Annotated in this window: 105 protein-coding genes and 2 pseudogenes (2 of these 107 cut by a window edge); 52 read left to right on the top strand and 55 right to left on the bottom strand. The window is 67.8% G+C overall.

Annotated elements, in window-relative coordinates:
* Positions 1–228 carry the 3' portion of an acetate metabolism transcriptional regulator RamB gene (ramB, locus tag AC3B5T_RS10485; protein WP_055475737.1) on the top strand. 1,203 nt of this gene lie to the left of the window's left edge, so only the last 228 of its 1,431 coding nucleotides appear in the window; its start codon lies beyond the left edge, outside the window; the stop codon is at positions 226–228.
* 111 nt (positions 229–339) lie between these two features.
* On the opposite strand, the gene AC3B5T_RS10480 is transcribed toward ramB, so the two are convergent.
* On the bottom strand, positions 340–1,755 hold the full coding sequence (locus tag AC3B5T_RS10480) for a lipase family protein (protein WP_014925330.1): 1,416 nt from the start codon (positions 1,753–1,755) through the stop codon (positions 340–342).
* Positions 1,756–2,073: 318 nt separating this feature from the next.
* Here AC3B5T_RS10480 and AC3B5T_RS10475 point away from each other — a divergent pair, with 318 nt between their 5' ends.
* A complete protein-coding gene (locus AC3B5T_RS10475; RefSeq protein WP_055475736.1) occupies positions 2,074–3,495 on the top strand; it encodes a lipase family protein in 1,422 nt (473 codons plus the stop codon).
* 19 nt (positions 3,496–3,514) lie between these two features.
* On the opposite strand, the gene AC3B5T_RS10470 is transcribed toward AC3B5T_RS10475, so the two are convergent.
* Entirely contained in the window at positions 3,515–3,979 is a 465-nt protein-coding gene (locus tag AC3B5T_RS10470; RefSeq protein WP_488358613.1) for a MaoC family dehydratase, read from the bottom strand.
* Between the two features lie 25 nt (positions 3,980–4,004).
* On the opposite strand from AC3B5T_RS10470, the gene AC3B5T_RS10465 reads away from it, so the two are divergent.
* Together AC3B5T_RS10465 and AC3B5T_RS10460 are read left to right on the top strand one after the other, a co-directional pair.
* On the top strand, positions 4,005–4,541 hold the full coding sequence (locus tag AC3B5T_RS10465) for a carboxymuconolactone decarboxylase family protein (RefSeq protein WP_488358612.1): 537 nt from the start codon (positions 4,005–4,007) through the stop codon (positions 4,539–4,541).
* 1 nt (position 4,542) lies between these two features.
* Entirely contained in the window at positions 4,543–5,202 is a 660-nt protein-coding gene (locus AC3B5T_RS10460; RefSeq protein WP_055475734.1) for a class I SAM-dependent methyltransferase, read from the top strand.
* Positions 5,203–5,210: 8 nt separating this feature from the next.
* Here AC3B5T_RS10460 and AC3B5T_RS10455 read toward each other — a convergent pair whose 3' ends face one another.
* Positions 5,211–6,095, bottom strand: a complete 885-nt coding sequence (locus tag AC3B5T_RS10455) for a DNA-3-methyladenine glycosylase family protein (RefSeq protein WP_055475733.1) — start codon at positions 6,093–6,095, stop codon at positions 5,211–5,213.
* A gap of 193 nt (positions 6,096–6,288) precedes the next feature.
* Entirely contained in the window at positions 6,289–7,674 is a 1,386-nt protein-coding gene (gene lpdA, locus AC3B5T_RS10450) for a dihydrolipoyl dehydrogenase (RefSeq protein WP_488358611.1), read from the bottom strand.
* Between the two features lie 119 nt (positions 7,675–7,793).
* Here lpdA and AC3B5T_RS10445 point away from each other — a divergent pair, with 119 nt between their 5' ends.
* The gene (locus tag AC3B5T_RS10445; RefSeq protein ID WP_488358610.1) at positions 7,794–8,399 is read left to right on the top strand and encodes a TetR/AcrR family transcriptional regulator; all 606 of its coding nucleotides are present in this window, start codon (positions 7,794–7,796) and stop codon (positions 8,397–8,399) included.
* 22 nt (positions 8,400–8,421) lie between these two features.
* Positions 8,422–9,702: an oxidoreductase gene (locus AC3B5T_RS10440; RefSeq protein ID WP_488358609.1), complete on the top strand. Its 1,281-nt coding sequence runs from the start codon at positions 8,422–8,424 to the stop codon at positions 9,700–9,702.
* 3 nt (positions 9,703–9,705) lie between these two features.
* Here AC3B5T_RS10440 and AC3B5T_RS10435 read toward each other — a convergent pair whose 3' ends face one another.
* Positions 9,706–11,280, bottom strand: coding sequence for a serine hydrolase (locus AC3B5T_RS10435; RefSeq protein ID WP_488358608.1), 1,575 nt, complete (start codon positions 11,278–11,280; stop codon positions 9,706–9,708).
* A gap of 209 nt (positions 11,281–11,489) precedes the next feature.
* Between AC3B5T_RS10435 and AC3B5T_RS10430 the strand changes: the two genes are divergently transcribed.
* Positions 11,490–13,544: a prolyl oligopeptidase family serine peptidase gene (locus AC3B5T_RS10430; protein ID WP_488358607.1), complete on the top strand. Its 2,055-nt coding sequence runs from the start codon at positions 11,490–11,492 to the stop codon at positions 13,542–13,544.
* A 29-nt stretch (positions 13,545–13,573) separates the two neighbouring features.
* Here the strand turns inward: AC3B5T_RS10430 and grpE are convergent, their stop codons facing one another.
* Positions 13,574–14,047, bottom strand: a complete 474-nt coding sequence (gene grpE, locus AC3B5T_RS10425; RefSeq protein WP_488358606.1) for a nucleotide exchange factor GrpE — start codon at positions 14,045–14,047, stop codon at positions 13,574–13,576.
* A 77-nt stretch (positions 14,048–14,124) separates the two neighbouring features.
* On the opposite strand from grpE, the gene AC3B5T_RS10420 reads away from it, so the two are divergent.
* From AC3B5T_RS10420 to AC3B5T_RS10390, 7 genes and pseudogenes are all read left to right on the top strand, one after another.
* Positions 14,125–15,801: an Hsp70 family protein gene (locus AC3B5T_RS10420; protein ID WP_488358605.1), complete on the top strand. Its 1,677-nt coding sequence runs from the start codon at positions 14,125–14,127 to the stop codon at positions 15,799–15,801.
* Positions 15,802–15,828: 27 nt separating this feature from the next.
* Positions 15,829–17,154, top strand: a complete 1,326-nt coding sequence (locus AC3B5T_RS10415) for a hypothetical protein (protein WP_488358604.1) — start codon at positions 15,829–15,831, stop codon at positions 17,152–17,154.
* Positions 17,097–18,074: a hypothetical protein gene (locus tag AC3B5T_RS10410; protein WP_488358603.1), complete on the top strand. Its 978-nt coding sequence runs from the start codon at positions 17,097–17,099 to the stop codon at positions 18,072–18,074. The genes AC3B5T_RS10415 and AC3B5T_RS10410 overlap by 58 nt, the downstream gene beginning before the upstream one ends.
* A 111-nt stretch (positions 18,075–18,185) precedes the next feature.
* The gene (locus AC3B5T_RS10405) at positions 18,186–18,920 is read left to right on the top strand and encodes a TerD family protein (protein WP_010842833.1); all 735 of its coding nucleotides are present in this window, start codon (positions 18,186–18,188) and stop codon (positions 18,918–18,920) included.
* A 15-nt stretch (positions 18,921–18,935) separates the two neighbouring features.
* Entirely contained in the window at positions 18,936–19,715 is a 780-nt protein-coding gene (locus AC3B5T_RS10400; RefSeq protein ID WP_488358602.1) for a cyclase family protein, read from the top strand.
* Positions 19,715–21,402, top strand: a pseudogene (locus tag AC3B5T_RS10395) (thiamine pyrophosphate-binding protein). The gene AC3B5T_RS10400 and the pseudogene AC3B5T_RS10395 overlap by 1 nt, the downstream one beginning before the upstream one ends.
* Positions 21,403–21,832: 430 nt before the next feature.
* A complete protein-coding gene (locus AC3B5T_RS10390; protein WP_035717432.1) occupies positions 21,833–22,645 on the top strand; it encodes a hypothetical protein in 813 nt (270 codons plus the stop codon).
* A gap of 61 nt (positions 22,646–22,706) precedes the next feature.
* Here the strand turns inward: AC3B5T_RS10390 and ppk2 are convergent, their stop codons facing one another.
* The 5 genes from ppk2 to AC3B5T_RS10365 form a co-directional block, all read right to left on the bottom strand.
* The gene (gene ppk2 / locus AC3B5T_RS10385; protein ID WP_010842837.1) at positions 22,707–23,657 is read right to left on the bottom strand and encodes a polyphosphate kinase 2; all 951 of its coding nucleotides are present in this window, start codon (positions 23,655–23,657) and stop codon (positions 22,707–22,709) included.
* 104 nt (positions 23,658–23,761) lie between these two features.
* Entirely contained in the window at positions 23,762–24,283 is a 522-nt protein-coding gene (locus AC3B5T_RS10380) for a DUF6764 family protein (protein ID WP_010842838.1), read from the bottom strand.
* 110 nt (positions 24,284–24,393) lie between these two features.
* A complete protein-coding gene (locus AC3B5T_RS10375) occupies positions 24,394–24,834 on the bottom strand; it encodes an SRPBCC family protein (protein WP_010842839.1) in 441 nt (146 codons plus the stop codon).
* 91 nt (positions 24,835–24,925) lie between these two features.
* Entirely contained in the window at positions 24,926–25,603 is a 678-nt protein-coding gene (locus AC3B5T_RS10370) for a DUF4166 domain-containing protein (protein WP_014925316.1), read from the bottom strand.
* Positions 25,604–25,741: 138 nt separating this feature from the next.
* Complete coding sequence (locus AC3B5T_RS10365; RefSeq protein WP_010842841.1) at positions 25,742–26,350, bottom strand: TetR/AcrR family transcriptional regulator; 609 nt, start codon at positions 26,348–26,350, stop codon at positions 25,742–25,744.
* A gap of 126 nt (positions 26,351–26,476) precedes the next feature.
* On the opposite strand from AC3B5T_RS10365, the gene AC3B5T_RS10360 reads away from it, so the two are divergent.
* Entirely contained in the window at positions 26,477–26,956 is a 480-nt protein-coding gene (locus AC3B5T_RS10360; RefSeq protein WP_193748592.1) for a PaaI family thioesterase, read from the top strand.
* Positions 26,957–26,974: 18 nt separating this feature from the next.
* On the opposite strand, the gene AC3B5T_RS10355 is transcribed toward AC3B5T_RS10360, so the two are convergent.
* From AC3B5T_RS10355 to AC3B5T_RS10325, 7 genes are all read right to left on the bottom strand, one after another.
* Positions 26,975–29,173, bottom strand: a complete 2,199-nt coding sequence (locus tag AC3B5T_RS10355) for a glycoside hydrolase family 3 C-terminal domain-containing protein (RefSeq protein ID WP_488358601.1) — start codon at positions 29,171–29,173, stop codon at positions 26,975–26,977.
* 107 nt (positions 29,174–29,280) lie between these two features.
* Positions 29,281–30,090 (bottom strand): tyrosine-protein phosphatase, encoded by an 810-nt coding sequence (locus tag AC3B5T_RS10350; protein ID WP_055475770.1) that lies wholly within the window; start codon positions 30,088–30,090, stop codon positions 29,281–29,283.
* 27 nt (positions 30,091–30,117) lie between these two features.
* Positions 30,118–31,143 (bottom strand): alpha/beta hydrolase, encoded by a 1,026-nt coding sequence (locus AC3B5T_RS10345; protein ID WP_488358600.1) that lies wholly within the window; start codon positions 31,141–31,143, stop codon positions 30,118–30,120.
* 433 nt (positions 31,144–31,576) lie between these two features.
* On the bottom strand, positions 31,577–32,497 hold the full coding sequence (locus AC3B5T_RS10340; RefSeq protein ID WP_488358599.1) for an MSMEG_6728 family protein: 921 nt from the start codon (positions 32,495–32,497) through the stop codon (positions 31,577–31,579).
* 66 nt (positions 32,498–32,563) lie between these two features.
* On the bottom strand, positions 32,564–34,165 hold the full coding sequence (locus AC3B5T_RS10335) for an HNH endonuclease signature motif containing protein (protein ID WP_488358598.1): 1,602 nt from the start codon (positions 34,163–34,165) through the stop codon (positions 32,564–32,566).
* Between the two features lie 173 nt (positions 34,166–34,338).
* Positions 34,339–34,998 (bottom strand): DsbA family oxidoreductase, encoded by a 660-nt coding sequence (locus AC3B5T_RS10330; RefSeq protein ID WP_488358597.1) that lies wholly within the window; start codon positions 34,996–34,998, stop codon positions 34,339–34,341.
* Between the two features lie 46 nt (positions 34,999–35,044).
* Entirely contained in the window at positions 35,045–35,443 is a 399-nt protein-coding gene (locus tag AC3B5T_RS10325; RefSeq protein WP_488358596.1) for a winged helix-turn-helix transcriptional regulator, read from the bottom strand.
* A 26-nt stretch (positions 35,444–35,469) separates the two neighbouring features.
* Here AC3B5T_RS10325 and AC3B5T_RS10320 point away from each other — a divergent pair, with 26 nt between their 5' ends.
* The gene (locus tag AC3B5T_RS10320) at positions 35,470–35,871 is read left to right on the top strand and encodes a VOC family protein (protein WP_488358595.1); all 402 of its coding nucleotides are present in this window, start codon (positions 35,470–35,472) and stop codon (positions 35,869–35,871) included.
* 52 nt (positions 35,872–35,923) lie between these two features.
* On the opposite strand, the gene groL is transcribed toward AC3B5T_RS10320, so the two are convergent.
* Positions 35,924–37,549, bottom strand: coding sequence for a chaperonin GroEL (groL, locus tag AC3B5T_RS10315; RefSeq protein ID WP_010842848.1), 1,626 nt, complete (start codon positions 37,547–37,549; stop codon positions 35,924–35,926).
* Positions 37,550–37,785: 236 nt separating this feature from the next.
* Here groL and AC3B5T_RS10310 point away from each other — a divergent pair, with 236 nt between their 5' ends.
* The 6 genes from AC3B5T_RS10310 (at position 37,786) to AC3B5T_RS10285 (ending at position 42,628) form a co-directional block, all read left to right on the top strand.
* Positions 37,786–38,682, top strand: a complete 897-nt coding sequence (locus AC3B5T_RS10310; RefSeq protein WP_488358594.1) for a TIGR03621 family F420-dependent LLM class oxidoreductase — start codon at positions 37,786–37,788, stop codon at positions 38,680–38,682.
* A gap of 77 nt (positions 38,683–38,759) precedes the next feature.
* Entirely contained in the window at positions 38,760–39,395 is a 636-nt protein-coding gene (locus AC3B5T_RS10305) for a DUF4178 domain-containing protein (RefSeq protein ID WP_488358593.1), read from the top strand.
* A 56-nt stretch (positions 39,396–39,451) separates the two neighbouring features.
* On the top strand, positions 39,452–40,000 hold the full coding sequence (locus AC3B5T_RS10300) for a DUF2617 family protein (RefSeq protein WP_010842851.1): 549 nt from the start codon (positions 39,452–39,454) through the stop codon (positions 39,998–40,000).
* On the top strand, positions 39,997–40,530 hold the full coding sequence (locus tag AC3B5T_RS10295; RefSeq protein WP_488358592.1) for a DUF4247 domain-containing protein: 534 nt from the start codon (positions 39,997–39,999) through the stop codon (positions 40,528–40,530). The genes AC3B5T_RS10300 and AC3B5T_RS10295 overlap by 4 nt, the downstream gene beginning before the upstream one ends.
* 57 nt (positions 40,531–40,587) lie before the next feature.
* Positions 40,588–41,013 (top strand): DUF350 domain-containing protein, encoded by a 426-nt coding sequence (locus AC3B5T_RS10290; protein WP_010842853.1) that lies wholly within the window; start codon positions 40,588–40,590, stop codon positions 41,011–41,013.
* A 28-nt stretch (positions 41,014–41,041) separates the two neighbouring features.
* Positions 41,042–42,628 (top strand): polyamine aminopropyltransferase, encoded by a 1,587-nt coding sequence (locus AC3B5T_RS10285; protein ID WP_488358591.1) that lies wholly within the window; start codon positions 41,042–41,044, stop codon positions 42,626–42,628.
* Here the strand turns inward: AC3B5T_RS10285 and AC3B5T_RS10280 are convergent.
* Positions 42,622–43,572 carry an SDR family NAD(P)-dependent oxidoreductase gene (locus AC3B5T_RS10280; protein ID WP_488358590.1) on the bottom strand — a complete coding sequence of 317 codons (951 nt, stop codon included), beginning with the start codon at positions 43,570–43,572 and terminating at the stop codon, positions 42,622–42,624. The two genes, AC3B5T_RS10285 and AC3B5T_RS10280, sit on opposite strands and share 7 nt — an antisense overlap.
* A gap of 81 nt (positions 43,573–43,653) precedes the next feature.
* Between AC3B5T_RS10280 and AC3B5T_RS10275 the strand changes: the two genes are divergently transcribed.
* The 7 genes from AC3B5T_RS10275 to AC3B5T_RS10245 all read left to right on the top strand — a co-directional run bounded on the left by AC3B5T_RS10275 (position 43,654) and on the right by AC3B5T_RS10245 (position 50,694).
* Positions 43,654–44,265, top strand: a complete 612-nt coding sequence (locus AC3B5T_RS10275; protein WP_488358589.1) for a TetR/AcrR family transcriptional regulator — start codon at positions 43,654–43,656, stop codon at positions 44,263–44,265.
* Entirely contained in the window at positions 44,258–45,448 is a 1,191-nt protein-coding gene (locus AC3B5T_RS10270; protein WP_488358588.1) for a sensor histidine kinase, read from the top strand. Before AC3B5T_RS10275 ends, AC3B5T_RS10270 begins: the two co-directional genes overlap by 8 nt.
* Positions 45,449–45,521: 73 nt before the next feature.
* Positions 45,522–46,337, top strand: a complete 816-nt coding sequence (locus AC3B5T_RS10265; RefSeq protein WP_488358587.1) for a LytR/AlgR family response regulator transcription factor — start codon at positions 45,522–45,524, stop codon at positions 46,335–46,337.
* Positions 46,330–46,767 carry a hypothetical protein gene (locus AC3B5T_RS10260; protein WP_488358586.1) on the top strand — a complete coding sequence of 146 codons (438 nt, stop codon included), beginning with the start codon at positions 46,330–46,332 and terminating at the stop codon, positions 46,765–46,767. The genes AC3B5T_RS10265 and AC3B5T_RS10260 overlap by 8 nt, the downstream gene beginning before the upstream one ends.
* Complete coding sequence (locus tag AC3B5T_RS10255) at positions 46,764–48,515, top strand: sodium/solute symporter (protein WP_488358585.1); 1,752 nt, start codon at positions 46,764–46,766, stop codon at positions 48,513–48,515. The genes AC3B5T_RS10260 and AC3B5T_RS10255 overlap by 4 nt, the downstream gene beginning before the upstream one ends.
* Positions 48,516–48,688: 173 nt before the next feature.
* On the top strand, positions 48,689–49,045 hold the full coding sequence (locus tag AC3B5T_RS10250; protein WP_014925286.1) for a DUF485 domain-containing protein: 357 nt from the start codon (positions 48,689–48,691) through the stop codon (positions 49,043–49,045).
* Positions 49,042–50,694 carry a solute symporter family protein gene (locus AC3B5T_RS10245; protein WP_488358584.1) on the top strand — a complete coding sequence of 551 codons (1,653 nt, stop codon included), beginning with the start codon at positions 49,042–49,044 and terminating at the stop codon, positions 50,692–50,694. Before AC3B5T_RS10250 ends, AC3B5T_RS10245 begins: the two co-directional genes overlap by 4 nt.
* Positions 50,695–50,864: 170 nt before the next feature.
* On the opposite strand, the gene AC3B5T_RS10240 is transcribed toward AC3B5T_RS10245, so the two are convergent.
* Positions 50,865–52,277 carry an amidase gene (locus AC3B5T_RS10240; protein WP_010842863.1) on the bottom strand — a complete coding sequence of 471 codons (1,413 nt, stop codon included), beginning with the start codon at positions 52,275–52,277 and terminating at the stop codon, positions 50,865–50,867.
* A 9-nt stretch (positions 52,278–52,286) separates the two neighbouring features.
* Positions 52,287–52,901 carry a TetR/AcrR family transcriptional regulator gene (locus AC3B5T_RS10235; protein ID WP_055475711.1) on the bottom strand — a complete coding sequence of 205 codons (615 nt, stop codon included), beginning with the start codon at positions 52,899–52,901 and terminating at the stop codon, positions 52,287–52,289.
* Between the two features lie 87 nt (positions 52,902–52,988).
* Between AC3B5T_RS10235 and AC3B5T_RS10230 the strand changes: the two genes are divergently transcribed.
* The gene (locus tag AC3B5T_RS10230; RefSeq protein ID WP_055475710.1) at positions 52,989–54,242 is read left to right on the top strand and encodes an MFS transporter; all 1,254 of its coding nucleotides are present in this window, start codon (positions 52,989–52,991) and stop codon (positions 54,240–54,242) included.
* Position 54,243: 1 nt separating this feature from the next.
* On the opposite strand, the gene AC3B5T_RS10225 is transcribed toward AC3B5T_RS10230, so the two are convergent.
* On the bottom strand, positions 54,244–54,870 hold the full coding sequence (locus AC3B5T_RS10225) for a TetR/AcrR family transcriptional regulator (protein ID WP_055475709.1): 627 nt from the start codon (positions 54,868–54,870) through the stop codon (positions 54,244–54,246).
* Between the two features lie 220 nt (positions 54,871–55,090).
* Between AC3B5T_RS10225 and AC3B5T_RS10220 the strand changes: the two genes are divergently transcribed.
* The 4 genes from AC3B5T_RS10220 (at position 55,091) to AC3B5T_RS10205 (ending at position 58,620) form a co-directional block, all read left to right on the top strand.
* Complete coding sequence (locus AC3B5T_RS10220) at positions 55,091–56,284, top strand: acyl-CoA dehydrogenase family protein (protein WP_010842867.1); 1,194 nt, start codon at positions 55,091–55,093, stop codon at positions 56,282–56,284.
* Between the two features lie 43 nt (positions 56,285–56,327).
* On the top strand, positions 56,328–57,440 hold the full coding sequence (locus AC3B5T_RS10215; RefSeq protein ID WP_014925279.1) for an acyl-CoA dehydrogenase family protein: 1,113 nt from the start codon (positions 56,328–56,330) through the stop codon (positions 57,438–57,440).
* A 148-nt stretch (positions 57,441–57,588) separates the two neighbouring features.
* The gene (locus tag AC3B5T_RS10210) at positions 57,589–58,062 is read left to right on the top strand and encodes a DUF350 domain-containing protein (RefSeq protein WP_488358583.1); all 474 of its coding nucleotides are present in this window, start codon (positions 57,589–57,591) and stop codon (positions 58,060–58,062) included.
* 99 nt (positions 58,063–58,161) lie between these two features.
* On the top strand, positions 58,162–58,620 hold the full coding sequence (locus AC3B5T_RS10205) for an SRPBCC family protein (RefSeq protein ID WP_010842870.1): 459 nt from the start codon (positions 58,162–58,164) through the stop codon (positions 58,618–58,620).
* Positions 58,621–58,702: 82 nt separating this feature from the next.
* On the opposite strand, the gene AC3B5T_RS10200 is transcribed toward AC3B5T_RS10205, so the two are convergent.
* Positions 58,703–59,503, bottom strand: a complete 801-nt coding sequence (locus AC3B5T_RS10200; RefSeq protein WP_010842871.1) for an HAD-IIA family hydrolase — start codon at positions 59,501–59,503, stop codon at positions 58,703–58,705.
* Positions 59,504–59,602: 99 nt separating this feature from the next.
* On the opposite strand from AC3B5T_RS10200, the gene moeA reads away from it, so the two are divergent.
* The 7 genes from moeA (at position 59,603) to AC3B5T_RS10165 (ending at position 68,582) form a co-directional block, all read left to right on the top strand.
* Complete coding sequence (moeA, locus tag AC3B5T_RS10195; protein ID WP_488358582.1) at positions 59,603–60,844, top strand: molybdopterin molybdotransferase MoeA; 1,242 nt, start codon at positions 59,603–59,605, stop codon at positions 60,842–60,844.
* 103 nt (positions 60,845–60,947) lie between these two features.
* The gene (locus tag AC3B5T_RS10190; RefSeq protein WP_055475704.1) at positions 60,948–61,679 is read left to right on the top strand and encodes a phosphatidylserine decarboxylase; all 732 of its coding nucleotides are present in this window, start codon (positions 60,948–60,950) and stop codon (positions 61,677–61,679) included.
* 26 nt (positions 61,680–61,705) lie between these two features.
* On the top strand, positions 61,706–62,755 hold the full coding sequence (locus AC3B5T_RS10185) for a CDP-alcohol phosphatidyltransferase family protein (protein ID WP_231632690.1): 1,050 nt from the start codon (positions 61,706–61,708) through the stop codon (positions 62,753–62,755).
* A complete protein-coding gene (locus tag AC3B5T_RS10180) occupies positions 62,752–65,043 on the top strand; it encodes an AAA family ATPase (RefSeq protein WP_488358581.1) in 2,292 nt (763 codons plus the stop codon). The genes AC3B5T_RS10185 and AC3B5T_RS10180 overlap by 4 nt, the downstream gene beginning before the upstream one ends.
* A gap of 259 nt (positions 65,044–65,302) precedes the next feature.
* Entirely contained in the window at positions 65,303–66,982 is a 1,680-nt protein-coding gene (locus AC3B5T_RS10175; RefSeq protein WP_488358580.1) for an MFS transporter, read from the top strand.
* Positions 66,979–67,812: a universal stress protein gene (locus AC3B5T_RS10170; protein ID WP_488358579.1), complete on the top strand. Its 834-nt coding sequence runs from the start codon at positions 66,979–66,981 to the stop codon at positions 67,810–67,812. The genes AC3B5T_RS10175 and AC3B5T_RS10170 overlap by 4 nt, the downstream gene beginning before the upstream one ends.
* A gap of 110 nt (positions 67,813–67,922) precedes the next feature.
* Entirely contained in the window at positions 67,923–68,582 is a 660-nt protein-coding gene (locus AC3B5T_RS10165) for a TetR family transcriptional regulator (protein WP_055475700.1), read from the top strand.
* 81 nt (positions 68,583–68,663) lie between these two features.
* Here AC3B5T_RS10165 and AC3B5T_RS10160 read toward each other — a convergent pair whose 3' ends face one another.
* The 19 genes from AC3B5T_RS10160 to AC3B5T_RS10070 all read right to left on the bottom strand — a co-directional run bounded on the left by AC3B5T_RS10160 (position 68,664) and on the right by AC3B5T_RS10070 (position 89,889).
* Complete coding sequence (locus tag AC3B5T_RS10160; RefSeq protein ID WP_488358578.1) at positions 68,664–69,644, bottom strand: PDR/VanB family oxidoreductase; 981 nt, start codon at positions 69,642–69,644, stop codon at positions 68,664–68,666.
* Between the two features lie 47 nt (positions 69,645–69,691).
* The gene (locus tag AC3B5T_RS10155; RefSeq protein WP_488358577.1) at positions 69,692–70,678 is read right to left on the bottom strand and encodes a GNAT family N-acetyltransferase; all 987 of its coding nucleotides are present in this window, start codon (positions 70,676–70,678) and stop codon (positions 69,692–69,694) included.
* The gene (locus AC3B5T_RS10150) at positions 70,675–73,068 is read right to left on the bottom strand and encodes a CaiB/BaiF CoA transferase family protein (RefSeq protein WP_488358576.1); all 2,394 of its coding nucleotides are present in this window, start codon (positions 73,066–73,068) and stop codon (positions 70,675–70,677) included. Before AC3B5T_RS10150 ends, AC3B5T_RS10155 begins: the two co-directional genes overlap by 4 nt.
* A 59-nt stretch (positions 73,069–73,127) precedes the next feature.
* On the bottom strand, positions 73,128–74,567 hold the full coding sequence (locus tag AC3B5T_RS10145) for an aldehyde dehydrogenase (RefSeq protein WP_488358575.1): 1,440 nt from the start codon (positions 74,565–74,567) through the stop codon (positions 73,128–73,130).
* Positions 74,568–74,613: 46 nt separating this feature from the next.
* Entirely contained in the window at positions 74,614–75,798 is a 1,185-nt protein-coding gene (locus tag AC3B5T_RS10140) for a thiolase C-terminal domain-containing protein (RefSeq protein ID WP_010842883.1), read from the bottom strand.
* Positions 75,795–76,238, bottom strand: a complete 444-nt coding sequence (locus AC3B5T_RS10135) for a Zn-ribbon domain-containing OB-fold protein (protein WP_488358574.1) — start codon at positions 76,236–76,238, stop codon at positions 75,795–75,797. The genes AC3B5T_RS10140 and AC3B5T_RS10135 overlap by 4 nt, the downstream gene beginning before the upstream one ends.
* The gene (locus AC3B5T_RS10130; protein WP_010842885.1) at positions 76,235–76,549 is read right to left on the bottom strand and encodes a hypothetical protein; all 315 of its coding nucleotides are present in this window, start codon (positions 76,547–76,549) and stop codon (positions 76,235–76,237) included. The genes AC3B5T_RS10135 and AC3B5T_RS10130 overlap by 4 nt, the downstream gene beginning before the upstream one ends.
* A 72-nt stretch (positions 76,550–76,621) precedes the next feature.
* Positions 76,622–78,118 (bottom strand): acetyl-CoA acetyltransferase, encoded by a 1,497-nt coding sequence (locus tag AC3B5T_RS10125; protein ID WP_488358573.1) that lies wholly within the window; start codon positions 78,116–78,118, stop codon positions 76,622–76,624.
* Between the two features lie 109 nt (positions 78,119–78,227).
* Positions 78,228–79,316 (bottom strand): ABC transporter ATP-binding protein, encoded by a 1,089-nt coding sequence (locus AC3B5T_RS10120; protein ID WP_488358572.1) that lies wholly within the window; start codon positions 79,314–79,316, stop codon positions 78,228–78,230.
* A 22-nt stretch (positions 79,317–79,338) separates the two neighbouring features.
* Positions 79,339–80,124, bottom strand: a complete 786-nt coding sequence (locus tag AC3B5T_RS10115) for a hypothetical protein (protein ID WP_055476521.1) — start codon at positions 80,122–80,124, stop codon at positions 79,339–79,341.
* 97 nt (positions 80,125–80,221) lie between these two features.
* The gene (locus AC3B5T_RS10110) at positions 80,222–81,175 is read right to left on the bottom strand and encodes an MlaD family protein (protein WP_010844073.1); all 954 of its coding nucleotides are present in this window, start codon (positions 81,173–81,175) and stop codon (positions 80,222–80,224) included.
* Positions 81,172–82,185: an MlaD family protein gene (locus AC3B5T_RS10105; protein WP_488358571.1), complete on the bottom strand. Its 1,014-nt coding sequence runs from the start codon at positions 82,183–82,185 to the stop codon at positions 81,172–81,174. The genes AC3B5T_RS10110 and AC3B5T_RS10105 overlap by 4 nt, the downstream gene beginning before the upstream one ends.
* Complete coding sequence (locus tag AC3B5T_RS10100) at positions 82,182–83,273, bottom strand: MlaD family protein (RefSeq protein ID WP_488358570.1); 1,092 nt, start codon at positions 83,271–83,273, stop codon at positions 82,182–82,184. The genes AC3B5T_RS10105 and AC3B5T_RS10100 overlap by 4 nt, the downstream gene beginning before the upstream one ends.
* Positions 83,273–84,256 (bottom strand): MlaD family protein, encoded by a 984-nt coding sequence (locus AC3B5T_RS10095; protein WP_488358569.1) that lies wholly within the window; start codon positions 84,254–84,256, stop codon positions 83,273–83,275. The genes AC3B5T_RS10100 and AC3B5T_RS10095 overlap by 1 nt, the downstream gene beginning before the upstream one ends.
* Positions 84,253–85,260, bottom strand: coding sequence for an MlaD family protein (locus AC3B5T_RS10090; RefSeq protein ID WP_488358568.1), 1,008 nt, complete (start codon positions 85,258–85,260; stop codon positions 84,253–84,255). Before AC3B5T_RS10090 ends, AC3B5T_RS10095 begins: the two co-directional genes overlap by 4 nt.
* 1 nt (position 85,261) lies before the next feature.
* Positions 85,262–86,344, bottom strand: a complete 1,083-nt coding sequence (locus AC3B5T_RS10085; protein WP_488358567.1) for an MlaD family protein — start codon at positions 86,342–86,344, stop codon at positions 85,262–85,264.
* A 1-nt stretch (position 86,345) separates the two neighbouring features.
* On the bottom strand, positions 86,346–87,209 hold the full coding sequence (locus AC3B5T_RS10080) for an MlaE family ABC transporter permease (protein WP_035718004.1): 864 nt from the start codon (positions 87,207–87,209) through the stop codon (positions 86,346–86,348).
* Between the two features lie 4 nt (positions 87,210–87,213).
* Entirely contained in the window at positions 87,214–88,074 is an 861-nt protein-coding gene (locus AC3B5T_RS10075) for an ABC transporter permease (RefSeq protein WP_488358566.1), read from the bottom strand.
* Positions 88,075–88,497: 423 nt separating this feature from the next.
* Positions 88,498–89,889, bottom strand: a complete 1,392-nt coding sequence (locus AC3B5T_RS10070) for an aldehyde dehydrogenase family protein (protein ID WP_488358565.1) — start codon at positions 89,887–89,889, stop codon at positions 88,498–88,500.
* A 172-nt stretch (positions 89,890–90,061) separates the two neighbouring features.
* On the opposite strand from AC3B5T_RS10070, the gene AC3B5T_RS10065 reads away from it, so the two are divergent.
* Positions 90,062–90,862 carry an enoyl-CoA hydratase-related protein gene (locus AC3B5T_RS10065; RefSeq protein ID WP_044507574.1) on the top strand — a complete coding sequence of 267 codons (801 nt, stop codon included), beginning with the start codon at positions 90,062–90,064 and terminating at the stop codon, positions 90,860–90,862.
* Between the two features lie 69 nt (positions 90,863–90,931).
* Here AC3B5T_RS10065 and AC3B5T_RS10060 read toward each other — a convergent pair whose 3' ends face one another.
* From AC3B5T_RS10060 to AC3B5T_RS10050, 3 genes are all read right to left on the bottom strand, one after another.
* Positions 90,932–92,227, bottom strand: coding sequence for a TetR/AcrR family transcriptional regulator (locus tag AC3B5T_RS10060; RefSeq protein ID WP_488358564.1), 1,296 nt, complete (start codon positions 92,225–92,227; stop codon positions 90,932–90,934).
* Between the two features lie 49 nt (positions 92,228–92,276).
* Entirely contained in the window at positions 92,277–93,098 is an 822-nt protein-coding gene (locus AC3B5T_RS10055; RefSeq protein WP_488358563.1) for an alpha/beta fold hydrolase, read from the bottom strand.
* Positions 93,099–93,241: 143 nt separating this feature from the next.
* Positions 93,242–93,967: a nitroreductase gene (locus tag AC3B5T_RS10050; RefSeq protein ID WP_488358562.1), complete on the bottom strand. Its 726-nt coding sequence runs from the start codon at positions 93,965–93,967 to the stop codon at positions 93,242–93,244.
* Between the two features lie 158 nt (positions 93,968–94,125).
* Here AC3B5T_RS10050 and AC3B5T_RS10045 point away from each other — a divergent pair, with 158 nt between their 5' ends.
* Positions 94,126–95,448: an oxygenase MpaB family protein gene (locus tag AC3B5T_RS10045; RefSeq protein WP_014925252.1), complete on the top strand. Its 1,323-nt coding sequence runs from the start codon at positions 94,126–94,128 to the stop codon at positions 95,446–95,448.
* Positions 95,445–96,602: a CaiB/BaiF CoA transferase family protein gene (locus AC3B5T_RS10040; protein ID WP_010844059.1), complete on the top strand. Its 1,158-nt coding sequence runs from the start codon at positions 95,445–95,447 to the stop codon at positions 96,600–96,602. The genes AC3B5T_RS10045 and AC3B5T_RS10040 overlap by 4 nt, the downstream gene beginning before the upstream one ends.
* 55 nt (positions 96,603–96,657) lie before the next feature.
* On the opposite strand, the gene AC3B5T_RS10035 is transcribed toward AC3B5T_RS10040, so the two are convergent.
* Both AC3B5T_RS10035 and AC3B5T_RS10030 read right to left on the bottom strand, forming a co-directional pair.
* Positions 96,658–97,797 carry an acyl-CoA dehydrogenase family protein gene (locus AC3B5T_RS10035; protein WP_010844058.1) on the bottom strand — a complete coding sequence of 380 codons (1,140 nt, stop codon included), beginning with the start codon at positions 97,795–97,797 and terminating at the stop codon, positions 96,658–96,660.
* 22 nt (positions 97,798–97,819) lie between these two features.
* On the bottom strand, positions 97,820–98,989 hold the full coding sequence (locus AC3B5T_RS10030) for an acyl-CoA dehydrogenase family protein (RefSeq protein ID WP_035717998.1): 1,170 nt from the start codon (positions 98,987–98,989) through the stop codon (positions 97,820–97,822).
* Between the two features lie 185 nt (positions 98,990–99,174).
* Here AC3B5T_RS10030 and AC3B5T_RS10025 point away from each other — a divergent pair, with 185 nt between their 5' ends.
* Genes AC3B5T_RS10025 through AC3B5T_RS10015 form a run of 3 tightly spaced genes read left to right on the top strand, consistent with a single transcriptional unit; the run spans position 99,175 to position 103,467 of the window.
* Positions 99,175–101,196 carry a flavin-containing monooxygenase gene (locus tag AC3B5T_RS10025; protein WP_010844056.1) on the top strand — a complete coding sequence of 674 codons (2,022 nt, stop codon included), beginning with the start codon at positions 99,175–99,177 and terminating at the stop codon, positions 101,194–101,196.
* A gap of 46 nt (positions 101,197–101,242) precedes the next feature.
* On the top strand, positions 101,243–103,087 hold the full coding sequence (locus AC3B5T_RS10020; protein ID WP_010844055.1) for an AMP-dependent synthetase/ligase: 1,845 nt from the start codon (positions 101,243–101,245) through the stop codon (positions 103,085–103,087).
* A 32-nt stretch (positions 103,088–103,119) separates the two neighbouring features.
* Positions 103,120–103,467: a hypothetical protein gene (locus AC3B5T_RS10015; RefSeq protein WP_010844054.1), complete on the top strand. Its 348-nt coding sequence runs from the start codon at positions 103,120–103,122 to the stop codon at positions 103,465–103,467.
* Positions 103,468–103,511: 44 nt separating this feature from the next.
* Here the strand turns inward: AC3B5T_RS10015 and AC3B5T_RS10010 are convergent.
* From AC3B5T_RS10010 to AC3B5T_RS10000, 3 genes and pseudogenes are all read right to left on the bottom strand, one after another.
* Positions 103,512–103,847 (bottom strand): annotated as a pseudogene (locus tag AC3B5T_RS10010) (SDR family NAD(P)-dependent oxidoreductase).
* Between the two features lie 37 nt (positions 103,848–103,884).
* Positions 103,885–104,079: a ferredoxin gene (locus tag AC3B5T_RS10005; RefSeq protein WP_010844053.1), complete on the bottom strand. Its 195-nt coding sequence runs from the start codon at positions 104,077–104,079 to the stop codon at positions 103,885–103,887.
* Positions 104,080–104,172: 93 nt separating this feature from the next.
* Complete coding sequence (locus tag AC3B5T_RS10000) at positions 104,173–105,492, bottom strand: oxygenase MpaB family protein (protein ID WP_010844052.1); 1,320 nt, start codon at positions 105,490–105,492, stop codon at positions 104,173–104,175.
* Positions 105,493–105,662: 170 nt separating this feature from the next.
* On the opposite strand from AC3B5T_RS10000, the gene AC3B5T_RS09995 reads away from it, so the two are divergent.
* From AC3B5T_RS09995 to AC3B5T_RS09985, 3 genes are all read left to right on the top strand, one after another.
* Positions 105,663–106,472, top strand: a complete 810-nt coding sequence (locus AC3B5T_RS09995; protein ID WP_488358561.1) for an SDR family oxidoreductase — start codon at positions 105,663–105,665, stop codon at positions 106,470–106,472.
* Positions 106,473–106,535: 63 nt separating this feature from the next.
* Complete coding sequence (locus tag AC3B5T_RS09990) at positions 106,536–107,780, top strand: TetR/AcrR family transcriptional regulator (protein WP_055476518.1); 1,245 nt, start codon at positions 106,536–106,538, stop codon at positions 107,778–107,780.
* A 21-nt stretch (positions 107,781–107,801) separates the two neighbouring features.
* Positions 107,802–108,752, top strand: a complete 951-nt coding sequence (locus tag AC3B5T_RS09985) for an NADP-dependent oxidoreductase (protein WP_055476517.1) — start codon at positions 107,802–107,804, stop codon at positions 108,750–108,752.
* 30 nt (positions 108,753–108,782) lie between these two features.
* Here the strand turns inward: AC3B5T_RS09985 and AC3B5T_RS09980 are convergent, their stop codons facing one another.
* From AC3B5T_RS09980 to AC3B5T_RS09965, 4 genes are all read right to left on the bottom strand, one after another.
* Positions 108,783–109,547, bottom strand: coding sequence for an SDR family NAD(P)-dependent oxidoreductase (locus AC3B5T_RS09980; RefSeq protein WP_010844048.1), 765 nt, complete (start codon positions 109,545–109,547; stop codon positions 108,783–108,785).
* Positions 109,548–109,568: 21 nt separating this feature from the next.
* Positions 109,569–110,636 carry an ecdysteroid 22-kinase family protein gene (locus AC3B5T_RS09975; RefSeq protein ID WP_231632767.1) on the bottom strand — a complete coding sequence of 356 codons (1,068 nt, stop codon included), beginning with the start codon at positions 110,634–110,636 and terminating at the stop codon, positions 109,569–109,571.
* A gap of 130 nt (positions 110,637–110,766) precedes the next feature.
* Positions 110,767–111,612: an enoyl-CoA hydratase-related protein gene (locus AC3B5T_RS09970; RefSeq protein ID WP_055476522.1), complete on the bottom strand. Its 846-nt coding sequence runs from the start codon at positions 111,610–111,612 to the stop codon at positions 110,767–110,769.
* Positions 111,609–112,421 carry a crotonase/enoyl-CoA hydratase family protein gene (locus tag AC3B5T_RS09965; RefSeq protein ID WP_010844045.1) on the bottom strand — a complete coding sequence of 271 codons (813 nt, stop codon included), beginning with the start codon at positions 112,419–112,421 and terminating at the stop codon, positions 111,609–111,611. The genes AC3B5T_RS09970 and AC3B5T_RS09965 overlap by 4 nt, the downstream gene beginning before the upstream one ends.
* A 142-nt stretch (positions 112,422–112,563) precedes the next feature.
* Here AC3B5T_RS09965 and AC3B5T_RS09960 point away from each other — a divergent pair, with 142 nt between their 5' ends.
* Both AC3B5T_RS09960 and AC3B5T_RS09955 read left to right on the top strand, forming a co-directional pair.
* Entirely contained in the window at positions 112,564–113,352 is a 789-nt protein-coding gene (locus AC3B5T_RS09960; RefSeq protein WP_055476515.1) for an SDR family NAD(P)-dependent oxidoreductase, read from the top strand.
* An 83-nt stretch (positions 113,353–113,435) separates the two neighbouring features.
* Positions 113,436–114,194 carry the 5' portion of an acyl-CoA dehydrogenase family protein gene (locus AC3B5T_RS09955; RefSeq protein ID WP_055476514.1) on the top strand. It continues 393 nt past the right edge of the window, so the window shows 759 of its 1,152 coding nt (coding positions 1–759); its start codon is at positions 113,436–113,438; its stop codon lies off the right edge, out of view.

Raw genomic sequence — 114,194 nt, 5'->3', positions numbered from 1 at the left:
TTCGCGATCGGCATGGGATGCGAACTGCGCCATGCCGCGCGGGTCATCTACTCCGACGGTCTGGAGATCGGACCGCAGGCGCACGTCACGCCGATCGGTGCCGGGTGCCGGGTGTGCGAGCGGACCAACTGCGCGCAGCGCGCTTTCCCCGCTCTCGGCGCCTCACTGCGCATCGACGAACACACCAGCAGCGTCTCGCCGTACATGAGTCTCACCGAGACCCGGTGAGCGACGAGCCTCCCTTCCGCTCCCTGAGGTGCGAGGAGCGATAGCCGCCGGGCCGAGCAAGCGACGAAGGAGCGCGTCGAGGTCGACGAGCCTCGAAGGGCCGCAAGCGAATCAGCCGCGACACCCGTTCGGCGCGGGTAGGCCGCGTAGCCGGTCGTCGAGCCAGGTCGCGGTGTCCGGGAAGCCGAGAGCAGCCGCCGACACGTGCTCGGCACCGTACTCGCGGTAGACCGCGGTGGCACCGAGAGCGCACTGCTGGGCGAAGAGCGCGCGTGCCTGGCTGGCCGGAACCCACCACTCGTAGCGCCCGTGGTAGATCAGCAACGGCATCGACGCCTCGAGATCCGCCATGGACGTGACCTCGAAGAGCTTCTCGGCGACCGCGGAGTTGAAGGGGTCCGGGTCGGTCGACAGCAGCTGGGTCGGGAGGTGCGAGATCCCGAGGTTGCCCATGTCGTCGGTGCAGATGTTGCGGATCTCCGACGTCGCAAGCCATCTCGCCAGATGGTTCGACATCTGCAGGACCTCGGGCCGTTCCCGCGCGACACCGAGAATCGCCGAATGGAAGACACCCGAGGCCAGGTTCGCGTTCATGGCGCCGGCGAGTGACCGGTAGTCCGCGGGTACCCCGCCGATGGCCGCGCCCACGAATCGTCCGGCGATGTCGGGCGCATACCCGGCGGCGAGCTTGGCCGCCCCGTGGGTGGCGATCGCCCCACCGGAGTAGCCGACCATCGCGATGGGTCCGCGCCCGAAGTTCGCCGGGTCGACGCCGGCCGCCGCGCGCACCGAGTCGAGGATCACGTGTCCCGCGACAAACGGCTCGGCGTAGGCCATCCGGGGTCCCGTGTGGTCGGGCACGAGCACCGCGTAACCCCGGTCCAGTGCGAGTTGGGTGAACGGCGGGATCAGATCGGTCTCGTTCGTGTTGTTGGTGAATCCGTGTGCGTAGGTGAACCCCGTGGTGCATTTCGTGCCCAGCGCGACTATCGGCGAATTGTTGACCAGGACCGGCCGGGCTCCCCGTCCGGTCCACGCCTTGGCCGGCACCAGGAGGGTGGCCGTGCCGAACATCGGGGCGCCGTTCGCGTCGGTGGTCCGGAACTTGACCTGCCGCGCCGACCGCAGCGGGACGAAGACGAGCGACTGCGCCACGCGGGTCACCGACCGCGTCGTCAGGACCTCTCCGGGTGTCCGCGCGGCGAGTCCGGCCGGCCAGTCGTCGAAGAACCGGTCGCCGCTCGGCGACGGCATGATCGCCTCGCGCAGCTCTTGCAGCTCGTGGGAGGCGCCCGGAATGCGGGACCGTTCCGGAATGCGCGACAGTCTCTCGACCGGCGGCGCCGGGATCACGGCGTCGATGTCCGCCGGCAGCTGCGACGGGACCGAGGTGAGATTGGGCGGTTCGGCGTCGGCCGTACCGCTCATCCACGTCGGGCCCGCGACGAGTCCCAGTGCGGCCACCGCCACCGTGGTCGCGATCGCTGCCCGTCGAACCGATAGTCGAAGAACTCCCCTGGCCGGCATCGCCAACCTCCCGTCTCACCTCGGTGATCGTCGAATCACCTGCCCCCCCGGCAGCACATCTGACGACTCGAACCGCGATCACCTGCGGCCAATGCTAGACGGCGGGGATCAAGCGTGCCGTGCCGACGGCGAGGTGAGTCGCGGGTGTAGTCCGGTCGGGTGACGCGCGAATGTGCTTTCCCCACCGGGCATCACACATCACGGTTCCGTCTCGGTGCGGCGACCATCGATGCGCAACCGGCGCTCCGGTCCGGTCGATGGTCCTAGGGTCACGGGGAAGCGGGCGCATCGGGGCGTCCGTCACGCGAAGGCACCGTCATGACGAGAACCTCGCTCCGCCGCCGGACACCGCTCCGGTACCGGACTGCGCTGCGGCACCGGGCGACGTGGACGGTCGGCGTCCTGCTGATCGTCGTCGTCGGCCTACTGCCCGCCGGACGCGCGGCCGCGGATCCACCGAACATGATGCCGCTGCCGCCGCCTGTCGTCGACGCGATCGACGACGCGGTGCCGCCACCCCCGGTTGCCCCGCTGCGCACGATCCCACCGCGCGCACGAGCCGCCGGATTCGACCACCGCACACTCGAATTGCGCGAGTCGATCCTGCCCTCGCCCACCGGTGACCCGATGTTCGACCGCTGGCCGGCCGATCTGGCTTCCCGCGCGCCGGGCGAAGTGATCGCCACGCGCGACGTCATCGCGGCTGCCGGACCGGTTGTGACCGTGCCGCTTCGCTCGGCGACGCTGATCAAGTTCCGGAGCACCGACGCCGTCGGAGCGCCGATCTACGGCACCGCGACCCTGCTGATCCCGCGCCGCGCGGTCGGCGCGTCGACGCCGATGCTCGTGAACAATCTGCCGATCGACTCCCTCGGAGCCGCCTGCACACCCGGATACACACTCGCGCATGGACTCTCCATCGCAACCGGGATCACGGACCTGATCCCGCCGACGACCCAGCTCGCACTGAACGCGGGCCATGCGGCTCTGATACCCGACCACCAGGGACCCCGGATGGCCTACGCGGAACCGGTACTCGCCGGGCACGTGACGCTCGACGCCATTCGCGCGGCCCGGCGTCTGGACCCGATGATGTTGCGCGACAGCCGGGTGGCGATGACCGGGTATTCCGGGGGTGCCATCGCCACGCACGGGGCGTCGAAACTGCTGGGCGAGTACGCTCCCGAGCTCACCGATCGCGTCGTCGGCGCGGCACTCGGCGGCGTCCCGGCCGACTTCCGGATGCTCGTCGGGAGCATGAACGCGAACCTGGCGACCGGCCTGTTCCATGCTGCGACCTTCGGCATCGCGCGCGAGCGTCCGGAGATCCTGGCGCTGGCGAACCGGCCCGCTCGATGGCTGGCCTCGTCGCCGATGAAGAACGTGTGCGTGCTCCCCGAGGCCATCGCCGGCGGGACCTTCCTGCCGATGCAGGTGCTGTCGAACGACCCCGACCCGTTCCGGTCGCCGACCGCCGAGCGGATCTACCGCCTGACCGGAATGGCCGACCGCGCGTCCGCGACTCCCCTGCTGATCTATCACGGCACCCACGAATGGTGGATACCCGCGGCCGGCGCCCGCGCCCTCTATCGCGAACAGTGCGCTCTCGGCACCAACGCGGCCTACCGTGAAATCTTCGGCGAACACGTCACCGCAGCGCTGCTCGGCTTCCCGGTGGCCCTCGACTGGCTCGACCGCCGGCTACGCGGCGAACCGGCCGTCGACGAGTGTCGCCGCTGACCGGCGGGACGTCGCCCGGTCAGAAGACGAGAACGCGGAGATTCTCCGCGACGCATGCGGGCTTGGCCTCTCCCTCGATCTCGACGGTGTTGGTGACGACCACGTTCACGCCCTTCGGCGTCTCCTCGACCGAGGTGATCACCGCATTGGATCGAATCCGGGCGCCGACCTTCACCGGATTCGGGAAACGCAGTTTGTTCATCCCGTAGTTGAGGACCAGCTTGGGACCTTCGACGGTGAAGATCTTCCCGGCGATCATCGGCAGCAACGAGACCGTCAGGTATCCGTGCGCGATGGTCCAGCCGAACGGACCCGACTTCGCACGTTCGGGGTCGACGTGGATCCACTGGTGATCACCGGTCGCGTCGGCGAAGGCGTTGACCCGTTCCTGGGTGATCTCCAGCCATTCGCCCGACCCGAGATCCTCGCCGATCGCGGCCTTCAGTTCGTCGACACTGGTGAACGTCCGTGTGGTGTGCGTCATAGTCCGCGTAGTCTACCGTGGGCCCATGGGCACACCTCGCGTCGCTCCGGGCGGTCTCCGGGAGCTCGGGCCGATCAATTTCGTCTTCGCGCGGGGGGCCGCACGGGCCATCGGTGTCGACGACGCACACATCTTCTCCACTCTCGGACGCACGAAGGGGCTCTTCCGCGGCTGGCTCCACTTCAGCAGCCGGTTGATGCCGTTCGGTGCGTTGTCGCGCAAGGACTCCGAGATGGTCATCATCCGGGTGGCCCATCTCCGGGAGTGCGACTACGAACTCGATCATCACCGACGACTCGGCCGGCGGGCCGGGATCACCGCGGACGAGTTCGACCACATCCTGGAGGGACCCGACGCCGGATGGGGCGATCGCGAGCGCGCGATCCTGCGAGCCGTCGACGAGCTCGTCGAGAGCAAGGACGTCTCCGACATCGCCTGGCAGGCGTTGTCGCTGCACCTCGACGACCGGAAGCTCATCGCCTTCACCCTGCTCGTCGGGCAGTACGACAGTCTCGCGACCACCATCCACACACTGCGCATCGAGCGCGACACCCGCTCCTGACATGGAGTCGATCGCGCAGCGGCTGATGCGCAACCAGCACTTCGCCGAAATCTACGAGCACCGGTGGCGTCCGACCTTCACCCGGCTCTTCAGTCTCGGCGGCCGTTCCACCGCCGACTTCGACCGCGCGCTGCGCGCCTACCTCGCCCGCCCCGGCGATCGCCTCGTCCTCGATGTCGCCTGCGGTCCGGGCAATTACACGCGTGAGATCGCCGACGGCCTCACCGGCGACGGCCGGTGCATCGGCATCGACTTCTCCACACCCATGCTGGCGCGCGCGGCGCAGACCAACGCCGTCGGACGGGCCGCGTTCGTGCGCGGTGACGCCCACGCATTGCCGTTCGCCGACAACACCTTCGACGTCGTCACCTGCCTGGCGGCGCTCTATCTGATCCCCGATCCCCTCCCTGTGGTCGACGAGCTGGTTCGGGTGACCGCGCCCGGCGGCGAGATCGTGGTCTTCACCTCGGTGACGACACCTCTCACCTCGCTGCCGGGCGTCCGGCCGCTCGCCGGGGTGAGCGGATACCGCATCTTCGACGACCACGAGATCCTCGAGCGCCTCCGTCGTGCCGGCGTGGACGACGTCGAGCAGACGATCACCGGACAGGGACAGTTCGTGCTGGCGCGGAGACCCGGCCCGGAGGCGACGCAGGGCTGAGCGGTCGATCAGAAGGACCGGTAGTCGCGGATGGTCATCCGCGGTCCACGGCGCTCGGGACGGACGCCGCCCCGCGTGACCATCCGGATGATGCGCTGTCGTTGTCCCGCATAGGGTTCGAGCAACTCGAGCATCCCCGCATCGTCGACGGCCTCGCCGATCAGGGTGAGCCCCACCAGCTTCGGGATGTGATAGTCGCCGACGTTGACGACGTCGGGATCGCCGAGCGCACGCGACAGGGCCTCCGCCTCGGTCCACCGCCCGACGCCGCGTAACACGGTGAGCTTGGCCGCGTGACGTTCGACGTCGAGAGCGGTCGCCCCGCGAATCGTCCGCATCCGGACCGGTTCGATGCCGCTGCGGTGCCACTCCCAGCTCGGGATGCGGGCCCACTCCGCTCGGGGCGGTGGCACCCTCATCGTCTCCGGAACCGGACCGGGTGCGGGAGTACCGAAGCGGCGCAACAGATACCGCCACGCGCGGAACGCCTCGGCGCCCACGACCTTCTGTTCGAGGATCGCCGGCACCAGCGCTTCCCACACGCGATCGGTGCGACCGAGGCGCAGTCCCTCGGTACGGCGGACGAGTTCGTGTACCACCGGGTGACGTGGGACCAACGCATCCGGATCGTCACTCGCCCCGAGGAAGTCGGGCATCTGCTCCAGTAGCCAGTCCGCACCCGGCCCCCAGGCGCGTCCGGTGACGGTCGTGCCGTCGGAGCGAACGGTCAGCGTACCCGGCCCATCGGGCGTGTGGGCCGCCCGCCACACCGACCTGTCCTGTCCGTAGACGAACGCCGGGTCGCCCGCACCGCGCCGGTGCAGGCCGACCGTCGCCCCGATGTCGAGCGGCCACGGGGGTGTCCACTCGCGGACACGTTCGACGGCACTCACCGTTCCGAGGGTAGTGCGCAGACCCTTCGTGGCTCGTCGACCTCGACTCGCTTCGCTCGCTCGGCCCGGCGGCTATCGCTCCTCGCACCTCAGGGAGCAGAGATGAAACCCCGCTCCCCGAGGAGAGCAGACATCCCCGCTCCCTGAGGAGGGGCCGGAGCTTGCGGAGGCCCCGTCACGAAGGGTCTGGCGACTACAGGTTGATCATGTGTCCCAGCGCGCCGTGGAACGTCTCCTGCAGCGCCTCCGACAGGGTCGGGTGGGTGTGCACGTTGCGGGCGAGTTCCTTGGCGGTGAGGTCCCACTTGTGGGCCAGCGTCATCTCCGGCAGCATCTCGGAGACGTTGTCGCCCACGAGGTGTCCGCCGAGGAGTTCGTCGGTGTCGGCGTTCGTGATGAGCTTGGCGAAACCCGCGGTCTCGCCGAGTCCCTGCGCCTTGCCGTTGGCCGAGAACGGGAACGTTGTCGCCTTCACGTTGTAGCCCTCGTCCTTGGCCTGCGCCTCGGTGAGTCCGAAGGACGCCACCTGGGGCTGGCAGAACGTCGCGCGCGGCATGAAGCGGTAGTCGCCGAGGGTCATGGTCTCGACGCCGGCGATGGTCTCGGCGGCCACGACGCCCTGGGCCTCGGCCACATGCGCGAGTTGCAGCTTGGCGGTGACATCGCCGATGGCGTAGATGCCGTCGACGTTGGTGCGCATGTAATCGTCGATCGCGATGGCGCCGCGATCGGTGAGCTCGACCCCGGCCTTCTCCAGACCGAAGCCCTCGACGCGCGGGGCGAAGCCGACCGACATGAGGACCTTGTCGACGGTCAGCTCGCCCTCCTTGTCCTTGGCGTCGGTGTAGGTGACGGTGACGTCGTCGCCGTTGTCGGTGACCGACTGAACCCTGGTGGAGGTGAGCAGCTTGATGCCGAGTTTCTTGTATTCCTTGGCGAGAGCCTTGGACGAGTCGGCGTCCTCGTTGGGCAGCACGCGGTCGAGGAACTCGACGATGGTGACGTCGACGCCGTAGTTGGCGAGCACATAGCCGAACTCCATGCCGATGGCGCCGGCGCCGACGATGACGATCGAGCCCGGTAGCTCACGGGTGAGGATCTGGGTCTCGTAGGTGACCACGTTCTCCGACAGTTCGACGCCGGGGAGCAGCTTGACCGTCGACCCGGTGTCGATGATGACGTCGTCGAAGGTGATCTCCCGATCGCCGACCTTGATGGTCTTCGCGTCGGTGAACACCCCGTACCCGTCGATCTCGGTGATCTTGTTCTTCTTCATCAGGTAGTGGACGCCCTTGACGATGCCGTCGGACACCTTGCGGCTGCGGTCGAATGCCGCGCCGAAGTCGAAGGAGACATCGCCACTGATGCCGAACGTCTTGGCCTGGTGATTGAAGATGTGCGCGAGTTCGGCATTGCGCAGAAGTGCCTTCGACGGGATACATCCGACGTTCAGACACACACCGCCCCAGTACTTCTCCTCGATCACGGCGGTTTTCTTGCCCAGTTGAGCCGACCGGATCGCGGCTACGTACCCACCTGGACCTGCACCCAATACAACTGTTTGAAAGTGTTCAGCCACGACAGCCAGCCTACGTCGCGTCCGACCACCGCCGCAGAGTGTCCCACTACTCGCCGGTAGCACCACTTCGGTTTCAATCACTGATTGAAACGCCGACTGAACTGTGCTTTGCTGCTCGTGTGACCCAGACCACCCGCGAGGGACGCGGTGCCGGACGCCGCGGTTCGGCCTCGATACCGACTCGCGAGGCCCTGCTGACCGTCGCCGAACGGCTCTTCCTCGCCGACGGATACGACAAGGTGTCCGTCCGGGCGATCTGCGCGGCCGCCGAGGCCAACCCGGCCGCGGTGCACTACCACTTCGGCACCAAGGAAGACCTCACCATCGCACTGCTGCAGTCCCGGCTCGGCCCGCTGTGGGCCGACCCGCTCGCTTCGCTCGACCCGGCCGTCACATCGATCGCGCAGGTCGTCGACGTGGTCGTCGACCCATTCGTCGACCTACAGGCCGACCCGGCGGGACATCTCCACCTGCGGCTGCTCGCCCGGTTCGTGTTCGCCCACCCCACCGCCGGCTGGACGTCGCGCTGGTTCGATCTCGACCCGTTCGCCGACATGCTCGCCGACGCCGTCCCCGGCCTGACCGCGGGGCAGGCGCGCCGGCGCTGGGCCCTCGCCTTCCAGCTCATCCTCCTGAGGTTCGGGGGCACCGAGACGTTGAGCACGGCCGCGGTGACAGCCCTGACCGGCTTCGTCACCGCCGGACTGACCGCGCCCGCCCCGTGAGACACGAATGAGAGGACCCGTTGTGGACAGCCCCATCACCGGACCGTTCAGCCCCGCCCGGCTCGGGCCGCTGCACCTGCGCAACCGGCTGATCAAATGCGCGACCTTCGAGGGGATGACGCCCGACGCCCTGGTCACCGACGAGCTGATCGAGTTCCACCGCGAGGTCGCGGCCGGCGGCGTCGCCATGAGCACCGTCGCGTATTGCGCGGTCTCACCCGAGGGCCGCACCGACCGCCACCAGATCTGGATGCGGCCGGAGGCGGTTCCCGGATTGCGGCGGCTCACCGACGCCATCCACGCCGAGGGGGCTCTCGCCGCCGCACAACTGGGGCATGCAGGCGCGGTCGCGAACTCGGCGTCGAACCGGGCCCCAGCCCTCGGACCGTCACGGATACCCGCGCCGATGGGGATGTCGGTGACCCGCGCGGTCAGTGTCGACGACATCGCCGATCTGCGGGAGAAGTTCCGTCGCGCCGCGCGACTCGCGGTGGACTCCGGTTTTGACGGGCTCGAGATCCACTGCGGCCACAACTATCTCATCTCCAGCTTTCTGTCTCCGCTGCTGAACCGGCGTCGCGACTCCTACGGCGGGAGCCTCGTCAACCGTGCGCGTATCGCGCGCGAGGTGGTCGAGAGCGTGCGCGACGAGGTCGGGGACGAGGCCGCGATCTGGGTGAAACTGAACACCTTCGACGGCGTCGGCCGCGTCGACCTCGAACGCTCACCCGCGGCTCGGGCACGCAGCCGGGCCAAGCGCAGTGGCTTCAACGTCGACGAGGCGTGCCAGGTGGCGCAGCTGCTGGAGTCCGACGGTCACCTCGACGCCATCGAACCCACCGCGGGGAGTTCACTTCTCAACCCGATGTACCTGTTCCACGGCGAGGCTCCGCGCAAGGAGTTCGCCGATGCGTTCTCCGGTGCGATGAAGTACGGACTCAAGGTCTTCGCCCCGGTCTTCCTGAAGCACTACCGCTATCACGACGCCTATCTGCTGCCCCTGGCACGCGAACTCCGCAAGGCCGTCGACCTGCCGCTCATCCTCCTGGGCGGCGTCACCGACCGGGCCTCGATGGATCTCGCCCTCGCCGAGGGCTTCGACTTCATGGCCATGGGCCGCGCGCTGTTGCGTGAGCCCGACCTTCCGCTACGACTGGCCGGCGACCCGTCGACGACGTCGAAGTGTGTCCACTGCAACCTCTGCATGCCGACGATCTACTCACACACCCGATGCCCGATCCGAACGGGTGAGGTCCCCGACCCGGTGACTGCCGGCAGCCAGGGCGTGTCGCCCCGCCGCTGAGCGTCACCGGCGGATGAACTCGCCGTTGCTCTCCTCGTCGTCGTAGTACTCGATCGTCATCCGTGGCCCGTCGAACCTCACCTGCGAGATCGAGCCCGGCTCGGCGTTCTCGTTGAGCAGGGTGAAGGTGAAGGTGTTGCCGTCCCAGTGGGAGAGCTCGTGTTTGCGGACCCCGCCCGGACCCATCTCCAGGACGAGCTTCCCGTCGCGTTCGACGACCTCCGCCGGTCCGTACACCGGGTTGGCGTAGGCACCCACGTACGACGGCAGCGGTTGCGGCGGTGCGGGATTCGACGGCGGTTCTTTGCCGACCAGTTCACCCTCCGGGACGCTCAGCGGTGCATACGCCTTGGCGTAGAGATCCCGCCAGTCGTTGCGGATCTCACCGAACTGGACGAGATCCATGAATTCGGCGGCGATCGCATCCACCGCACCGACGGGCGCGGCGTTGGAGAGCACGACGATCGCGGTGTCGGCCGAGGGCAGGACCGAGAACACCGTTCCGGCGCCCGAGGCGAAGGCGCCGGCGTGGTTGAACTGCGTCCGCGCGTCCTCGGTGACCCCGACGTTGAAGCCGTAGCCATACGACCCGGCGCGGGAGTCGGGCGTCTGCGGTGGATTGGACACCACCTGCGGCGAGACCGCGGGGAGCAGGGCGTCGGGCGCCACGACCTCCTGGCCGTTGTGCTTGCCCTGGGCCAGCACCATCTTCAACCAGATCGCCATGTCGTTGACCGACGAACTCACGCCGCCCGCCGGTGACTGCGCGTCGGGTTCGCGCGGGATCGGGGTCTTGACCCACTTCTCGTCTTCCTTGATGTGCCCGACCGCGCGGTCCGCCCGGCGTTCGAAGTCCACGAACCGCGAGCTGGTGCTGGTCATGCCCAGCGGTCCGTAGATGAGGTCCTGAGACAGTGTCGCCCAGTCCGTCCCGGCTTTCACCGCCACGGCCTCGCCACCTGTCGTCACCCCGAAGTTGGTGTAGGCGTAACTGATCCGGAACGGATCGAGGGGCATGAAGCGCATCCGCTGCAGGATCTCCTCGCGCGAGTAGCCCATGTCCTCGAGTTTGTCGCCGGCGTGGTCGGGAAGACCCGACCGGTGGGAGTACATGTCCCCGACGGTCACCGTGCGCGTGACATACGGCTCGGAGAGAGCGAACCACGGCAATGATTCCACGATCGGCATCTCCCAGGACACCGTCTTGTCGGTGACGGCGGCCGCGACCACCGTCGACCCGACCGACTTGGACACCGACGCGAGCTGGAAGACGGTGTTCGGGTCGACCGCGTCACCGGTGGTGATGTCCTTGACGCCGAACCCCTTGGCGTACTTGGTCTCCCCTCCCGACACGACGGCCACGGCCACGCCGGGGATCTTCGTCGACTCCATGATCGACGCGACCAGGTCGTCGAGCTGGCCGACCGCCTTGTCGACCGCGTCGGCCGGCAGCGGTTCGGCGGCGACGGAATTCGGATTGGCCAGGGACGACCCGGACGGTGACGACCCGGTCCCCGACGACCCGCTGTCACAGGCGGCGACGAGTGCGATGATCGCGACGGCGGAGCACGTGGCCATCGAGAGACGGCCCCATCTCGTGCCTCGCGGCGGCTCATCGCCGGAGCGGCGGACAGGAACGGAATGAGCAGTGGCCATGGGGGTCTCCTCGACGTCGCTGCGTCACGATACCCCCGAAACCGGCTCCGAGTAGGCGTTTTGTCGGGGTCGGCACCGCTCGCACGCGCGCGCGGTCCGACGCCCGCGGGCGCCCGCGTAGGTTGGACGCCATGACCGAGCACGGCGACGACGGCACCGCGACCACCGACACCGATCCGTACCTGTGGCTGGAAGAGGTCACCGGCGACGATGCGTTGTCGTGGGTACGCGCCCACAACGAACCCACGGTGGCGGCGTTGACGTCATCGGAGCGCTTCCGCGAGCTGGAGGCCGCGACGCTGGCCGCGCTCGACACCGACGACCGCATCCCCTACGCACGACGTCGCGGTGAGTATCTCTACAACTTCTGGCGCGACGCGACCAACCCGCGCGGACTCTGGCGTCGCACGACGTACGACTCCTACGTCACCGACGCCCCTGACTGGGATGTCCTCATCGACGTCGACGAACTGGCACGGGACGAGGACGAGAACTGGGTGTGGGCCGGTGCCACCGTGCTGCGGCCCGAGTACGAGCGTGCGCTGATCTCCCTGTCGCGCGGTGGCGCCGACGCCTCCGTGGTCCGCGAGTTCGACATCCCGTCGCGCACCTGGGTGGCCGACGGCTTCGTGCTGCCGGAGAACAAGTCCGACGTGGGCTGGATCGACCGCGACTCCGTCTACGTGGGAACGGATTTCGGCGAGCAACCCGACGGGCACGGCTCGCTGACCGACTCCGGCTATCCCCGCGTGGTCAAGCGGTGGACGCGGGGGACCCCGCTGTCGGAGGCCGTCACGGTCTTCACCGGTGAGACCTCCGACGTGTCGGTGCGCGCGGTCTACGACAGCACACCGGGATTCGAGCGCCACTTCATCGGGCGCGCCACGGACTTCTTCAACTCGCTGGACTACGAACTGCGCGACGGCGAGCCCGAGTTGCTCGACGTCCCCACCGATGCCCACGCCGGGGTCCGGATGAACTGGCTGCTGGTGCTGTCGCGGTCGGACTGGGAGGTCGGCGGCACCACTCACCCACCGGGCACGCTGCTGGCCTTCGACTACGAGTCCTACCGGTCGGGCGACCGCGACGCGACCGTGCTGTTCGCACCCGACGCGCACACGAGTCTCGTCGACTACGCCTACACGCGTTCACATCTGATCATCGTGAAACTCCACGACGTGCACACCAGGGTCGAGGTGCGCGAACTCGGGACGTGGCAGGTCATCGACATGCCGGGACTGCCCGACCTCGCCACGGTCTCTGTGCTCGACACCGATCCCGATGAGAGCGACGAGGTGTTCTGGTCGGCGACGTCGTTCACCGAACCGCCGAGTCTGCTGCACGGTTACAGCGGGCACGCCCCGGAGGTGATCAAACACAGCCCCGCGTTCTTCGACTCCGAGTCGGTGACCGCAGAGCAGCACTTCGCGACGTCCGACGACGGCACGCAGATCCCGTACTTCGTGGTGCGGCGCCGCGACGTGTCCCATGGCCCGACGCTCCTGTACGGCTACGGCGGATTCGAGAACGCGCTCACCCCGAGCTACCTCGCCATCGCCGGACAGAGCTGGGTCGAACGCGGCGGCATCTACGTGATCGCCAACATCCGTGGCGGCGGCGAGTACGGACCGTCGTGGCACACCCAGGCCCAGAAGGCGGGCCGGCACAAGGTCTATGAGGATTTCGCGGCGGTGGCACGCGCCCTCGTGGACTCCGGCCTCACCACCCCGGCCCAGCTCGGCGCCCAGGGCGGTTCCAACGGCGGGCTGCTCATGGGCGTGATGCTGACCCGGTATCCCGAGTTGTTCGGCGCCCTGGTCTGCCAGGTGCCGCTCATCGACATGAAGCGTTACCACCTCCTGTTGGCCGGGGCATCGTGGATGGCCGAGTACGGCGACCCCGACGATCCCGAACAGTGGGAGTTCATGAAGCCGTTCTCGCCGTATCAGAACATCGACGCCGAGACGACATACCCACCGATCCTGGTGACCACCTCGACCCGCGACGACCGGGTCCACCCCGGTCATGCGCGCAAACTCGTTGCCCGCCTGGAGGAAACGGGCCACGACGTGCAGTACTACGAGAACATCGAGGGCGGTCACGGCGGCGCGGCGGACAACAAGCAGGCCGCGTTCAAGTCCGCGCTCGCCTACGAATTCCTCTGGCGGACCCTCGGGATCTCGTAGCGACAAGGCGCGCCATCGGCCATCGTCTACTACGAGATCCGCGAGACCACGACCGCCGCGGGGCGCACCGACCGCTCGCCCGCGACCAGTCCCGGACGGAGCACCTCGGCAACCGTGCGGTCCACGGCGGTGTCGGTCACCGGGCGGACGTCGACCGCCTCCATGGTGCGGGCATCGAAGTCGGCGCCGGGTGGCGGTGCGACGACGGCACCGCCGCGGCCGACGATGAGCCGTTCCAGGCCGGCGCGCAGCAGCTCGAACGCGGGCCGGTCCGCCTCCGACGCCGAGACCGCGCACGTCGCGGCGTCGGTGTACAGCGCGAACAGATCGACCAGGAGCGGAACGTCTGCCACGGCCGTCGCCGGCGGCGATTTGGCGGCGTCGACGAGTCGTTCGATCGTCCTGGTCTGCCGCGCGACCACCAGCGCGAGGTCGGACAGCTGCTCGCGCAACTGCTCGAGCCCAGCGGTTCGGTCGGGTGCAGGGCCCTCCGGAGACGTCATTCCGCCAGCGTAATGAATGGCCACCCATCGATCGTCCGACACCGGCGGAACCCTCTGCGCTGCTAGCATCCCCGATCGTGGGCGTAATCGGGATCGACCTGGGAACCACCAACTCGGCGATGGCGAAGATCGATGCCGACGGTCGCCCCGAGGTGATCGTCGGCCTGACCGGGGCACCGACCACCCCGTCGACGGTCTTGCTCACCTCGCCCACCGACCACGTCGTCGGCGAAGGTGCGCGCCGGCAGGCCCGGCTCGACCCCGAGAACGTCTGCAGCCTGGTGAAGCGGCGGATGGGCGACGCCCAGTGGCGGTTCGTCGCGCACGGGCAGACCTGGTCGGCCCCGGCGATCTCGGCACTCATCCTCAAATCGCTGATCTCCGACGCCGCGTTCGCCGGTGAGCGGGTCGACCGCGCCGTGATCACCGTGCCGGCGTATTTCGGTGACGAAGAGCGGCGCGCGACGATCCAGGCCGGCACCTATGCGGGCCTCGAAGTCGCGGGGGTCTTGTCCGAACCGATCGCCGCGGCACTCTCCTACGGGTTCAGCCGGATCACCGATCCCCTCGCCAAGAGCACGCCCGACGAGACCGTCCTGGTCTACGACCTCGGCGGCGGCACCTTCGACGCGACGGTCATCGAACTCGCGGATCGCCGGATCACCGTGCTCGCCGTCGACGGTGATCATCAGCTCGGCGGTGCCGACTGGGACGAGCGGGTGGCGCTGCACCTCTCGCGCACATTCTGCGCCCAGAATCCCGATGCCGAGGACCCGCTCGACGACTCCGCCGGGTCACAGGCCCTCATCCTTGCCGCGGAGCGGGCGAAACACGAACTGACCGAATTGGATTCGACGTCGGTGATCGTCGCTCACGACGGCGCCCGGTCGGTCATCCCACTCACGCGGTCCGAGCTCGAGGAACTCACCCGCCCGCTGCTGGCCCGCACCGTCGAACTCACCCGGTCGTGCCTGGCCGCCGCCGAACGTCGAGGGGTGTCCGCCGTCGACCGGGTCCTGTTGGTCGGCGGTTCGTCGCGGATGCCGATGGTCGCACGGGAGCTCGCCGCCGCATTGGGGAAGACCCCGGAGCTCAACGATCCCGATCTCGCCGTCGCCCGCGGAGCCGCGATCTACGGCGAGAAGCTCGAGATCGAACGACTCGTCCGCGCCGACCTCGCCACCCGCGGCCGTCTCCGCGAGGACCGCGGACTCGACAGCGTCGCCCCGGCAGATCTCGACGAGTCCTGCACGCGGGTCGCGCACGCGTTCGCACTGCCGGTCAGCGGTGTCCGCCGGATGCTCGAGGTCAGCGTGGACACGGTGGTGTCCCGCGGGTTCGGGGTGCTGGCAGTCAACGGCCACAACGGCGAGCTGGAGGCCAGCTGGCTGGTCCACCGCAACCAGACGCTGCCGATCAAGGTGCGCCGGTCGTTCGGGACCATGCGACGCGATCAGTCCCGCATCGAGCTGGTCGTTCTGGAACAGCAGGGGCAGGCGGCGTCCCCACGACCCGAGGACGCCAAGGTCCTCATCGAGGGCGCGATCACCGACATCCCGCCCGGTTACGACGAGGGCAGTGAGGTGTCGGTCACCTTCGAGATGGCGTTCGACGGCGTCTTGCACGTCACCGCATTCCATGTCGACGCCCGGATACCACTGACGCTGTCGGCCAAAACGGGTGCGTCGCTGTCGAAGTCGGAGGTCGAACGGGAACTCGAACAGGTGCACCGATCTCGACGCCGCGACCAGTGATCATGTCCGGGTGAGGTAAGGGGTCTGATGGAGCCGTTCGTCGGCAACGACTACCGCAAACGCGTGCTCGCCGCGGTCGAGCGACGCGGCGGCCCAGGCGAATCCGATTCGTTCGAACTGTATGACATCCCGGTCGGGGAGGCCGAGCGACTCGACGACGATGCCGTGGCCGCGCGCCTCGACGAGGTCTGGGCGTTCTGGCAGAAGCAACGCGACCACCCGAAGTACCGCATCCTGGTGGCACGACTGGTCGCCGAACACGACGAGCGGTCGGCGCCGTTGCGGCACAAGACCGGCCGGATCGCCGAGGCGCGCGCGGTGACCACCCGGCGCGAACTACGCGATCAGCAGAGGTTCGAACTCCTCGACAACGCGATCGCGCGACTCAACGAACGCTACGGCGGCATACCGAGATCCAAGCGCGCCGGGCTCGAGGAGATCGGCGCGATGGGTGGCCTCGAGCCGGCGGAGACGGCCACCCGCCTGCGGCGTCACCGCATCGTCGACGATGTGCCCGCCCCAGCCGCCGCGCCGGTGCCGCCGCGGGTGACGTTGTCGGCACAGCAACGCGCCCAGATCGGCGACCTGCTCGCCGAGTTCGACCGGCTGCACGACGGCGACCCCACCCCGACCCTGCTGACCCTGTTGCACCTCGACACCGACGCCGTCGCCGACCGCGGTGTCATCGAGTCGCGGGCCGTCGCACTCAACGAGCGCGCCCGCGAACTCGCGGCCGGCCGGTTCCGCGCGGTCCTCGACGAGCTCCTGGTTCACGTGCACGACGTCCTGCTCGCCGATCCCGCCCTGGCACAGGAGTATCGGCAGTCGGTGATCGACGAGGTGACCGACCATCTCCGGCCACGGGTCCGGGCCGCGGTCCTGGTCGAGGACGAACTCGGGACACAGGACCACGAGTACCTGCTCGACGAGGCGCGCACCCGCGGGCTGGGCGCACGGGACGCGCGCACGGTGATCGCCGGACTCGCCGCCGAATTCGGCGCGCCCCTCCCCCGGGCGAGCCCCTTCCACCGCCGGCCGAGCCCCTCCCGCCGCCGGCCGAGCCCCTTCCTCCGCCGGCCGAGCCCCTTCCTCCGCCGGCCGAGCCCCTTCCTCCGCCGGCCGAGCCCCTTCCTCCGCCGGCCGAGCCTGTCGAGGTCGAGGTCCCCGCCCCGCGCAAGAGGCTGTGGGAGAACGATCTTCGAGCCGCCCGAGCCGCGTTGCGCGACGGCCTGCCCGTGCGGGCGCGTTCGGCGATCGCGGACGCCCGGGCCTCGGCCGGCGACGACGACGAGGCCTTGCGGCAGATCGCGGCGGTCGCCGACGAGGTCGAGCGGGTCATCACCCGGGCGGTGACGGACTCGCAACGAGCGGGAGACCTCGCAGACGAGAAGCGACATGTCGCGGCACTCGAACTGCTCGAGAGCGTGTTGCGGGTGGCCCGGGACATCGACCTGCTTCCCGACGTGGACGGCCGACTCGACGAACGGCTGGAGCAGTCACGCGACGTCGTCACCCGGGCCGCCGCGGCTGCCCGAACGGCGTCGGCGGGAGACCCGGCCGGCCTGGCCGCCGTCGCCGAGCTGCGGCGTCAGATCGTGGATCACGACGAGCTCAACTCGGCGGCGGCCGAGGTCATCGTGGAGCCGCCGCGCAACGTCCGGTCGGTCGCCGACGGGGGCGCGATCACCGTCACCTGGGAGCCGTCGGCGACGGGGTCGGTGACGTACCGGGTCGTGCGGATCGGATTCGACGGCTCGACCCGGACGCTGGGTCGGACCACGGCGACCGAGCTGTCCGACGGCAGTGCACCCGACCCGGTCCCGCCGGTCTACGAGGTCACCGCCGTGTACGCCGGGCACCGGTCCGCCCCCGCCCGTACCGACGCCGTGTCCGCCCCGTCCGCCGGTCCGGCGGCCGCGGCCCCCGAGCGACCCTCCGCCCCGCGCCCCGACGACCCGCCGCCGGTCACCGCCGTCTGCGTCGAAGGCGACACCGTGCGCTTCGACTGGCCGGTCGGAGTCACCGAGGCGATGGTCGTCATTCGGCCGGATGCCGCTCCGGATCACCCCGCGGACCCGGCGGCCATCGCGTCGAAGGTGACCAACACCCGGTATCAGATCGACGACGGTTTCCCGCTCCCGCCGGACATCCCACGTCCCTGCCATGTCGCGGTGGCCAGCTGCCGTCGGAGCCCGCAGGGAAAGCTCGTTGTCGCGTCCGCGTTCGGTCCGTCCGCGCGAGCTCATGCGCCGGCGACGGGCGCCGCCGGATGAGGGTGGTCCACTACGCTGGGCGCCAGCACCTGCGACGAGCATCTTCGCCGCGCGATCACCGCGAGAATGTCCGACCCGAGAATGTCACCGACGACGAGATGAGGAACCGAGATGGGGATCGATTACACCAAGCGTCCGAAGGCCCAGCCGCCGCAGCCGCCCGCACAGCCCCCATCCGCACCCGCCGGCTACGGTCAGCAGCCGCCGGCCCCCGCGGACTACGGACAGCAGCCGCCCGCACAGCCGATCTCGATGTCGAAGATCACGCTCACCAAGTCCGCGCCGAGCATCTCGCTGAGCAAGCAGGGCGCGACCACCGGCCAGGTGCGCGTCAACCTGAGCTGGACCTCGAATTCGAAGGGCGGTGGCCTCTTTCGCAAGGCACAGGGGATCGATCTCGATCTCGCCTGCCTGTGGGAGTTCACCGACGGCAGCAAGGGCATCGTCCAGGCACTGGGCAACTCGTTCCGGGCACCGCGTGACGGACAGCCGATCATCTACCTCGACGGTGACGATCGATCCGGCTCCGGTGGCGAGAACATGTACATCGACCTCGCCGCGACCAACCGCATCCGGCGGATCCTGATCTTCGCCTACATCTACGAGGGCACCCCGAACTGGGCGGGCGCGAACGGTGTCGTCACCCTGTTCCCGGCCAACGGCCCGGAGATCGAGGTCCGGCTCGACGAGGCCGATCAGTCCGCGCTCTCCTGCGCGATCGCCCTCTTCGAGAACCGCGGCGGCGAGCTGGTTCTCAACCGCGAGGTGCGCTACATCCGCGGGGCGCAGGACAAGGTCGACGAGGCGTACGGCTGGGGCATGAACTGGCGCGGTGCGCGCAAGTAGCAGAGAATTCCGCCCATGACCGCAACCACGCTGGCCGGTTTCGCCGCCGGTCTCGCCGACGGATCGCTCCGCGTCATCGACCTGACCACCCCGTTGAGTGCGTCGACGCCGGCGCTGCGGCTGCCCGCACCGTTCGCGAACCTGATCGACTTCAGTCTCGAAGAGGTCAGTGCCTACAACGAGCCGGGACCGTACTGGCGGCACAACAACATCCACACCGGGGAGCACATCGGCACCCACCTCGACGCCCCGATCCACTGGATCAGCGGACGCGACGGGGACGATGTGTCACAGATCCCCGTGCAGCGGCTGATCGGTCCGGCTGCGGTCCTCGACCTGACCCGGGAGGTCGCCGACGACCCGGATCATCTGTTGAACGTCGCCGAGGTCGAGTCCTGGGAGGGTGAACACGGACGGCTCGGCGCCGGAACCTGGTTGTTGCTCCGGACCGGCTGGGAGTCGCGTGGCGGGTCTGAGGCGGAGTTCCTGAACACCGACGAGACCGGGTCGCACACGCCCGGCGTGTCGGTGGAATGCGCACAATGGCTGGCCACCGAACGCGAGATCACCGGCCTCGGCGTCGAGACCGTCGGCGTCGACGCCGGTCTCGCCGGAGGGTTCGATCCCGCGTTCCCCGTGCACTACCACTTCCTGGGCAACGACAAATACGGGCTCACCTCGCTACGCAACCTGGGCTCGCTCCCGCCCACCGGGGCGGTGATCGTCGTGAGTCCGCTGCCGATCGTCGGCGGCACCGGCAGTCCGTCGCGCGTGCTGGCGATCGTCGAAGGTTGATGGGCGCACCCGGCCGCTACGGCCCGACGGTCGCCGACGTGGCTGGCCGGGTGCTGGCGGATCTCGGCGTCGGCCATGTTTTCGGTGTGGTCGGCAGCGGGAACTTCGTCTTCACCAACGCCCTGCGCGCCGGCGGGGTGCCGTTCACGGCCGCCCGTCACGAGGGCGGCGCGGCCAGCATGGCCGACGCCTACTCACGGATGTCGGGACGGGTGGGCGTGCTGTCGGTCCACCAGGGGTGCGGGCTCACCAATGCGATGACGGGCATCGCCGAGGCGGCCAAGAGCCGGACGCCGATGATCGTGCTCACCGCGGACTCGCCCGCGTCGGCATTGCGGTCGAACTTCCGCATCGACCAGGAGGCCCTGTCCGCGAGCGTGGGCGCCGTGAACGACCGTGTCCACGGCCCGAGCACCGTGGTCTCCGATGTCACCCGCGCCTTCCGCACCGCGGTGACCCGGCGCCGGACGGTGGTGCTTCATGTCGCGATCGACATCGCCTCGGCCGCATCGGAATTCGATGATCCGGTCGAGCTTTCGGTCGAGCCGCCACGGGTGCGGCCCGATGCCCGGTCGGCGGCCCGTCTGGCCGATGCCATCCGCGCCGCCCGGCGGCCGGTCTTCGTCGCGGGCCGAGGGCGCGCGCCGCCGGACCGGAGGTCGCGGCACTGGCCGAGACCGCCGGTGCGCTGGTCGCGACGTCGGCGGTCGCGAACGGTCTGTTCGCCGGAAACCCGTTCTCTCTCGGCATCTCCGGTGGCTTCTCCTCACCCACCACCGCGGACCTGATCGCCGGTGCCGACCTCATCGTCGGGTGGGGTTGCGCCCTGAACATGTGGACGATGCGGCACGGCCGACTCATCGGGGCGGATGCGACCGTGGTCCAGGTCGACGACGACATCGACGCCATCGGTGCGCATCGTCACGTCGATCTCGGTGTCGTCGGCGACTGTGCCGCGACCGCGGCAGACGTGCTCGACCTTCTGACCGGTGCCGGGAGCGGAGCGAGCGGGCCAGTTCAATCTGGCTACCGCACAACGGAGGTCAGGCAACGGATCTCGGCGTCGTCGAGGTGGCAGGACGTCCCCGTCGCCGGTGAGGTGACACCCGGTCGCGTCGACCCGCGGGCACTGACGATCGCGCTCGACGAGATACTCCCGGCGGAGCGCGTCGTGTCGATCGACTCCGGGAACTTCATGGGCTACCCGTCGACGCATCTGTCGGTTCCCGACGAGAACGGCTTCTGCTTCACCCAGGCCTTCCAGTCGATCGGTCTCGGTCTCGGCACGGCGATCGGCGCGGCGTTCGCACAGCCGGGCCGGCTCCCGGTCCTCGGCACCGGTGACGGCGGATTCCTCATGGCCATCGCCGAATTGGAGACCGCGGTGCGGCTGGCACTGCCGCTGGTCGTCATCGTCTACAACGACTCCGCCTACGGCGCGGAGGTACACCACTTCGGCGACGCCGACATGACGACGGTGACGTTCCCGGAGGTCGACATCGCCGCGATCGCCCGCGGTCACGGCGCGACGGGCGTCACGGTCACCGGACTCGACGACCTCGACGAGGTCCGGGAGTGGGTCGGCTCGCTGTCCTCACCCGAACCGTCCGGGCCACTGATCATCGACGCCAAGATCACCGACGACGGCGGTTCGTGGTGGCTCGCCGAGGCGTTCGCGGGTCACTGACCCACCGGGATTTTGTAGCGAAAATGCGTGCTATTTGCCAACTTTCGCTACAGAACCCCGGTGGGCGTGTGGCGTCGTCGAGTCGCAAGCCATGACACCAAGGTACTCGCCAAAACGTTCGACGACGAAGTTTCTCCACAACCTGCAGGCGTTGAGAGTTGTTGTGTTGCAGCGCATATCACTTGCACCCCAACGGTGAACGAACCATGGTGGACTGTGGTGAACACAAACCCCACCAGTCACACCCGAGACCGGCGCGTCAGGGTCACGATCGGGCACAACTCGACCTCAGCACATTCGCACCGCCCCCGTCGCCGAACTCGGCGGTGCCGCCTGTGCCCACTCGAGCCAGACCATCCGCCGACGCGGCCGCCTGGCCACACCGCGCCGGTCCGGTGATCCACGCGCATGTCTCGGTAGCCTCGTGGCTGTGCGTAGCTTCCTCAGTGCCTTGCTGACACTTGTCGCGATTGCGGCGACCGTCCTCGCCGTTCCGTCCTTCTGGCTGGATCAGCGAATCGTCGATCAAGCGGGATTCGTCTCGACGGTCGCGCCGATGGCGGAGAACCAGGAGGTCAAGGAGTATCTGGCCGACGAGATCGCCGCGCAGGCGACCGCCCGGACCGATCTGCCGATCGCCGGCGTCCTGGTGCGCCCACTGGCCGGTCGCTACACCGAGAGCGAACAGTTCCAGCAGGACTTCGCCGACGTCGTCGGGCAACAACACGCGTTCCTCTTCGAAGAGCCCGCGCCGGGCTCGGACACCTCCGTGATGCAACTCGACATCACCGCCATGATCAACCGTGCCCTGAACCTGTCGGGGGGCAACGCGATCCAGGGTCCGGTCGTGGTGGAACTCACCAACGGCGCCTCGGGCCTCGAGGCGGGCCGGTACGCCGAGGTCGGTGGCCAGATCACGTTGCTCGCGTGGGGTTCGGCCGCCGTGGCCGTGATCGCCGCGGTGCTCGCACTGCTGGTCGCCCGCCGGCGCGGAACCGTGTTCGCGTGGCTCGGACTCGGCGTGGTCGCGGCCGGCGTCTCGACCTGGGCCACGGGCCTGTTCTTCGCCGACCGCGCCAAGCAGGAGGTGGCCGGCGCCGAGAGTTCCGGGCGGCGGGTGGCCGAGCTCATCATCGACGGCGCCTACGACGATGTCACCCGGCTCGCCCTGATCGTCGGCGGGGTGGGCGTCGCGATGTTCGCCGTAGGTGTCCTTGGGCGGTTGATCTCCGGGCGGCGCTGACAAGCGGGCGTGACCGGGACGACGTCGCCATGATGCTCCGTCGTCCGAATCTGCCCGGTGCCTACTCCCCGATCACGTCTGCGGCACGACCGACGATCAGCGGATCGGGCGTACCCACGAACGACTCGTTCTTGCCGTCGTAGTCGAAGAGACTCAGCACGTGGCGCATCGCGTTGATCCGGGCACGTTTCTTGTCGTTGGACTTCACCACCGTCCACGGCGCGTGATCGGTGTCGGTGGCGGCGAACATCGCCTCTTTCGCCTCGGTGTAGGCATCCCACTTGTCGAGCGAGGCCAGGTCCATGGGGGACAGCTTCCACTGTCGCACCGGATCGATCTGACGGATGGCGAACCGGGTCCGCTGCTCGAGCGGGGTGACCGAGAACCAGAACTTGACCAGGTTGATCCCGTCGTCGACGAGCATCTTCTCGAACGCCGGGACCTGGGCGACGAACTGCGTGTACTGCTTCGGGCTGCAGAATCCCATGACCCGCTCGACGCCGGCCCGGTTGTACCAGGAGCGGTCGAAGAACACCATCTCACCGCCTGCGGGCAGGTGCTGGACGTAGCGCTGGAAGTACCACTCGGTGGCCTCGCGTTCACTGGGCTTCTCCAGTGCGATGGTGCGCGCGCCGCGCGGATTGAGATGCTCGTTGAAGCGTTTGATGGTGCCGCCCTTGCCCGCGGCATCTCGACCTTCGAAGACCAGTAGGTGCCGCTGGCCGGTCTGCTTCGACCACTTCTGCAGTTTCAGCAGCTCGATCTGCAGCCGTCGTTTGGTGACCTCGTACTCGCGGCGGCTCATCCGCTCCTCGTACGGATAGTCCTCGCGCCAGGTGTCGACGACGTTCCGTTCGGGCAGGGTGAGCAGAACCGGGTCGTCGTCGTCATCGTCGTTGACCGTGAAGTGGGTCGTGTCGTGGAGGTCGACGAGTTGCTGCAGCGCTTCGCGGCCGTTCAGCACGCTGAAGTCGGGGCCGATCTGGGTCGCGGGATCGTGGAGGTCGGTCACTCCACAACGATAGGACGAAGCGACGAACGACGCCCGACGCTCCGGTGAACGGCCGTCGCGCCGGGCGTGTTCTGTCTCTCAGACCTCGTGCGATGAACCCGAGGTCAGTTCCTCAGGTCGATCGAACCGGAATGCAGGCAGGCCTTGCCGGTGCTGGTGTCGAACGCGGCCGCGAAACCACCGCTGCACCGGGCACCTTCGGGACCGGCGTAGGCCTCGCCGCCCCAGCCACCCACCGCCACCGTGGTGCCGCCCCGGCGGGCCTGGGCGATCGACAGCGCGCTCGGTCCGGTCGTGACCGAATAGGCGTTGCCCCGGGTGTTGGCCCCGGCGAGGGCCGACGAGCCCGGCTGCAGGTTGTAGGCCGCGGCGTTGCCGCCGTTGTCCGACACCGAGACCGCGGTGCCGTAGCCACTGTTCTCATCGGCGGTCGCACGACTGCCGAGTCCGGCCTTCGCACCGCATCCGCTCCGTCCCTCGACCCGCTCGACCTGATGTCCGTTCGACACCGAGCAATGCGTCGAGGCCGAGGACACCCCCTCGCCCGACAGCCCGGCGAAACCGACACATCCGGCGACCCCCGCCGCCAGGACCAGACCGCGAACGGCAAACTTCTTGATTCTCAACTGCTTTGGCCTCCATTGCTCGGGCGCCCCGGTACGGAACGCCCTCAGCGTACCCGCGCTCCGCACCGCGGAGGCAACGATCGACCCGCCACGTCGGGTAACGATTGTCCTCAGGCCGCCGCGCGCTTCTCCACTTCGGTCGTGAGTCCCTTGCGAGCGGTGTCCACCGCCATCTTCTGCGCGCGTCTCACGATGAGGCCGGGCAGCTTGATCTTCAGCTCGACGTCGAGGTCGAACCGGACCCGCGCACCCTTGTCGGTCTCGGTGACCGTGTACTTGCCGTGCTGCTCGCTCAGTTGATTCGACTCGATGAGGTGCCATTCGCACGAGTTGCCGGTCCACTCGTAGGTGCACGTCTGTTCGTCGGAGATCCCCGCGGCGGTGACGACCATCCGCACCTTCTCCGGCGTGCCGTCGTCGTAACTGGTCAGGATCTCGGCTTCCTTGTGCGGGCCCGACCAGTCCGGCAGGGACTCGATGTCCATGAGCACTTCCATCACCACCGCGACCGGGGCGGCGACGTCGAATTCGATGTTCGCTGAGACAGCCATGCGCTGAACCTACCGCGCGCCTGCGAAGCCGATGCGAAGAACTGTCGACGACGTGTCGAACCCGTGGTGAGGTCGCCCGCCGCAGTGCGGGTCAGCTCTCACGGTCCACGAGGTTGACCGGCCACGCCTCGTCCGGGATGTCGCGCAGCGAGCACGCCTGGTCGACCGCGGTGAACCAGCCGCGGAAATGCATGATCTCGCCGATGACCGGATTGCGGACGGTCGCATCGCACCGGAAGCGGTCCCGTTTCTCGTCCCACCCCTCGATGTACTTCATCTGGGCGGTGAAGAGTCCCCGCATCCCGACCTTCGGTCCGCGTCCGAGCCAGCGCATCGGCCCGCTCTCGAGCAGCAGTTCGCCGGACCGCGTCACCGACGGCTCGATGGGATACAGGAACTCGGGACCGTCGCCGAAATAGTCGACCAGGCCCGTGCGCCCGGCCACCAGCAACGAGTTCAGCTTGCGCGGGCCGGTCGTGTACTGGAAGGTTCGCAGCACCGCGAGCGATTCCCGCTCGAGCTCGTCGGAGTAGCAGTAGTAGCCCTGGGTGAAGGGCACCATGCGACTCGTCTTCGAGGGCAGCGCATTGCGCTTCGCGTAGTGCCACAGCGCGGGCGGCGGCAGCGCCGAGGAGATGTACACCGACTCGTAGATCCCGCTACAGATCTGGGCGACATTGGAAGTCGAATCGATGCCGTAGCGCCACGCGACGTTGGGATGGAGACGGTCGAAGTCCGAACCCAGCGCATGCCGGAAGACCGGCGTCATGGCGTCACCCTCCCCGAGCTCACCCACCATTCGGGCCGGCGCCGACGATGAACGGGCGCAGGCCAGGCGTCACCGCGGCGGTGACGACATGGTGAACCTACTGACGGAGCACACGCGTGTCCAACGTCTCGCTCCCGTTCAGAGCCGCTCGACCGCGGCGTCGCACAGGCTCGCCAGTTCGGCGATGACGCGATCGAGGGGTTCGACGCTGCGCTGTGTCTGACACAGCCCGACCGCTCCCTCGACTGCCGCGATGGTGAGGTTGGCCAGCGAGTCGGCGCGGTCGCTGTCGACGCCGTCGACCACCAGCCGGGCGGTGACCAGGTCGGCCCACCGCCGCAAGATCTCGGCGGATGCGTCCGCCACCGCGGGCTCGCTGCGTCGGGCGAGTCCGCCGGCGAGCACCGGACAACCGAACTGGAAATCGGTGTTGACCAGTAGACGCCGCCACACCCCGCCGATCTCGCGCATGGTGTCGGCCGGGGTCATCGCGGTCGGGCGCCCGATTCGCTCGGCGATGAACTCACCGGCGTAGCGGACCGCCTCGGTCATCAGTTGGGTCTTGCCGCCGGGAAAATGGTGGTAGATGGACCCGCGAGGGGCGGAACTCGCGGAGATGACATCGCCGATCGAGGTGGCGGCGACGCCGTCGCGGCCGATCAGATCGGCCGCATGCACGACCATACGTTCACGCGGGCCACGGTCGTCCGCGCCGGTGATCACGGACTCGGCGGGATGTGACGTCATGCGGCAACTCCTATGCAGACCTTCATACAACCGATGTCCTGGGCAAGCATACATAGCATCGGCCGAGGTCATTCCGCCTGAGAGGAACCGGGCTGCATATGCACACCTTCATAATTTCGCTCGAGTATGCAACCATGCATAGTCATGACGACGACCGACGCACCGACCGACCCCTCCGCCATGTCCGGACTCGAACTACTGCGTGCCTGGCAGGCCGGCGGCGCGGGTTCGGATCGCCCGAGTATCGGCAGACTGCTGGGCATGGTGCCCAAGCAGATCGATGAAGGCGAGGTCACCTTCGCCGTGACCCCGCAGCCCGATTTCGCCAACCCCCTCGGCACCGTTCACGGCGGCATCTGCGCCACCCTGCTGGACTCGGTGATGGGGTGCGCCGTGCACACCACCCTGCCCGCCGGTGTCGGGTACACGACGCTGGAGCTCAAGGTGAACTACATCCGCTCGGTCGCCGTCGACGCCGGGGAACTCACCGGCGTGGGCACCGTCATCCACGCCGGGCGCACCACCGCGACAGCCGAGGGCAAGGTGTTCTCCCACGACGGCAAGCTCGTCGCCCACGGAACCACCACGTGCATCGTGTTCCGCTGACCCGGCCCGGACCACGGGTCAGTCCGCGCGCGCGGCCGTGATGATGCGGGCGATGTCCTCGCCCCTCATCCCGAAACCGGCGAGGCGTCCGAGGGGGATCGACGCGAGCATCCGCATCATGTCGATCCCCAGCGCGTCGTCGCCCGCACCCATCAGGGGGTTGTTCTCCGCCAGGGAGGCGAGCGCTTGCGCCGCAGCCGGATTCGCCAGGACCTCGCCCAGGGTCGAGTTCTCGTCGATGGGCAGGTCGACCTCGTCCCCCGCGAGTTCGACCGTCGCGCTCAGCCGGACGTCGCGGCTCGACGCCCCGGCATGGATCGCGTATTCACCCGGTTCGACGATCCAGCGGTCGACCCGTGTGTCCCAGTACGCGAGGTCGTCCCGGTCGATCGTCACCGAGACGCTCTCGTTCTCACCCGGTTCGAGGTCGCGGGTGACCGCGAAACCCTTCAGCTCACGCGGCGGTCGCCCGACGCGCGAGTCCGGCTTCGACGTGTAGATCTGGACCACGTCGCGCCCGGCGCGGGTTCCGGTGTTCGTGACCGTCACCTCGACGTCCACGCCCTCACCCGGTCCGTTCGACGCGACCGAGAGATCCGAGTACTCGAACGTCGTGTAGGACAACCCGTGCCCGAACGGATACGAGACCTCCATGTCCCGCGCGTCGTACCAGCGGTAACCCACGTAGATGCCCTCGCCGTACCGGATGTGCGAGTTCTCGTTCGGGAAGTTGAGGTACGCCGGGGTGTCCTGCAACCTGACCGGCACGGTCTCGGTGAGCCGCCCCGACGGGTTCACCACGCCGACGAGCACGTCGGCGATCGCTCCGCCCCCGGCCTGCCCGAGAAGCGCGCCGTCGAGGACTGCGGGAGCCGCTGCGATCGGTCCGAGGCGGAGGACTCCGCCGTGGGCGAGCACCACCACCGTGCGGGGTTGCACCGCCAGGATCTCGGTCAGCAGCTCGATCTGCTCCGCGGGCAGTTCGATGTCGTCACGGTCGAAGCCCTCCGACTCCTGCGACGCCGCCAATCCCAGGAACACGACTGCGACGTCGGCCTCGGTCGCGGCGGTGATCGCGTCGGCCGAATCCACCGGGGAACCGTCGGTGGAGAATCCCTGGGCGTAGGTCACCGTGTGGCCGGCCGCCCGGATCTCGTCCACCGGTACATCGAGGCGTGTCGGATTCACGTGCGAACTGCCGCCGCCCTGATACCGGGGTTCGCTCGCGAACGCTCCGATGACCGCGACGGATTGCTCGGCGGCCAGTGGGAGAACGCCGCCGTCGTTCTTCAGGAGGACGATGGACCGGCCGGCCGCCTCCCGCGCGAGACGGTGGTGCAGATCGAGATCGGCGACGGCCCGGTCCGCGCGGCCGGCGACGGCCCGCTCGGCGAGTTTCCGCACCGCTCGGGCCGAGCGGTCCACGGCCGCCTCGTCGAGGTTCCCGTTCTCGACGGCATCGACGACCTGCGCGTCGGTCCTGCCCCCGGAACCGGGCATCTCGAGATCCAGTCCGGCCGCGACCGCGCGAACGCGATCGGCGACGGCACCCCAGTCGGAGACCACCACACCGTCGTAACCCCACTCGCCGCGCAACAGGTCGGTGAGGAGCCAGCGGTTCTCCGCGGCGGAGGTGCCGTTGATGCGGTTGTAGGAGCACATCACCGTCCACGGAGCGGCCGAGCGGATGATGTGCGCGAAGGCGCGGAGGTAGATCTCCCGCATCGGCCGGGGATCGACGTCGGAGCTCGACCGCATCCGGTCGTCCTCGGCGTTGTTCAGCGCGAAGTGTTTGAGCGATGCCCCGACCCCCATGCTCTGGACGCCGTCGACCCAGGCCGCGCCGAGCCGGCCGGTGACGAACGGGTCCTCGGCGAAGTACTCGAAGTTCCGCCCGCTCCGGGGATCTCGTTTGATGTTCACACCGGGACCGAGGAGAACGTCGACGTCGAGGCCGCGGGCCTCTCGTCCCAGCGCTTCGCCGACACGACGGATCAGTCCGACGTCCCAACTCTGGCCGAGACCCACCGCTGGCGGAAAACAGGTGGCGGGTTCGCTGTCGGCGAGACCGAGATGATCGGTCGCGCCGGTCTGCTTGCGGACTCCGTGCGGGCCGTCGGTCAACGTCAGCGCGGGAACCGGGCCGACCGCCTTCGTGGTCCAGAAATCGGCGCCGCTGCCCAGCGCGGCCTTCTCGGACAAGCTGAGTTCACTCATCCCACGACACTACCGACCAGAGTCGACTCTCAGCTCGGTCGCGGGCAGTACGTCCTGGTGGCCACCGGACCGGATCTCCTGGTCCCACTGCGCAATTCACGGCGAACTCACCCCTCGAGGTAGCGGTCCCGGAGGGCTCGCCGGTCTTCGGCATCCAGGCCCAGCGCCTCGCTGAAGTAGCCCTCGATCCCGCCGAAACGAGTGCGCACCTCGTCGAAGGCCGCGTCGAGGTAACCGGCGTCGACCCCCAGTACGCCGACGAGCAGTTCGGGATCACCCCCGGCCGCGGCGAACCCGTCGAAGATGTGCCCGAGCGACGGGATGAGACGTTCGTTGGTGAGGAGGTAGTCGCGGTACACGTCGTCCGCGGGCACTCCGAGCAAGGTCAGGAACGCCGCGGCTGCCCACCCGGTTCGGTCCTTGCCGGTGGTGCAGTGCACCAGGGCCGGCGTCGTCCCATCGTCGAGCAGCCCTCGAAAGAACCGAGTGTAGGCGGCGGTCGCACTGGGCAACGTGATCATCTCGCGATAGGTCCCGGAGATCATCGCGCGCGCCTTGCCGCCCGACAACATCTCGCCTGCCTCCGCGACGACGGCGGGATCGGCGAGAACCGCACCGATGTTGGCCGGAATCGACATCTGCGCATCGGCGAGGACGTCGAGAGCGATGTTCGACGCACCGGGCAGGACGGGATCCGGGATGGCTTCGCTCTCGTGCTCCGACCTGAGGTCGTACACGGCCGTCAGCCCCAGCGCCTCCAGCGCGGGTACGTCGGAGACGTCGAGGGCGGAGAAGTCCGTCGAGCGGAACAGGAGCCCGGATCGGACGGTGCGGCCGTCGACGGTGCGCCAGCCGCCGAGGTCGCGCAGGTTCGGCAGGCTCGGGATGGGGCTCGGCGCACCGGGGGTCGCAGTCACGGTCACATCGTGACAGATCTCCGGCGGTCAGTCGGTGAGCGCGCGTTCGAGCATCGGCCACGACTTCACGAGCTGGTCCTGCCAGTACGGCCAGGCGTGCGTACCGGGTGTGTAGTCGACGGTCGCGGGGATGGCGAGTTGCTTGAGCCGGCGGTCGAGATTCAAGGTGCATTGGTGCGTCGCGGCCTCGATCGCGCCACCCACCGCGATCTGGTCGATGTAGATCGTCGTCTTCCCGTCGATTCCCTGGCTCTGCAACTGGTCATGCGGCCCGGGAACCCCCGTGCCGGTGCTGATGTAGATCGCCTTGCCGCGCAACTTGTAGGCGTTGACGACCGGATCGTGGGCACGCCACCCCGGGGACCCGACCGGACCCCAGATGTTGGCGATGTCACCCCCTCCGCGGCCCTCGACCACCGCCCGGATCGCCAGCCGGCCCAGATTCGTACTCGTCTCCGCACATCCGCTGTAGGACGCGACGGCCCGGTAGAGCTCGGGCGCGGACTCGGCGAGGCTCAGCGACGACGTCCCCGCCATCGAGATCCCCGCGATCGCATTCACCCCGGTCGTATTCAATTTCTGGTCGATGAGCGGCGGCAATTCGCTGGTCAGAAAGGTCGTCCATTTATTGCGCCCGAGAACCGGGTCGACTTTCACCCAGTCGGTGTAATAGCTGTATGCGCCCCGCATCGGCACGACCACGTTCACATTCTTGTCGGAGACGAAATCGACGATGTCGGTCTGCTCGAACCAGTGCCCGGTCCCCTCTCCGCCACCGGCGCCGTTCAGCAGGTAGAGCGTCGGCCGGGGCACCGATCGGTCCGCCGGCATGAGCACCCGCACCGGCACACTGCGTTTCATCGACGGCGAGTAGACCGACAGGTCGAGGACCCGGCCGTCGGCGACCGCGCGGGCCAACGCCTCGGCCCGGGTCGATCCGTTTCCCGGTTCCGCGCCGGTAATCGACGGAATGGCCAGCGTGACAACGAGTGCCGCGATCGAGATCATGGTGGCGACCAGGCGTCGGCAGAGAGCACCATCCGCTGCGGACATCACAGTCCCTTCACATCCCTACCGCTCACATCACAGCAACCGCGCCGTCGTCTCGACAACGGAATTCACACGTGGAGATTTCGATCCGAATACGTTTCACCATACGCACCGGGGCGAATCCCGTCCGCATTACTCCGCCGGCGACGATTTCCGTTCATGTCGCGGGTCAGCGCGATAAAACCAAGATTCGAAGCGTTTTCACGATGACAAATATCGCGTACCGCGAGCACAGCGCGCCTGAGCAGCAATTCTGGCCTCCCGGTACGCCGAATCGACTGGTGAGCTCTGGCCGGAAACGGTGCCTGTACATCGCTCGGCACGGGGGGCTTCGCTGCGACCGGCCGACGAAGATTCGGCCGATCGGACGACAACGCAGACCGGAGGACGACGATCGGGCGAAACCAGAGCGGACGACAACACTGCCCTGGATCGCTCAGGGTGTCACGGACGCGGGGAACAGTGTGCGCGGGTTCTGCAGCAACGCCGGCGGGGTGACGGCCGTCCGCTCGAGCGTGCCGGTCCACCGGACGCGGCGGCGATGCGGCGTGAGCGTCTTCCCGCGAGTCGAGAACTCGTAGTCGCCGTCCACCACGCCGAGCACGAGCGTGTCGACGTCCGCCGCACCGGTGTTCTGCGGTGGAAGGATGGCGACCTCGTCCCCGGCCGCCAGGTCGGAGACGAACGACGCCAGCACGCGGAGGTCCTTTCCCGGCCGACGCCCCGGACTGCGCTCCTTCAGCAGCGTCCGGAGCGACGCGTCGGCGCCCGCCGTCGCGTCGACGTCGACGCCGGACTCGGTGCCGAACCCGACGATCCGCCGACGTCGGAATTCGGCGTACTGCTCGTCCGAGGTCGCCCGCACAATCCACACGGTGCGGGTCGGCGCATCCAGGTCACGGACCTCGGCGACGGGCGGATCGGGCCAGAAGTACGGTTGCTCGTCATCGACGTCGTCGAACACGGCGCCGTAGAAGTCCGGCGCCTTGCGGAGCAGCGCGGCACGATGACTGCGATGCAGCCTGTCATCGCCCAGCCACTCGGGCATCCGACCCTGCGCGGCCAACTCGGACTGGGGTCGCCCCACCACATCGGGCGCGAACTCGGCGATCATCGCCGCGGTGCTGTCCGCACGCCCTTCGCGGGTCCACACATCGACGACGGCGAGCCCGTAGGCGACCAGTGCCGGGGTGTGCCCGCGCCACATCATCACCGCGGGATGATTGGTCCAGCCGTAGTCGAAGAGTTCGAGCGCCCGCAGGATCTGCAACGTCTCGACCCGCTGTTTGCCGAGCCTGGCGGGGTCGAGGACCTCGGCGGAGCGCCGGAAATCCGGGTAGGGCAGGAACGTCTGCATCGTCCTCGCATACCCACTACGACCGTGCACTCACACGTCGGCCGCGACGCGCAGCCGACAAACCGTTCAGAACGGTGGTGGGTTGGCGGCGTTCCACGCGTCGATCTCGCGACGGTGGGCGGTGGTGCGGGTGGCTCGCTGCTCGGCGAGCTTGCTGCGTGCCGGATGATCGGGCGGGCGTCCGGGAACGAGGTAGCCGAACAGGTCGCGGCCGTTGAACGCGTTGCCGACGAAGGTGTGTCCGGTCGGGGACTGGAACCAGGCGGTCAGGTACTCGTCCTGGTAGTCGCGCCACATGCCGAAGGTCTTGATCCGGTGGTGAAAACGGCACAGCGGCTTGAGGTTGCGCTGCGACGTCGGACCACCGGCCCGTGGTGATTCGTGGTCGAACGGGATGGTGTGGTCGAGATCAGCCGTCCACACCGGTGAGTTGCAGCCGGGGAAGGTGCAGCACAGCTCACCGCAGCGCACCAGGGTCTGCAGCTTGCGGCTCGGGGCGTATCGGGAGCCGGCTGCGGCATCGGCGCCGGCGTCGGCGTTGACGAAAGAGCGTTGCGCGTCGGCGAGCAGTGATCGCATGGTGTCGGCGTCGATCAGTCCGTGTCCGTCGAGGAACCCGGGGTCGTCGTCGCGGCCGAGCAGCGTAGACAAGTTCACCACGATGTGGAACATCGGCACCGGAACAGGCACAGGCGCATAGCCGGCGTCGGATGTCGGGCCTGCATCGAGACCGTCTGTCTCCAGGCCTGTTTCGGCTTGCGGGTCGTCGAGGTCGACCGGTGCGGGCGCACAGTGTGGGCAGCGGCACGGAAGCACATCGAGGTGGGCGGCGAGCGCGATCAGGGCATCGACGCGTCGTTGCTGTGTGGTGCGAGGGTCGTCGTGATGCACTGCGGCGGCCATCGCGTCGAGCTGGGTGTTGAGTTCGGCGGCGTCGGTGACGGGCAGGGTGCCGGTGATACGAGACTGGCCGGGTGTGAATCGGTCGGGTGCGATGATGATCTTGCGGTCGTCGCCGGCGCGTTCGCGGCGGCGACGAACCGCATCGGGGGCATGCTTGGCGACGATCGAGTCGACCAGGATGGTGAACTGGGTGGTCGACATCGGTGGGCGGGCCAGGATCGCCTCGGCCAGATGAGCATCGACGGTCGGCACGTCGGCGTCGGGCACGAAGTCGGTACGTTTCATGGCGATGGTGAAGCGTCGCTGGTCGATCCGCCCGTAGGCCAGGGTGTTGCCGGTCAGCATGAGCCGGTAACGCAGGACATCACCTGTGCGGATGAGATCGCGGGCCTCGGCGGCGGGGATCATCAGCGCGGCGCCGAGTTCGGCGGTGGCCTGGTCGAATCCATCGGGCCCGTACTCGGCGTACGGATCGATCCCGGCGGCTGCGTCGGCCGCGCGCCGGTGCAGTTCGTCTTCGGACGAGGCCTGGCCGTCGTGGTGTTCGGTGCGGCGCAGCTGGTAGTCGAGTTCGCGTTCCTCGTGCAGCAGACTCGCCGCAGTCAGGAGTCGGTAGGAAGCGGCGGAGGTGATCGACGCGCAGTGGGTGATGACATCCACCAGCTCGGTGGCCGACAGTTCGACATCGGAAAGCACTGCAGGCAAGGACAACTCGGACTCGGACTCATCGCCCGAGATTCCTGCGCCCTCGCCCCCGAATTGCATGAAACCAATATATGACCGACCACCGACAAGAATCGCCGACCGCGTCAGACGGTTCCGAAACTCACTCCAGCACAGGCTCCGACGTGTCGGTCCCCGCCTCCGGCAGTACACACACGCCGTCGACGCAGACTGCCGCGTCGTCGTCGCCGATCATCTCGAAGCGCACCGGCGGTTCAGACACGATCGACCGCCTCGGCGCGGACCTTGTCGAGGGCCTGGGTGAACGTCTCCGGCGCCTGTGCACCAGAGACGCCGTATTTGCCGTTGATGACGAAGAACGGCACACCGCTGATCCCGTACGCCCGCGCCTGATCGATGTCGGCGGCGACGGCAGCGGAGTACTCCCCCGACTCCAGCGCGGCGAGGACGGCGTCGCGCTCGAGGCCGACATCAGCCGCCAGATCGGCCAGTTCCTCGGCGCGGCCGACGTGCCGCCCCTGCTCGAAGTACGCTTTGAACAGGCGCTCGGCCAGATCCGTCTGTCGGCCATGCGCTTTCGCGAAATGCAGGGTTTCGTGCGCCTTCAGTGTCTTGGTGTGCTGCAACCGGTCGAAGTCGTAGTCGAGACCGACGCCGGCGGCGATCTCACGGACCTGGTCGAGCATCCCCCGGACCTGCTCGGCGGGCATGCCCTTGTGCCGGACGAGGAAGTCGATCTCCGAGCCGTCGAAGTCGACCGGTGTGTCGGGGGCGAGCTCGAAGCTGTGGTAGGTCACCTCGACGTCGTCACGCCCGGCGAACTCCGCCAGTCCGGCCTCGAACTTGCGTTTGCCGATGTAGCACCAGGGGCAGGCGATGTCGGACCAGATGTCGACGGTGATGGGAGCACTCATGGCCGTCTCAACACCTCCCGGATCGAGAACGTTCCCGGGAGTGCACTCACGCTCGGTCGAGCGATCCGGGCACCCCGAGCAGGTCGTCGAGATGCGCTCGCGACCAGTCGCAGAGACCGTGGACCGTCGTGACCAGGTCTCGACCGGCGTCCGTCACCGTGTAGTCCACCCGCGGGTTCGCGCTGCGATGGTCGTGACGATGGATCAGTCCGTGCGCTTCGAGGTCGCGCAGCGTCTGGGTGAGCACCTTGTCGCTGATCGTCCCGATCGACCGTTTCAGCTCGCGGAATCGGCGGGGTCGCTGCCGAATCTCCTCGAGGACGGTCAGACCCCACTTCGTCGACACCACGGCGAAGACCGACCGCGCGAGTCCCCGGGCCCGCTCCTCGGCCTCGGACGACGGCCCGGCGGACCCACTCACCTCGAAGTTCGTACTGCCGCTCATCCGCCTGCGCTCCTAGCGTGGGGTCGATGCGAGTGCTGAAGACCTACGCCAGAGTATTCGTCGCCGACCTCGACGAGTCGCTACCGCTGTACGAGACCCTCGTCGGTGCATCCGCCGATCTCCGTTTCGCCTTCGAGAGGGCCGAACTCGCCGCCGTCGGCGACTTCCTCCTCATCGCGGGGGCCGACGACGATGTCGAAACCTACCGGTCCACCGTCGGACCCGTCATAGTCGATGATCTCGACGCACTCATCGCGCTGATCACCGGCACGTCCGCAGCCGTCGTCATCGGAGAATCACACAGTGCGACAGGACGATTCGCCTACCTTCGCCACCCCGACGGCGCGGTCCTCGAATACGTCGAGTGGTCGCCGGAGATCGTCGCGACCGTGTTCGCAACGCCGAAGGCCGGCCACCCTCTCGGGTGACCGGCCTTCGGTTGGAGCTGCGTTGAGTGAACGCAGGGATCTGATCAGGAGATCAGAAGCCCATTCCGCCCATCTCGTCGCCACCCGGCATGGCCGGTGCGGCGTTCTTCTCGGGCTTGTCGGCGACGACGGCCTCGGTGGTGAGGAACAGAGCCGCGATCGAGGCTGCGTTCTGCAGCGCCGAGCGGGTGACCTTCACCGGGTCGTTGATGCCGGCCTTGAGCAGGTCCTCGTACACACCGGTGGCGGCGTTGAGGCCGGTGCCGGTGGGCGAGTTGAGGACCTTGTCGGCGACGACGCCCGGCTCGAGCCCGGCGTTGATCGCGATCTGCTTGGCCGGAGCCGAGAGCGCGACCTTGACGATGTTGGCGCCGGTGGCCTCGTCACCCTCGAGCGAGAGTGCGTCGATGGCCGGCTCCGACTGCAGCAGGGCCACGCCACCGCCGGCGACGATGCCCTCTTCGACGGCAGCCTTCGCGTTGCGGACGGCGTCCTCGATGCGGTGCTTGCGCTCCTTGAGCTCGACCTCGGTGGCCGCGCCCGCCTTGATGACCGCAACACCGCCGGCCAGCTTGGCCAGACGCTCCTGCAGCTTCTCACGGTCGTAGTCGGAGTCGCTGTTCTCGATCTCGCCGCGGATCTGGGCCACCCGGCCGGCGATGGCGTCGGGATCGCCCGAGCCCTCGACGATGGTGGTCTCGTCCTTGGTCACGACGACCTTGCGTGCGGTACCGAGCAGCTCGACGCCTGCACCCTCGAGCGAGAGGCCGACCTCTTCGCTGATGACCTCGCCGCCGGTGAGGATGGCGATGTCGGCCAGCATGGCCTTGCGGCGGTCACCGAAGCCCGGAGCCTTGACGGCGACGGACTTGAAGGTGCCCTTGAGCTTGTTGACGACGAGGGTGGAGAGAGCTTCGCCCTCGACGTCCTCGGCGATGATCAGCAGCGGCTTACCGGCCTGGATGACCTTCTCCAGCAGCGGCAGCAGGTCCTTGATGGTCGAGACCTTGCCCGAGACCAGCAGGATGTACGGGTCGTCGAGGACGGCTTCCTGGCGGTCGGCGTCGGTGACGAAGTAGCCCGAGATGTAGCCCTTGTCGAAGCGCATGCCCTCGGTGAGCTCGAGCTGCAGGCCGAAGGTGTTGGACTCCTCGACCGTGATGACGCCTTCCTTGCCGACCTTGTCCATCGCCTCGGCGATGAGCTCGCCGATCGAGGGGTCGCCGGCCGAGATGCCTGCGGTCTGAGCGATCTGCTCCTTGGTCTCGACCTCCTTGGCGCTCTTCAGCAGCGACTCGGTGACGGCCTCGACGGCCTTCTCGATGCCGCGCTTCAGACCCAGCGGGTTGGCGCCGGCAGCGACGTTGCGCAGACCCTCACGGACGAGAGCCTGGGCCAGAACGGTGGCGGTGGTGGTGCCGTCGCCCGCGACGTCGTCGGTCTTCTTGGCGACTTCCTTGACCAGCTCGGCGCCGATCTTCTCGTACGGGTCCTCCAGCTCGATCTCCTTGGCGATGGACACACCATCGTTGGTGATCGTGGGGGCGCCCCACTTCTTTTCCAGCACGACGTTGCGACCCTTGGGTCCCAACGTCACCTTGACGGCGTCGGCGAGGCTGTTGAGGCCCCGCTCGAGGCCGCGACGGGCCTCTTCGTCGAACGCGATTTGCTTGGCCATGGGTAAGTGATCCTCCGAAGGGGGTGACACTAGGTTCGTATGGCCGGAACTCGGTGCCCGCGACGGACGACCGGTGTGTCATTCGGTACCGGCCTCACCGTCCCGACCTGGCACTCACAGCTCGCGAGTGCCAACCTCGTTTTTAGCACTCGCCCACCGCGAGTGCAAGGTCGGATCGGCGGCAGACCGACGGGATCGCCACACCCGGGGGCACGGCCTTGATTAGCGTGATCCGTATGTCCGGCGCGCCCAGACCTTTCCGCTTCGGGGTCAACATGTTCACCGTCGACGACGCGGCCTCCTGGACGAGTCGCGCCCGCCACGTCGAAGACCTCGGCTACGACGTGCTGCTCTTCCCCGACCACCTCGGTGCGCCGAGCCCGTGGCCCGCGCTGTCCGTGGCGGCGACGGCGACGCAACGCCTCCGGCTCGGCACTTTCGTCCTCAACGCGGCATTCACGAACCCCGCGCTCCTCGCGCGCGACGTCGCCACCGTCGACCGGCTGTCCGGCGGACGGGTCGAACTCGGACTCGGCACCGGATATGCGAAGAACGAGTTCGAGGCGGCCGGCATCGACTTCGGGACCCCGGGCCGTCGTGTCGATCACCTGTCGTCCACGGTCAGGAAGGTGGCGTCCGCGCTCGACGACCCCGGCGTCGAGCCGCGGCCGGTGCAGGCGCGGGTACCGCTGATGGTCGCCGGGAACGGCGACCGCGTTCTCCGGGTCGCCGCCGACCACGCCGACATCGTCGCGTTCACGGCGGCCCGGACGAGTCGTGACGGCGAACTCCGGCTGCTCACCGCCGACGACTTCGAATCCCGCGTCGCCTTCGCCCGCCGGGCCGCGGGCGAACGCGTTCCCGACATCGAATGGAACCTGCTGGTACAGGTCGTCGCCGTCACCGACGACCCCGAGTCCGTGTTCGAGCGGACTCCCGGGGCCACCGAGGCCGCAGGCTCCGCCGAGGCGTTCGCGGAGCTGCCGACGGTCCTGGTCGGCTCCACGGCAGAGATCGCCGAGCGGCTCGTGGGGTTGCGCGCGCGGACCGGCATCTCCTACATCTCCGTCCACGAGCCGGCCCTGGAGGAATTCGCACCGATCATCCCGCTGCTGCGCGCCGCCGACGCCTGAGCGTCAGGAGCGATCGCGGTCATTCGCACCTTCGACGACTGCCATCCCGGGCGGCCAGGTCGGCTAGGGTCTGAACCGTGGAATTCCTGTTGATCATCATCGTGGCGCTGCTTGCGATCATCGCGGTGGTCGTCATCTTCAATTTCCTCGGCAACCGCAGGGCCCGGCAGGCCGAACAGGACGCCCTGCGCGAGCGGACCTACCGGCCCGGCGATCCCTTCTCCTCGGCCGACGACGATTCCGTCTACGGCGATCCCCGCGATCTCAAGCCGGGCGATCTCGTCGAACTGCGCGGTCAGACCTATGCAGTCCGCGGCACGCTGCGCCTGACCCAGGACGGCTACACCTGGACCGAGAACTTCCTGGACACCGGTGTCGGGTCCAAGGCCTGGATCTCGGTCGAGGACGATCCCGACCTCGAGGTCGTGCTGTGGCACGAGTTGCCCGGTGCAGCCGTCAGTCCCGGCCCCGACACCGTGGAGCTCGAAGGTCGTCGCTACCAGTCGGAGGAGGCGGGTTCGGCGCGCTTCACCTCCGCGGGCACGACCGGGCTCGCGACCTCCGGCCGGATGGCCTACCACGACTACCAGGCCGGCGACGACCGCCTCTCGTTCGAGGACTACGGCAGCGGCTGGGAGTGCGCCCGCGGTGAACTGCTGTCCCGGGCGGACTATCGAATCTATCCCAGCAACCCGGCTCCGGAGACGCCCTGACGGCCCGACCGCCGTCCACCCGACCGAGACGCCCTGAGCAGGGAGATCGCACCCGCATGACAGAGAACCCCGGACATCCCGGCGACCCCGCAGCACAACTGGCGGTCGCCTTCGCCGACACCAGCGCGGCACAGCTCGGCTTCTCACTGAGCGCACCGTTGCAGGAGCCCCTGGCACAGGAGGACCGCGACATCGACGGCATCACCGTGTCGGTGCGATTGCTCGGCGCGAGCCATCAGGTGCTCGTCGAGGACGGGGTGCAACGAATCTGTGAGACCGTCGCCTGCCTGCCTGATGTGACCTCGGCACTTCCGGAGAGTTTCCAGGAGAGCGGCTACTACTTCAGTTCCCGCGTCGAACAGGTGACCTCGGACCATCTCGCCGCACTCGTCGAACAACTGGCCGCGCGCGTCACCGAGCAGTTGGCGACCGGACATCCATGCGTGATGGGCCGCTTCCCCGGCGACCCGTATGCCGTCACCGCGATCGTCTCCGAGTCCACCGACGACGACATCAGCTGGCACACCTGGCACACCTACCCGAAAGCCGGCGAGGTCGTGATCACCTCCAGCAGAATCGACCGCGGACCGGTGGCCCGCCGATGACCGAGCAGTTCCCGCCCGACCGGCAGCCGGACCCGCGCCGCCGCCTCAACAAGATCCGCAACATCATCATCGGTGTGATCGTCGTGCTCACCGTTTTCGCGCTGATCGGCGCGTGCACCGCGCGAGTGGCCCGCGGGGGCGGAATCGGGGGGTCGGCGCGCGACTACATCTCCCAGAACTACGAGCGAGACACCTCGCTCGACGAGGGCGACGTCGACGCCTACGTCGCCGACGGGACCCCGGCGGAGGTCGCCGCCGACATCCGCGACGCCGAACGTCCCAGCGACCAGCGGACCGGCGCCACAGACGCGGGCAACATCTCCGGCACGCAGTTCCTGCAGTATCCCGACTACCTCGTCGGTCTGTTCCCGCTGGCCGCCGGGACCACCCGGGTGATGCTCAGCCGCGACTACCGGTCCGGCTACAACCACTACCACCCCTACGTCGGCGCGTTCTGGGTACCGACCCCCCGCTATGCGGGTAGCGGCAGCGGAAACCGCGGCGGCGGGAGCGGCGGTGGCGGCAAATGATCGTTGTCCGACCGGCCCGTCCCATCGAACTCGTCCGATCAACCAACGGAGAAGACCATGCTCGCTGATATCGCTGAGAATGCCTACGCGGCAGGCGCTTACGCCGGCGTCGGCGTGATCCTGATGATCGTGTCGTTCGGCATCCTCGACCTGCTCACGCCCGGGAAGCTCCGTTCGCAGCTGTGGACCGAGCGCAACCGCAACGCAGGCATCCTGGTGGGCTCCAACATGCTCGCCGTCGCCGTGATCGTCACCGCGGCCATCGTCGCGAGCGAAGGCCGGCTCCTCGAGGGACTCACCTACACCGCGGTGTACTCGGCGATCGGCCTGATCGTGATGGCGGTGACCTTCCTCGTCATCGACCTGCTGACCCCCGGGAATCTGGGCGAACTCCTGGTCCACCCGGAGACCCACCCGGCGGTCTGGGTGCAGGGCGTCGCACACATCGGGGTGTCGATCATCGTCGCCGCCTCCATCCTGTGACCGGGTCACCACACTCCCCCGTCCGTTGGTGACCGTCGACGACCCCGGTCCGGCGACGACCGACACCGCTCCGGACACGTTGGCGACGCGGCCGCGACTCGCCCGCGCCGGACTGCTCGGCGTCGTCTTCGTCTGCGCCGCGTGCGGCCTGGTGTACGAGCTCGCCCTGGTCTCGCTCGGGTCGTTCCTGATCGGCAACACCGCGACGCAGGCGTCGATCGTCCTCGCGGTGATGGTCTTCGCGATGGGGATCGGGTCGCTCGCGGCCAAACCCCTCCAGCCGCAGTCGGTCACGGCCTTCGCGGTGATCGAACTGCTGCTCGCGCTCATCGGCGGACTGTCCGTGATGGCACTCTACGCGGCGTTCGCGTACCTGGAGCTGTACACGCCCGCCCTCATCCTCGTGGCCTTCGTGCTCGGCATCCTGATCGGCGCCGAGATCCCGCTGCTGATGGTTCTGCTGCAACGGATTCGACGCCAGGAGGCCGGTTCGGCGGTCGCCGACATGTTCGCCGTCGACTACATCGGCGCCCTCATCGGTGGCCTGTGCTTCCCCTTCTTGCTGCTGCCGTGGTTCGGCCAGTTGCGAGGTGCTCTGGTCGTCGGACTCGTCAACGCCGCGGCCGGGTGCTTCCTCGTCTTCGTCATCTTCCGAAAGTCGATGTCGCGCACCCAGATGGCGGTCCTGTCCGCGTCGGCGATCGCGGTCGTCGCCGTCCTGGTCGCGGGACTGATGCTGTCCGGTCGCTTCGAGATCACCGCCCGCCAGGCCCTGTACCGGGATCCCATCGTCGCCGCCGAACGCAGTGCCTATCAGGACATCGTCATCACCGAGAACCGGTTCGGCGCAGCGGCCGACACCCGCCTGTACCTGAACGGCGACCTGCAGTTCTCCTCCGTCGACGAGCACCGCTATCACGAGACCCTGGTTCATCCGGCGATGTCCGGCGAGCGCGGCACCGTCCTGATCCTCGGCGGCGGTGACGGACTCGCGCTCCGCGAAGTGCTCACCTATCCCGACGCCCGCGACGTCACGCTCGTCGAACTCGACCCGGAGATGATCCGCCTGGCCCGGACCGACGAGCGTCTCACGACATTGAACCGGGGGGCGATGAGCGACCCCCGAGCCGAGGTGATCGCCGCCGACGCCTTCTCCTGGCTACGCGGCACCGACCGCCGGTTCGACGTGATCATCGTCGACATGCCCGATCCCGACGACTCGGCCACCGCGAAGCTGTATTCCACCGAGTTCTACGCGATGGTCCGTGCACATCTCACCCCGACGGGCCGGACCGTCGTGCAGGCCGGGTCGCCGTACTTCGCACCGAAATCGTTCTGGTGCGTGGCGTCGACCATGCGCGCGGCCGGGCTGGACCCGACCCCGTACCACGTCGACGTGCCGGCCTTCGGCGACTGGGGATTCCACCTGGCCGGCGCCGGCGGCCGCGTCACGCCGACCGTGCGGGCACCCGGCCCGCTCCGATTCCTCAGCCCCGAACAGATCTCTGCCGCAACGGTTTTCCCACTCGACAGGCAACAATTGAACGTGCCGCCCTCCACCCTGATGGACCCGAGGATCCTGCGGTACGCGCAAGGCGAGTGGGCGACCTACTGACGTCGGCACGTCTGCGAACGCAGATGCTCGAGGTGATCCCAGAGGTCGCGTTCGCGTTCGGCGTCATAACTCTCCGCTGATGAGTCGGACACCCGCCCACGGTCGACGTAGGCGCCGGTGGCCGCATGTGGCACACCGAGAATCGCCGACGCGAGACGCCGGCCCGCCGCGGCGGGCCGGTCCAGCGGGCCGACGAGGGTCAGACCCGGAACAACCCATCTGTTCGCCCACCGCTGCGGTACGCTCGCCGCCCGGACCAGGTCCGTACCGGGCACGTAACCCGGATTGTAGGAGACGATCTCGATCCCGTCGGGCAGGTGACGTGCCCACTCGTGGACGAGATGGATCGCCGCCAGCTTGCTGGTCGAGTACGCGGTTCGGCCGGAAGACGGGCTGGCGCCGCCGAACGCGCCGGGCCGGGACAACCGCGCCGGAGGGGCCCATCGTGGCGCCGGCACCAGGCCCAGATTGTGCCGGAAGTCGCCGAAGTGCGTGTCGCTCACCGTGAACGTGATCCGGGAACCGCGCGCCAGGTGTCCGCCGAGCTCACCGATCAGCACGTGATTCGCGAGCACGTTGACCGCGAAGGTCGCCTCGAGTCCGTCGACGGTGACCTGCCGGTCGTCGACGTATTGGATACCCGCGTTGCACGCCAGCCCCCGCAACGGTGGAAGGGCCGCGTCGTCGAGCATCTGCCGGATCTCCGCCGCCGCGGCAACCGTGCCCGCGGTGTCGGCGAGATCGGCATCGACCACGACGACGCGCGCGGCGTTCTCACCGAAACCGTCCACGAACCCGGCGGGTCCGCCTCCGCGGGCGAGCGCGACGAGGTGACAGGACAGATCTGTCGACACGATCGTCCGTGCGGCGACCAGGCCGATGCCGCGCGTTGCTCCCGTCATGACCAGCGTCCAGGCCGGGTTGGAGGTGGGGGGTGGGTTCATGTCGGCTCCCGCCGCTTGAGTTGACGTTGTCAACTCAAGAGAACCCTATTCGGTTGACAGTGTCAACTGTAGGGTGGAGCGATGACCACGAGGGCCGAGACCGCGGCACACACCCGGCAGGCACTGCTGGCGACGGCGTCGGCACTGCTCGACCAGGGCGGACCGGAAGCGGTGACCCTGCGCGAGGTCGGCAGTGGCGCCGGGGTTTCCCGGTCCGCCGCGTACCGGCACTTCGTCGGGAAGGACGAGTTGCTGGCGGCACTCGCCGCCGAGGCGTGGGCGGTCGTCGCCGACGGACTCGAGGTCATCGCGTCCGACCCGGACCTGTCCCCTGAGGACGCCGTGCGGACGGCGATGCACGCGCTGTCCGACCTCGGGCTGGACCGGCCACATCTGTACCGGCTCATGTTCGCGACTCCGGCGGGCGCGCCGGCCATCCCCGCCGCCGCCCGCGCGCAGGACGGTCTGATGTCCCTCGTGAGCCGTATCGTCGGCGCCGACGCCGCACGACACCATGCGGCGCTGCTGTTCGCGACGACGCACGGCCTCACCGACCTGGACACCCACGGCCACCTACCGCCCGACAAGTGGCGCGCCGACCGGCACACCCTCATCGATCTCGCCATCTCGTCGCTACCTCACGGAGACAGCGTCATCGGGCCCGACAAACATGACCGGAACGCCGATGTCTAGCGGGGTGACGATCGCCCTCGTCCTGCTCGGAGTGCTCGCGTGCGTCGGCGCGGTGGTGCTGATCCGCACCCGGCGCGTCGTGCGGACCCCGGCCGAGCGGGCGGTCCATCTCGCGCTGCACACCGCGTCCCTGGCCGCCCGCTCGCTGCGTACCGGACTCTCGGCGGAGTCCGCTCGCGAGGCACTGCCTCACCTGCTCACGCTCACCGGCGCCGAGGCGGTCGCCCTCTACGACGGTGAACCGAGCCGCCTCGCCCATCTGCCCGACGGCGACGACATCTGGGACAACGAGATGCTCGGTCACGCCGATCGTGCGGCGACCTCCGCGCTGGGCGACCTCCGGCGCGTACTGCTCACCGACCCCAGCGGCGCCGAGTCCCCGGTGCGCGCGCTCGTGGCCCAGCCCCTCCTCGCCGACGACGTCGGGGTCGGGGTCCTCGTGGTCGCCACGACCCGACGGCCCGGCCCCGGAATGCTCGGCGCCATCGCCGAAGTCGCGCGGTACGCGTCGAGTCAGATCGAACTCGCCGACCTCGACGCCTCACGCGCACGACTCAACCGCGCCGAGGTCCTCGCACTGCGCGCGCAGATCAGTCCGCACTTCATCTACAACGCGCTGAACACCATCGCCTCGTTCGTGCGGACCGACCCCGACCGCGCGCGCGAGCTCGTCCTCGACTTCGCCGACTTCACCCGGTACTCCTTCCGGGCCGCGGGCGAGTACACCGTGCTCGCGGACGAACTGCGCAACATCGACCGCTACCTGACGCTCGAACGAGCCCGCTTCGGCAACGCACTCGACGTCAAATTGCATGTCGCGCCCGAGGTCCTGAACGTCGTCGTACCGTTCCTCGCGCTGCAACCGCTCGTCGAGAACGCCGTACGGCACGGCCTCGCGTCGAAAGGCGGGGGCACCATCACCATCGTCGCGGCCGACGAGGGCACCGACTGTGTCATCACGGTCGAGGACGACGGCGTGGGCATGGAACCGGAACTCCTGCGCAGCGGTGCCCTCGACGCCCTCGATCACGGCGAGGGCGCGCACGTCGGCCTGACCAATGTCGACCACCGGCTCCGCGCCGCCTTCGGCAACGACTACGGGCTCGTCGTCGAGACGGCCGTCGGCGCCGGCACCAAAGTGGGCATGCGCGTTCCGAAGTTCCGCGCGGGCATCCGGGCGTGAACGCCCGGTTCGGGCGGGTGCGCGAACCCCAGGGCGGTAAACTGCGGTCTGTCGTCGAGGCGGGAGGTGTTCCATGACCGCATTGGTGGTACTCGCGGTCGACGACGAACCACCCGCTCTCGACGAGCTCGGTTACCTGCTGAACCGGCAGGACGACGTCGCCGAGGTCTGGTCCGCCTCCGACGCCACCGGCGCCCTCCGCGAGCTCAACGACCATCGCATCGATGCGATCTTCCTCGACATCAACATGCCCGGCCTGTCGGGACTCGAACTCGCCGGCGTGCTGGCGAAGTACGCCTCGCCCCCGGCGATCGTGTTCGTCACCGCCCACGACGACCGCGCCGTCGACGCGTTCGAGGTCGGCGCGGTCGACTACCTGCTCAAACCTCTTCGCGAGCAACGTCTCACGCAGGCGGTCGAGCGGGTCCGCGCCAGCCTCGAGCGCCGCGGACGCACACCCGAACCCGAGCAGACGGCCGCTCGCCCGGACCGCCGCACCGGCTCCGACGATGTCATCCCGGTCGAGATGAGCGGCGTGACCTCGCTCGTCCGACGCGACTCGATCTCCTGGGTCGAAGCCGTCGGCGATTACGCCCGCCTGCATGCCGACTCGGGCGCCCACCTCGTGCGCATCCCGTTGTCGACCCTCGAATCCCGCTGGCAGGAGACCGGTTTCGCGCGAGTACACCGGTCCTACCTCGTCGCGCTGCCCATGGTCACCGGCCTGCGCACCGTCGGCGGCGGCACCGTGGTGTGCGTTCGCGCGAACGGCGCGTCCGACGCCGTCGAACTACCCGTGAGCCGCCGTCAGGTCCGCGAACTCAAGGACCGTCTCATCCGGGATCCGCTGCGCCAGTACCGTTCCCCCACCGGCCGAGACGATGGCTGAGCACCCGCCCCAGCGCGAACGCGTGGTGCTCGCCGCGCGCCGCGGGGCGCGGATGGTGCGCACCCGCGTCGAGGTCCAGGAACAGACCGAGGTCGGCGACGCGCTCGTGCGGGGCCTCATGCGCGCCCAGCTCGGCCTCGCCCTCCGACTCGGTGGCGCCCTGCTCGCCGTCTCGGCCGCGATACCTGTTGCCGCCTGGCTGTTCCCGGGCATCGCCGACGCCGAGGTCTTCGGCATCCGCCTGATCTGGCTGGTGCTGGGGCTGCTCGCGTTCCCGGTCCTCTACCTGACCGGCCGACTGTACGTACATCTCGCCGAACAGGCCGAACGCGACTTCATGGGCCTCGTCGACGACGACCCGACCGACCCCGTCGGGGACGACCCGGCCGACCCCGTCGGGGACGATGTGCCAGAGCAGGGGCCGCCGTGACGGCCGAGGTCCACGCCCTCACCGCGGTCGGTCTGTTCGCCGCCGCCATCGCCACCATCGTCGTGGGTGCGTGGGGCGGCCGGTTCTCGCGCACCACCTCCGATTTCCTCGTGGCGTCCCGGACCGTCGGCTCGCGGTGGAACGCCGCCGCGGTCTCCGGCGAATACCTCTCGGCGGCATCGTTCCTCGGAGTCGCCGGGCTCATCGCGAAGTACGGCGCCGATGCCCTCTGGTACCCCGTGGGATTCACCGCCGGATATCTGGGCCTGTTGCTGTTCGTCGCTGCGCCACTGCGTCGATCCGGGGCCTACACGGTGCCCGACTTCGCCGAGTTCCGCCTCGCCTCCACGGCCGCGCGGAAGACGGCGATGCTCGTCGTGGTCGTCGTGTGCGTGCTGTACCTCATCCCCCAGTTCCAGGGCGCGGGCCTCACCCTCAACATCCTGCTCGGCGCCCCGGTGTGGGCCGGCGTGGTCGGCGTCGGCCTGATCGTCATCGTGAACGTCGTCGGCGGCGGCATGCGGTCGATCACCTTCGTGCAGGCCTTCCAGTACTGGCTCAAACTGACCGCGATCGCGGTCCCCGCCCTCGTCCTGATCGGTGTCTTCGCCCAGGACCCCACCCCGGTCGGGGAACCCGCACCGCCGCGCATCACCACCGCGACCACCGTCGACGTCACCACCGACGTGTCGGTCACCGTCGCCGAGACCACCGGCGTGCGGGTCACAGGGACGCTGGACGGAGTCGGCGTCGACGACGCGCCCGTGGCCACCACCGGACCGCACGTGATCTCCGCCGGTTCAACCATCTTTCTCGACGCCGGAGCGGCGACCCCCGTCGTCGCGGGCGCGCCGACGCAGAACGCCGACTGGATCGCCCCCGGCGGTGGGTTCGGCGGCAATCATCCGCTCTACCAGGTGCTGTCGCTGATCATCGCGACGTTCCTCGGCGTGATGGGTCTGCCGCACGTGCTGGTGCGCTTCTACACCAACCCCGACGGTCGATCGGCTCGACGGACGGCGCTGGCCGTCATCGCCCTGCTGTCGCTGTTCTATCTCTTCCCGATCCTGCTGGGCGTGTTCGCGCGGCTCTACGTCCCCGAACTGCTGATCACCGGTACCGCCGACGCCGCGGTCCTGCTGTTGCCCAGCGCGGCCGTCGGCGGTATCGCCGGCCAGATCCTGGCCGCCCTCGTCGCAGCGGGGGCGATCGCCGCCTTCCTCGCCACCTCGTCGGGGTTGCTGGTGTCGGTCGCCGGCGCGCTCGCCACCGATCTGCTGCGGGGTCGCGTCCGCGATTTCCGGGTGGCCGCGGTCATCGGCGGACTGATCCCGATCGGCCTGTCCCTGGCGGCCGCCTCCCTCGAACTGTCCCGGACTGTCGGACTGGTGTTCGCGGTCGCCGCGTCGACGCTGTGCCCGCTGCTGGTACTGGGGATCTGGTGGCGCGGGCTGACGGCCGTCGGCGCCATCGCCGGGCTCATCGTCGGTGGCGCGTCGTCGGGTTCGGCGACGATGCTGGCGATCGCGGGCGTCGCCGACGACGACGTGCTGGGCGGGTGGCTCGAGGTCGTGATCGGCTACCCGGCCGCGGTCACGGTCCCTCTCGCGTTCGGCACGATGGTGCTGGTCAGCCGGATGACCCGACGTCGGGTACCCGCCGATCTCGCGCGCACGTTCGCTCGGATGCACGTGCCGGAACGCGTCGGGATGGGCCTGGACCGCACACCCGGACGGGCGTCGGACTGACCGATCGGAGGGGTGACCGCTCGCCGTTCGTCGGACGTCACCGACCGTCCGTCGCATAGGATGCGGGCTTCGGCGTGTGATCCAGGCCACCCGATTGCCTGTGATCTGGACCTCATTCAGGCTGACTGTCGTAGAGCCATCACACATGTGGCCACGTCACCCTGGGAGGAAACGTGTCGACCGTCGACCAACCACCACCGGCGCCACACGCGCCGACCGGCGAAGAATTCATCGAGATGCAGGCCAGTCCGGAGTTCCAGGAACTGCGGCGGACCCTGCGGAAGTTCGTCTTCCCGCTCACCGCGTTCTTCCTGATCTGGTACGCCCTCTACGTGCTACTCGGCGCGTTCGCGCATGACTTCATGGCGACCCGGGTCTGGGGCAACATCAACCTCGGTCTCATCCTCGGTCTGCTGCAGTTCGTCAGCACGTTCGTCATCACCGGCATGTACGTACGCTTCGCCAATCGCCACCTCGACCCGAAGGCCGAGGCGATCCGCAACGAGATGGAAGGCGGTCCCTCGCTGTGAACGCGAATGTCCACACCACCGATGTGACCGTCCTCGCGGCGACCGTCGGCAGCCCTGTCGCCAACATCGCCATCTTCGCCGCCTTCGTCGCGGTCACGATGTTCGTGGTCATCAGGGCCAGCAAGAACAACACCACCGCCGCCGACTTCTTCACCGGCGGCCGCGGATTCTCCGGACCACAGAACGGGATCGCCATCGCCGGCGACTACCTGTCGGCGGCCAGCTTCCTCGGCATCGCGGGCGCCATCGCGGTCTACGGCTACGACGGCTTCCTCTACTCCATCGGATTCCTCGTCGCGTGGCTCGTCGCCCTGCTGCTCGTGGCCGAATTGCTGCGCAACACCGGCAAGTTCACGATGGCCGACGTCCTCAGCTTCCGGCTCAAGCAACGGCCCGTCCGCCTGGCCGCGGCGATCTCCACCCTCGCCGTGTCTCTGTTCTACCTGCTCGCCCAGATGGCCGGTGCCGGCGGCCTTGTCGCGCTGCTCCTCGACATCGAGGGACGCGTCGGTCAGTCCATCGTCATCGCCGTCGTCGGTGCGCTGATGATCGTCTACGTGCTCATCGGCGGCATGAAGGGCACCACCTGGGTGCAGATCATCAAGGCCGTCCTGCTCATCGCGGGTGCCGGCATCATGACCGTCATCGTCCTGGCCAAGTTCGGCATGAACCTGTCGTCGATCCTCGGGGCGGCACAGGACGCCGTCACCGACTCGACCAGCGAAAAGGTCGCCTCGCGTGACGTTCTCGCTCCCGGCGCCCAGTACGGCGGTTCGCTCACGAGTCAGATCAACTTCATCTCGCTCGCCATCGCACTCGTCCTCGGCACCGCGGGACTGCCGCACGTGCTGATGCGCTTCTACACCGTGCCGACCGCCAAGGAGGCCCGCAAGTCGGTGGTCTGGGCCATCGCCCTGATCGGTGCCTTCTACCTGTTCACGCTGGTGCTCGGCTACGGTGCGGCCGCCCTGGTCGGACCGGACAAGATCCTCGACGCCGCCGGCGGACAGAACTCCGCGGCACCACTGCTGGCGTTCGAGCTCGGCGGCGTCGTCCTCCTGGGCATCATCTCGGCGGTCGCCTTCGCCACCATCCTCGCCGTGGTCGCCGGCCTCGCCATCACCGCGTCGGCGTCGTTCGCCCACGACATCTACGCGTCGGTGATCAAGCGCAACAAGGCAAGTGAGGCCGACCAGGTCCGCGTCTCGCGGTACACCGTCGTCGTCCTCGGCATCGTGAGCATCATCCTCGGCATCCTCGCCAACGGCCAGAACATCGCCTTCCTGGTGGCGCTGGCCTTCGCGATCGCCGCGGCCGCGAACCTGCCGACGATCGTCTACTCGCTCTACTGGAAGCGCTTCAACACCCGCGGCGCCCTGTGGAGCATGTACGGCGGCCTGATCTCCACGATCGTGCTGATCATCTTCTCCCCCGCCGTCTCCGGGTCGTCGACCGCCATGATCTCCGGCGCCGACTTCGCCTGGTTCCCCCTGGCCAACCCGGGCATCATCTCGATCCCGCTGGCCTTCGTCCTCGGTATCGTCGGCACGCTGACGACCCCGTCGGACAACGGCACCCCGGAGCGCAACGCCGAGATGGAGGTCCGCTCCCTCACCGGCATCGGCGCGGAGAAGGCCGTGCAGCACTAGGCAACTCGCGCCCGCCAGATCCACCGACCAACAGACGCACCACCGGCTTCCGGTGGTGCGTCTGTTGGTGGCGATCGCCGACGATCGCACTCCCGCGTCGCCGTTTCCGTCCCGCTTATCGAATCCAATCAGCGCGACGGAAACGTCACCGCGGGAACGGATTACGCGAGTCAGGCGTCCTGGATCCGTGCGAACGGCGCGGCAGCCTCGAGCTCGAAGGCCAACTCGAGGAGTGTGCGCTCCTGGCCGAGGTCGGCGGCGAAATGGATGCCCACGGGCATGCCCGACTCCGTCTGTCCGAGAGGCAGACTGATCGCCGGGGTGCCGGCGGTGTTGTTGGCCGGGGTGAACGCGATGAATCCGGTCAGCCGGTCCATGGCCTCGTCGAATTCGATTGCCGGATCGAGATATCCGATCTCGGGGGTCGCGTGGACGACGGTCGGGGTGAGGATCACGTCGAAGGTGTCGTGCAGACCCCGGATCGTGGCGGTGGACTTCTTCAGCCCCCGGACCGCACCGGGTAGCCGGTAGAAATGACGCAGAGCGTTGCGCGACAGACCGCGGGTGAACGAGTCCACCTGCGACCGATCGAATCCCTTGTCGACCACCCGCTTTCCGAACCGATCCAGCGCCAGGGCCAACAACGACCAGTAGTCGATGAAGTCCCGGACGTAGTCACGGTCGACCGGCAACGGCACCATCTCGGTGCGGTGCCCGAGAGACTCGACGAGCTCGGCCGCCTCGGCGACACATCGCTGGGTGTCCCGGTCGAGCAGGGAGCCGGTCAGCGGTTCGGTGATCAGCGCGATCTTCAGTCGCTTGGTGCCCGGACCTTCGACGACCCCGACGGGCGGCATCCCGGGCGCGGGCCGGAAACCCTGCGTGTCGGCCAGGAACCGCGCGGTGTCGCGCACCGAACGGCTGACGATCCCGTTGGACACCAGGTCGATCGGCGCGTCGCGCGTCTCTTTCGACGACTCGACCCGCCCGCGGCTCGGCTTGAGCCCCACCAGACCACAGATCGCGGCCGGAATCCGGATCGACCCACCACCGTCGTTGGCGTGTGCGATCGGCAATGCACCGGAAGCGACCAGCGCCGCCGAACCGCCGGACGAACCACCCGAGGAGTAGTCGGTGTCCCACGGGTTGCGCGTCGGCTCACGGTCGACGAACTCCGTCGTCGAGGTCAGCCCGAAGGCGGGCATCGTCGACGCTCCGACGACGTTGACCCCGCTGGCCAGGAACTGGTTGGTGAAGGCCTCGTTGGCCGCGGCCGGCCGCGGTGGCACCGCAGCCGACCCATGGCAGGTCGGCAGTCCCGCGAAGTCGGTGTTGTTCTTGATGATCGACGGCACCCCGATGAACGATCCCAGCGGGAAGTCGTTGTCGACAGCGCGTTTCCGGGCGCGCTCGCGGTCGTCGAAGGCGATCGCGTTGAGGTGCGGGTTGACGGCGTCGACCCGGGCGATCGCGGCCTCGACCGCTTCCGCGGCGGAGATCTGACCGGAGGAGATCGCGTCGGCGATGCCGACCGCGTCGTGCTCGCCGAGTGCGTCGTCGGTGAACGCGTGGACGTGTTTCATGCCCGGACCCTACCGCCTCGGCGCGGCCCCGATCATCGACAAGACGTCACCGACCAGTCGGCGGGCGTGATCGGCGTCGAGTTCGAGCCCGAACACCGCGTGGTGGTACAGGGGGGCGATCACGTGGTCGAGCACCTGACGCACCGACGGGGTGGGTTCGCCGCGCTCCTGCGCCCGCGCGATCATCTGTTCGGCGTGCTCCCGCCGGATCTCCCAGCACGGACAGACCTCGACGATGTCCTCGCGGGCCGCGACCATGGCGCGCAGATACGCCCGGCGCTTGGGGCGCGCGATGTCGGCGGCGATGATCTGCGCCCACTCGGACAGATCGTCGACGAGGGTGCCGGTGTCGGGTAGCGGTTCGCCCTGCGTCAGGGCCGCAACGGCAACCTCCCCGAGCAGCGCGTCGATCGTTCCCCACCGTCGATAGATGCTCGTCGGATTGACCCCGGCGAGTTCGGCGACCTCAGGGATCGTCATCGTCTCGCGGCGTCCGGCACCGACGAGCTGCCCGACCGCTGTGTAGACCGCCGATTGCACGCGCGCGCTGCGGCCACCGGGGCGTCGGGTCGGCGAGGCAGAGGCGCCGGGAGTCGGCTTGTCGTGGGTGCGGGCCGTCGTCATGGAAGCCATTATTGCAAAGTTGGTTGCTTTTGGAACCAGGTCCGGGCTACTTTTTGAATGCAACTCTGTTTGCTTTAAGGAGACCTCGTGACGCCACTTCATCCCCATCGCGCGTTCTGGCTGATCGCGGCGACCTACATGATGGTCCTGTTCGCGTCTGCGGCACCTTCGCCGTTGTACCCCGTCTACCAGGAACTCTGGGGGTTCTCCGCGCTCACGCTGACGCTTGTGTTCGCGGTGTATGTGGTGACCATGCTGCTGAGCCTCCTCACGGTCGGGTCTCTTTCCGATCATGTCGGCCGTCGGCCAGTCCTCGCCGTCGCGCTCGTCCTGCTCATTGCGAGCATGGTGCTGTTCGTCGTCGCCCAGGACGTCGGCACCCTGCTGGCCGCACGTGCCCTACAAGGCCTCGCCACCGGGGCGGCGATGGGCACCTTGACCGCGACCACGGTCGATCTGCAGCCCTCGGCCCGTACCGGATCGACGATCGTCGGCGCAGCCCCGGCGATCGGCCTGGCGAGCGGCGTCGCCGTGGCCGGTGTGCTCGTCGAGTACGCACCCGCGCCCCGCGTCCTGATCTACGAGATCATTCTCGGCCTGTTCGCCGCACTGCTGATAGCCCTGCTCGTCGTCCCGGAGACCCGCGAGCGGGTCGGCTTCGATTCCCGACGCCACCTGGCGGGCACGCTCGCACCGCAGGTGCGCGTGCCCCGCGAGGTCCGCACGGTGTTCCTGGCCTCGGTCCCCGCGCTCGTCGCCACCTGGTCCCTCGGCGGCCTGTATCTCTCCCTCGGCTCGTCGGTGGTCTCCCGCGTGTTCGGCGTGGACAACCACGGCGCGGCGGGCGCCATCCTGTTCGTCTTCTTCGCCTGCGCGGCCGTCACGTCCCTGTTCGTCACCGATCGCTCGTCGACGGTCAAGGCGGCGTACGGATTTCCCGCACTCGCCGCCGGCGTGGTGATCTCACTGGCCGGGGTCCTCATCGAATCCCTGCCCCTCTACATCGTCGGTTCGATCGTGGCAGGCTCGGGCTGGGCCGCCACCTTCCTCTCCGCGATGGACAACATCACCGCCGCGACCCCGCCGGCCCAGCGCGGTCAGGTCTTCTCGTCGGTGTTCGTGGCGAGCTACCTCGCATTCAGCGTCCCGGCCGTGATCGCCGGAATCCTCGTCTCGCACATCGGGTTGCGCGACACCATCATCGGCTACGTCGGCTACGTCCTCGCGATGGTGATGGTCGCGGCGGCATTCGCGGTGACGGTGCGCCGCCGGGCGACCTCAGCAGCCGGTGATGCCGTCAAAGACTCTCCGTCGAAACCGGAACCGGCACACAAGGGCTGAGTCACCCCGGGCCCGGCGGGCGCCATCCGACCATCCGCGCGGCCAGCTCCGCGTAGAAGGCACCCATCTCCTCGGGCGACAGTGAACCCCCCTCGCGATACCAACGCGCGACATCGATTCCCATCGACAACATCGCGTTGGTGGTGGCGAGTGAATCGGCGACAGCGAAGTCGCCGTCGTCGATTCCGGCGTCGACGACTGCCCGCACTCGCCGGGTGATCTCGCGGCGCATGGCCATCACGGTGTCCAGGTGGTCGGGTGCGAGTGAGTTCAGCTCGTAATTCACCACCCGCCCGCCCACATGTTCGCGCGCGTGGTGCTCGGTGAACGCGTGGACGATCGCCCGCAACCGGTCGCCGGGGGACGCCGAAGGATCGTCGGCCTCGTCGATCGCCGCGAGGATGGCGCGGTGACCGGCATCGGAGATCTCGAACAGCAGCTCCTCTTTGGAGCGGAAGTGCACATAGACCGCCGCCGAACTCATCTGCGCGCCGTTGGCGATGTCCCGCGTGGTGGTGCCGTTGAAACCCTTCGCGGCGAACGCCTCGACGGCTGCACGCAGGAGCCGGGCCCGCGCGGCCATCGGCCGCGCCTGCTGCACCGGGTCGGCGGACGGGCCCACATTCATCCCTTCGGAACGGTCTCCAGGCGCCTGCGCGACGGCCGTGATTGACAGCATCCGGCCCGCGCGGCATAGTGCAACCTATCACTGAGCAAGCGCTTAGTCACCAGTGGTTCGGCTGGCTCGTCCAGCAGGACCGCGCACGACGGAGGCCCTCGTTCGAACGCCATCGCCCGGACGCCGTCGCCCGAGTACGGACACCTTCGACAGGAGTAGAGAAGAACCCATGCAGCTGACATTCAGTCCTGAAGAAGAGGCCTTCCGCGAGGAGTTGCGCAGCATCTTCGCCAAGGTCCCCGAAGACGTCCGCAAGCGGTGCGAAGAGGGCAAGCTCAACTACCCCGAGGATCTCGTCACCACCACCCGCATCCTCAACGAGCACGGCGTCGCCACCCCGAGCTGGCCCGTCGAGCACGGCGGCAAGGACTGGACCCCGATCCAGCACCACATCTACCGCGAGGAGATGAGCCTCGCGTTCGTCCCCGACATGCTCCCCTTCAACGTCGGCATGATCGGCCCGGTCATCGCGCAGTTCGGGTCCGACGAGCTGAAGGAACGCTTCCTCGCCAAGACCGCCAACCTCGACATCTGGTGGTGCCAGGGCTTCTCCGAGCCCGAGGCCGGATCCGATCTGGCGTCGCTCAAGACCCGCGCGGTCCGCGACGGCGACCACTACGTGATCAACGGTCAGAAGACCTGGACCACACTCGGCCAGTTCGCGGACTGGATCTTCTGCCTCGCGCGCACCAACCCGGACGTGAAGAAGCAGGCCGGCATCAGCATGTTCCTGTTCCCGATGGACACCCCGGGCGTCGAGATCCGCCCGATCCAGCTCATCGACGGCAGCTACGAGGTCAACGAGGTCTTCTTCAACGACGTCCGCGTCCCCGCGGAGAACATGGTCGGCGAGGAGAACAGCGGCTGGACGCAGGCCAAGTTCCTGCTCGGCAACGAGCGCAACGGCATCGCCCGGGTCGGTTACACCAAGGCCAAGCTCGCCCGCGCCAAGGAACTGGCCAAGCAGACGCGTACCGCCAAGGGCACCCTGCTCGACGATCCGCTGTTCGCGGCACGTCTGGCCGAGGTGGAGAACGAACTGCTCGCGCTCGAGCTCACCCAGCTGCGTGTCGCCGCGTCGTCGGCAGACGGCAAGCCGAACCCCGCGTCGTCGCTGCTCAAGCTGACCGGTAGCCAGCTGCAGCAGGCCGCGATGGAGCTGATCGCCGACATCGCCGGCCCCGACTCGCTTCCGGTGGCACAGCTCGACGCGTCGGCACCGAACGGCAGCGCCGAGGTGAGCGCCCCCGAGTGGGCCCAGCTTGCGGCCCCGACCTACCTCAACTACCGCAAGGTCACGATCTACGGCGGCTCGTCGGAAGTCCAGCGCCAGATCATCGACAAGGCCGTCCTGGGCCTCTGAGCCCCGGCCACGACTCTCTTCAGACCTTCACCAAAGGAACACCATGGATTTCGAGCTTTCCGAAGAGCAGGGGATGCTGCGCGACACCGTTCGCGAAGTCCTCACCAAGACCTACGACGTCGAGACACTGCGCAAGGTCACCGACACCGATCTCGGCTGGAGCGAGAAGGTGTGGAAGTCGCTGGCCGAGATCGGCATCCTCGGCCTGACCTTCCCGGAGAACGAGGGCGGCATGGATGCCGGCCCCGTCGAATTCACCAGTGTCATGACCGAACTCGGACGCGCACTGGCGCCCGAGCCCTACCTCGACTCGGTCCTCGTCCCCGGCTCGCTCCTCGGGCTCGCCGACGACGCGACTCGCACCGAGCTGCGCACCGCACTGGCCTCCGGCGAACTCCTGATGGCCTTCGCCCACACCGAGCCCGGTGACCGCTGGCCGGAGGCGCGGGTCGAGACGACCGCATCTGCCGACGGTGTCCTGAACGGCACCAAGAGCCTTGTCGGACATGGTGATTGCGCGGCCAAGCTGATCGTGTCGGCCCGCGACGACAACGGTGTCGGCCTCTACCTCGTCGACGCCGACGCCGAGGGCGTCACCCGCACGCCGTACCGGACGCACGATCGCCGACGCGGCGCGCAGTTCGAGTTCAACGACGTCAAGGCCACGCGGTTGGGCACCGGCGACGCGTCGCAGACCATCGCCGACGCCGAGGTGGGTGTCCAGACCGCGCTGTGCGCCGAGGCCGTCGGCGCGATGGAGCGCAGCCTGGATCTGACCGTCGAATACCTGAAGTCGCGCAAGCAGTTCGGCGTCACGCTGTCGGCCTTCCAGGCCCTCACCCACCGCGCCGCCGACATGTACGTCCAGCTCGAACTGGCGCGCAGCCTGAGCCTGTACGCGACGTCGGCGCTGGCCGACGGCATCGCCGATCCCATCATCGCGTCGCGGGCGAAGCTGCAGATCTGCCGGTCCGCGCGCCTGATCGGTCAGGAAGCGATCCAGATGCACGGCGGTATCGGCATGACCGCCGAGTACCCGATCGCCCACTACGTGAGCCGACTGACGGCGATCAGCCACACTCTCGGCGACGCGTCGGACCACGTGACCCGTCTCGCGGAGAACGTCGACAACTACGACATGCTCAGCGTCGGCTGACACCGCACCTTCCGGACACGCGCCGGAAGGGGTGCTGCCGGGCTGCGCCCCGGCTACTGTCCTTCAGCGAAGGTCCTTCTGCGCTTGTGGCGTACGAGGCTTTCGCTGAAGTCGTTGTCGGTAGTCGTCGTGAGGCGAGAGGAACCGGATGGAACTGCTGCGGGACAACCTGGCCGCGGGCGCGTCGTTCAGCCTGGTCGCAATCGCCTTGCTGGTCCTCGGATTCGCCGCACTCGACCTGGTGACGCCGGGCCGGCTGCGGCAGTTGGTGTGGATCGAGCACAACCGCAACGCGGTGCTGCTGACCACGTCGATGGTCATCGGTCTCGCGATCGTGCTGGTCTCGTCGGTCATCGACACTGAACTGCTGGAGTTGTGGCGCGCGCTGCTCTACACCGCGGCCTACTCGGTGCTCACCATCGCGGTGATGATGTGGTCGTTCGTACTGATCGACTGGCTCACTCCCGGGAAGCTGGGCACGCTGCTGTTCGACGGGTCGGCGCGTGACGACGCCGCTCCGGACGCCGGCCGACGGGCCGCCGACGAGCACCCCGCGGGCTGGATCACCGCTGCCGTGTTCGTGGCAGTGGGTGCAGTCATCGGCACGACCCTGCTGGTCTGAGTCGACGCGACGTCGCTGGTCCGCGCATTTTCCGGGTTGACTCGAGCACCGGAACATGCTTATTGACCCTCGGCCAACAAGCCCATAGGGTGAGCGACCATGACCGCAGCACTCATCGAGGAGTCCATCGACATCGCCGCCACGCCCGAACAGGTGTGGTCGGTGATCTCCGATCTGAAGCGCATGGGCGAGTGGAGCCCACAGTGCAAGAAGATGATCGTCCGCGGCGGCACCGTCGGGTTGGGGACCAAGACCATCAACATCAACCGCCGGGGGCCGCTGGTGTGGCCGACGACCGCCAAGGTCGTCCGCTTCACCCCCAACCAGGAACTCGGCTTCCGGGTCGCGGAGAACCACACCATCTGGAGCTACACCATCACCCCGAAGGACGCCGGCGTCACGGTCACCGAGCGCCGCGAGGTCAACGGATCGACCACCAAGGTGTCTTCGGTGCTCGTGGACAAGCTCTTCGGTGGGGCCGAGTCGTTCGAAGAGGAACTCAAGCTCGGGATGGCCGAGACCCTGGGCAAGATCAAACGCGCCGCCGAGACCAACTGACCCCTCCGCTCCCTGAGGTGCGAGGAGCGCAAGCGACGAGCCTCGAAGGGTCTCGCAAGCTCGCTCCTCACGCGATCATCGGTCAGGTCCCGCTGAGCTTGCCGATGAGCTCGGGGAGGTCGGCCACCGAGTCGATGATGTGGTCGGGGTAGGGCCCGAACTCGTCACGCTGCAGCGCATGCAGCGCCTCCTCGCGGAACTTGCCGGTGCGCACCAGCACCCCGATCAGGGCCGCGGCCTGGGCGCCGAGGACGTCGTTGTGCATGTCGTCGCCGACCATCACCACCTGGGTCGGCTCGAGGCCCAGGATCTCGGTGGCCGCCCGGAAACCGACCGGCGAGGGCTTGCCGATCGCCTTGATCTTTGCGCCCGAAGCCTTTTCGAGCCCCTCCAGGTACACCCCGGTGTCGATGCTCAGACCGCTCGCCGTCGACCAGGTCATCGAGCGGTGCATCGCGATCACCGGGACGCCGTCCAGGAGCATCTCCAGGACCTTCGACAGCGTCGCGTGCGTGAACACCGAACCGGCGCCGCCGAGCACCACCACCTCGGCCGACGAGGGGTCGTCGGTCAGCTCCACGCCGGTCATGTCCTCGGCGATCGGCCCCTCGTTGAGCACCCACACGCGCTTGCCCGGATAGGTGGCGGCGACGTGTTCGGCGGTCAGTTTGGCCGCCGAGAGGATCTCGTCGGCCCTCACCTCGAAACCGGACGAGTTCAGCGCCTCGGCGATCTCGCCGCGCGAACGGGACGTCGTGTTGGTCAAGAACATCCGTGGAACGCCCTGATCGGCGAGGTCGGCGATCGCCTCGACCGCACCCGGCAGCGCCTTCCACGAGGTGACCATCACCCCGTCGATGTCGAGCAGCAGACCCAGCGCCATGCGCACGAATGTAGTCCTCGGGCAGCTGGGTCGCAGGACTGGCCCGGCCACCTGCCGGGACGCGGTGGCGCCCGCGCCGGCACCTGGCATGCTGAGCCCATGCGTACCGTCGTAGAGCATCAGCGCGTCGTCGCGGCGTTGTTCGGCGCGCCCGAACAATCGAAGGCCGCAGTGCCCGAATCCCTGGGCCTGGCCACGTTCACCGACGTCGACGCCCCGCTCTCGCTGCCCGGCTTCGACAACTCCGCGATGGACGGATTCGCCGTGCGCGCCGCCGATCTCGCGGATGCGAGCCCCGACAACCCGGTCACGCTGCCGGTCGCCGCGGACATCCCCGCCGGCCGCACCGACGACCTCACGCTCGAACCGGGGACCGCGCACCGGATCATGACCGGCGCCCCGATGCCCGGGGGCGCCGACGCGGTGGTCCCCGTCGAACTGACCGACGCCGTGGTGGGCCCGGTGGCCGCGGCGGCGACCGTCACCTTCACCGCGGCGCCCGAGCGCGGCAGGCACATCCGGCGCGGGGGCTCCGACATCGAGTTCGGCACCCGGGCGCTGCCGGCCGGCACGGTGATCGGCGCGCCGCAGATCGGCTTGCTGGCCGCATTGGGCATCGCCGAGGTCGCCGTCGCCCGCCGATTGCGCGTGGTCGTGCTGTCCACCGGTTCCGAACTCGTCGAGCCCGGAAAGCCGTTGCGGCACGGGCAGATCTATGAGTCCAACGGCGCCATGCTCACCGCGGCGGTCATCGAGGCCGGCGCGGTCGGTCGTCATCTGCACTTCGTGCCCGACAACACCGCGGACTTCGCCGCGCGGCTCGACGGGGTCGCCGACGACGCCGATCTGATCATCACCTCGGGGGGCGTCAGCGCGGGCGCCTTCGAGGTGGTGAAGGACGCACTGTCGGCGACGGGGACCGTCGAGTTCGTGAAGGTGGCGATGCAGCCGGGTATGCCCCAGGGGTGCGGCCACTTCCCCTCGTCCCGCGGGGGCCGGGTACCGATCATCACCCTTCCGGGCAACCCCGTCAGTGCGCTCGTGTCCTTCGAGGTCTTCATCCGGCCGGCGTTGCGCGCCGCGATGGGACTGCCTGCCGACCGAGATCGGATCAGGGCACGTCTCTCCGCCGACATCCGCTCACCCCGCGGCAAACGACAGTTCCTGCGCGGCGTGCTCGCCGCGGCGAACGTCGACGGGACTGTCGGAGTCGCCCCGATCGGTCCGCCCGCATCCCATCACCTGCGCTACCTCGCCGAGGCCGACGCGCTGATCGACGTCCCTGCCGACGTCGAGGCAGTCGAGGCCGGATCGCTCGTGGACGTGCTGGTCCTGCGCTGACGACGAGGTCCGCGGGGGCGGCGCTCTAGAGTGGACGCCGATGCACCCGGCGATGCGGTGCGCACATGTACCCGGCCTGGACACAGGCCAGAGGAGGTTGATCGTGGCCCGACGTCCGCGTCCGGACGGCTCCGGTGACACCGGCCGTGTCGCCCATTTTCTCGATCTGGCCCGAGAGACCATCCCCCCGATCCACCCGGCGGGCGCGCCGTTCGTCGCCGCGCCGGCCGCCGTGGCCCTCCTGGGGCGTCGGCACCGCTGGATCGCGCGGCCCGCCGCGCTGACCGCCGGGGCGTGCGCGGCCTTCTTCCGGCATCCCAAGCGTGTCCCGCCCACCGAGCCCGGCGTGGTGGTCGCTCCCGCAGACGGGACCATCGCCCTCGTCGACGAAGCCGTTCCGCCCGCCGAATCCGGCCTGGGCACGCAGCCGCTGCCGCGGGTCTCGACCTTCCTCTCGATCTTCGACGTCCACGTGCAGCGCGTGCCGATCGCGGGCACGGTGACGACCGTGACGCACACGCCGGGCGCGTTCGTCTCCGCCGACCTGCCCGAAGCCAGCCGCGACAACGAGCGCACCACGATGACCATCCGCACCACGGCCGCAGGCGGCGCTCCCGGCCCCGAGCTGGCGGTCGTGCAGATCGCCGGTCTCATCGCCCGGCGCATCGTGTGTGAACCGAAGGTCGGGGACTCGCTGGCGATCGGCGACACCTATGGGCTGATCCGATTCGGGTCGCGTGTCGACGTCTACTTCCCGGCCGGTACCCGACCCCGCGTCTCGGTCGGGCAGCGTGCGGTCGGCGGCGAGACCCCGTTCGCGTACCTGGATCAGTGAACTCCGGCCCGGTGAACTCGACCGACATGACCTCCTCCGGCACGAATCCCGGGCGGCGACGCCCCGGATCACGCACCGCCCGCACCCCGACGGCGCGATCGGCCAGTCGACACGCGCAGGCGCATCCGGCTCCGCAGAAGGCGCCGGAGCGTCGGCGTCTACGACGCCAGGCACAGGCGAGCCGCATCGTCATCCCGTCGTCGCTGACGATCCTCGCGATCTGCGCGGGACTGACGGCGATGCGTTCGGCGATCAACGGCGACGTCGACACCGCGATGGCACTCCTGGTCGCAGCCGCGTTCCTCGACGGCATCGACGGCCGGGTCGCACGCCTGATGGGAGCGACCAGCCGGATCGGCGCCGAGATCGACTCACTGGCCGACGCGATCAACTTCGGCGTGGTCCCGGCGATGATCATCTACTTCCACTTCATCGACGGCCACGACCTCGGCTGGGTGCTCGCCCTGATCTACTGCTGCGCCATCGTGCTGCGGCTGGCGAGGTTCAACACCCTGCTCGACGACGATGACGCACCTGCCTATACGCGCGACTTCTTCGCCGGCGTCCCCGCTCCCGCCGCGGCGATCGCAGCGCTGCTGCCCATCGGTCTGGAGCAACAGTTCGGCGAGGGCTGGTGGACGTCGCTGCCGGCCGTCGGCGGATGGCTGATCCTGGTCGCCTTCTTGGCCGTGAGCCGCGTCCCGACCTCCTCGTTGAAGACCGCGTCGATCCCGCCCGGCGCCGTGGCCGGCCTGCTGGTGTTGGTCGCCGCGGCCGCGGCACTGCTGGTGACCTTCCCCTACGTGCTGATGATGATCGCGATCGCCGGGTATGTCCTGCACATCCCGTTCGCGTGGCGCGCGCGTCGCTGGGTCGCCTCCCGGCCCGAGCACTGGGAGGACAAACCGGCCGAACGTCGCGCCCAGCGCCGTGCCCTGCGCACGGCATCTCCTGGTGGCCGTCGACGCCGGCCGGTCATCAACTCGCTCGGTCGGCTGGGCCTGAACCGTCCGACCGGCCCCGGCGTCCCCGCGGCCCGCGCCACCGGCGAGACGACCGAAAGCGAGCCCGAATGAGCGCACCCGCCTCCCTGACGCTGACGGCGCGTCACAATCCCTCGGCGGCCGAGGCCCGGCGCGGCATCATCCGCGTCCACCCCGAGGTACTCACGGCTCTGGCGCTCCGGGAATGGGACGCGGTGTCGATCACCGGCGCCCGCGTGACGGCGGCCGTGGTGGCCGCGACCGAGGCATCCGCACCCACCGGCGTGGCCCTCCTCGACGAGATCGCCTTCTCCAATGCCGGTGTCCGCGAGAACTCGACGGTCGTGCTCGCACCGGTCGCGGTGCAGGGCGCGAGCCGGGTGGTGGTGAGCGGTTCGGCGTTGGCCACCCAGTCGATCACCGAGTCGACGCTGCGCCGTGCACTGCTGGGAAAGGTCCTGTCCGTCGGTGACGCGGTCTCGCTGCTCCCCCGCGACCTCGGTCCCGAACTCGCCGCCACCGAGGCCACCCGTGCGCTGGCGCGGTCGGTCGGGATCACCTGGACCACCGAGTTGCTGACCGTCACCGCGACCGAGCCCGGCCCACCGGCGGACGGGCAGGTCTCCGCGCCCGTGAGCGTGCAGACCAACACCGCCGTGCTGTGGTCGACGAGGGCGGGCGAGGTGGCGCCGCTCGGCGACCGCACCGGGCCGGGTTCGCCCCGGATCCCCGGCGCCCTCGGCATGGTGTCGGAGACCGAGTCGCGTCGGCCGGTCGTCGCGCCCGCCCCTTTCCGCGAGCCCGCCCGGGAGCCCGACGTGCCGGTCCGGCCGGTGTCGGAGCTGGTCGGCGTCGATTCCCAGATCACCAAGCTGACCGAATGGCTGACGATCACCCTCGACGAGCCCGACGTGCTGCGCACCCTGGGCGCGACGCCGCGTCTCGGCGTCCTGGTGACCGGCCCGGCGGGCGGCGGCAAGGCGACACTCGTGCGGTCGGTGTGCGCGTCGCGCACGCTGGTGACGGTCGACGGCCCGACGGCCGGCGCGACCCAGGCCGAAGCACGCCTGCGGACCGTCGCCGAGGCGGTCGCCCGCGCCCGGTCCGCGGGCGGGGTCCTGTTGATCACCGATGTCGACGCACTGCTGCCCGCCGAACCCGAGCCGGTCGCCGCCCTGATCCTCGACGAATTGCGCTCGGGCATCTCCGATGGTCGGATCGTGCTCGTCGCGACGACCGCCGAACCGGTACGCCTCGACGCCCGGTTGCGCGACCCGTCGCTCTGCGATCGCGAACTCGTCATCGGGCTACCCGACGCCGCGACCCGTGCGCGGTTGCTGTCGGCGATCCTGTCGAACGTCCCGACCGACGGCGACCTCGATCTCACGTCGGTCGCGTCACGCACCCCGGGATTCGTCGCCGGCGATCTCGCCGCCCTTGCCCGGGAGGCCGCGCTCCGCGCCGCGACACGTGCGAGCGCCGAGAAGTCCGCGCCGTCCCTGCGCACCGAGGACCTCGTCGGCGCCCTCGACGTCATCCGTCCGGTGTCCCGCTCGGACTCCCCCGAGGTCGCACTGGGCTCGATCACGCTGGCCGACGTCGGCGACATGGTGGAGACGAAACAGGCCTTGACCGAGGCGGTCCTGTGGCCGCTGCAACACCCCGACACCTTTGCCCGGCTCGGCGTCGACCCGCCGCGCGGGGTTCTGCTGTTCGGTCCGCCGGGCTGCGGCAAGACTTTCGTCGTCCGCGCGCTCGCGGCGTCGGGCCAGCTGTCGGTGCACACGGTCAAGGGCGCCGAACTGATGGACAAATGGGTCGGGTCGTCGGAGAAGGCGGTGCGGGACCTGTTCGCGCGAGCCCGCGAATCGGCACCCTCGCTGATCTTCCTCGACGAGGTCGACGCACTGGCCCCGCGCCGTGGCCAGTCCACCGATTCCGGTGTCGGCGACCGCGTGGTCGCCGCATTGCTCACCGAGCTCGACGGCGTCGAACCGCTCCAGGATGTCGTCGTGCTCGGCGCGACGAACCGTCCCGACCTCATCGATCCGGCTCTCCTCCGGCCCGGTCGGCTCGAACGACTCGTCTTCGTGCCGCCGCCGGACGCCGACGCGCGCGGGGACATCCTGCGCGCCACCGGGCGAGACGTCCCGCTCGACGGAGTCGACCTCGACGAGCTGGCCGCCGACCTCGAGGGGTATTCGGCGGCGGACTGCTCGGCGTTGCTGCGCGAGGCCGCGCTGTCGGCGATGCGCCGCGACATCGACGCCGCCTCGGTGACCGTGGCCGACGTCGACGAGGCCCGCCGGCGGGTGCGACCGTCTCTCGACCCCGCGCAGGTGGCGGACCTGAAGGCCTACGCGCAGCGTCGTCTCGACTGACCCCGCCGCGAGCATCGACCGTGCGGGCTTTTCCGTCGACTGGGCAGGGGATTCCGTCGACTGGGCGCTGAATTCCGTCGACTGTGCGCTGGTGAGTCCCGGAACACACTCGGAATAACCTTCGATAGTTGCTGGTTACAACAATCACGCTTTATAGTTGCAGCAATCAACCAATCCGGTACGCCGTCGCGCGTCCCGGTTCGCTGCCCGCCCCGGCTCCGGTCGCCGCGGGCAGCATTCTTTCTCGGAGGTTTGTTTTATGAGTGCACCCGCTTCCGCGGTGGCGCCGGCCGAAGACGTGCCGATGACTCATCGTCAGAAGATCAACGCCCTCGTCGGCCTCTTGCTCGGCATGTTCGTCGCGTTCCTGTCGTCGACCGTGGTGTCCAACGCCCTGCCCACGATCATCACCGACCTGCACGGCAGCCAGGATCAATACACCTGGGTCGTCGTCGCCACTCTGCTCGCATCGACCGCAACGACGCCCATCTGGGGCAAGTTCGCCGACCTCGTGAGCAAGAAGCTACTGGTCCAGGGCGCGCTGTTCCTCTTCACACTCGGTTCCGTCCTCGCCGGACTGTCCACGTCGGTCGAGATGCTGATCGGCTTCCGCGTCGTCCAGGGCTTGGGCCTCGGCGGTCTGCAGGCCCTGGTGGTCATCGTCGTCGCGACGATGTTCAGCCCGCGCGAACGCGGCCGGTACCAGGGACCGATGGCCGCGGTGATGTCCGTCGCAACCGTCGCCGGGCCCCTGATCGGCGGCGTCATCGTCGACACCAGCTGGCTCGGCTGGCGCTGGACGTTCTACGTCTGTGTCCCCCTTGCCGTCATCGCTCTCCTCGTCATCCAGCGCACACTGAACGTCCCGGTTGTCCGCAAGAAGGTCAGCATCGACTACCTCGGCGCGGTGCTCATCGCCTCGGGCGTCAGCACCCTGCTCGTCTGGGTGACGCTGGCAGGTAAGAATTTCGACTGGGCATCGCTGACCTCGTACGGACTGGTGGCACTCGGAGTCGCCCTGCTCGCCGCGGCCGTCTTCGTCGAGTCGAGGGTGTCGAGCCCCATCATCCCGCTGCACATCTTCCGCGACCGCACGACGACCCTGGCGACTCTCGCCAGCGTTGGCGTCGGTGTCGCTTTGTTCGGCGGCGCGGTGTTCCTCGGGCAGTACTTCCAGATCGCGCGCGGTTACTCACCCACCGCGGCCGGCCTGCTGACTCTGCCGATGGTCATCGGTTCGATGCTCTCGGCGACCGTGTCGGGCAACCTGATCACCCGGTACGGCCGGTGGAAGCGATTCCTCGTGGCGGGTGCCGCGATGATGACGATCGGCTTCGGCCTGCTCGCGACGATCGATGCGCACACGAACATGGTCCTGGTCGGTGCATTCCTGTTCATCCTGGGCTGCGGCATGGGCATGACCATGCAGAACCTCGTTCTCGCGGTGCAGAACAACGTCAGCCCCGACAACCTCGGCGCGGCGACCTCGACGGTCACCTTCTTCCGCTCGCTCGGCGGAGCCGCGGGTGTCTCGGTGCTCGGCGCGATCCTGTCCAACCACGTCACCGACCTCATCGCGAAGGGCCTCGGGGCCATGGGCATCGGGTCCGGACAGACCGGTGGCGGGGCTGCCGGCCTGGCCACTCTGAACGAACTGCCGGCTCCGATCGCAGCCATCGTCCGCGGCGCGTACGGCGACGGCACGGCCCGGATCTTCTTGGTCGCAGCGGCCATGGCGGCCCTGAGCTTCATCGCCATCACGCTCATCAAGGAAGTCGCCCTCAAGACGATGAGCAGCGATGAGGAACGCCGCGCGCAGGAGGCTGCCGCCGCCGACGTGGCCGTACCCGCAACCGTGGCACCGTCCGCGGTCGGTCTCGTCGCGGACGACGCCTCCGCCGTCGGGACGCGGACGGGCGACGCCACCCGCGCGCGATGAACACCATCGCCGTCGGGGTGGACCTGAGTCCCGAATCCGAGGCGGCCGCCCGTTGGGCGGCCGCCTCGGCCCGCGTCGGGGACCGTCTGGTGCTGATCCACGGATTCGCGGCCACCGCAGCGCTGCAACCTCTCGGTGAGTTCGACCTCGACTTCGACGTCGCCGCGACGCGCCGGGCAGCCGTCGCCCACGTGTCCTCGATGGCCACCCGCCTGGCCGCCCAGCATGCCGGTCTGCGCATCGACACCATCGTCGAGCACGACTTCGCGATCCCGCTCCTCACGCGGGTGTCGGACCGGGTCGACCTGATGGTCCTGGGACACCATCGGCCCGGACTGATCGAACGTCTCACCACCGGGAGCATCAGTTCCGCGCTCTCGGCGCGGTCGCACTGCCCGGTCGTGACCGTCCCGTACGGCAACCTCGCCACCGGTGGTCCGGTCGTCGCGGCGATCGACGTCGATGCCCCCTCCGATCTCGCGCTGTCGGCCGCGTTCGAGTACGCCGATGTCACGGGGTGCCCGGTGGCGGTCGTGTGCGCGATATCGGACGCGGCGCCGCCCGCCCAGATCGAATCCGTGTACGCACGCGCCGACGCGCTGCTCGCACCGTGGCGCCGACGCTTCCCCGACTGTGACACGACACTGCAGCTGGTCAACGGCAACCCGTCCCGCGCGGTCAGCGAGGCGGTTCCGCAGGCCTCGTTGCTCGTCGTCACCCGCCCGCGCGCGGGAAGCACCTTCGCGGCCTGGGCGGGTTCGGTGGCCCGCGCCGCGCAACATCACACGCGATGCCCGATAGCGATCGTGGATCACAGCCGGACATCTTGATGGCCGGCCTCGGTGCGAGGAGACCATCGAAACGGCTCGCCCACATGGACATCCACCGCGCCTGAAACTACTCTTGTTAGGTCCGTTCAGGCAGCGTCGAGAGGTGGGACATGGCACGGCCGTCCAAGCCGTTGATCAGTCGCAAGGCAGCCGTGATGGCGTCCATCGACATCATCGACTCCGAGGGACTCGACGCGTTCAGCCTGCCGCGGCTCGCGAAGCATCTCGGGGTCCGGGCACCGTCGCTCTATCATCACTTCGACGACAAGAACGAGATCCTCACCGAGGTCGCGCGCTACATCGCCGGCACCGCGGTCCGACGACCGCGGATGAACCCCGGACCCGACTGGCCGGAGTTCTTCGTCGCCCTGGCGCTGAACTTCCGACAGTCGATCCTGCGCCACCGCAACGCGGCCCCGGTCCTGCTGCAACATCTCCCGCGTGATCTGTTCACCTCGACCTACGAGGACACCGCCCAGTTCCTGCTCGACTCCGGCGTCCCAGTGGACCTGCACGTCCGTATCCTCGACGGCATGGAGACCCTCTCGATCGGCGCGGTCCTGATGGAAGCGATGCGGCCACCGCGCCCCAAGTCGGCGATCTTCCCGAATGTCTCCGCGGAGTCGCAACCCCTTCTGGCGCAGGCGTTGTCGAGCAACGACCTCACCCAGCGTCAGCTCTTCGAGGCGATCGTTCGCAGCTTCCTGCACGGGATCATCCGTGACCACGACCTGCCGGCACCGGATGTGGAGGCCGCCGCCGCGGGATGACCACAACGGGGGGCGCCACGAAACCCCGCCCCTCGACGGCCCCCGCTCCACAGTCACCGGCCGACAGTCATAGATCGACGGTCACAGGTCGAGCACCAGTCTCGGTGTGCGACTACGGGATACACACACCATCATGCAGTCGTTCGCGGCCTGCTCGTCCTCGGACAGCACCGAGTCGCGATGGTCCGGCACGCCCTCGAGAACGCCCTGCTCGCAGGTGCCGCAAGTGCCCTCGCGGCACGAGAAGTCGACGTCCACGCCATCCTCGAGCAACGCGTCGAGCACCGACTCGCCGGCGGACACGGTCACCGTCCGCCCACTGCGCCCCAACACGACCTCGAACGCCTCATCTGTCGAATCACTACCGGCCACAACGGTCTTGGGCGCGAATCGCTCCACGTGGAGTTCGATGTCCGACCGGGTGGCGCACGCCGCCTCGATGGCCGCGAGAAGAGGTTCGGGACCACAGCAGTACACCGCCGTTCCCGGCGGCACCTCGGCGATCGCGGATCCGAGGTCGAGCAAGCCGTACTCATCCTGGGGCCGGAGACGGACATGATCCGGATGCTGTTGCGCGAGCGTCTCGGCGAAGGCCATCCCGGATGCTGTCCGGCCGCCGAACAGCAGAGTCCATTCCACACCCCGGGCGTCGACCTCGGCGATCATCGGTGCGAGTGGGGTGATCCCGATCCCGCCGGCGACGAAGAGATACGAATCCGCCTCCACGAGTGGGAAGTTGTTGCGCGGCCCCTTGACCGCGACCAGATCCCCCACCGTCAGTTCGTCGTGCACGCGCGCCGATCCACCCCGGCCGGCGGGCTCACGCAGAACGGCGACCCGCAGTCGGTCCCGGTCGGTCACGTCGCCGCACAGCGAATACTGACGGATCAGATCGTCGCCCAGAATGAGGTCGAGGTGCGCACCGGGTTCCCAGGAGGGCAGCGGGTTCCCGTCGGGATCGACCAGCGTGAGCGACACGACCCCCTCGGCCTCCACCTGTTTCGCGGCGACCCGTAGCTTGGCATCGCCGGGGAACTCGGTGGCTGTCAGGCCCTCACTCATTCGGATTTCCCATCCTCACAACGGCTGTCGCCCGGCGCGGACGGCGCTCATCGGAACGCCGGCGGCGGGCTCGTACTGGTTCCGACCTGATAGCAGGAGTGGACGTCCTCTTGCTCGAAGGCGAGCAGACGGCACATCCGCACCGCACCGGCATCGTCGGGATCGATCCGCAACTGGGAGACCTGGATTCCCGAATCACGCTGCCGGACCAGCGCTGCGGTCAGCAGCGTCGTCCCGAGTCCGAGACCGCGTGCCTTCTCCGACAGGACGAGCGCGTGGACGGGCGCGGTCCGCAGTTCGAGATGCATACGGTGTTCGGTGGTGTACCAGACGAATCCGAGGACGTCACCGCTCTCATCCCGCGCTTCGATGACGGTCCCGCCACCACGACGGAGGTCGGCGGACACACGGTCGTGGTGCCGTTCGGGCAGCTGCGCGGCCGACACGACCCGGCCGATCTCGGGATCGTCGGCCGCGAGGTCGCGCGGCTCGGCGAGAGCGACCCGGTCCGGTACCCCGGTCTCGTCGAGAGGGAGTGCGAACGGACCGGCCAGGTGTCGAGCAAGGGTCCACTGCCTGCTCACCGCGGGAATCCCGAATCGCCTTGTCAGCCTGCCCGATGCCGGATGGGTGGCATAGGCCCAACACCGAAGCGCGTTGGCGCCGGTGTGTTCCCACCCGTCAGCCCGGGTCACGTCCAGGCCGATCTCCTCCACCAGCAGTGTCGTGATCCCGCGTGAACGGTAGTCCGGGTGGACGACGTAGGACACCGTGCCCACTCCGTCGGCGTCGACCGACAGATGAAGGTAGGCCACGATGACCATCGGGACATCCTCGAGCGGGCTGAGGTCGCGGCGGGCCTTGATCGGCAGGTGCGCGACGGTTCCAGCGTTTCCACCGGTCCCGCGCACGGTGTCGGCGTCGATCGACGAGAACCCCGCTTCCTCGTCGTATTCCGCGGCGTCGGAGACGAGTTGGAGGACCTCGTCGAGCTCCGCGCCGGTCAGTTCGGGACGCCAGTCGTAGGTGATCATCGCTGTGCATTCCCGTCCGTGGGCTGGAGGACACCATCGGCGACGAGCGCGCCGAGTTCGGCCTCGTCGAGTCCGAGTACCTCGATGGCGATCTCGCGTGTGTCGGCACCCGGGGCCGGCGCCGGACGCAGTGGCGCGTCCGGGATCGAGGTGAATCTGGCGACCCGCACCGCCGTGGGCAGCGGCCCGGAGAGCAGCGGATGCTCGAGCTGCGAGTAGGCGTTCCGTTCGAGAAGATGTGGGTCGGTGAGCAACTCGGGCAAGCGGAGCATCGCGCCTGCGGGCACGCCGGCTTCCTGAAGGGCGGTCATCGCCTCGGTGGGTGTCCGGTCGGCGAGCCAGCCGGTCAGCGCCTTGTCGGCCTCGGTGCGGTTGTCGATCCGCGCGTCGACGGTCCGGAACCGCGGGTCGTCGGCCAGATCCTCACTGCCGATCACGCGTGCCAGGCTCCGCCATTCGCTGTCATCGCGGACCGTGACAGCAATCCATTCGTCGTCTCCGGCACAGGGATAGACGCCGGCCGGCGAGGCGAATGGATCGCTGTTGCCGACGGCCGACACCGATCCCGCGGCCAGGGACTCGCGTGCGAGCTGGCTGCCGAGGGCGACGAGGGCCGTGTCGGCCTGCGCGATCTCGATGTCGGCGCCCTGGCCGCGCGAGGTTCTCGCGATCAGCGCGGCGAGAACGGTCACCGCGCTCACCTGCCCACCGATGTGGTCGGGGTACACGGTGGAACCGTCACTCAGGCCGGTGTCGTCATCGGAGTAGCGCCAGAGGGCCGAGACCCCGCAGGCGGCACGGACAAGAGGTCCGTAACCGAGCCTGGTGTTCCACGGTCCGACACTCCCGAAAGCGCTTCCCTCGGAGACGATGATCCGCGGATTGACCTGTCGGAGTTCGTCGTAACCGATTCCCATCGCGTCGAGGGTCCCGGGTTTGAAGTTCGCGAGCACCACATCGGCGTCGGACGCCAGCTTCCGGAACAGATCCTTGCCCGCATCCGTCCGCAGATTCAGTCCGAGCGATCGACGGTTGCGATGACCCCATGCCACCGACGGGGACAGGGAGTTCGGTCGCTTCGACTGGCGCAGACCGTCGGGGAACTCGCGGTTCTCGACCTTGATCACGTCCGCACCGTGGTCGGCGAACTGCCTGCCGAGTTCGGCCCCGAACACCACGACGCCGAGGTCGAGCACGCGCAGCCCGGCGAACGGGTGTGACCCCGGCTCTCCCAGGTCGTCCGCGCGACGCCAGGCCTCGGCGTTCGTCGACCAGGTGTACTCGTCGGCACCCGCGTCCGCGACCGGAGCCCGATGCCGGAATCCCGCCCGGTGTCCGCCGATCGACGCATAGCCGGAGGGGATCCGCGCATCGACACCGGGTGCGATCTCGGCGTCGATGAGAGTCCCTGCGGCGCTGAAGTGTTCGTTGTCGAGGACTTCGCCGATGCGCAGGACCCCGCCGATCGGGATACCGCGCGCGGCGCCTTCGGCGACGAGCTCGTCGCGGGTGTGGGCGGCGAACATCTCCTCGATCAGCGGGTGCAGCCGGTCGGCGGCGGCGAATCGCGCGGGGATCGTGTCGTACACGGGGTCGGCGAACTCCTCGGGTTCACCCAGCCAGGCGAACATGGCGCGCCACTGGCGTTTGGCGAGCAGACAGATTCGCACCTGCCCGTCCGCGCAGCGCAGGACGGGGTAGAAGTTGGCCGCGTCGGGCCGGTCCCGCGGGAAGTCGTCGCGCCGTCCGGCCGCCGCCGAACCCTGGACGCCGAACCCGGGATCGAATCCGTGCACCACCGCCTCGAAGGCGGAGATGTCGACGAGTTGTCCGCCGCCGGTGCGGATGCGATCGTAGAACGCCAGAAGTGCCGACCACGCGGCGTGCACGCCCACCGACTGCTCGACGAGACCGGCCGGCGGCAGGAGCGGATCGCGACCGGGTTCGCCCGACCGCGACAGCACACCGCTCATCGCGTAGATCACCGACTCAGTGGCCGCCCAGTCGCGGTAGGGTCCGGTCAGTCCGAACCCGCTCACCGTGACCACGACGAGCGCGGGATTCTCCTCGCGGAGATCCGCGGGCTCGATCCCGCTCCCGGCGGACATGGTCTCGACGAGTATGTCGGCGCCGCCGACCAACTCGCGGAATCGGGATCGCCCGGCCTCGGAGTCGAGGTCGAGGATCACGAGGTTCTTGTTCGCGTTGTTGAGCGCGAACGGGATGCTGATCCCCGCCTCGACCGGTTCCGCGTGACGCGAACGCGAACCGCCCGGCCGTTCGACGCGGACCACCTCGGCACCGAGGTCGGCGAGAAAACGGCCGCACGATTCACCGAGGCCGTCGGTCACGTCGACGACCCGCACACCTGTGAGAGGCAGACCGTTCATGTCACTCCTGTCGAAAGTATTTGTGCCGCAGCAGAGGGCTGTGTCTTCTGCGGCCGAGTTCAGCGCGTACCGAAGTACACCGATTTGGTGGACACATACGGCGTCAGGCCCTCGGGGCCGAGTTCCCTGCCGAGTCCCGACGCCTTGACGCCGCCGAAGGGCGCCGCGAGATCGAGTGCGTAGTAGTTGACTCCGACCGTCCCGGTGCTGATCCGGTCCGCGATCGCCAGCCCGCGGGATTCATCCGTCGTCCAGACCGTCCCGCCGAGCCCGTACACGGAGTCGTTGGCGATGCGGACGGCATCGTCCTCGTCGGTGTACTCGGTGACGGTGAGGACCGGACCGAAGATCTCCTCCTGTGCGATCGACGCGGAGTTGTCCACGTCGGCGAAGACCGTCGGCTCGACGAACCAACCCTGTGGCTGACCGCCGGGGACGCCGCCGCCGGTGGTGATGCGGTATCCGGCTGCGCGCCCCGCCTCCACATGACCGAGCACCCGGTCGCGCTGCGCGGCGCTGACGAGCGGTCCGATGGCGGTCGACTTGTCGAGCGGGTCCCCCACCGGCAGGGCCCGGACCGTCTCGGTGACGGCGTCAACGACCTCGGCATACCGCGAGCGCGGTGCGAGAATCCGGGTGCTCGCGTGGCAGGTCTGGCCGTTGTTGACCAGCGAGACGTCGAGCAGGTGCCGGCTGAACTCGTCGAGATCGGCGTCCTCGGCCACGATGGCCGCGGATTTGCCGCCGAGCTCGAGCGTCACCGGGCGCAGCAGAGCACCGCAGACCTCGCCGATGGCCCGCCCCGCGGCCGTCGAACCCGTGAACGCCACCTTGTCGACGCCGGGATGCCGGACCAGGTAGGCACCCGCTTCGCGTTCGGCCGGAACGACATTCAGCACCCCGTCAGGGACACCCGCTTCCAGTGCCGCGTCGGCGAAGACGAAGGCATCCAGTGCGGTCTCCGGTGCGGGTTTGAGCACGATCGTGCAACCCGCCGCGAGGGCCGGCGCGATCTTCATCGCCGCCAGCGGCTGAGGGTAGTTCCAGGGGGTGATGGCCGCGACGACACCGACCGGTTCACGCCGGACAACGGTGCGTCCACCGAAGGCGCTCGGGCGCACGTCATCGGTGTCGGTGGCGCGGATCAGGTTCGCGTAATACGTGAGCATCGCCGCCGGGCCGTATCCGTTGACCGACTTCGACAACGCGATGGGCATGCCGTTCTCCCGGCTGACCAGCTGGGCGGTGTCGCGCCCGCGTGCGGTCAGAGCGGCGGCGAATCGGTCGAGGACATCGGCCCGCTCCCCCGGACCCATCGAACGCCATGGTCCCGACAGCGCCGACCGCGCCGCGGCGACCGCGCGATCGATGTCGGCCGGGCCGGCCAGCGTGCTTCTGCCCAGCGGCTTCTCGGTGGCCGCCTCGATGACGTCGTACCCCCTGCCCGACTCTGTCGGTGTCCACTGTCCACCGATGAACAGAGCGTCTCGCTCCAACATGACTTCTCCCGATCAGATGTGGTGACGGAGGTGGTGCCTATCGCCGCTAGACGGTGTCGGCGTGGCCGAACAGCACCGAGCTCACGAGCGGCGCCATCGGCCCTCCGATGAACAACGACGTCCGCGCCTCGGCGACCTGGTTGGTGGACGTGCCCCGGATCTGCCGGACGGCCTCGACCGCCAGATTCAGTCCGTTGATGAACGAGTCCGCGAGATTGCCCCCGCTGGTGTTCACCGGCAACTTCCCGTGTGGGGCGGTCAGATTGTCGACCGTCATCACGGTGCCGGCCGCCTCGCCGGGTGGGCACAACCGGTGATCGATCAGCGCGGCGACCGCCGGACCACTGAAGTTCTCGTACACCTGGACCACGTCGACGTCGTCGGGTCCGAGGCCCGCCGCCGCCCAGAGACGTTCGGCGACACCGGGTTTCCCGTTGTTCGCCGGACCGAAACCGGCCGTCGAATACTGTGCGTCGTTGTCGACCCGTTCGCAGAAGCCGCCCGGCGCTCCTTGCGCACCGGCCAGCACGAACGCCGGGTCACGACGGAGATCCCGTGCACGGTCGGCGCCGACGAGGACCAGCGCGACGGCACCGTCGCTCTCCCGCGAGCAGTCGTAGAGATGGAAGGGCTCGGCGATGAGCCGCGAGGACTCGTAGGTCTCCTCGTCCAGCGGCTTGCCGTGGCCCTGCGCAGTCGGGTTCTGCTGCGCGTGCTGATACGCGGCCAGCACCAGCGAACGCATCGCCGAGCGGGGCACACCGTCGTGCTCCAGCATGCGCTGGGTGCGCATGGCGCAGATCTGGGCCGGCGACCCCACACCGTGTGCGAGGAAGTGAGATCCGTAGTGGTACTTGGCGTATCCGAGGCGCCCGGTGTCGGCCTGCGACATCGCGCGGTACACGACGACGCACTGCGCCTGACCCGACGCGATGGCGACGGCCGCGTTGGTGATCGCGGCCGCCACACTTCCGCCGCCGCCACCCCACATCATGTTCGACCAGCGCAGCTCGTCGATCATCAGCGCCGCGCCGAGGATCGGCCCGTCATTGGAACCGCCTGCGTACGAAACGAATCCGTCGATCTCCCGGGGTGAGACTCCCGCGTCGGTGCAGGCGTCGAGGATCGCCCGGATCGTCATCTGCTGTTCGGTGAACGGCGACTGACCGCGCTTGTAGTGCGCCTCGGAGACACCGACGACTGCGGCGCCACCACGGATTCCGTTGCTCATCTACGCCCTCCGTCGCTCGACTCGGCCCGTTGCCACCGGAGAAGCGGCCACGGTTCACCGTCGCGTTCCTCGAAGACCCCGACGACGCGATCGCCGATGTGTGGGGTGCGTTCGGGATCGTCGGTCAGCAGGCCGAGGACGCGCCGAGCACCCGCGTTGTCCAGTTCGACGAGCACGCTGACATACGGCAGCCGGTCGGACAGTTCCTGGATGTAGGGATACCAGCTTCGGCTCCAACTGTAGATCGTGCCGACGGGTTCGACTGCCTCCCAGCCTATGTCGAGCGAGTGGCAGTTGCCGCACACCGACTGGGGGCTCCAGATCCAGGTCGAGCAGCTGCGGCAGCGCTGGAGGCGCAACTCGCGCTCGGTCAGCCCGTCCCAGTACGGCTGGTCCAACCCGTCCGCGGCGGGCCCCCAGGGAACGTCGACGACGGTCATCGCACCGACTCGGGTGCGAAGTTCTCCAGGGCTCCGGCGAGCCATTCGCCGTCCCGACGCTCCCAGATCGAGCGCAGGCCGATCTCGCGCCCCTCCGTGGTGTAGACGGTCTCCCCGATCATGCGGTCGCCGTCGGCCCGGACGCCGACGATCCGGTGCCCGTCCACCGCGCCGCGCGGGACGTCGACGCCGTCGAAGACCGCCGGGATGTTCTCCTGGATCATCTCGGCCACCGCGGCTTTCATGTCCCCGTCGACCACATGGCCGACGTGCCGCTCGTAGCGCGCCCGGAAGTCATCCAGTTCGCTCATCGTGTCTCTCCTCCCCGCCGGATCACTGTCCGTCGTCATCGCCATAAACCTTACGGCTTTAGTTATATGTCGTCAATCGAGATGCGGGGAGCCGTCGGCGGCGATGCGCACGCGTCGCCCCTGCGCCTCGGTGCTCGCGAGTTCATCCAGGTCACCGGTGTCGGTGACCACCGCCAGGGTGCGACCGCCACCGGGAACGCGACCGGCGACGAACGCCCGCTCGGGGACTCCGGTGCGGTCATAAGCGACGGTCCAGGTCTCGAGTTCGGCGACACCCTCGTGGGAATCGACCACCTCGACCGGCCGCTCGGCGCCTGCCCATACCCGATGCACCGCTTCGGTGACGTCGTGCCGACGGAAGCCGGCGGCGGGCGGCTCGGTCGAGTACACGCCGAAGGCGTGTTTGGTCAGGTACCCGCTGTTCGCGGTCACCATGCCGAAGGTGCCGGGCGATCGGCGCAGCCGAGTGGCCACCGTCGCGATCGCGTGCGTGCTGTAGTTGTTCCACGGACCGCCTGCGAAGGTGAGCCCACCGGTGCACGTCAGCGGACGACCGGGATCATCTGTCGGAACCCCGATCTCGGCAGCGGCGACCTGGACGGCCGAGGGGAAGCACGAGTAGATGTCGAGGTGCTCGATGTCGCCGATTTCGACCTCCGCGAGTTCGAGCGCCCGGGCGGCGCCGATCCGGATCGGCGCCGAACCGTCGAGCGCGGGACGCGCCGCGACCGCGTCGGTGTCCTTGGACTCCGTCCCGCTGTGCGGGAAGACCCAGGACGAGGTCGGCACCCCCAGGCGCTGCGCGGTCTCGACGGAGCACATCAGCAACGCCGCACCCTGATCGACCATGTTGTTGGAGTTCAGCAACTTCGGGTAAGGAGAAGCGATCAGACGGTTGGCGTCGGTCGGGGTCACGATCTCCTCCGCCGCGTAGTTCCGCTGTGTCCACGCGTGCGGATTGCCGGCGGCCACCTCGCTGAACGACGACCACAGCTCGCCGAGCACCTTCTCGTGGTCCGCGATGCTCCTGCCGGCCCCGATGCGCAGAGCCTGCTCGAACAGCGGGTAGACAAAGGACGGCCGGTCCAGCCCGATCCGCCGCTCGCTCTCGGCCTCCATGGGTACATCCGGGACGATGATCGGCGCGGACGGGGTCGAGTCGTCCTGTCGCGTCCATTCCGGCCGTTCCCCTCTGGCGCGGAGTTTCATCCGCGTACGCCAGGCCTCGCCACCGCCGATGAGGACCACATCGGCGCGGCCCGCGGCGATGTCTTCGGCAGCGCCGTTGACCAGCACCTGTGGCGTACTCCCACCGTTCCCGGTGTATCCGGTGTGCCGTGGATGTGCGCCGATCCGTTCGGCCACCAGGGCACCGGGGTCGCGATAGCGCCACGAGAGCAGGCCGACCACGCGGACGGAGTCGATCAGTTCCAGGAGGCGCATCGCCCCCGCTTCGGCAGCCGCCTCGCGCGCCGCACGTGCGATCAGGTCGACCGGCTCGACGCCGCCGTCGCGAGCGGTGATCTGTCCACCACCGACGAGGACGGGCGTGCGGGGATCGATGGTCATCAGGGGCCTGCCTCCAGTTCGACGAGACGGCGGGCGACCGTCACGTCAAATCTAACTTCAATAGATTACCGGCCGCAATCCACCCCTCGTGGATTGCGGCCGGATGGCGTCAGACGCGCGGGAGCACCTCGGTGGGTGCGTCCTGCCAGACCCGATCGTCTCGTCGGCGGCTCGCGACGTCGGCGGCGTGCGCACGGTTCTCACCGCGGATCTGGTCTTCTTGTTCCTGGCTGCGCCGGATCGCCTCCTGGGCACTCGGCGGCAGGTCGGGCAGCATCGCGTGTACGCGTTCGCGGTGACGGGCGATCGCCTTGCGTTCGGGCATACCGGGATTGGGCTGCACCTGCGGGATGATCTCGGTGAAGTCCTCCTTGGTACCACCACCGGAGATACCCGCGGCCTGCATCGCCTCTTCCTGCTTCTGGACCGCCTCGTCCTTCTCCTCGGACATACCGATCGGACCGAACCGATCACCGGAGAGGAACTGCTTGACCACCGGCTGCTCCGAGGTCAGCAACTGCTCACGCGGACCGAACATCACCAACTCCTTACGGAACAACATGCCGATGTTGTCCGGAATCGTCCGCGCGATGTTGATGTTGTGCGTCACGATCAAAATCGTCGCATCGATCTGCGCATTGATGTCGATCAACAACTGGCTGATATAGGCCGTACGCACCGGATCCAGACCCGAGTCCGGCTCATCACACAAAATGATCTGCGGATCCAGCACCAACGCCCGCGCCAGACCGGCACGCTTACGCATACCGCCGGAGATCTCACCGGGAAGCTTGTCCTCGGCACCGGTCAGACCGACCAAGTCGATCTTCTCCATCACGATGTCGCGGACCTCGTTCTCCTTCTTCTTCGTGTGCTCACGAAGCGGGAACGCGATGTTGTCGAACAAACTCATCGACCCGAACAGCGCACCATCCTGGAACAACACACCGAACAGCTTGCGGATCTCATAGAGCTCCTTGGCCGAACACTGCGTGATGTCGGTGCCATCGATGATCACCGACCCCTGCTCGGGATGCAGCAAACCGATCAACGTCTTCAAAAACACCGACTTACCGGTACCCGAAGGACCCAGCAGCGCCGAAACCTCCCCCTCCGGCAGGGTCAGCGACACATCACGCCAAATGTTCTGCGAACCGAACGACTTCGTGAGCCCCTCGACACTGACCTCAACACCCATTGTCTTCCTCCAGATCTCGTCGTCAGTTGCCCGGGACCGGCGGGTCGGCGGGTGCGGGTTGCCCGGCGGGCGGATTCCCGGGGATCGACGGTTCGCCGCCGGGAGCTTCATTTCCCGGGGTCTCGGCATCCAGATTCGATCCCGTGCTGCTGATCGCGGTGATCAGCCAGTTCTGGCTCTTGTCGAGAGTCACCCGGTAGGTCGCGGTGGACTCGATTCCCGACGGGGCCTGGACGTTCTTCGTCTGCACGTTGACGAAAGCGACGACCTGGTACGTGTTGCCGTCGACCGATTCGACCTTGGCCGCGATCGGCTGCGCCGTCGAGGACCACTGCAGCGGGCGCAGCAGCTGTTCCATCTGGGTCGACGCACGCCGAAGTCGTTCCGAGAGTTCGGGGGACGTGCCCTTGGTGAGCAGTGTCCGCCACTCGTCGGGGTTCTCGAAGCTCATGTCGGCGGCGCCGGTGGCGTAGTCCAAGGCGACCTTCTCGGCCGCAGCGTTGTCGGCCGCGGTCGCCTCCAATCGACCGACCTCGTCCGACGCGCTCTTCCACTGCCAACCCAACAGCGCCACTGCAGCGATGACGAGCACCGCGACGGCACCGATCACGATGGATCTCAACGACACCGACCGGCCGGCAGGCTTCTTGTCCGGCGTGCGCTCGCTGCGCTCCGCCGCGGTCGAGCCGGTGTCCTCGCCGACGGCCTTCTCGGTAGTCCCCGAGTCTGCCGGCGTCGTGCTCTCGTTCTTGTCGGCCTCGGTCTTGTCGGCCTCGGTGTCCGTGTCGGAAGTGATGGTCTTCGTCATCGCCGATCTCCTGTCGATCTCTGCTGGTTGGCTTGTGCCGGAACGTTTGTCACGCCCGCTGGGAGAATCCCGCTCGCTCTTGCGGGGTCGGTCACCGTCACCCCCCTGCCGGGATGCGGATCTCCACTGCCCCGGAATCGGTCGCGTTGATCACGTTGTCCAGTACCCTGCCGACGTCGACGGTCCGCAGCGCTGCCGCACCCGACCGGGTGGCGGGTAACAGGTTGTCACCGATGATCTTGAGGTCCGCACCGCTGTCGTCGAGGAACTTCTGCAAGGCCGCGACGAGTGGCGTCGCCCCCTGGGTGATACCCGTGTACATCGGCCCACTCCAGTCGATGGCGTCCTTGACGCCCGATTCCAGTTCGGCGAAGCCGATTCCGAAGCCGGCCAGGTGCGGCGTTGTCGCGCGCATCAGTCCCGGGATCGCCTCCGAGCGCATGAGCAGCGGCTGCATCGTGGCCAGCAACGTGGTCAGTTCGTCAGCACGAGCCGTGAACTCGGCTGTCAGCAGACGTCCCACCTTGTTGAGGTCCTCGATGACCTCGATCCCGTCCGGCAGTCCCATGTCGAGTTCGGCGAACACCCGCTGGACCTTGTCCGGATCGGTTTGTCCGAGTACTTCGGTGACCTGTTCGGAGAGGTCCTTGAAAGTGGCCGCGTTGGAGACGTTCTCGCCCTCGATGTAGGCGTTGTCGGCCAGGTAGGGGCCGCCGGACGTCGTCGGCATCACCGCGACATAGGCCTCCCCGAGCGCCGAGAGATTGTCGACGCGGAAGTTGCTCTCGACGGGGATGTTCTCGGTCTCGTCGTAGTTCCAGGTGATCTCGGCGCCGCGCGAGGACTGCGAGATCTCGGTGACATGCCCGACCTCGATGCCGCGCAACAGAACTCGGGAACCCACCAGGATCCCGTTCGTATCCGGCACCGTGATGGTCGCGTGTCGGGCCGATGGCGAGTTCACGTGCAGTCCGACACTGAGTATGTAGGCGATCGACAGCCCCGCGATGGCCAGCATGGCCACCACCGAGACCCTGGTCTTGGTGATCATCGGATCGCTCCCAACATGCGCAGCAGCATCTTCGCGTCGCCCAGCAGTTCCTTCTTGCCGGCCGCCTGCACCGAGGGGGCCTGCACCGAGGCGATGTCGACCGACGGCCTCTTCGCGAACGGGATGAGCGTGTCCTCCAGGAACTTCGCCATCGCCGTCCCGGTCGCGGGCGCCTGGTCCCACATCCCACGACCGGCCTCGGCGGCATCGGCCGTCGAGTTCAGCAGCGGTACGAGGAACAGGCCGCCGGTGAACACCGACCCCACCGAGGGCAGGAGGGTGCTGATGTGGCGAACCAGCGAGTAGGACACCGTCTTCCAATAGTGCTCGGCCTGCTCGGAGAACACGTTCTCGATCTCGTTCCGGCTGTCGGAGAAGGACCCGGCGACGGCGTTCAGGCTGTTCAGTGTGCGGTCCAGTTGCCCGGTGTTGCGCGAGAGATCGTCGAGGTCCTTCGACACCGTGCTCGCGATCTTGCGCACGTCCTTGACCGGCGGCATCGTGCGGTTCAGCGTCGCCATGGTGTCCTGGACCTTCTGGATGCTGCCGCCGTTGATGAAGTACGCGAGGACAGCGATGGTGTCCTCGAGAGGCGGCGGCGATATCGTACGGTCGCTCGGGATGACGCTGCCGTCGCGCAGCAGCTCACCACCGCCTCCCGCCGGCGGTTGCAATGCCAGGTAGGTGTCGCCGAGCGGCGTGTTCTGCCGGATGATCGCCGAGGAATCCGCGGGGACCGGGCGGTCGTCGGTCAGTCCGACCACCACGTCGACGCCATCGTCGGTGGTCTCGGTGGATTGCACCCGGCCGACCTGGATGCCGTTCATCATGACGTCGGCCCCGTCCGGCAAATTGAGCACACTCGCGAACTGGAGTGTCACCTGATAGTCCAGCGGCACACTGCTCTTCACCGACGGCAGCCGGTTGGGACTCAGCGCCGAACAGCCGGTGAGCCCGACCACGAGTGCGAGCATCGCGGCCAGACCGAGCACGGTTCGTCTACCGATCATTTCTGGAGACCTGCCTTCTGCAACAGGATGGACAGTGCGTTGACAGGTGCCGACTTGCCGCCCCCGACGTCGATCTTCGGCGCCACATAAGGCACCGAGAGCGCGCCCGAGACCGACTCCTGTTCGCGCATGGCGGCGGCGACCGACGGTGTCATGGCCACGAGTTGCCCGAGTTCGGGAGCCCGCTGTGCGCCGTAGGCGATGATGTCCTCCACCGGTCCGTGGAGCAGCGGCCACAGGATGTCCTCGCCGTAATTGCGCTGGATGTCGTACATCAGCGCGATCGTCCAACCGATCCCTCGGCAGAACCTCGCGACGTCGTAGAACAGGGTCGTACCGAGCTGGGTGACCGAGGGCATCTGGTTCATGATCGACATGATCTGATCCCAGTTCTTCACGGCGTCGTCGGTCAGCGGTGCCATGTCCCTGATGGACGAACCGATGTCAGCGACGAATGCGTCGGGATTCTGCGCCGCGCGGGCCGCGTTCTCGAACATCCGTGCCGCCTGCGGGCCGGTCCCGGCAAAAGCTCGGTCGGCGCCGTCGAGAGCCGTCTCGAGGTCGTCGCCACCGTTGTCGGACAGCGATTTCAGGAAGTCCGATGCCGACGCGGCGACCTCGGAGATGCTCTTGGGGGTGAACGAGTTCTCCACGCCCACGCACGTACCCTCCTCGAGGGCCGGTCCACCGGTGTAGTTGCCCACCAGCTCCAGACTCCGGTCGGCCAGCAGCGACTTGGATCTGGTCACCGCCTTGACGTCTGCTGGGTACGTGCGACCGGGATCGAGGGCGAAGGTGACCCGTACATGGTCACCTCGGCTCTCTATCCGATCGATGGTTCCGACCCGGATGCCCATCTGTGTCACCGGGTTTCCCTCGTACAGACCGATCGTGTCCGCGATGTCGACGCAGAACCCGTCACCGCCGGGCGCGCTGTCGTCGACGCCGGTGGCGCCTGCCGACGTCAATCCGATCGTGGTGATCACGCCGAGCAACACCACCACGGTCCCCAGCGAAATGGCGAGCCGACGGCGTTGTCCCCCGCCCCCTGAGGAGCGAGCTCGCGAGCGTCTCGAAGGGGCTCTCATCAGCAGTTCCTTCCGGGGATGGGGATGCACACGTTCTCGGTCCACAGGGTGCCGCCCCCGACCTGCCGCATGCCTTCGGGTGTTATCCACTGCGCCAGCTTCTTCCGCGTCGCCACCAGACCGTCGATGGCCGGCCCGAGTTGTTGTTGCAGGCGGATGATCGTGTCTTTCATCTGGTTCACGTGAGTGGAGACCAGTTCGCTGTGGTTGAGGTAGAACCGCATGAACGGGGCCAGCTTCATGAGGACGTTCGCGAACAGTTTGTAGGCGTAGTTGAAGCCCGCGGAGTTCACGTGGTAGGTGCTCACGACCATGTCGATCTTGCGGATCAGCTCGAAGACGAACTCCCGGTTGCCGTTGAACGTCTGCAGGTATTCGGAGGCGAGAGCGGCGATCTGGTGAACCTGGCCGCGCTGTCGGTCGAACACTGAGGTCACCGACTCGAGCCCGTTCACGATCGAACGCAGCGAGGTGTCGTTTCCGTCCAGGGCGCCGGCGACCTGATCCAGGTTCGCATTGACCTCGGTGGTGTCGACCGTGTCGGTCGTGCTGGGCACGGCTTGGATCACGTCACCGATCGAGTACGGCACCGTCACCCGGCCGGCCGGGATCGGGGACTTCAGTTCGTCGCGACCGAGCGGGATCATGGTGATCGCGTATCCGCCCACCGGCGTGAGCATCCGGACCTCCATCTTTGTCTGGTCACCCACGAAGGTCTCTTCGTCTATCCGTGCGGTGACCTTCACCCGGTCGGGTTGGAGGGCCACCTCGGAGACCTTGCCGATGCTGATGCCCGCGACGCGAATGTCCTGACCGGTCTCGATCGCCGACGCATCGGTGACCTCGAAGGTGATCGTCTTCTGGCCCGGTGGGCGCAGGTAGATGATCGCAAGGGTGCCGAGGAGGGCCACCACCACCACGAGCACGACCACGCCGAGTACGCCGTCGTTCGACGTGAACCTGCGAATCCCTGTCTGGTTCATCGATTGCACAGGACCACCTCGCTGCCGGTCATCAGGATTCGGACGTCGGACGGGATGTGTGCGCGTCCGTTGGCGCACTGCTTGCTGAACGATGCATGGGTGTCGATGCCGCGCAGTCCGGCGAGTGCGTTCGGCATCAGCTGGAAGGACTTCAACGCTTCTTGCACGGACGAGAAGGTGGTCTTCAGGAACACGTCGACGTCGAATTCCTCGTTGACACCGAGCGCCACCAGGAGCCTCTCGATCGGTTCGAACAGTGCGGGGCCGGCGCTCGCGGTCACCGCGAATTCGTCCAGCACGGTCATGGCATTGCTGATGGGTAGATCGACAGCCTCCAGGAAGCCCATGACCTGCGGTGACCGGCCGCCCATCGTGTCGGCGATACGGGCCAGATTCGACGTCAGCGTCGAGATGAGCTGCTGACGGTTCTCGGCGAACCTCGCCAGCTTCTGCGTGCTCTCCAGCATCGGCCCGAGTCCACTGCCGTCACCCTGGAGCAGAGCGATGGCGTTCTCACTGAACTGGTTGACCTCGTCGGCGTTCATCGTCGTCAGCACCGGCTGGAGACCGTTGAACAGCGATGTGATGTCGAAGGACGGGACGGTCTGCGCTGTTGTCGCATGGCTCACCATGCGCCCCGTCGTCTCACCGGGCTGCAGGTCCAGATACCGCACGCCGGTGAGATTCTGGTACTTGATCGCCAGGGTCGAGGTCGACGTCAGTTTCTGACTGTCATCCATGGTGAACTCGACGCTTGCGTAGGGCTTTCCGTCGTCATCGCGTTCGAGGTCCACCGAGATGATCTTGCCGATCCGCTTCCCGCGGAATCGGACGTCGCCGTTGTCGTGGAGACCCGATGCGTCGGTGAAGTCGGCACGGTAGGTGACCACACTGGCATCCACCGGATTGCGCATGGCGTTCACGACGAGCACGAACAGCATGACCGTCACCGCTGCGACCACCGCGACCTTGGCACCGGCGACAACTGTGCTGCGAGATGCCATCTCAGTTACCTCCTGCACGTGGGCCGGCTGCACGCATCTTCTCCAGCGGACCCGAGACTGCGGGGACACTGTCGAGCAGGAGGCGCAGTTGCAGCGTCTTGCTCGCGTCGTCGCCTCTGAAACTGTTGCGCAACTGTTCGATTGCCTTTCGTGTCTTCGCCATCGACGCGCCGCCGCCGATCATCTGCGGCACCGGGTCGATCAGGTACTTGAAGGACGTGACCAGGGGCGTCAGATCCGTCGCATGCGACGCGAGGAGCGTTCCGGCCGCGCCGAACAACCCACCGGAGGCCACGTTCAGTGATCGGTTCATCAGGTCGTGATAGGCCTCGTCGACGCCGCGCGACCCGTCCGGCATCTTGTTGAAGACGCTCTCGGTGATCGCGTAGAGACTCTTCATGGCCTCCCGGTTGAATCCCGGGAACGCCTCGGCGAGGTCGTTCATCTCGCGCAGCAGCGTGCTGGGCATGTGCCGCTGGGTTCGGGCCACCTTGTCCGTGAAGATGATCGCGGTCTCGATCAGCGGCGAGAGACCGTCGGCGTACCGCATCACCTCGTCGAGGCTGTCGATCATGTCCCGCGTCAGGGTCCCGTCCACGACGATCGAACTCCGCTCGATCATGGTCGACATCGTGAAGTCTGGCGCCGCGGAACGGCGGACGGTCTGCCCGTCGGAGAGTTGCGCCCCGCCCGGCATCGCGATCAGGTTCACCGCGGTGACGCCGAAGTAGTTCTGCGGCCGGTAGTCGACCTCGAACGAATCGGTGAGGCTCTCCGCGGCCTGGGCATCGAGCACCACATCGACGTGTACGACGTCGGGATCGGTGGAGTCGATGGCCGTGACTTCACCGACCTCCGCGCCGCGCAACAGAATTCGGCTTCCGGTGTCCACGCCGGGTCCGAGGGCGGGCAACACGAGGTGCAGGTCGGTGCCCTTGGGCGCGGTGGCCCGGGGGTACACCACAGCGAACACCGTGACGATGACCACGAGCACCGCGACCGCGGCGATGCCGGCGTACACGAGAGTCCGGGTCTGGCCTCGAGCATCCCCGCGGATGAAGTCCTGACTGCTGTAAGACGACACATCAACCCCTGAACGGAAGGACCGGATTGAGGCCCCAGATGGCCACGGTCATGAGGAAATTGAGAACAACGATGGCAACGAGACTCGCGCGGATCGCCCGTCCGGACGCAGCCCCGACACCCGCCGGTCCACCGGAGGCGAAATACCCGTAGTAGCAGTGGATGATGGTGATGACCGCGCAGAAGATGAGTGCCTTGGCGACCGACGCCAACAAGTCGGGTATCGACACGAACTGGGCGAAGTAGTGGTCGTAGGTCCCCTCGGGTTGTTCGTGGAAGAGCTTCACGATCAGCCCACCTGTCAGGAAGCTGACGACCAGGGCCATGAGATAGCTGGGCAAGACCACGAGCATCCCGCCGATCAGCCGGGTCCCGACGACGAACGGGATGGCGCGCAGACCCATGGTCTCGGTGGCGTCGATCTCCTCGGAGATCCGCATGGCGCCGATCTCGGCGGTCATGCGGCAGCCCGCCTGAGCCGCGAACCCGATACCGGTGATGATCGGCGCGACGACACGGATGTTGCCGAACGAGTTGATGATCCCGGTGAGGGCGCCGAAGCCGAGCAGGTCGAACGCCATGAAGGCCATGATCGCCACGACCGACCCGACGGCGATCCCGAGGAAGAACATCAGGCTGACCACGCCACCGTCGACGATGATCGAACCGCTACCCCATGCCATGTCGTTCATGGTCTTCATCGTCTGCTTGCGGTAGTGCCGGATCGTCGTGGGCAGCAAGGCGAATGTCTTGCCCACGAACAGGACGATCTGGCCGAAGGTCGCGAACGCGGCGGTGAATCGATCGCTCACCGATCTGCCGACACGGGCCACGATGCTCGGTCGTGAGAGGGCTTCTGTCGTCATCGCGTCACGCCAATCGGGCCGGGAAGAACATGGCCTGCAGCTGACTGACCGCCATGTTCGTCATGAAGATGCACAGGACACTGAGGACAACCGAGGCGTTGACCGCGTTGGCGACACCCTTCGGGCCACCCTTCGCCTCCAGTCCCCGCAAGCTGGCGATCACCACGACGATGAACGCGAACAGGACCGACTTGAGCACGGAGAACATCAAGTCCGTCGGAGTCGCGAAGGTTCCGAAGGACTGCCAGAAGCTGGCCGGGACCACGTCGTTCACATTGGCCGAGATCGCCAGTCCGGCAGCGACACCCGACGCGATGATCATGACGCACAAGGCCGGGGCGATGGCGAGCATCGCCAGGAATCGGGGCACGATGAGCCGCTGGACCGGATTGACGCCGATGACCCGCATCGCCTCGATCTCCTCCCGGATGGACCGCGCGCCGAGGTCCGAGGCGATCGCCGATGCCGCGGCGCCGCTCATCAGGAGGCCGGCCGCCATGGGCGCGCCCTGGTTCACGACACCCAGGCCGGAGGCTGCTCCGGCGAGCGAGTTCGCGCCGACCTGGTCCATGACGCCACCGACCTGGACCGAGACCTCCGCGCCGATCGGGACCGCCATGAGCAGGGCCGGGAGTGCGGTGACCTTGAACAGCTTCCACATCTGATCGATCACCTCGGCGCCGGCCAGACGCATCGAGATCGCGTCGGTGATCGCGAAGCGGATCATCTCCATCGCCAGTCGCGCCGAGCGACCGATGGTCGCCAGACTGCGGGTGATCCGGTCGATCGCGCCGCCGCCCACCTTGCGGAGGGCCTCGGCCGATCTGATTCCCGGACTGCGCTCCCCCAGAGCACTGACAGTCATTTGGATCCTCTCGAATTCTCGCGGATACCGCGTCCGCCTCGGTTTTCTGCGCCACGACCGGCCGCCACCTGCCGGGCCGCGCGACGCTCGCGGTGCGCGCCACCGGGCTGAGGCGCGCGTGACATGTGGCCTAAAGCCTTTAGCTCAACTACTGTGATCCCCGCCACTTGCGATCGTTAAGAGGCTAGCAGACATAAGACGTATCTCGTCAAGTGTCAGCAGCTCTGCCATTCCGACCAACCCCGCCGACGCCCACGACCCGGCTTCGGCGTCGGACATACGACCAGTTCAGACCCCATGCGCAACCCAGACCCCCCGGAATCCGCACAGGAGCCGTGCCGGGCACGGCACCTGTGCGGACACACGGACAAATCCTCGCGTTCGCCCGCGGTCGATCACGCGATACCTAATCCTTGTAGTTCATCAGCCCATCAATCGCCGGAGGACCTTCTCCATGGAGCGTCCGTACGGCGGATAGGTGGCGGCGAGGTCCGGGCGGGCGGGTTTGCTCAGGACCGACTTCCGGTGACTGAATGTGTCGAACCCGTTCCTGCCGTGGTAGTTCCCCATACCCGATGCGCCGACTCCGCCGAACGGCAATTCCGGCACCAGCAGCTGATACAGCAGGTGGTTGACCACGACCGAACCGGACGACGTCTGCTCGACCACGAACTCCTCGACCGCCTTCGACTCGGTGAAGAGATAGAGCGCAAGGGGTTTGGGTCGCGCGTTGACGAACGCGGCCGCGGCGGCGACGTCGGGGACCGAGACGAGCGGCAGGATCGGACCGAAGATCTCTTCCTGCATCAGCTCCGAGCCGAGATCGGGGTCGGTGACCAGCGCCGGCTTGATGGTTCGCTTGGCATCGTCGATCTCGCCGCCGTACTGCTCACCACCGTGCGTGCCGAGAACGCGCCGCAGTCGGTCGACGTGACGCTGATTGACGATGCGGGTGGTGTCGTAGGCGGCGCGCAGCGGCAGCTCCTCGAGCAACCGCCCGACCAGCGCCGGCCGCACCGACTCCTCGACGAGGACATAGTCCGGGGCGGTGCACGTCTGGCCGGCGTTCACCGACTTCGCCCAGGCGATTCGACGCGCGGCGACGTCGAGGTCCGCATCCGCCGCGACGATCACGGGGCTCTTCCCGCCCAGCTCCAGCGTGACCGGGGTCAGATGGCGGGCACTCGCCTCCATGACAGCCCGGCCGACCGAGGTCGAGCCGGTGAAGAACGTGTGATCGAAGGGCTGAGCGGCGAGCGAGGCACTGACCTCCGCGTCACCGAGCACGACCGAAACGGCCTCGGTGTCCAGGTACCGCGGCAGCTGCTCGGACAGCAGCCGTGCGGTGGCGGCCGAGAGTTCGGACGGCTTGACCACCGCAGCGTTACCGGCGGCGAGCGCACTCACCAACGGGTGCAGGGTCAGCAGAAGGGGGAAGTTCCAGGCGCCGAGGATGAGCGCGACACCCTTCGGCTCCGAGACCACCCATGCCTTGCCCGGCGCGGTCGCCGCACTCATCCGGACCTTCTCGGGCTTCATCCAACGACCCAGATGCGCGAGGGTGTGCCGGATCTCGTGGCGGACCGGCGCGACGTCGGCCATGAAGGTCGCCATGTGCCCGCGCCCGAGATCGGCTTCGATCGCGGCCGCGATCGCCGGTTCGCACTCGTCGATGAACCGCAGCAGTCCCTCGAGCTGCGCGACCCGCCACGACAGCGGCCTCGTCCGACCGCTGTCGAATGCCCTGCGCGCCAGCGCCAGAGCCGCACCCGGCTCACTGCGCGCCTCGCTCGTCGATATCTCGGTAACGCTCATCGGTGATCGTCGCTTTCTACGTGCTTCGAGGACCTGGCCCTCAGCTGGATGTGCGGTGAGCGTACATAGTGTTCAGACGTGATGTCAATCACTCGGGCGGGCCCGAGTGGGACGATTGTCCCGTCCAGCATACAAATTGTCTGGATGCAACGTCTGGATTATGGTGACACGCATGATCGACTGGACCGTCACCTCGCACACCGAGACCCTCGAGACCGCGACGGGCGACGGGGTCGCTCGCCTGACGATGTCGCGGCCCGCCTCGCTCAACGCATTCGACGACGCGCTCCAGCGGGACTTCCTCGACGCCGTCGTCGCGGCCGCGGAGGACGACGCGGTGCGGTGTGTCCTGATCACCGGGCGAGGTCGCGCATTCTCCGCGGGCGCCGATCTCGCGCTCGATGAGATCGGTCCGCACGTCCGGTTGGCGCCGCGCACCGAGCGCGAGCTCACCCGGTTCTATAACCCGATCGTCCGCCGGCTGCGCGAGATGCCGAAACCCGTCATAGCAGCCGTGAACGGCGCGGCCGCGGGGGTCGGTTGCGCCGTGGCGGTCGCGTGCGACCACGTCGTCGGCGCACGGTCGTCGTCCTTCGCCCTGGCGTTCTCGAAAGTGGGACTGACCCTCGACGGCGGGGCATCACTCCTCGTCGGGGCTCGAGTCGGGTTCGGCCGCGCATCCCGGATGGCCCTGCTCGCAGAGCGAATCGACGCCGACACCGCGCTGGCATGGGGTTTGATCGACGCGGTGGTCGATGACGACGATCTGTCCGGCCACACCGAGGCCCTCGCCCGAGAACTCGCATCCGGGCCCACCGACGCCTACGCCGCGACCAAGGCCAGCCTGAACGTCGCATTCCTCCACCGCCTCGAGGATTCGTTCGAGTCGGAGATCGCAGGACAGACCGCACTGGTGGACGGAGACCATTTCCGCTCCGCGATCACGCGATTCGCATCGCGTCCGAGATCCTGAGCGCGCCCGCGCATCAGACTCTGCCGAGGTTCGGCGGCTTCGGACGATGTCAGCGGGTTCGGCTGTATCTCAACGGGTTCCGTAGATGGCCGCGTACATGAACCTGGCCACCATGTCGGTGACCGCGTCGATGTCGGTGAGATGCGCCTCGCCGGCCAGTGATCCCGCGATCGTGCGCTCGATGGTCCACAGGAGTGTGGCGGTGTACTCGCGTGCGGGAGGGCCGTCCGGCGCCAGTCCTCGTTCGCGATCGGTGAGAATGATCGACTCCAGAGTCGTCTCCATGGCATTCATCGCCGCGAGGTACTCGGCGCGCAGTTCGGGCAGGCGCGGCCATTCGTGGACGGCGTTCTTGATGACGGCGCCCGCGTAACCGTCGAGGTGCAGCCACTGCCCGACCTGCTCGAGGAGGGCAGACGGGTCCTGACGGTCGACGTCGGCGACCGCGGTCAACGCCGAGACGATGTCCTTGGCCGCCTCCCGGAACAGCACGACGAAGGCGTCTTCCTTGCTGCGGAAGTAGAAGTAGAACGACGCCCGAGAGGTGTTGGAGTGCTTCAGGATCTTGGCGACAGACAATTGCGCGAGCGTCTCGGTCAGCAGCAGTTCCCGCATGGCCTGGAGGATGTTCTGCGCCGTCTCGGTCTCGGCCGGCGCATCCTGGGCGGCAGGCAACAGCTCTCGCGCGGTGTCGACCGGACGTCCCGCCTTCTTCCGCTTCGCCCGGTGTGCCGTTCGGCCGCCGTAGATGGCCGCTTCGTTGATCGCACTCAGAGACGTGGTGACGCTCGCCGCGGCGGGGAGCCGGTCGTCCAGCCCACGCGTGCTGACGTAGAAGGCCCGTTCGGAACCGCCGACCAGCATCGCGGCGAGCATGTCGGCGGGGGCGCCATCCGGCGCACGACCCTCCGCTCGGAGGAACTTGATCTGTTCGGCGACCGCCGAGACGAACTGCTCGAACATCCGCTGCCAGGCAGCGGCGACCGCGGGCTTGCTGTGCATGTGCTCGATGACCGCACAGATGACCGCGCCGTGCCGCGACCACATCTCGAGCGTGTGCTCGAGACTCGAACCCATGCTGCGAGCCCGGTCTCGTCCGGGATCGGTGGACCATGGCGCGTCGTTCCCGTACGACTCGTCGAACACCTGTCCCAGAAGCGCCACCAGCACGTCGTACTTGTTGGCAAAGTAGTGATAGAAGTTGGCCCGGGAGAGTCCGGCCGTCTCCAGGATCTGCGCGACGGTCAGATCCTGGAGAGACGTGGAGGTCAGAAGCTCCTCCGTGGCCTTGAACACCGCGAGTTCCGCCGGGGAGCTTCCGTCGTAGTCACGGGGGCGCCGTCGCACGAAGGAACTCGAAGTCATCTCGCCATCATACTCGATGTCCGGACATGACGTCTGTCGCCACTCGGCGTCATCCGACCGGGGCCTGGACAGATCGGACCCCGCTCAGCAGCGCCGCGTCGAATTCGTCCGGACACTCCAGCATCGGATAGTGCCCGACATCGAACTCGACGAGAGTGCTGCCGAGCCGCTCACGCACCCATCGCGCACCGCGAACCGACAACGCGGGGTCCGCCGTACCGATGATCTGCGTGACCGGCACCGTGAGATCGTCCAGCAGACGCGTCTGCTCGGTGCACATGAGCGTTCGAAGCGCCGCGCGGCCGGCCCAGCTCGGTGTCTGCAGCGAGATGCGGTGCAACCAGTCGAGGACATGCCGGTCCGGCGAGCCCTTGAACGGGTCGCCGACGGCACGGCGCCGCAACGTGACCCGATCGGCGTGCTCCGCCGCGAGCAGGCTCTCGAGGGGGCCTTCCGGGGGTACGCCGAAGGGGAAGTCCTCGAACCGGGCCGCCGCGACTCCGTTGGTGGCCACCAGAACCAGGGAACGCGCCAGATCGGGACGTTCGCACGCCAGGCGAAGGGCGACCATTCCGCCGAGCGACCAGCCCACCAAAGCAGCGGGGCCGAGCCCGCACTGCTCGATGACCTCGGCGGCGTCGTGGGCGAGAGAGTCGATGTCGTAACCGTCCAGCGGAGCGTCCGAGTGTCCGTGGCCACGCAGATCCATGGCGACGGCCCGATGGCCGCTCTCGGCGAGCACTCGTATCTGCCGGTCCCACACCTCGCCGCTGAGAGACCAGCCGTGGATGAGCAGGACGCCTGGCCCGTCACCGAGTTCGCGCACACCGATCTCGACACCGTCACGCACTCGCACGTGTCGCAGTGTCATGAGACCGCGCCCATCGACTCGACGAGGCTCGTTCGGGTTGTCAACATGAAGTCATCTCCTGGTCGTGAACGGGCGCGGTCGCGCCCGGCAAGTGATCAGCACTGGGCTGTCTCCGTAAAGCACTGTCGCAGTGGCAGTGTGGGTCATCGATGAAAGGTCGCGACCTCGGACGTCGACTGACGACCGGTCCGGTAGGAGTTGACCGGCGCGTCGTCGTCGGGATAGCCGAACGAGATCCCGATGACCACATGCCGTCCGGGGTCGAGCCCGAGTTGCTCACGGATGACCGGCGCCTGCGCCGCCAGCGCCGCCTGCGGAATTGTCGCGATCCCCGCGGAGTGGGCCGCCAGGACGAAATTGCTCACGAACAGTCCACAGTCGACGGCGCCGTAGGGACCCAGCGCGGCCTCGGTCGTGACGATCGCGACGTGCGGCGCATCGAAGAAGTCGAAGTTGCGCAACATCTGTCGCGCCGACCCAGCCCGGTCGGACTTGTCGATCCCGAGGCTCGCATACAGCTGGAGTCCACTCTCGCGACGGCGCTCCTGATACACACCCTGATAGGACACCGGGAACTCGATGTCGGGATTCTGTGTCGGCCCTTCGGAAATGGCGGCCCGGAGGGCCTCCCGGAGACGGACGGTCGCCGCGCCACTCACGATGTCGACGTGCCAGGGCTGGGTGTTGCACCAGGACGGCGTCATCCGGGCCACGTCGAGCACCCGGTCGATCTCTTCCCGGGGCACGTCCTCCGACCGGAAAGCGCGACAGCTCCACCGCGACGACAACAGCTGACGCAACGTCTCATACGACGACGAATCCACGGACGACACCGACCCTTCGCCGGCCTGCGCGGACAACTGTGACATCTGAACTCCTCGATCCGTTGGGGCCGCCGCATCGACGGCGGCGAGGCCGACGGGCGACCATACAGGGAGTGTAGACATAGTGTTCAGTACGGTCTACCCTGTGCTGTAACGGCGATCACATGCGGTCGACGTTCCGAGTCGAATTCATAGGAGGCGCGATGACCATCACCGAGCCACATACGGAGAAGATGTCATTTCGTGGCGACCTCGACGTGCCGCCCGGGTTGCCCCGCGGCATCGATCTGGGACGAATTGCCAACAAGGACAGAGCAATCGCGATGTACGGGCGTGATCTGGTCGAGAAGCTGACCGATCACGCCCTCCTCGCCGACGACTATGCCTACGCGGCGATGCTCGATTTCAAGGACAAGTCGAACAATTCGACCTGGCGCACGTTCGACCAGGCGCTCGACCACGGGATCGACGCCATCGACGACCCCAGTCCGGGTCTCGTCGCGCTCTTCGATCAACTCGACCACATCCCCGAATGGGTGGATTTCGATCAGCTCTACCGGGGCGCGGTCGCGTTCTGGCGGGCCGGGCCCATCGTCCCGCCCGTCCTCGCCTGGGGTGCGATCGCCGGCGGGTTCTCGATGTACAGCGCCACGCGTCCCGTGCTGTTCAGCGGACGCCTCCGCGAGCAGGACAAGGTCGGCACTCGACTCATCGAGAGTTTCCGGTACGTGGTGGCCGCGTACACCCCGGGCGGGATGCAGCGATTCGAGGAGGGGTTCCGGCTCACCGCGAAGGTCCGGATGATCCATGCCGCGGTCCGGCACAGTCTGGGACGATCCGACCACTGGGACTGGGCCGGATGGGGCATCCCGATCAACAACCTCGACAGCATGGTCACCCAGGCCGGACAGTTCGGCGTCAAGTTCACCGACGCGGTCCAGTCGTCGGGGATCCGTTACAGCGACCGCGAACTCGAGGACATCTTCGCCCTCAGCCGCTATGTCGGCTATGTCATCGGTGTCCCCGAGGACATCCTGCACACGGACTACGAGGACGCCCGCCGCAAGACCGACCTGCACACCCTCATCGAGTTGCCGCCCGACGAGCTCTGCCACGATGTCGTGCATTCGATCATCGAATACAGCGTGGAGAATCCCCCCGGGGACGTCGAGGTGCTACCCGGCCCCGTGGCGAAGTTCATGACCAACGAGCGCAGGCTCAAGCTCGCCTACGGACTGTTGCACTCGTGGATTCCCCCGCATGTGATGGACGCACTCGGCGTGGAGAAGACCGGGTGGAGGCACATCCTGCCCACCATCAGTCCGCTGGTGTCCCTTGCCGATCGAGTCGGCCGGATTCTGCCGCACGACGACGAGAAGGCCGCCTTCACGATGCTGCGTCAGTTCAACGACGCCATCAAGCTGCCCGATGGCGCGAGCAAGGAGATGGCGGTGGCCAACCCGGACGAGGTCCACGCCGACATCGCCGCGAACAAGGGCGGCATGCCGGTGGTCGTGAAGCAGTGAGCGAGTCACCGACCCCGCCCCTGGCCGGCACGCGCATCATCGAGCTCGCGGGCATCGGACCGGGTCCGTTCGCGGCGATGATGCTGGCGGACATGGGTGCCGAGGTCATCACCGTCGACCGTCCCGGGGGAAACCCGTGGGCGGTCGGCGGGCACGGCATCCTGTTCCGCAGTCGTAGGCACATCGCGGTCGACCTCAAGACCGAAGCGGGTACCGATGTCGTCCGCCGCCTGTGCGCCGACGCCGACGGACTCATCGAGACGTTCCGGCCCGGTGTCGCCGAGCGTCTCGGCGTGGGACCGCAAGACTGCCAACGGGTCAATCCAGACCTCGTGTACGGGCGTATGACCGGGTGGGGACAGTCCGGCCCGATGGCCCAGCTCCCCGGACACGACATCAACTACATCGCCCTCACCGGGGCACTGCATCAGATCGGCCGGAAGGGGGAACCCCCGGTTCCCCCGCTGAATCTGGTGGGTGATTTCGGCGGCGGCGGGACCTTCCTCGCATTCGGCATGCTCGCCGGAATACTCTCCGCGCGAGCCGGTCACGGAGGACGGGTCGTCGATGCGGCGATGATCGACGGCGCCTCGGCGCTGATGGCCATGTTCCACTCCTATCGCGCCGAGGACTCCTTCGTCGAGGACAGGGGTGCGAACCTCCTCGACACCGGCGCCTTCTTCTACGACGTCTACCGAACCCGAGATGACAAGTGGGTCAGTATCGGTGCGATCGAGAACCAGTTCTGGCTGGAGCTGTGCGATGTCCTCGGACTGCCGGAGGTGATGCGACACGACCACCTCGACCCGGAACGGTGGGACGACTACCGCATCGTGCTGCAGAAGCGGGTCGCGGAATACGACCGCGCGGAACTGGACTCCGCGTTCGCCGGGCGGAACACCTGCTACGCGCCGGTCCTGACGATGTCCGAGGCCATCGAACATCCGCATCATCAGGCGCGCAACACCTTTGTGACCGTGGACGACGTCGTCCAGCCCGCACCCGCTCCGCGCTTCGACGGTCAACCGCCCACGGTTCCCCGTCCGCGACGCGCGCCGGGGGCCGACACGCGCGACGTGCTGCTCGCTGCCGGGTATTCCGAGACCCGGATCGAGTCCTTGCTCGCCGACGGCGTGGTCGACTCCACCCCATGATCTCGGTGGTTGCCCGGTCGACCCCCCTTCCCGGGCAACCACCGATTCACTTCCTCTACAGGCCCAGCGATCGACCGACGATCTCGCGCATGATCTCGTTGGTGCCGCCGTAGATTCGCTGCACACGTGCGTCGCGCCAGCGTCGCGCGACGTCGTACTCCTCCATGTACCCGTACCCGCCGTGCATCTGCAGGCAGGTGTCGAGAGCGGAGAATTCGAGTTCGGTGGTCCAGAACTTCGCGCCCGCCGCTTCTGCCGCGGTCAGTTCGCCGGCATTCTGTGCCTCGATACACCGGTCGACGAACACGCGCGCGATCGACACCTGAGTGGTGAGTTCCGCGAGGGTGAACCGATTTGCCTGGAAGCTGCCGATGGGTTGTCCGAAAGCCTTGCGCTCCTTCGCATAGGCGACCGCGGTCTCGACGGCGTGCTCGGCCTGTGCGACGGCCACCACCGCCATGGACAACCGCTCCTGGGCGAGGTTGCGCATCATGTAGTGCAGCCCCTTGCCCGGTTCGCCGAGAACGTCTGCGTCGGAGACCAGTACGTCCTCGAAGAAGAGTTCGGCTGTGTCCTGGGCTTTGCGCCCGATCTTCTCCAGCTTCCGGCCGCGTTCGAATCCGTCTTGGTCGGCGGAGACCACGAAGAGACCGAAACCTCCACCGTCGTCCTCCGGTATCCGTGCCGCCACGATGATCAGGTCGGCCTGGATGCCGCGGGTGATGAAGGTCTTGGACCCGCTCAGGCTCCAACCGCCCTCTCTGCGAACGGCGGTCGACTTGATGGCACGCAGGTCCGAGCCCGTACCCGGCTCCGACATGGCGATCGCGATCGCCGTGTCGCCGCTCACGATGCCCGGCAGCCACCGCTCCTGCTGCTCCGGAGAGGCGATGTCGAGGAAGTAGGGCAACACGATGTCGTTGGTCAGCGAGAAGCCGTCGCCGACGGTTCCGGTGCGGACCACCTCCTCGTTCAGGACGGCGTTGAACCGGAAGTCCCGCAAGCCGGCGCCGCCGTACTCCTCGGGTGCCGCGAAGCCGACCAGGCCCTGATTCGCTGCCGCGGTCCAGAAGTCGCGCCCGACCTCGCCGGCCGCTTCCCACTTTGCCGTGTGCGGTACGGCCTCCTTGAGCAGGAACGCCCGGACCGTGTCGCGGAACTGCTCGTGTTCGGTGTCGAAAATGGTTCGTTTCATGGTGATGTTCTCCTCGGAGTCCTCAGCGGAAGAGGGACTTGCCGATGATCTCCTTCATGATCTCGTTGGCGCCGCCGTAGATCCGCTGAACGCGGGCGTCCACATAGGCTTTCGCGATGGGGTACTCGGCCATGAAGCCGTAGCCGCCGAACATCTGCAGGCACCGGTCGGCGACCCGTCCCTGGACCTCGGTCGCCGCGAGTTTGGCCATCGCCGCTCGGTCCGCGGTCAGATCGCCGGTCGTGTGCTGTGACAGGCAGTCGTCGACGAAGGCACGGACGACCTCGGTCTGCACATACGCGTCGGCCAGAGTGAACCGGGTGTTCTGGTTGGCCGACAGCGGTTTCCCGAAGGCGGTCCGCGTGGACACGTATTCCCGCGCGAGCTCGATCGCCCGGCCTGCCGCAGCCGTACTGGCGACCGCGATCGTCAGCCGTTCCTGGGGCAGGTTCGTGACCAGGGCACGGAATCCGGCTCCTCGTTCACCGAGCAGGTTCTCCTTCGGGATCCGTGCGTCGTCGAAGAACAGCTCCGCGGTGTCCTGTGCGTGCATGCCGATCTTGTCCAGGTTGCGACCCCGCCGGAAACCGGGCGTATCGCGCTCGACGACCAGAAGCGACAGACCGCCGTGACGGTCACCGTCGTTCTCGGTCCGTGCGGCGACGATGATCAGGTCGGCGTTGATGCCGTTGGAGATGAAGGTCTTCGATCCGTTCAGCACGTAGTGGTCGCCGTCGAGGGTTGCCGTGGTGGAGATGCCGGCGAGGTCCGACCCGGTCCCCGGCTCGGTCATCGCGATGGCCGCGATGAGTTCCCCGGAAACCAGACCCGGCAGCCACCGCTTCTTCTGCTCCGACTCGGCGTAACGCTCGAAGTAGGGCACGCAGATGTCGTTGTGCAGATTGATCCCGAACGACATCACGCCGGCGTCGGCGACCTCTTCGGCGATGATCGCGTTGAACCTGAAGTCGTCGGTGCCGCCACCCCCGAACTCCTCGTCGACCGACATGCCGAGGAAGCCGTGCGAGCCGGCTCGCGTGAAGAGCTCGCGCGGGATGAGTCCCTCTCGTTCCCATCCCTCGTAGCCGGGTACGACCTCCGCGTCGAGGAACCGACGAAAGCTGTCGCGGAATGCTTCGTGCTCGGGTTCGTACACCGAACGCGCGGCGGGACGATTCACAGTGGAAGTCATTGGTGAGTGATCCTGTCTGTCGATCTGGCGAGACGATGGGTTGTCCGCAGAGAAGCCGCGAAAAATGCTGCGCAGCTGAGTCTTCCGGTCCCCGATAGTGCGCGGTGGAATCAGTCCCGGGTGCGACGGAGTCGGCCCGGAATTGTGATTGACACCACGTCTGAACAGATTGTATGGTCTAGCGTATGCCTGAGTCCAGTTCCCCCCGTCTCGTCCCCGACTGGAGCGACGCTCCCGAGGGTGCGTTCCGTCCGGACGCCGACTTCACCGACGACCAGGTCGCCGAAGCACTCGAGGGGGCGAACCTGCCCATCCTGCTGGGGTCGCTGGCACTGCTGACCGGTGACGACCGCTGGATCGAGGACCCGTTCCTGCCGACCGCCCCGCCCGATCTCGGCGACCATGACACCGGCGGATTCGAGGCCGAACTCGCGTCCCGCATCCGGCGCGAGGCGGCGGCGGTTCTCCGCTCGTGGCGCGACGGTGATCTCGAGGTCGCCGCCCCGCCGGCGCCCGAACGCCTGTCGCGCATCCTGTCGGTGATGCTCGCCGAGAGCTTGCCGGACGACTACGGACAGCTGCTGGGCGAGGAGATGGGCCTCTACCCACGCCATTCCGAACCCGCGAATACGCCGCCCCAGGACTTCCGGGTCGCCATCGTCGGGGCGGGGATCTCCGGACTCGCGATGGCGATCCGTCTGCAGCAGGCGGGAATCGACTACGTCCTCATCGACAAGAACGACGACGTGGGCGGTACCTGGCACGAAAACGTTTACCCGGGTTGCGGAGTCGACACGCCGAGCTATCTCTACGCACTGTCCTTCGACCAGAATCCGGACTGGTCCAGCTACTTCGCACCACAGAACGAACTCGCCGCATACTGGCGGGCACTGGCCGAGCGCCACGGCGTCCTCTCCCGCACGAGGTTCGCAACGGTCGTCGATCACGCCGAGTTCGACTCCACCGCGTCCCGCTGGACGCTCGACCTGCGCTCGACGGTCACCGGTGACGTCGAGACCCTCAGCGCCACAGCCGTCGTCAGCGCGGTCGGGCTCCTGAACCAGCCGAGCATCCCCGACCTGCCGGGCCTGTCGGACTTCCACGGGCCGGTACTGCACACCGCGCAGTGGGACCCGGCCGTCGACCTCCGGGGCAAGCGCGTCGCCGTCGTCGGCACGGGTGCGAGCGCCATGCAGTTCGTTCCGGCCGCCGCGGAGGAGGCAGCGGAAGTACGGGTCTTCCAGCGGACGCCGCAATGGGCGATGCCGCACCCACTCAAGGGTCGGGCAGTCGGCGAGACCGCCCACTGGCTCAACAAGCACGTACCGTTCTATTTGGCCTGGTACCGGGCGCGGTTGTTCTGGCGCATGGGCGACAAGGTCTGGCGGCTTCTGCAGGTGGATCGCGACTACCCGCATCTCGGGCGCGCGATCAACAAGGGAAATGACCGGCTCCGCGCCATGCTGACCGCGTACATCGAGAGCGAATTGGCCGGTCGCCCAGATCTTCTCGAGAAGAGCCTGCCTGACTACCCGCCGTACGGGAAGCGCCTGCTCATCGACGCCGGCTGGTTCCGGACGATCCGCCGCGACAACGTCGATCTGGTCACCACCGGGATCGACACCGTCACCGCGAGCGGGGTCCGCACCGAGGACGGGGCTGATTTCGACGCCGATGTACTGGTCCTCGCAACGGGATTCAAATCGGTGGACGTCCTCGGATCGATCACGGTCCGGGGCCGGAACGGGCAGACCCTCCGGGAGGCCTGGGGCGCCGACGACGGGCGGGCGCACCTCGGCATCACCGTGCCGGGCTTCCCCAACTTCTTCTGCCTGTACGGACCCAACACCAACACCGGCCACGGCGGAACCGTCATCGCCGGAACCGAGATGCAGATCCAATACGTGACGGCGCTGCTCAGCGCGATGGTCGACGAGGGATTGGAGACCGTCGAGGTCCGGCCCGAGGCGTTCGACGCCTACAACCGCGAGCTCGACGACGCACTCGAGGACACGGTGTGGCACTTCGGTGGCACCACGACGTACTACCGCAACGCGCGGGGCCGCATCGTCACCAACAGCCCGTGGCGGTACGTCGATTACTGGCGCCGGGTCCACGAGCCCGATCTGTCCGAGTACGTCACGACCCGCGCCGAGGCCACGGCGCACCAGCCGTCCTCCGACGGTGCCGAACAGCTCACCCACTGAGTCCAGTCACTCTTCCGTTTCCCCATCGCAATCGAGGCAGAACACGATGACCCAAGCACCCCAAGCCCCATCCGCACCCGTTGCCGCCCCGGGGATCTCGGCGACCACTCTGGTCGAGGCGTTTCAGGCGACGGCCGCAAGCCGGCGCGACCTGCCTGCCCTGATCGCCTTCGGCGAGGACCGGTGCCTCACCTGGTCGGAATACCGCACGGCGGTAGAGGACGTCGCGAGCGGACTCGCCGCCATCGGCGTCGGGCGCGGTGACACGGTGGCGATCATGCTGCCGAACAGTCCCGAATTCCACATCGTCGACATGGCGGTGCTGCACCTCGGCGCGACCCCGTTCTCGATCTACCTCACCTCCGCGCCGGACCAGATCAGCTACCTGTTCGACAACGCCGGCAACTCCGTCGTCGTCGCCGATCCCGCCTTCCTCGGAGTCCTCCAGCGCACTGCGGCGCCCGCCGTCAAGCACATCGTGATCACGGGTCCCGCCGACGAATCCACGGTGCACGACAACGGTCCCGCCACCATCACCTCACTCGACGATCTTCGTGACCGGCGTACGGCGGACTTCGATTTCGAGAAGACCTGGCGTTCGGTCGGTGCGAGCGACCTGGCCACGCTGATCTACACCTCCGGCACCACCGGAGATCCCAAGGGCGTCGAACTCACCCACGCCAACCTGATGTTCGTGATGTACACGTGCAACCTCCGGTTCCCGTTCGTCGCAGAGGGAGCCGCCATCAGCTACCTGCCCACCGCGCATGCCGCCGACCGGGTCTTCTCCCACTATCTGGCGACGGTCACGGGCTGGCCCATCACGACCGTCCGCGACGCGACGACCGTGTTCGCCGCAGTGGCGCAGGCGCGTCCCACCTGGTTCCTGGGTGTTCCACGGATCTGGGAGAAACTCCGCGCGGGTCTCATGGCGCGGTTCGCGGCGCTGCCGGACGGACAACGTGAAGCGACGTCGGACGCGGTGGACGCTGCGACCCGTCTCGTCCAGATCCAGCAGCGCCGGGAGCCGGTCCCCGCAGACCTCGAAGATGCGGTGGGTGCCGCGGACGAACGCGTCTTCGCCGGCCTGCGGGCCCAGCTCGGCCTGGACCGTGTCGAGCTGCTCATGACGGGCGCAGCGCCGATCGCACCTGCGGTACACGAGTTCTTTCTCGCACTCGGACTGCCGCTGCAAGAGGGTTTCGGGATGTCGGAGACCGGCGCGCTCGGGTTCACCAACATCCCCACCGACATCCGTGTGGGCAAAGTCGGCCTGGCACAACCGGGAACGGAAGCCAAGCTCGCCGACGACGGCGAACTCCTGCTGCGCGGCCCGCACGTCATGCGCGGCTACCGCAAGGCCCCCGAGAAGACCGCAGAAGCGATCGACGAGTTCGGCTGGCTCCACACCGGTGACATCGCCCAGATCGACGACGAGGGCTGGGTCACCATCGTCGACCGCAAGAAGGAACTCATCATCAACGCGGCCGGCAAGAACATGTCACCGGTCAACATCGAGAGCAAACTGAAGAGCGCCTCGCCGCTCATCGGTCAAGCGTGCGTGGTCGGTGACCGTCGTCCGTACAACGTGGCCCTCCTCGTGCTCGACCCCGATGCGGCACGCACTTTCGCCGCTTCGCACGGACTTGCCGACACATCGTCGGCAGACCTCGTCGAGAACGCGTCCCTGCGCACCGAGATCGACGAGGCGGTCGCACGGGCCAACGCGCAGCTCTCGCGCGTCGAGCAGATCAAGCAGTATCGCCTGCTCGCCGACGAGTGGCTGCCCGATTCGGAAGAACTCACCCCTACGATGAAACTCAAGCGACGCGGCGTCGCCACGAAGTACGCAGACATCATCGACGACATCTATTCATCCTCGGCCCGCTGATCTCGCGGCACTCGATGATCTGGAACAGCCCCATGAGAATTCGCGTCGAACCCAATACCGTCCGCGTCCACGAGCGAGCAGACCTGCGGACGCTGTCGGTCAGCACCACGCTGGACGGCACAGAGACCTCGGAGCAGTTGCGTCGACGAGGGATCGGCTATGTCGACGGCGACTCCGCACACATCAACTCGATGTGGCTGCAGTCCCTGGGCGAGGACCGACGATGGCACGACGACCTCCGCGAACTGTTCTCGTTCGCGGAATGCCATGGGTGGTTCGACGGTGTCTACCTCCGGGCACGGCTGGAGACCACGCCGGTTCCGGACGTCAGGCCGGTACCTCGGTTCAGGCCGCGGTCGCGCGCCGACGCGTCTCGGTGACCCGACGAACGGACTCGTCGCCGGGTCACCGGGAAGAGCGGAATCTACTGCGCTGTCAGACCCGCGTCGATGACGTGCTCCATACCGCTGATGTATGACGAGTCATCGGAGGCCAGGAAGAGGACCAGTTTGGACACCTCTTAGGGTTCGGCCATCCGCCGGAGGGGAATCGACGGAACGATTCCGCCGCCATCGGCACCGCTCGCGGCCGCCATCATCGGGGTCTTGATATAGCCGGGATGGACCGAGTTCACCCGGATGTTGTCGGGACCGTATTGCACGGCAACATGTTTGGTCATCCCGCGCGAGGCGAACTTGCTGCCCACGTAGGCGACATTCGGGGACCCGACGATGGATACCATGCCCGCGGTCGAGGAGATGTTGTCCTCTTCACTGAGTTCCAGGGTGGGCGCGACCTCAACCCTCGACTCGGAGCGCTCGCATCGGGCAGTCGTCGACCGCCTCCTCGATCTGTTGGCGGTAGGCCTCGAGAGGTCCGGGTGGGTCGAGCAGATGCACCTTGCCGTCGTCACCCACCTCGAACACCTCGGACGCGGCGGCTTCACACGCACCCAGCCCGAAACAGGCCGGTAGGTCGATGGTCACCTTCATGTCGGATACCTCGGTACTTCGGGACGGGACGGTTACGGACGAACCCCGAGCAGGTGGTGCGGGGTCCTGGGACTCCCCGCACCACCAGGCTCGTCAGCCCGCCGATCGCATCGATGCCTTCGGGACCTTGCCCTTGTTGGCTGCGATGTCTTTCGTCAGCGTGTCCGGGTCGGCGACTTCGGCAGACTTCCCGCCCTCCGGCGTGGCGATCGCCGTGGTGAACTGCCTGAGGGTCTTGAAGGCCTTCGCCTCGTCGTCGTGAGGCAGCTTTCGCGCCACCCGGTCAAAGGCCTTGACCAGCGGGCGAACTGTCGGCAGCGCGAAACGCCACGGGGTGCGTTCCACGTCGAGCATCTCGCTGACGTAGTCGGGCTGCCAGTTCCGGATCAGCGCCCACGCCAGATGCCGCCGCCGCTCGGTGGTCATGAACGCGGCCACCGGTCCGGGCAGGATCTCCACGTCACCCGGCGGCTTCTCGGTGCTGTACTCGATGATCGTCTTGACCACGTCTCGGCAGAGGTCGTCGGCCGGCAGCTCGATGAGCTTGTGGAAGTTCACCTTCATCCGGGCGTCGTCGGGGTTTGTGTGCAGCACGGCCTCGGGCACCCCGATCACCCAACCCACATACCGGCACAACGCGAAGATGTCCTCTTCTTCCCGATCGCTGATGCTGATCCCCGAGGCGCGGACACCGTCGACGAACTGCGTGCCGAACTGTCCCGCCTGGGTGTTCATCGAATCGAGGTTGCTGATCGGCAGTCCCCAACTGGGCCAATCCCAATGCGGAGAATGGCTCAGCGTGTGCCGCACCGCCGCGTGGATCATGCGCACCTTGGCGGTCAGGCGAAAACCGTCCTGATCACGGCGCATGCCGCCGGGGGTGTGCGCGGCGACGACGTAGCGGAAGCTCTCGGTCAGTCTGCCACCGACGGCCGACTCATCCTTCAGACGGCCGCTGAACAGAACCGGCCGCGTCGAGCTGTACATCGAAAAGCCGGCTCCGATGGACGAATACGTCAGGACCATGCCGGCCACCGAGCCGACTCGCCAGTATGCGACGGCACCCCGATACAGCTGGTCGAAGTCCACCCAGTCCGGGATGTGGTCGAGCTGTTCGAACAATCCGACCAGGCCGTCCGAGGGATCGTCGAGCGAATCGATGCCGTGGTCGAGGGCCTGCTCGAACATCTTCCAGGACGCGTTCTTCGACTTGTCCTTGAAATCCAGGAATGCGCGGTAGGCGTGATCGTCGCCGAGGAGGGCATGATCGGTCATGCGCTCCACGTAGTCACGGCCGTACTTCATCACGGCTTCCTGTCGATTGTTGATGCGTCCGAGGTCGATGCCGCGGGGCAATCCCTCGGGCACATCGAGCGAACCCTCGCGTATCTGCGGAATGAGTTGAGCGGTCACGATATTCCTCCTTGCGGTTCTTGCGGCTGAGGCCCGGGAGCCGGGTTTGCGCGGCCTGGTCTGGACTATGACCTCGCACTGGTTGCGACGCTAGTTGTGCTCCAAAACACAGTCAACGTGTCCGAACACGGTGTATGGTCGGCCGTACACCGACCGTTCGAGGAGCACCCATGACCCGGAATTCGCCATACCCACTGTTCGACATCACCGGCGCCCGAGCGCTCGTGACCGGCGGAACGAGCGGAATCGGGCTGATGATCGCCGAGGGCTTCGCCGCAGCCGGCGCACGCGTCATCGTGTCATCACGCAAGCAGGCCGGCGTCGATGCCGCGGTGGCGCGGTTGTCGGAGTCGGGTTCGGCCACGGGGATCGTCGGCGACGTCTCCGATCCCGGATCTGCGCGCGCACTGGCCACGCAGGTGCTGGCCGAGGACGAACGACTCGACATCGTCGTGAACAACGCGGGCGTGACCTGGGGTGCTCCTCTTGAGGAGTTCCCCGACGCGGGATGGGACAAGGTGATGCACACCAACCTCGAAGGCGTCTTCCACCTCACCGTCGCACTGCTCCCCGGACTACGCAGTGCCGCACGTGAATCCGGTCGCGCCACGATCATCAACATCGGCTCGACCGATGGGATCAACGTGCCGGAGATGGACAGCTTCAGCTATGGGGCGAGCAAGGCGGGCCTCCATCACCTCACCAGGCATCTGGCGAAAAAGCTTGCCACCGAATCGATCACCGTCAACGCGATTGCACCGGGTCCGTTCGAGAGCCGGATGATGCGGTTCGTCACCGAGAATCCCGAGGCGCTCGACAGGGTGGTCGAAGGAATCCCCTTGGGCCGCCTCGGCGAACCCGACGACATCGCGGCTCTCAGCATCTTCCTCGCCAGCGCCGCCGGGAAGTACATGACGGGTTCGGTGATCCCCCTAGACGGCGGGATAGTCGGATGCGGCAGTTCGGCGAAGCTGAGTTGAGCGGTGCGGGTCGCTCGCGGGTCGGCGCGAGGTCGTAGAGAGCCGAGGCCATCGGACGCAACCGTGGCCTCGTTCTTCTCCGCGACGGAGGACTTGTTGGCGCACAAGTCGTTCGAGGACGTGACGATAGCCGACATCATCTCCGGGACACCGCATTCCCGGTCGGCCTTCTATCACCACTTCGCCGGGAAGTACGACGTCCTGGTCGCCCTCGCCGAGCTCGTGCTCGCCGAGTCCTACGACGGCCCGCAACTGTGGGATACCGCGCCGGGTCGCGCCCGGTCACACGGAATGCGGGCGAGCATCGCGCCCACGCTGAACATGTGGGCGACACACGGCGGGGTCATCGGTGCGGTCGTCGAGCACATGCACTCCAACCCGGACGTCGAGACGGTGTGGCGCCCCACGTTCGACCGGTTCGTCACGGGGGTCGCAGAGCAGATCCGACACGAACGCGATTGCGGTCGCGCGCCCGATGGCGCACCGGCGGAGATGATCGCCACCGTGCTCGTCTGTGGCATCGAACGCGTCATGTACGTCTGCACACGCCGACTCGATCCGCATCTCCCGGCCCTCTCGTCCGCGGTCGACGCGGTGCACTGGCTCACCCGCTCGGTCCTGCGACCCCCGGACCCGACAGACGGCGCGACCGCGGATCGCATCACAACGCCCACGGTGGAGCGACCCGGGTGGGCCCGGCCAGAGGCCGAGCAGCCCGCCGCCGCGGAGGCCGACACGAGGTCGACCGCGATCCTGGACTCGCTCCGCGAATTGTTGCTGGAACTTCCTCTCGACAAGCTCAGCGTCGCGCGAATCGTGCAGCGGGCGGGTCTGTCCCGGTCGACGTTCTACTTCTATTTCGACAACAAGAACGCGGTGTTCGCCGAACTCTACCGAGAGGTGGCCGCCTCGACGGTCGAACGACTCAAGGCACTCGACACCATCGACCGTGCCGACAGATCCGCTGTTCGTACGGTGCTGCGGGAGTGGCTACGGATAGATGCCCAGACCACGTCGGTGATGACGAGCGCGCTGCTCGAGTGGCCCAGGCGGCCCGAACTCCGCGAGGTCTACCGGGAGGGGATCTCACAGATGGCCGACTATCTGGCGCACACGATCACCACTGATCGGCGATCCGGGATCGCCGTCGCCGGCCCGCCGGCCGACGAACTCGCCGCCGTGATCCTGTGGACCATCGAGAGATCGATCGCGGGCGCACTGGCCGGTGACGACAACCTCACCGACCTGGACCAGGTCACCGACTTTCTCGGAGAGTTGCTGACCACAGCTGTATACGGACGACCCTGAATCCCAGAGAAAGGCTCACTCATGCGCGCAGTTGTCATACCCCGGTTCGGCCCTCCGGATGTCCTCGAGGTCCGCGAGGTCGACGTACGTCCTCCGCGCGAGGGCGAAGTGCGGATCGCAGTGCGGGCCGCGGCCGTCAACCCCACCGACATCGCAACGCGCAGCGGTCTCGTGGCCGCCGCATACGAACAGTTCGATCCCCCCTATATCGCGGGTATGGATGCCGCCGGGGTGATCGAGTCGGCCGGCCCGGGCTCGTCGTCGAACCGGTTCGCGGTGGGCGATGAGGTCATGGGAATCGTGATGCCCCGCCGGCAAGAGGGCGGGGCGCACTCCGAGCTGATCGTGACGCCCGCGGCCGCAGTGGTACACAAGCCGTCGGCGCTCACGGTGGAAGAAGCGGCGATGCTGCCGATGAACGGACTGACCGCACTCGAAGCACTCAGCATCCTGGACCTGCAACCCGGTGCCACACTGGCGATCACGGGCGGGGCGGGCCATCTCGCCGCATTCGTGATGACACTCGCCCGACGGGCCGGTGTCCGCGTCATCGCCGACGGCCGTCCCGAGGAGGCGGACACCATCAGGAGTCACGGTGCAGACGAGGTCGTAGCACGGGGACCCGGTGTCGAGCAGCGCATCCGGGCGGCCGCGGGGGGCGGCGTCGACGGGGTGCTCGACACCGCGCTGATCGGCTCGTCGCTGTACCCGTGCATCGCCGACGGCGGCGTTCTGGCGTGCGTACGCACCTTCACCGGCGCGCCACCGGAACGCGGCATCCGGGTCCGCGAGGTGTGGGTGCGTGAACGCCTCTCGGACACTGCGGGACTCGAGCAGCTGGCCGCCCTCGCAGACCAGGGGGTCTTCGGTTTCCTCGACGTTGCCGGGCGATTCACACCGGACGAGGCAGCCGATGCCCATCGGATGATCGAAGCAGGCGGAGTACGGGGGCGCCCGCTCATCATCTTCTGACCGGCGGACGCCCCCGAGCTCGTTGGCCCGTCACATCGGCGACGACGTGAACCCGCCGTCGAGGACGTAGGTCAGACCGGTCACCCAGTCGCCCGCATCCTCGGCGAGATGGGTGACCGCACGGGCGACGTCGTCCGGCCTGCCGAGGCGGCCCTGGTGCTGGGTGAAGAACTCGTGTGCGTCGACGCCCCCGGACGCCGCCTGAAACGCCTCCATCAGATTGTCCGACAACGCGGTCTCGACGAAAGCCGGTGCGACACAGTTGACCCGGATGTTCGCCGGGCGCAGTTCCACTGCCGTGGTCCGTGTCAGATTGATGACCGCTGCCTTCGTGGCGGCGTAGCCGCCGATCATGGGCATCCCGTTGGTGCCGGCCGACGACGCGGTGTTCACGATGGCTCCGCCGCCGCGGGCGGCCAGATGCGGCACCGCCGCCTTGATCCCGTGGAAGACTCCCTTGAGATTCACCGCGATCATCCGATCGAAGTCCTCAGCGGTCAGTTCGGTGACCGGCGCGAGGATCGCGATGCCCGCGTTGTTCACCATGACGTCGAGGCCACCGAATTCGTCGACGGCCCTTCCGATCACCGCTTCGACCTGCGCCGCATCGGTGACGTCGACCTCGGCGCCGACAGCGGTGTCACCGATGTCTCCCGCGACCCGGGCCGCCGCGTCCCCGTCGATGTCGGCCACCAGCACCCGTGCGCCCTGTGCGGCGAATCTGCGGGCGATCGCCGCGCCGATCCCACCACCGGCACCCGTCACGACCACCGATTTGTTGTCGAAAGTTGTCATTTATCAGTCCTTTTCTCGTGATCAGGCGAGCAGCATGCCGATGGGGTCGTGGTCCTCGAGCGCGGCGCCGTAACGGTGGGCCATCGCCTCGACCACTTCGGATGGCTGCATCACCGTCGGGACACACATCCACGCGAAGCCGTGCAAGGTATGGAGTCGGTAGTCGTACCAGGCACTTTCGTCGTCCAGCCGCGGCCCGCCGTGACCGGCGAGCGCATCGATGTAGTGCCGCAGTAGTTCCCGCTCGCGAGTGCGGCGGTCGTCGATGGAGAGTGCCGAACCCATGAAGTAGGAGACGTCGTGTGCCCACGGCGCCAGGCAGGCGGTCTGCCAGTCCAAGAACGCCGGGGCACTGTTCGGCACGCGATAGAGCTGGGCGAAGTGTGCATCGCCGTGGTTGATGGTGTGCACGGCGGCGTCGTCGAGTTCCCACAATCTCGCGAATCCTCGTCGTACACGCGCATCGTCACGAAGGCCTGCCGACAGATCAGGAACTTCAGGACGCTCGATGAGCGGGTGGAACACCTCGGGACTCAACATCACGTCGAACGCATCGCGCGCCGCCTTGGCGCCCACCGGAAGCCATGCTCGCTCACCCTTGGTGCTTCCCCAGAGCGCCGCATGCCACTTCGCCTGGACCTCCAGCGTCGTCGCGATGTCGTCGATCGGCCACAGATCGGTCGCCTGACCGAACTCGGCACCACGTGCGGTCAGGTCCTCCATGATGATGACGCCCTGATCGTGCTCGGTCGCCGAATAGAAACTCGCCGGGACCTCGGCGGCGAAGTCCGGAGCGAGATCCCGGTAGAAATGACCCTCCAACTCGTAGGCCGGTCCCAGTCCGTACGCGCGGCTCCGTTCGTCGAAGCCACCCTTCACGCATACGTGAGAGGGGATGGCCCGTTCATTGATCGAGAATTCGAGCGTCGCGAAGACCTTGGTGGCCGAACCCCAGATGATCCGGGAGATGTCCACACCGAGGACGCTCACCGCGGCGTCACTAGTGGTCAGCGCGTGGCTGAACCACCCAGGGGTCAGTTCGTCGACCGAGTACGGGAGCTGGGTCGAATGTGTCGTGGCTTGCGTCATGAACGCGACCATACGCAGTGTCTATATATGGTGTCAATCACACTGCGGGGTCTGAGTGGCGTGGGTAACCGGCCACACTCAGGGCCGCACGGAGCGTGCCGCCCAGTCCACGATCACTCTCCGCCCGGCGTCAGGCATCGGCTTCGATCCCGGACACGCGATCCGGGAACCGCGGGGGCCGTTTGCCGAGGAAGGACTCCACACCCTCCTGCACGTCCGCCGACAAGCCGCGCCGATACAGGACCTCGGACTCGGCCTGGTGCGCCTCTTCCGGACCGGAGGCGCCGAGCGCGCGCCACAGCAGCGATCGCGTCAGTGCAACCGAGACCGGCGCCGTCCCTGCGGTCATCTCCTCCGCGATCTCGAGGGCTCGCGCGAGCACCTGATCCGCGGGCACGACCTCGCGCACCAGGCCGCGGTCGAGGGCCTCGCCGACCGGCACCATGCGCCCACCCAGGGTCCATTCCGCAGCAGTCGAGATACCGACGACCCGAGGAAGGAACCAGGTGGAGCATGCTTCGGGTACGAGCCCGCGACGGGTGAACACGAATCCGAATTTCGCCGTGTCCGAGGCGATCCGGACGTCGGCCGGAAGGGTCATGGTGACTCCCACACCCGCGGCGGGACCGTTGATCGCGGCGATGACCGGCTTCTTCGACCGGTAGATGCGCAGAGCCACCTGCCCGCCCGCGTCGGCCGGGAATGAGCCGTCGGCACCCTTGTCCTCGGGCAGGAACGTGTCGCCACCGCTTGCGAGATCCGCTCCGGCACAGAAGGCCCGGCCGGTTCCGGTGAGGACGACCGCTCGCACGTCGTCGTCTGCGTCGCAGGTGTCGAAGGCCGCGATGAGTTGTGCGCGGATGTCCTCGGTGAAGGCATTCAGTCGTTCCGGCCGGTTCAGGCGAACGACCGCAACGGCGCCCACTCGCTCGACGATCACGACACCGGACTCGGTCACCTGCGCCACCCCGGTCATCGGCCGCTCCACTTCGGTGCACGCTTCTCGGCGAAGGCGCGGGGCCCTTCCCGCGCGTCGGCGCTGGAGAACACCGTCCGGATGGCCGAGGCGTTGACCTGCCACGAATCGTCGTCCCACCCGCGCTGGGACTTCGACGTCTCGTGCATCACCCGCTTGCTCTCCGAGACGGCGACGGGCGCGTTGGCCGCGATCAGGGCCGCGAGTTCGAGTGCGACGGCAAGGGCGGTACCCGCAGGCGCGACCCGATTGACCAGCCCCAGTTCGTACGCCCGCCGGGCGGAGATCGGCGCCCCGGTGAGTGCGATCTCGGCGGCGACCTTCTGCGGGACCTGCCGGTGGATTCTCAGCAGTCCGCCGGCGGCGGCGATGAGACCCCGCCGCACCTCGGGCAGACCGACCGATGCCTCCTCGTCGATCACCGCGAGGTCGGCCGCGAGCACGATCTCGGTTCCACCGCCGAGCGCGAAACCGTTGACCGCCGCGATCACCGGTTTCGCGATGTGATGTCGCACGATGCCGGCGAAATCCCATTCACGGTGTTCCGGGTCGTCGATACGGTTACCCGCCGCGATCTCTTTCAGGTCGGCGCCGGCACAGAACGCCCGTCCCGCACCGGTCAGGACGACGACGCGCACCTCCGGGTCGAGCGCCGCCTTCTCGAGGGCCGCGCCGGCGCCGACGGAGAGTGCCGAGTTCACGGCGTTCATCGCCTCGGGCCGGTTGAGGGTGATGACCGCGATGTGTTCGCGCACTTCGTAGTCGACCACGGATGAACCGTGCCCGGAATCGGTCTCGCCTGCTGTCATGAGCATCCTCCTGGATTCGTGATCCGCACTCGTGGACAGGAGGGTCGCACGGCCCGGCATCTCGTTAAACCTTATTCTGTTAGATTAAATCCGACAACCTCGGTGCATTTGCCCGCGGGGTCGTTCAGACGAGAGGAGACCCATGGACACGCACCCGTCCGCCCCGACAACCCCGTTGCTGGACCTGTTCCGACTGGACGGACGCGTGGCGATCGTGACCGGCGCGGGCTCCGGACTCGGCGCGGGGTTCGCCCGTGCACTCGCCGAAGCGGGAGCCGACGTGGTCATGACCGGTCGCCGGCCCGAACCGCTGCGCGAGTCGGCCGACGATGTACGTGCGCTCGGCCGGCGCGCGCTCGAGATCCCGTCCGATGTCACCGATCCGGACCGATGCGACGAGGTGGTCCGGGCCGCGATGGAGCATTTCGGGCGCGTCGACATCCTGGTGAACAACGCCGGACTCACCCACTCCGCCCCGGCCACCCGCGAACTGCCCGAGGACTTCCGGGCGGTGCTCGATGTCAATCTTTTGGGCACCTACTGGATGGCGCGCTCATGCGCCCGGGTGATGGAGCCCGGATCGAGCATCGTCAACGTCGGCAGCATGCTCGGTCTCATCAAGTCCGCGCTGCCGCAGGCGGCGTATTCCTCGAGCAAGGCCGGTGTCGTCGGCCTGACCCGAGACCTGTCCAACCAGTGGTCGGGTCGTAAGGGAATCCGGGTCAATGCGATCGCACCCGGTTTCGTCGAGACCGACATGATCGCCGAGATGTCGGACGGCGCTCGCGCCGACTTCCTCCACGGCTGCCCCCTCGGACGGATGGGCACACAGCGCGAAATCGACGCCGCCGTACTCTTTCTCGCCAGTCCGGCCGCGTCGTACATCACCGGATCGATCCTGGCCGTCGACGGCGGGACCTCTGGACACTGACCGTTTCCCCGGCTTCACCGCGGCGCCGGGCACTTCCCGGCATCAACCGCACCAGCACCAGCACCAGCACCACAGGAGAACCAATGCAGACAGACCTCTTCGACGCCGACCACGAGCTGTTCCGGGATTCGGTACGCGCTTTCGTGACCAGACATGTCGTCCCCAAGATGGAGAAATGGGATGCCGACCGCCTGATCGATCGCGAGACATGGCGTGCGGCGGGAGCGCAGGGCATCCTCGGTCTCGCGGTGCCGCTCGAATACGGCGGCCCCGGCGAGACGGACTACTGCTTCCGCGTCGCCATCCAGACCGAGATCGCGAGAGTGGGCGCCTCGGCACTGCAGTCCGGTTTCTCCACCAATGACGACATCGTGCTGAATTACCTACTCCGCCATGCCGATGACGAGCAGAAGAAGCGCTGGGTGCCGGGTTTCGTCACCGGCGACACCATCGGCGCGATCGCGATGACCGAGCCCGCGGCCGGCAGCGACCTGCGCGCGATCACCACCACGGCGCGACGCGACGGCACCGACTGGGTCATCAACGGTTCGAAGACCTTCATCACCAGCGGCATCCTCGCCGATCTCGTGATCGTATTCGCCAGGACCGATGCGGATGCCGGCTCACGCGGATTCAGCCTGTTCGTCGTCGAGGACGGGACACCGGGTTTCACGCGGGGCCGCAAACTCGACAAGGTCGGCCTCCATGCCCAGGACACCGCCGAACTGTCGTTCGACGAGGTACGCGTACCCGCCACGAGCCTCCTCGGTGAGGAAGGATCGGGGTTCGCCTACCTGATGCAGAGCCTGCCGCTGGAGCGGCTCGGAATCGGCATCGCCGCG

This window comes from Gordonia sp. G4 (assembly GCF_057770005.1).
This window is presented reverse-complemented; position numbering and strand designations above follow the sequence as displayed.

What these genes read in the sequence shown, in the direction of transcription:
- AC3B5T_RS10480 (WP_014925330.1), bottom strand. Translation starts at nt 1,755, where the DNA reads ATGCCGGCCAGGGGAGTTCTTCGACTATCGGTTCGACGGGCAGCGATC.
- AC3B5T_RS10475 (WP_055475736.1), top strand. Translation starts at nt 2,074, where the DNA reads ATGACGAGAACCTCGCTCCGCCGCCGGACACCGCTCCGGTACCGGACT.
- AC3B5T_RS10470 (WP_488358613.1), bottom strand. Translation starts at nt 3,979, where the DNA reads ATGACGCACACCACACGGACGTTCACCAGTGTCGACGAACTGAAGGCC.
- AC3B5T_RS10465 (WP_488358612.1), top strand. Translation starts at nt 4,005, where the DNA reads ATGGGCACACCTCGCGTCGCTCCGGGCGGTCTCCGGGAGCTCGGGCCG.
- AC3B5T_RS10460 (WP_055475734.1), top strand. Translation starts at nt 4,543, where the DNA reads ATGGAGTCGATCGCGCAGCGGCTGATGCGCAACCAGCACTTCGCCGAA.
- AC3B5T_RS10435 (WP_488358608.1), bottom strand. Translation starts at nt 11,280, where the DNA reads ATGGCCACGTGCTCCGCCGTCGCGATCATCGCACTCGTCGCCGCCTGT.
- AC3B5T_RS10430 (WP_488358607.1), top strand. Translation starts at nt 11,490, where the DNA reads ATGACCGAGCACGGCGACGACGGCACCGCGACCACCGACACCGATCCG.
- grpE (WP_488358606.1), bottom strand. Translation starts at nt 14,047, where the DNA reads ATGACGTCTCCGGAGGGCCCTGCACCCGACCGAACCGCTGGGCTCGAG.
- AC3B5T_RS10415 (WP_488358604.1), top strand. Translation starts at nt 15,829, where the DNA reads ATGGAGCCGTTCGTCGGCAACGACTACCGCAAACGCGTGCTCGCCGCG.
- AC3B5T_RS10405 (WP_010842833.1), top strand. Translation starts at nt 18,186, where the DNA reads ATGGGGATCGATTACACCAAGCGTCCGAAGGCCCAGCCGCCGCAGCCG.
- AC3B5T_RS10400 (WP_488358602.1), top strand. Translation starts at nt 18,936, where the DNA reads ATGACCGCAACCACGCTGGCCGGTTTCGCCGCCGGTCTCGCCGACGGA.
- AC3B5T_RS10375 (WP_010842839.1), bottom strand. Translation starts at nt 24,834, where the DNA reads ATGGCTGTCTCAGCGAACATCGAATTCGACGTCGCCGCCCCGGTCGCG.
- AC3B5T_RS10370 (WP_014925316.1), bottom strand. Translation starts at nt 25,603, where the DNA reads ATGACGCCGGTCTTCCGGCATGCGCTGGGTTCGGACTTCGACCGTCTC.
- AC3B5T_RS10365 (WP_010842841.1), bottom strand. Translation starts at nt 26,350, where the DNA reads ATGACGTCACATCCCGCCGAGTCCGTGATCACCGGCGCGGACGACCGT.
- AC3B5T_RS10360 (WP_193748592.1), top strand. Translation starts at nt 26,477, where the DNA reads ATGCAACCATGCATAGTCATGACGACGACCGACGCACCGACCGACCCC.
- AC3B5T_RS10355 (WP_488358601.1), bottom strand. Translation starts at nt 29,173, where the DNA reads ATGAGTGAACTCAGCTTGTCCGAGAAGGCCGCGCTGGGCAGCGGCGCC.
- AC3B5T_RS10345 (WP_488358600.1), bottom strand. Translation starts at nt 31,143, where the DNA reads ATGTCCGCAGCGGATGGTGCTCTCTGCCGACGCCTGGTCGCCACCATG.
- AC3B5T_RS10340 (WP_488358599.1), bottom strand. Translation starts at nt 32,497, where the DNA reads ATGCAGACGTTCCTGCCCTACCCGGATTTCCGGCGCTCCGCCGAGGTC.
- AC3B5T_RS10335 (WP_488358598.1), bottom strand. Translation starts at nt 34,165, where the DNA reads ATGCAATTCGGGGGCGAGGGCGCAGGAATCTCGGGCGATGAGTCCGAG.
- AC3B5T_RS10330 (WP_488358597.1), bottom strand. Translation starts at nt 34,998, where the DNA reads ATGAGTGCTCCCATCACCGTCGACATCTGGTCCGACATCGCCTGCCCC.
- AC3B5T_RS10325 (WP_488358596.1), bottom strand. Translation starts at nt 35,443, where the DNA reads ATGAGCGGCAGTACGAACTTCGAGGTGAGTGGGTCCGCCGGGCCGTCG.
- AC3B5T_RS10320 (WP_488358595.1), top strand. Translation starts at nt 35,470, where the DNA reads ATGCGAGTGCTGAAGACCTACGCCAGAGTATTCGTCGCCGACCTCGAC.
- groL (WP_010842848.1), bottom strand. Translation starts at nt 37,549, where the DNA reads ATGGCCAAGCAAATCGCGTTCGACGAAGAGGCCCGTCGCGGCCTCGAG.
- AC3B5T_RS10310 (WP_488358594.1), top strand. Translation starts at nt 37,786, where the DNA reads ATGTCCGGCGCGCCCAGACCTTTCCGCTTCGGGGTCAACATGTTCACC.
- AC3B5T_RS10300 (WP_010842851.1), top strand. Translation starts at nt 39,452, where the DNA reads ATGACAGAGAACCCCGGACATCCCGGCGACCCCGCAGCACAACTGGCG.
- AC3B5T_RS10295 (WP_488358592.1), top strand. Translation starts at nt 39,997, where the DNA reads ATGACCGAGCAGTTCCCGCCCGACCGGCAGCCGGACCCGCGCCGCCGC.
- AC3B5T_RS10290 (WP_010842853.1), top strand. Translation starts at nt 40,588, where the DNA reads ATGCTCGCTGATATCGCTGAGAATGCCTACGCGGCAGGCGCTTACGCC.
- AC3B5T_RS10280 (WP_488358590.1), bottom strand. Translation starts at nt 43,572, where the DNA reads ATGAACCCACCCCCCACCTCCAACCCGGCCTGGACGCTGGTCATGACG.
- AC3B5T_RS10275 (WP_488358589.1), top strand. Translation starts at nt 43,654, where the DNA reads ATGACCACGAGGGCCGAGACCGCGGCACACACCCGGCAGGCACTGCTG.
- AC3B5T_RS10270 (WP_488358588.1), top strand. Translation starts at nt 44,258, where the DNA reads ATGTCTAGCGGGGTGACGATCGCCCTCGTCCTGCTCGGAGTGCTCGCG.
- AC3B5T_RS10265 (WP_488358587.1), top strand. Translation starts at nt 45,522, where the DNA reads ATGACCGCATTGGTGGTACTCGCGGTCGACGACGAACCACCCGCTCTC.
- AC3B5T_RS10260 (WP_488358586.1), top strand. Translation starts at nt 46,330, where the DNA reads ATGGCTGAGCACCCGCCCCAGCGCGAACGCGTGGTGCTCGCCGCGCGC.
- AC3B5T_RS10240 (WP_010842863.1), bottom strand. Translation starts at nt 52,277, where the DNA reads ATGAAACACGTCCACGCGTTCACCGACGACGCACTCGGCGAGCACGAC.
- AC3B5T_RS10235 (WP_055475711.1), bottom strand. Translation starts at nt 52,901, where the DNA reads ATGACGACGGCCCGCACCCACGACAAGCCGACTCCCGGCGCCTCTGCC.
- AC3B5T_RS10225 (WP_055475709.1), bottom strand. Translation starts at nt 54,870, where the DNA reads ATGAATGTGGGCCCGTCCGCCGACCCGGTGCAGCAGGCGCGGCCGATG.
- AC3B5T_RS10220 (WP_010842867.1), top strand. Translation starts at nt 55,091, where the DNA reads ATGCAGCTGACATTCAGTCCTGAAGAAGAGGCCTTCCGCGAGGAGTTG.
- AC3B5T_RS10215 (WP_014925279.1), top strand. Translation starts at nt 56,328, where the DNA reads ATGGATTTCGAGCTTTCCGAAGAGCAGGGGATGCTGCGCGACACCGTT.
- AC3B5T_RS10210 (WP_488358583.1), top strand. Translation starts at nt 57,589, where the DNA reads ATGGAACTGCTGCGGGACAACCTGGCCGCGGGCGCGTCGTTCAGCCTG.
- AC3B5T_RS10205 (WP_010842870.1), top strand. Translation starts at nt 58,162, where the DNA reads ATGACCGCAGCACTCATCGAGGAGTCCATCGACATCGCCGCCACGCCC.
- AC3B5T_RS10200 (WP_010842871.1), bottom strand. Translation starts at nt 59,503, where the DNA reads ATGGCGCTGGGTCTGCTGCTCGACATCGACGGGGTGATGGTCACCTCG.
- moeA (WP_488358582.1), top strand. Translation starts at nt 59,603, where the DNA reads ATGCGTACCGTCGTAGAGCATCAGCGCGTCGTCGCGGCGTTGTTCGGC.
- AC3B5T_RS10185 (WP_231632690.1), top strand. Translation starts at nt 61,706, where the DNA reads ATGACCTCCTCCGGCACGAATCCCGGGCGGCGACGCCCCGGATCACGC.
- AC3B5T_RS10180 (WP_488358581.1), top strand. Translation starts at nt 62,752, where the DNA reads ATGAGCGCACCCGCCTCCCTGACGCTGACGGCGCGTCACAATCCCTCG.
- AC3B5T_RS10175 (WP_488358580.1), top strand. Translation starts at nt 65,303, where the DNA reads ATGAGTGCACCCGCTTCCGCGGTGGCGCCGGCCGAAGACGTGCCGATG.
- AC3B5T_RS10170 (WP_488358579.1), top strand. Translation starts at nt 66,979, where the DNA reads ATGAACACCATCGCCGTCGGGGTGGACCTGAGTCCCGAATCCGAGGCG.
- AC3B5T_RS10165 (WP_055475700.1), top strand. Translation starts at nt 67,923, where the DNA reads ATGGCACGGCCGTCCAAGCCGTTGATCAGTCGCAAGGCAGCCGTGATG.
- AC3B5T_RS10160 (WP_488358578.1), bottom strand. Translation starts at nt 69,644, where the DNA reads ATGAGTGAGGGCCTGACAGCCACCGAGTTCCCCGGCGATGCCAAGCTA.
- AC3B5T_RS10155 (WP_488358577.1), bottom strand. Translation starts at nt 70,678, where the DNA reads ATGATCACCTACGACTGGCGTCCCGAACTGACCGGCGCGGAGCTCGAC.
- AC3B5T_RS10150 (WP_488358576.1), bottom strand. Translation starts at nt 73,068, where the DNA reads ATGAACGGTCTGCCTCTCACAGGTGTGCGGGTCGTCGACGTGACCGAC.
- AC3B5T_RS10145 (WP_488358575.1), bottom strand. Translation starts at nt 74,567, where the DNA reads ATGTTGGAGCGAGACGCTCTGTTCATCGGTGGACAGTGGACACCGACA.
- AC3B5T_RS10140 (WP_010842883.1), bottom strand. Translation starts at nt 75,798, where the DNA reads ATGAGCAACGGAATCCGTGGTGGCGCCGCAGTCGTCGGTGTCTCCGAG.
- AC3B5T_RS10135 (WP_488358574.1), bottom strand. Translation starts at nt 76,238, where the DNA reads ATGACCGTCGTCGACGTTCCCTGGGGGCCCGCCGCGGACGGGTTGGAC.
- AC3B5T_RS10130 (WP_010842885.1), bottom strand. Translation starts at nt 76,549, where the DNA reads ATGAGCGAACTGGATGACTTCCGGGCGCGCTACGAGCGGCACGTCGGC.
- AC3B5T_RS10125 (WP_488358573.1), bottom strand. Translation starts at nt 78,118, where the DNA reads ATGACCATCGATCCCCGCACGCCCGTCCTCGTCGGTGGTGGACAGATC.
- AC3B5T_RS10120 (WP_488358572.1), bottom strand. Translation starts at nt 79,316, where the DNA reads ATGGGTGTTGAGGTCAGTGTCGAGGGGCTCACGAAGTCGTTCGGTTCG.
- AC3B5T_RS10115 (WP_055476521.1), bottom strand. Translation starts at nt 80,124, where the DNA reads ATGACGAAGACCATCACTTCCGACACGGACACCGAGGCCGACAAGACC.
- AC3B5T_RS10110 (WP_010844073.1), bottom strand. Translation starts at nt 81,175, where the DNA reads ATGATCACCAAGACCAGGGTCTCGGTGGTGGCCATGCTGGCCATCGCG.
- AC3B5T_RS10105 (WP_488358571.1), bottom strand. Translation starts at nt 82,185, where the DNA reads ATGATCGGTAGACGAACCGTGCTCGGTCTGGCCGCGATGCTCGCACTC.
- AC3B5T_RS10100 (WP_488358570.1), bottom strand. Translation starts at nt 83,273, where the DNA reads ATGAGAGCCCCTTCGAGACGCTCGCGAGCTCGCTCCTCAGGGGGCGGG.
- AC3B5T_RS10095 (WP_488358569.1), bottom strand. Translation starts at nt 84,256, where the DNA reads ATGAACCAGACAGGGATTCGCAGGTTCACGTCGAACGACGGCGTACTC.
- AC3B5T_RS10090 (WP_488358568.1), bottom strand. Translation starts at nt 85,260, where the DNA reads ATGGCATCTCGCAGCACAGTTGTCGCCGGTGCCAAGGTCGCGGTGGTC.
- AC3B5T_RS10080 (WP_035718004.1), bottom strand. Translation starts at nt 87,209, where the DNA reads ATGACGACAGAAGCCCTCTCACGACCGAGCATCGTGGCCCGTGTCGGC.
- AC3B5T_RS10075 (WP_488358566.1), bottom strand. Translation starts at nt 88,074, where the DNA reads ATGACTGTCAGTGCTCTGGGGGAGCGCAGTCCGGGAATCAGATCGGCC.
- AC3B5T_RS10070 (WP_488358565.1), bottom strand. Translation starts at nt 89,889, where the DNA reads ATGAGCGTTACCGAGATATCGACGAGCGAGGCGCGCAGTGAGCCGGGT.
- AC3B5T_RS10065 (WP_044507574.1), top strand. Translation starts at nt 90,062, where the DNA reads ATGATCGACTGGACCGTCACCTCGCACACCGAGACCCTCGAGACCGCG.
- AC3B5T_RS10060 (WP_488358564.1), bottom strand. Translation starts at nt 92,227, where the DNA reads ATGACTTCGAGTTCCTTCGTGCGACGGCGCCCCCGTGACTACGACGGA.
- AC3B5T_RS10055 (WP_488358563.1), bottom strand. Translation starts at nt 93,098, where the DNA reads ATGACACTGCGACACGTGCGAGTGCGTGACGGTGTCGAGATCGGTGTG.
- AC3B5T_RS10050 (WP_488358562.1), bottom strand. Translation starts at nt 93,967, where the DNA reads ATGTCACAGTTGTCCGCGCAGGCCGGCGAAGGGTCGGTGTCGTCCGTG.
- AC3B5T_RS10045 (WP_014925252.1), top strand. Translation starts at nt 94,126, where the DNA reads ATGACCATCACCGAGCCACATACGGAGAAGATGTCATTTCGTGGCGAC.
- AC3B5T_RS10035 (WP_010844058.1), bottom strand. Translation starts at nt 97,797, where the DNA reads ATGAAACGAACCATTTTCGACACCGAACACGAGCAGTTCCGCGACACG.
- AC3B5T_RS10030 (WP_035717998.1), bottom strand. Translation starts at nt 98,989, where the DNA reads ATGACTTCCACTGTGAATCGTCCCGCCGCGCGTTCGGTGTACGAACCC.
- AC3B5T_RS10025 (WP_010844056.1), top strand. Translation starts at nt 99,175, where the DNA reads ATGCCTGAGTCCAGTTCCCCCCGTCTCGTCCCCGACTGGAGCGACGCT.
- AC3B5T_RS10020 (WP_010844055.1), top strand. Translation starts at nt 101,243, where the DNA reads ATGACCCAAGCACCCCAAGCCCCATCCGCACCCGTTGCCGCCCCGGGG.
- AC3B5T_RS10015 (WP_010844054.1), top strand. Translation starts at nt 103,120, where the DNA reads ATGAGAATTCGCGTCGAACCCAATACCGTCCGCGTCCACGAGCGAGCA.
- AC3B5T_RS10005 (WP_010844053.1), bottom strand. Translation starts at nt 104,079, where the DNA reads ATGAAGGTGACCATCGACCTACCGGCCTGTTTCGGGCTGGGTGCGTGT.
- AC3B5T_RS09995 (WP_488358561.1), top strand. Translation starts at nt 105,663, where the DNA reads ATGACCCGGAATTCGCCATACCCACTGTTCGACATCACCGGCGCCCGA.
- AC3B5T_RS09985 (WP_055476517.1), top strand. Translation starts at nt 107,802, where the DNA reads ATGCGCGCAGTTGTCATACCCCGGTTCGGCCCTCCGGATGTCCTCGAG.
- AC3B5T_RS09980 (WP_010844048.1), bottom strand. Translation starts at nt 109,547, where the DNA reads ATGACAACTTTCGACAACAAATCGGTGGTCGTGACGGGTGCCGGTGGT.
- AC3B5T_RS09975 (WP_231632767.1), bottom strand. Translation starts at nt 110,636, where the DNA reads ATGACGCAAGCCACGACACATTCGACCCAGCTCCCGTACTCGGTCGAC.
- AC3B5T_RS09970 (WP_055476522.1), bottom strand. Translation starts at nt 111,612, where the DNA reads ATGACCGGGGTGGCGCAGGTGACCGAGTCCGGTGTCGTGATCGTCGAG.
- AC3B5T_RS09965 (WP_010844045.1), bottom strand. Translation starts at nt 112,421, where the DNA reads ATGACAGCAGGCGAGACCGATTCCGGGCACGGTTCATCCGTGGTCGAC.
- AC3B5T_RS09960 (WP_055476515.1), top strand. Translation starts at nt 112,564, where the DNA reads ATGGACACGCACCCGTCCGCCCCGACAACCCCGTTGCTGGACCTGTTC.